This window comes from Bombella apis (genome assembly GCF_018221685.1).
GTDB lineage: Bacteria > Pseudomonadota > Alphaproteobacteria > Acetobacterales > Acetobacteraceae > Bombella > Bombella apis.
In genome coordinates, this window is sequence record NZ_JAGJTM010000002.1 from 2,501 (window position 1) to 87,748 (window position 85,248).

Here is an 85,248-nt window from a genome sequence, read left to right on the forward strand (position 1 = left end):
TTCGAGAGAACAAGCAGAACAGTCTGGAAAGTCTGACCATAGTGGGTGATAGTCCCTTATGCGTAATGTCTCCTGAAGGCCTTGAGTAGGGCGGGGCACGTGAAACCCTGTCTGAACATGGGAGGACCACCTTCCAAGCCTAAATACTCTCTGGTGACCGATAGTGAACCAGTACCGTGAGGGAAAGGTGAAAAGCACCCCGATAAGGGGAGTGAAAGAGACCTGAAACCAGGTGCCTACAAGCAGTCGGAGCCTCTTATGGGGTGACGGCGTACCTTTTGTATAATGGGTCAGCGAGTTTCTGTCCGTAGCAAGCTTAAGCCGGTAGGTGTAGGCGTAGCGAAAGCGAGTCTGAACAGGGCGACTGAGTTACTGGTAGAAGACCCGAAACCGAGTGATCTAGCCATGGCCAGGCTGAAGGTGCGGTAACACGCACTGGAGGGCCGAACCCACGCCTGTTGAAAAAGTCGGGGATGAGCTGTGGCTAGGGGTGAAAGGCCAATCAAACTCGGAGATAGCTGGTTCTCCGCGAAATCTATTGAGGTAGATCGTCGTGTATTGCCCTCGGGGGTAGAGCACTGGATGGGCTAGGGGGGCCCAAAGCCTTACCACACCTAACCAAACTCCGAATACCGAGGAGTATGAGCACGGCAGACAGACAGTGGGTGCTAAGGTCCATTGTCGAGAGGGAAACAGCCCAGACCACCAGCTAAGGCCCCTAAATCGTGGCTAAGTGGGAAAGGATGTGGGGATTCCAAAACAACCAGGAGGTTGGCTTAGAAGCAGCCATCCTTTAAAGAAAGCGTAATAGCTCACTGGTCTAATAGAAACCCTGCGCCGAAAATGTAACGGGGCTCAAGCCACGTGCCGAAGCTGTGGGTGCATAGTTTACTATGCGCGGTAGCGGAGCGTTCTGTAAGCCTGCGAAGGAGACGGGGTGACCCTCTCTGGAGGTATCAGAAGTGCGAATGCTGACATGAGTAGCGACAAACAGTGCGAGAAACACTGTCGCCGAAAGTCCAAGGGTTCCTGCGCAAGGTTAATCCACGCAGGGTGAGCCGGCCCCTAAGGCGAGGGCGAAAGCCGTAGTCGATGGGAATCAGGTTAATAGTCCTGAGCCTGCCAGAAGTGACGAACGAGATATGTTGTCAGCTCTTATCGGATTGAGCTGGCTTTTGGACCGTTCCAGGAAATAGCTCTGGCATATAGACCGTACCCGAAACCGACACAGGTGGACTGGTAGAGTATACCAAGGCGCTTGAGAGAACGATGCTGAAGGAACTAGGCAAATTGCTCGTGTAACTTCGGAAGAAACGAGACCCGTTGGTGGGCAACCATCGGCGGGTGGCACAGACCAGGGGGTAGCGACTGTTTAGTAAAAACACAGGACTCTGCGAAATCGAAAGATGACGTATAGGGTCTGACGCCTGCCCGGTGCCGGAAGGTTAAGAGGAGATGTGCAAGCGTCGAATCGAAGCCCCGGTAAACGGCGGCCGTAACTATAACGGTCCTAAGGTAGCGAAATTCCTTGTCGGGTAAGTTCCGACCTGCACGAATGGCGTAACGACTTCCCCGCTGTCTCCAGCATCGGCTCAGCGAAATTGAACTCCCCGTGAAGATGCGGGGTACCCGCGGTCAGACGGAAAGACCCTATGAACCTTTACTGCAGCTTTACAGTGGTATCAGGAAAGTTTTGTGTAGGATAGGTGGGAGGCTTTGAAACCAGGGCGCCAGCTCAGGTGGAGCCATCCTTGAAATACCACCCTGAACTTTTCTGATATCTAACCGAGACCAGTCAGCCTGGTCCGGGACCCTGTATGGTGGGCAGTTTGACTGGGGCGGTCGCCTCCCAAAGAATAACGGAGGCGCGCGATGGTGGGCTCAGGCCGGTCGGAAACCGGCTGTCGAGTGCAATGGCATAAGCCCGCCTGACTGCGAGAGTGACAGCTCGAGCAGAGACGAAAGTCGGCCATAGTGATCCGGTGGTCCCGCGTGGATGGGCCATCGCTCAACGGATAAAAGGTACTCTAGGGATAACAGGCTGATCTCCCCCAAGAGTCCACATCGACGGGGAGGTTTGGCACCTCGATGTCGGCTCATCACATCCTGGGGCTGGAGCAGGTCCCAAGGGTTCGGCTGTTCGCCGATTAAAGTGGTACGTGAGCTGGGTTTAGAACGTCGTGAGACAGTTCGGTCCCTATCTGCCGTGGGTGTAAGAGACTTGAGAGGATTTGTCCCTAGTACGAGAGGACCGGGATGAACGAACCTCTGGTGCACCGGTTGTCGCGCCAGCGGCACAGCCGGGTAGCTAAGTTCGGAATGGATAACCGCTGAAAGCATCTAAGCGGGAAACCAGCCTCAAAACTAGGTCTCACAGGGCCGTCCAAGACCAGGACGTCGATAGGTCAGGTGTGAAAGCATGGCAACATGTGTAGCTGACTGATCCTAATCGCCCATATCTCTCACACACCAGAACACATGCACAGTAGTCAGTCACACTCCAGAAAACACCAACCAAAACACCCCCAAACACCCACATGGGTGAGCGGGAAGACCTGGTGGCCATGGCGGAGGATCCATACCCGATCCCATCCCGAACTCGGCCGTTAAAGCCTCCAGCGCCTATGATACTGCTCCTTAAGGAGCGGAAAAGTCGGTCGCCGCCAGGTCCCCTCGCTCACCCACCCCCATAAAAACCACCCACCAACGCGGGGTGGAGCAGCCCGGTAGCTCGTCAGGCTCATAACCTGAAGGTCGTAGGTTCAAATCCTACCCCCGCATCCATACCCACAAAATCAGAAATAACCAGATAGCCATGGTCCTCCCGTGGGTCCACACGTTCCCCAACCATCTGTCACGAATAAAGGGAACAGACTCCACGAGGGGATATGACCATCCTCATGTGAGAATCGATATCTTGTGTGCTGTGAATGCAAAGAACCACAGCATCTTGTGTTTCTGAAACCTGATTCTCTGGCTTATAGAAAACTTTAATAACGTCAATAACTGGCTGTTTTTGTAGCTCTTTACGTATTTTTGCCGGGAGAGAGGGGATTCAGGTCGCATCTTTCTGTTGAAAGTGAGAAGAGTTCTCATCTAACGTTATTCATGAAGCAACTCGCAGAGAGAGGGAGAGGCCTCATGAACATCATTCAGATTGCCGAACGGCGTGACACCATCCATGACGCTTCCATGAAGACACTGGCGCGGGAGGAGCAGACGGCCCTGTGGGCCCTGCGGTATCTGCTGGGGCCGAGCTGCTGGCGGCGCTCCATGTCTCTGTCTGGGCTCCTGGGGCAGGAGGCAGAGCGCCTTCAGGAGCGGTTCAAGGCGCTTTTTCTTCATGCTGTCTGTGCAACCGCAGCCTTGGAATATTCGGCCACGGAGGAACATCTTCTGAACATTCTGTCAGATATGCAGAATGCCCCGGAGGAGCAGACTCTACATTCTGAGCTGGGCGAAGCGCTGATGCATCTTGGGCAGGCTCTGGCTGCTTATGGGTACTGGCTCCCCGTGCGCAAGAGGATGCAGTCTGTGGCCGAGAGGATGCCAATGCCGGCCTTGGCTCAGGATAACTATCCGGAAATGCTGGAAGCAGCGGAATAAGCAGTTTTCGGAACGATGCCGTGGGCTCCGTGCTTATTCTGTCTTGAAACCATGAGTATGGCAGTGTTTTTATACGGGTTTCTCGTTACAGACAGCCGGAGCCGATGTTGGAAGTACAGTCTATCACTTTCCCTGAGGGGATGACCCTTCAGTGTGGGGAGAAGATCGCTCCGCTGGATATTGCCTATCAGACATATGGTGAGCTTTCTCCCACAAGGGATAATGCCATCGTCATATGTCATGCTTTTACCGGCGACCAGTATGTGGCCAGCCCGCATCCCGTTACGGGGAAGCCGGGCTGGTGGTCCCGTATGGTCGGTCCCGGTTTGCCTATCGATACGGACCGTTTCTTTGTCATCTGTGCCAACGTGCTGGGTGGCTGTATGGGGACCACCGGCCCCACAACGGTACGGGCCGGGACAGAGCGGCCATGGGGGAAGGATTTTCCTCCAATCACCATGCACGATATTGTGGCCGCTCAGGTAAAGCTGGTGGACCATTTTGGCATTGACAGGCTTTTTGCTGTCATTGGTGGCTCCATGGGTGGGATGCAGACATTGACATGGGCCACGGATTATCCAGATCGTGTCTTTGCTGCCATGCCGATTGCAACATCGCCGTTTCAGTCAGCCCAGAACATTGCGTTCAACGAGGTCAGTCGTCAGGCCATTTATGGTGATCCGGACTGGCACGAGGGGGATTATCAGGCCCATGGCGTCATCCCGGCCCGTGGTCTGGCCGTGGCCAGAATGGTTGGCCATATCACCTATCTTTCGGAAGAAGCCCTGACCAGGAAGTTCGGGCGGGAAATCCGTCCCGGCACCATGCCGGCCCCCCATGATCCACTGGCTGCCCTCCCTTTTGGGGGCATGTTCCAGGTGGAAAGTTACCTGCGCTACCAAGGGTCCAACTTTACGCGCCGCTTTGATGCTCATTCGTATCTGAGTATTTCGAGGGCCATGGATTTTTTCGATCTGGGCAGCGAGCATGGAGGCAGTCTTTCGGAGGCGTTCCGAGGCGTGAAAACCCGTTTCTGTGTTGTGTCTTTCAGTTCTGACTGGCTGTTTCCGACATCCCGTTCCCGGACACTGGTTCGGGCCATCACCCAGGCAGGAGGGCATGTGTCTTTCGTAGAAATAGACAGTGACCGGGGGCATGATGCGTTTCTTCTGGAAGAGCCGGATTTTGACAGAACGGTTCGTGGGTTTCTAAATGGAATGGCCCGTCAGGCCGGTCTGGCTGAGGGAGACCATCATCATGCGCTTTGATCAGGAGTTGATTGCCGCCATGGTGGCCCCCCATAGCCGGGTGCTGGATATCGGGTGTGGCGACGGAAGCCTGATTGGCCACCTGTCCAGGGAGAAGAATTGCGACGCCCAAGGGCTGGAGCTGGACATGAAAGCGGTCACGCAGTCGGTAGCCCATGGTCTGCCCGTCATGCATGGTGATGCCGATGTGGTGCTGGCTGATTATCCTGATGGAACGTTTGATTACGTCGTTCTGCAAAGGACGCTTCAGGCAGTGGACTGTCCACGGGATGTCCTGAGGCACATGCTGAGGATAGGTCGGCTGGCGCTGGTCTCTTTTCCCAATTTTGGACATTGGCGGCTGCGCTGGCATCTGTTGCGGACGGGACGGATGCCGATGACATCCGTCTGGCCTACCCCTTGGTATGAAACGCCGAATATCCATCCCTGTACGATTTATGATTTCTTTGCATTGTGTGAGGAAGACGGGTACGAGGTCTGTCAGTGGATGGTCGTGAACGGAAACCGTCAGTCCCGTCTGGCAGGGTGTTCGCCCCATCTGGCCAATCTGTTCGGGGAGCAGGGACTGTTTCTTCTTCGCCGCAAGAGTGGACAGAAATAGAATTCACGGAGACGTTATAAGGCAGTTGGCAGGCCATAACGATCTGTTTTCATTGTTTTTTATGGAAACAGAGGTGGCCTGCCTTTTTTGCGAAATAAGGTCATAAAAAGACATCGTCTTTTTCCTCTTGTTATAAGACAAATAGAGTCCTATTTTTGGGCGAGACGAGCGGAACACCTCAGGAAAGAGGGGTTCAGGCGTTTATTTTATGCGGTGTTGCCAGATCAGAGTGCTGGAGTAACGCCGGTTTTGAGGAAGAATCATGAGCAGTTTCAAAGCGCTCGGTCTGGCGGCCCCGATTTTGCAGGCGCTGGACGGAGAGGGCTACACCACGCCAACCCCCATTCAGGCTGGGGCAATTCCCCATCTCATGGAGGGACGGGATCTTCTCGGTCTGGCGCAGACAGGAACGGGCAAAACAGCTGCATTTGCTCTGCCCATCCTCCATTATCTTCTGGAACATCCCCACAAGGCGGCCCCCCGTAGTGCGCGTGTTCTGGTGCTGGCCCCGACGCGGGAGCTTGTGGCGCAGATTGCCGACAATTTTGCCGCCTATGCCCGGCACATGAAATTCTCCCATGCGGTGATCTTCGGTGGCGTGGGGCAGAACCGGCAGGTGGAAGCCATGAAGCGTGGCGTTGATGTCATGGTGGCGGCCCCCGGCCGTCTGCTGGACCTCGTCGGGCAGGGGCATATCGATCTTTCCACGCTGGAGATTGTCGTGCTGGATGAGGCAGACCGCATGCTGGACATGGGGTTTGTTCATGACATCCGTCGCATTGTGGCCCGTCTCCCGGAGAAGCGACAGACATTGCTGTTCTCGGCGACCATGCCGCCATCCATCCGTGAGCTGGCCCATTCCCTGCTGAATGACCCTGAAACTGTTCAGGTCACGCCGGAATCCAGTACGGTGGATCGCATCCGGCAGGCTGTCCTGTTCGTGGATTCCACAGCGAAGAAAGAAGCCTTGATGATGCTGGTCAATAATGACCGTGTCGTGCGGGCCGTTGTTTTTACGCTGATGAAGCATGAAGCCAACAAGGTGGCGGAATATCTCAGCAAGAATGGGATCCCGGCAGCCGCCATTCATGGGAACAAGTCGCAGGGGGCCCGGGAGCGTGCCATGCAGGGCTTCCGCGATGGCAGTGTCCGCGTGCTGGTCGCTACGGACATTGCCGCCCGTGGCATTGATGTGGATGAGGTCTCTCACGTCTTCAATTATGACCTGCCAAATGTGCCGGAAGCCTACGTCCACCGTATCGGTCGGACGGCCCGTGCTGGTCGGGATGGCTGGGCCGTGTCCCTTTGTGATGCCGAACAGCGTGCCTGGTTGCGGGATATTGAGAAGCGTATCGGCAAGAACGTGCCGGTGATTACGGATCACCCATACCATTCCACAGAGGCCCAGAACTCGACCCTGCCACCGCCTGTGCTGGGTGGTGGACGTGGCGGCCGGGGAGGGCGTGGCGGTAGCGGCGGTGGACGTGGTCGTTCCTCACGGCCGCAGACGTCCTCCCGCCCTGCTGCTGGTGGGCGGGCAGCCCCCGGAGCCAGAAGGCGGCGTTCCTCCTGATTCTTCTGTCAGTCATGTTCCAGATGAGAAACAGCCCCGTGTCATGCGGGGCTGTTTCTGTATGGAGTGCAGGATAAAGTGCAGGGCAGATTCGTCAGTCCGGCAGAAGGAGACGTCATGATGGTTGAAAAAACAGGAAAGCCGGTTGATCTGGTCTGGGGCCATGGAGCCCGGAAGATTGAGGTCTTTCTGGAACCAACCTGTCCTTTCTGTGTGCGTGCTTCCAGAAAGCTCATGCCGCTTCTGGAGCATGTGGGGGAGGACAGGCTGACGCTTCAGGTGCATCTTCATTCCCAGCCGTGGCATCTGTTTTCGGGTATTCTGGTCCGGTGCATTCTTGCTGCGGCGACCCTGCCTGATGGCCGGGATACGGCCTGGCAGACAGTGCGGACGATCGGTGATCACAGGGAAGAGTTCGAGTTTTCCCATCATTGTGAAGGGCCGAACATGCAGACCACGCCCGACGATCTGATCAGCCGGCTTGAGGGTCATACCCGTCTCAATCTGGCGGCGCCTTTTCGCCTTCCCGGCGTGACGGATGCCATGAAAGCCCATGCCCGCTACGCACGGCAGCACGGCATTCATGTTTCACCAACTGTCATGCTGGATGGAAAGGTGGATGACCGTTTTCAGAGCGGGCAGTCCGTCGAGGAATGGGTGGCCCTTCTGAAGTGAGATGGGGCTGCCGGAGGCTGTATGGTCATTACGCAGTCTTCATGGGGCAGCAACATGGGCCACATGCGGCGTAGTGTAATGACGGGGAACGGGTGATCTGTTCAGGGAGACATGGAATGAAACGTGTGGGTATTTTGCTGGTCATGGGATGGCTGGGGGTTGTTGGCCCGGTGAGTTCTGCCGGGGCGCAGATGTTTTCCGGCCATGTGCAGCAGATCAGTGATGTGCGGGACCGGAACGGGTCTTACGTGGGGAGCATCGACGGGGACGGTACACTGCGGGACCGTAATGGTTCTTCCATTGGCAGCCTTGAGCAGGATGGCCTCATCCGTGACCGGAACGGTGCGTCTTTCGGCAGTCTGGATGATGATGGAACCGTGCGGGACCGGAACGGCTCGTCTGTCGGCAGTCTGGATGATGATGGAACCGTGCGGGACCGGAACGGGTCTTACGTGGGGAGTATCGACAGGGACGGTACCCTGCGTGACCGTAATGGTTCGTCCGTTGGCAGTATTGATAAGGATCGTCTGGGGGAACAGCTCTCCAGGGAAGACCGGACGACGGGTGCTCTGATCCTGCTGCACCGTCTGCCCCGGTAAGCCGTGTCACACCATCAGCAGGCCAGCCCTGCATGAAGTGCACTTGTTGTCCGGTTGGCAAACTTTCACCGTGAAGACGGGGCGGTGACGCCCCTCTCCAACAGGGGATAACAGACCCTGTCCCGGCAGGGTCTTCATAATGAAAGGCTGGAAACATGCCGACAACAGCATCTCATGAGCACAAGGCACCTCATGCCAGCAGCTCTCTGCATGAGCTGGCCCGCAAGGCCATCCATACACCGAAGCTGCTGACAAAGGATGAGATCATCCGACTGGCAGATCATGTTCTGAAGAGTGGTGAGCACGCCACGGACGCAGAACGTGACATCGCCCGGAAGGCTCACCACAATCCCGAAGGGCTGGAAGCCTCCCACATCACGGCTCTGGGCAGACGGGCCGAACACGATCACCGGGGCTGACTGGTTCCATACGTGAAGACTGTCACGGGCCTGCCATTCCCTGAGGGAGGGCAGGCTTTTTTTGATGCTTTCAAGGGGCAGTCGAGGCCCCCGGCTGAGCCCCCGTAGTGCCTGCCTGACCGGCCTCAAAGAGGAGGTCAGCACGAAAGACACGCCCCAACGGACCGGTTTCCATCAGGCGTTGAAAGATGATCTTGTGAGAAGTCTGCCTTATGGCGGATGGGGTGGGATTCGAACCCACGGTACGCTTCCACGCACGCTGGTTTTCAAGACCAGTTCCTTAAACCGCTCGGACACCCATCCGTTCTGCCTTCCCATGGAGAAGGCAGGCACGGCCCCTGATACTGATTCACCCGTTGGGCGTCAAGCTGTGAAGCTGCGCCCGTTTCAAAAGGATGGGGCCAGACATTACTCTCCATCTTCTCTCAGTGTTGCGAATTTCGCTTTCATGGTCGCATTCCCCCGTGTGAGCCGCTTGATCGTGACGTCCTGCGCCTTGTCGTTGGCCAGACGCAGGTTGTTGTCTGACTTCAGGAGATTGTCCTTGATCTTCTGAAGATGGGAGATGGATTTGTCTATCTCTTCAACGGCTGTGTTGAACTGTTTGTGTGCGAGGTCATAGTTGCGGGCGAAGCCGGTCTTGAACGTCTCCAGCTTCTCCTCAAAGTTGGTCACGTCGATATTCTGCTGGCGTGTCAGTTCCAGCTCCCGCTTGTAGGTCAGCGCATTGGTGGAGGCATTGCGGAGCAGGGAGATGATCTGAAGGAAGAACTGCGGGCGGATGACGTACATCTTCGGGTAGCGGTGGGACACGTCCACGATGCCCGTATTGTACAGTTCGCTCTCGGGTTCCAGCAGGGAGACAAGCACGGCATATTCGCATTTCTTCTCCGTGCGGTCCTTGTCCAGTTCTTTCAGGAAGTCTTCATTCTTCTTTTTGGTGGCGGTGCTGTCAGCCTCGTTCTTCATCTCGAACATGATGGAGATGATTTCCGTTCCGCCTTCATCCGCATCCCGGAAGATGTAGTCCCCCTTGCTGCCGGAGCGGGCGTCATTGTCCTTCTCGAAATAGGCCCGCGGGAAAGCCATCGCCCGTGCCCGGTTGAACTCCACCTCGCAATGCTGCTCCAGTGTTTCACCAACCATCTTGGTGGAGAGGCGGGCCTTCATGTCTTTCAGCCGTTCGATGTGCTCATTACGGTCCTTCAGCTGAAGTTCGTAATGCTCCTTCAGCCGGGAGGTGGCGAGAGTATTTTTCAGCTCCGCCTCTTTCAGCGTGTTTTGCAGGGTGTCCCGCTCCTTCTGGACAGCCTCAACCGCTTTGGTGACGGCCAGTTCCTTTTCCGCCGTACCGGCCGCCAGCCGGGCCTGAAGCTGATGGATCTCCGTCTCCTTGGCCTGCATGGCTTCCTGTAGCTGGGCTTTCCTTTCAGCGTCGGCGAGGCGGGCGGCGGCCTGCCGGTCCGCCTCGTGCCGCTCGACCTGACTTTTCAGGGCCTGTATTTCAGCGTCACGGGCATGGAGGGCCTGATGCATTTCCTGCTCATGGGCAAATTTTGCCCGTTCTGCGGCAAGCTGCTCTTCCCGTGCCGCCGCTTCCAGTTTTTCCTGTACCTGCCGGGCAAACTCCTTGTCCCGTACCTGTTTGACGATGTCGGCATAGCCTGCATTGTCGAGTGAAAATGATTTATGGCAGTGGGGGCAGGTGATGTCGTGTGTGGCCATGATGGAAACTCTTTCAGGATTGTGGAAGGTAGTTGGGAGACAGTTTTCTGATAGTTGGAGAGAAGGGAAGCAGGCCGGCTCATTACGGAGTGGCCTTGCTTGATCCCCGCAAGGGCGGGGAACACATTTTTAATGGAACCAATAAGGTGATCGGCTATCGGTTCATCCCCGCAAGGGCGAGGATTGGATTGTTTGTAATCTAATTTTGCTGGATGACAAGAGATTCTTTATAAATTGATCAGCTATCTTGTTATTTTATGGATAAAAGGAGGCAGGTGGAAACGGCGGGGTAAAAAAGTGAGCTGAGGGCAGTTATCCTGCCTTCTGCCGAGACGGGAAAAGCTTGACGGAACTCCAGAGAGGCCGTAAAGGCGTAGGAAGTTTACGGACACGTCACTCCGCGAGGGTTCGCGCAGTGGCGCGTTTGTCATGGAATTAAGGATAGCCCGTGTTCGAGCAGCTCTCTGGCAGAATGTCGAAAGTTTTCGAAGGTCTTTCCCGCGGGGAGAGGCTTTCGGAGGGTGACGTCACCGAGGCCATGCGCGAGGTCCGTCTGGCCATGCTGGAGGCCGACGTGGCCCTGCCGGTGGTGCGTAGCTTCGTCAGCAAGGTGAAGGAACGTGCTGTCGGCGGTGAGGTGCTGGATGGCGTCTCGCCCGGTCAGGCCGTGGCGAAGATCGTCAATGATGCGCTGATCGAGGCTCTGGGTGGTGCTGGTGCGGTGCCGTTGAACCTGTCGGCTCCGGCTCCAATTCCTTATCTTCTGGTCGGCCTTCAGGGGGCGGGCAAGACCACGACTGCCGGCAAGCTGGCCCTCCGTCTCGCCAGCCGTGAGCGGAAGAAGGTGCTGCTCGCCAGTCTGGACGTGCAGCGTCCGGCGGCCCAGCTCCAGCTCCAGCAGATCGCCGAGCAGGTGGGCGGACGCACGGATGGGCTGGTCACCTCCCTGCCGATCGAACAGGGGCAGGGGCCTGTCGAGATCGCCCGCCGTGCGCTGGATGCAGGGCGCCGTGAAGGCTTCGACATCGTCATTCTCGACACCGCAGGGCGTCTGGCCATTGACGAGGCCCTGATGGATGAGGTCCGTCAGGTCCGTGACGTGGCGAAGCCTGTGGAGACGCTGCTGGTCGTCGATGCCATGACCGGGCAGGACGCCGTCAATACCGCACAGTCCTTCAAGGACCAGATCGGCCTGACCGGTGTCATCATGAGCCGCATGGATGGTGATGCCCGTGGTGGTGCCGCCCTCTCCATGAAGGCCGTGACAGGAGAGCCCATCAAGTTCACCGGGTCCGGTGAGAAGATGGAGGCTCTCGAAGAGTTTCATCCCGAGCGTGTTGCCGGGCGCATTCTGGGGCTGGGCGATGTCGCCGGGCTGGTGGAAAAGGCGTCCGAGCAGCTCGATCAGGAAGAAGGTGAGCGTGTTGCCAAGCGGATGCTCGCCGGCAAGTTTGATCTGAATGACTATGTCTCGCAGATCAATCAGATCAATCGCCTTGGCTCCATTTCCGGCATTCTTGGTATGCTGCCGGGCATGGGCAAGCTGAAGGATAAGCTGGCGGGGAAGGATCTGGACACGTCCATCTTCAACCGTCACAAGGCGATCATTTCCTCCATGACAGCGCAGGAGCGCAGCGCACCGGAGATCATCAAGGCGTCACGCAAGAAGCGTATCGCCCTTGGGTCTGGCACGAGCGTTCCGGAGGTCAACCGGCTGCTCAAGCAGTTCAGTGAGATGTCCACCATGATGAAGCGGCTCAACAAGATGGGCGGCCTGTCTGGTCTGATGCGTGGCATGGGGGGGGCCGGTGGTCTGGGCGATATGTTCAAGGGGATGGGAGGTCCGGGAGGCCGTCCACCTTTTGGCTGAGTGTCCTCTTGGCTGTCTGTCTTTTTGTAATGTTCTGATGATGCAGGAGTTGTTATGAGCCTGAAGATCCGTCTGTCCCGCGCAGGTGCGAAGAAGCGTCCGTATTACCACATCGTGGTTGCCGACAGCCGCAGCCCGCGCGATGGCCGTTTTGTTGAGAAGGTGGGTGCCTACAACCCGATGCTGCCGTCCGACCACGCCGACCGCGTGCGCCTGAATGACGAGCGCATCAAGCACTGGCTGGAGCAGGGTGCCCAGGCAACCGACCGTGTGGCCCGTTTCCTCGGCCATGCCGGTCTGGCACCGAAGCCGGCCTTCCGTGAGCAGCCCAAGAAGTCCGCTCCGAAGAAGAAGGCCCAGGAGCGTGCTGCCAAGGCTGCTGAAGCCGCCAAGGCAGCCGAGGCCTGATCAGGCCTGAGCGGGAGATTTCTTCTTGTCACACCGTCCTTCACATCAGGATGTTCTGGTCGCCACGATAGGGCGTCCGCATGGCGTGCGGGGGCTCGTGCGCCTGCACCCGGCAACGGAGCATCCCGAGACGCTCGAGGAACTCGGGCCTCTTCATGATGAGACGGGCAGCGTGTGGCAGATACGCTGGAAGGCACCGGGCATTGCTGCCGTCCTGGGACAGGACGGACAGCCCCTGCCGGACCGGACGGCGGCAGAAAAGCTGGTGAACCGTAAGCTCTATGTTGCCCGTGAGGCTCTGCCGGAGGTGGAAGAGGACGAGTTCTATCATATCGACCTGATCGGTATGGAAGCCGTTCTTGCTTCCGGGGAGACCGTGGGGCGTGTTGTCAGTGTCCATGACTATGGGGCTGGCACCAGTCTGGAGCTGGAAGCGGGGCAGCTGATTCCTTTCACCATGGCCTGCGTGCCGGAGGTGGACATGAAGGCGAAACGCCTCGTGGTCGTCCCGCCGGAAGCCGTGGAAGTGGAAGGGGATCTGGCTGGTGAGGTGGAAGTCCGCTCATGACATGGCAGGCTGACATCCTGACCCTCTTCCCGGAGATGTTCCCCGGTCCGCTGGGCTGCTCCCTTGCAGGGCGTGCCCTGGAGCGGAACCTGTGGGCCTGTAGAACGCATGACCTCCGTCCGTTCGGGCGGGGTGTGCACAAGGCCCTGGATGATGCGCCATTTGGCGGGGGCGCAGGGATGGTCATGCGGCCGGACGTGCTGGATGACGCCCTGACCAGCGTGAGGCAGACAGATGATGGCCGCTCGGTGATCTATCCGACACCACGGGGCCATCGTCTGGGACAGAAGGACATTGCACGGTACGTTCAGGGAGAGGGCGTCGTCATTCTCTGTGGACGGTTTGAGGGGGTTGATGAGCGGGTGCTGGAGAAACATGCGGTCGAACAGGTCTGCATGGGGGATTTTGTCCTCTCCGGGGGAGAAATACCGGCACTGGCACTCCTTGATGGCTGTGTGAGACTTCTGCCGGGTGTGATGGGGTCAGCCCTGAGCGGGGAGGAGGAAAGCTTCTCTGCCGGACTGCTGGAATACCCCCAGTACACGCGGCCTGCCACATGGGAGGGGAGGGATGTCCCGCCCGTCCTGCTTTCTGGCAATCATGGGGAGATCGCCCGCTGGCGAGATGAGAAATCCATCGCTGTGACCCGTACACGTCGCCCGGACCTCTGGGCCATGTACGAACAGCAGCAACAGAGTTGAGTTTTTTTCGGGAGTTTGAAGCATGAACATCATTCAGCAGTACGAGGCGCGCGAAATGGAGCGTCTTTCCGCCATTCGCAGCGTTCCTGAATTCGCCGCCGGTGATACCGTGCGTGTTGGCGTGCGCGTTGTTGAAGGTACACGCGAACGTGTACAGGTCTTCGAGGGTGTGGTGATTGCCCGCTCAAACCGTGGTCTGGGCAGCAGCTTCACGGTGCGCAAGGTCTCCAACGGTGAGGGTGTGGAGCGTGTTTTCCCGCTTTTCTCCCCGACGATTGCTGATATTACGGTTGTTCGCCGTGGTAAGGTCCGTCGTGCGAAGCTATACTACCTCCGTGGCCGCTCCGGTAAGTCCGCCCGTATTGCCGAGCGTCCGCGTGATGTCAAAAAGGAGGGCTGATTTTCAGCTCTCATAAGGAGATGAGAGAGAATGCAGAATCCGGTTACCCCTAGAACTTTGTATGACAAGATCTGGGACGATCATGTGGTGAAAGCCCTTGAGGACGGAACGAGCCTTCTCTACATCGACCGCCACCTCCTCCATGAGGTGACCAGCCCGCAGGCCTTCGAGAGTCTGCGGGCCGCAGGGCGCCCGGTGCGGCGTCCTGATGCCACGATGGCCGTGGCAGACCACAACGTCCCGACCTCCGACCGCTCCCAGCCGGTGGAAGACCCGCAGAGCCGCCTCCAGATCGAAACGCTGGAAGCGAACGTCAAGGAGTTCGGCGTTCCCTATTTCCCATTGCGGTCCCGCCAGCAGGGCATCGTGCATGTTGTCGGACCGGAGCAGGGCGTCTCCCTGCCGGGCATGACGATCGTCTGTGGAGACAGTCATACTTCCACGCATGGGGCCTTTGGCTCGCTGGCGTTCGGCATTGGCACGTCCGAGGTGGAACATGTCCTGGCCACCCAGACCCTGCTCCAGAAGCGCAGCAAGAACATGCGCGTGCGAGTCGAGGGTGAGATTGCTCCCGGCGTGACAGCCAAGGACATCATGCTCAGCATCATCGGCCGTATCGGTACGGCAGGCGGCACCGGTCATGTGATCGAGTTTGCCGGCTCGGCCATTCGCAAGCTGGACATGGCCGGACGCATGACGCTCTGCAACATGTCCATCGAGGCTGGTGCCCGTGCCGGTATGGTGGCCCCGGATGAGACGACGTTTGAGTATGTCAGGGGGCGTCCTTTTGCGCCGCAGGGTGAGGCTTTCGAGCAGGCCGTGGCGTACTGGAAGACCCTCGCCACGGATGAAGGTGCCCACTTTGATGAGGAAGTGGTGCTGGATGCTGCCGAGATCAGCCCGTCCGTCACATGGGGCACCAGCCCCGAGGATGTCCTGCCCATTACCGGCACCGTGCCTCGTCCCGAAGATTTTGCCGATCCGGCCAAGGCCGAGCGCATCCGCCGCACACTGGCCTATATGGGGCTGGAAGCGGGTCAGAAGATTGCCGGTACGCCGGTGGATGTCGTTTTCATCGGGTCCTGCACGAACAGCCGCATTGAGGACCTCCGGGCTGCTGCGGCCGTGCTGAAAGGCCGCAAGGTGGCAGACGGCGTACGGGCCATGGTCGTGCCGGGTTCCGGTCTGGTCCGTCATGCGGCGGAGCAGGAAGGGCTGGACAGGATTTTCCGTGATGCCGGTTTTGAATGGCGTGAGGCGGGCTGCTCCATGTGTCTGGGCATGAATCCCGACAGGTTGAGTGCCGGGCAGCGTTCTGCTTCCACTTCCAACCGTAATTTTGAGGGGCGTCAGGGGCCTGATGGCCGCACCCATCTCTGTTCTCCGACAATGGCTGCTGCGGCTGCCGTGACGGGGACACTGTGCGATGCACGGGACCTGCTGGAGCCGACAATGGCAGAAGGAGCCGCCTGATCATGGAAAAATTCACCCGTCTGACAAGCGTTGCTGCCGCCCTGCCACAGGAGAACGTGGATACGGACCAGATCATCCCGGCCCGTTTCCTCAAGACCATCCGCCGAACAGGCCTGGGCGAGCATCTTTTTGCAGGCCAGCGTTACGATGCTGATGGCCGGGAAAATCCGGACTTCGTGCTCAACAAGCCGGCCTATCGCAAGGCCGGCATCCTGATCACGCTGGATAATCTTGGCTGCGGGTCATCCCGTGAGCACGCCCCTTGGGCCTTGCTGGATTTCGGCATACGCTGCGTGATCGCTCCCAGCTTTGCGGACATTTTTTACAACAACTGTTTCAAGAACGGCATCCTCCCGATCCGTCTTCCCCGTGAGCAGTGTCTTGCCCTGATGGAGGATGCCAGCCACGGCGAGAATGCCCGCCTGACGGTTGATCTGGAAAAGCAGGAAATCCATCGCCCGGATGGTGAGGTCGTGTCTTTCGAGATGGACCCGTTCCGTCGCCAGGTTCTTCTGGAAGGGCTGGATGATGTGGCCCAGACACTGAAGAACCATGAGCAGGCCATCCGTGAGTTCGAGGCCCGTCCATCCCGTGCCTGGGTGCCGTCCACGAAACAGCCGGGTCGCCCGCAGAGTGTCATTGGTAGCAAGGGAGAGCAGGCATGAGCGCAAGACAGAAAATCCTGCTGCTGCCGGGTGATGGCATCGGCCCGGAGATCATGGAGCAGGCCGTCAGGATCATCGACTGGTTGAAGGCCGAACGTGGCCTCGATGTTGACCTGTCGGAAGACCTCGTCGGTGGGGCCTCATTGGCGAAGCATGATGTGCCCATCCGGGATGAGGTGATCGCCAAGGCCAAGGCTGCTGATGCCGTACTGTTCGGCTCTGTCGGTGATCCTGCGTGGAAGGACGTGCCGTTTGACCGTCGGCCGGAGGTGGCCATCCTGCGCCTCCGCAAGGAGCTGAACCTGTACGCCAACCTGCGTCCGGCCAAGCTGTTCGACCCGCTGCTTTCCGCCTCTGCGCTGAAGCCGGACGTTGTGCGTGGGCTGGACCTGATGATCGTGCGGGAGACGGTCGGTGGCGTCTATTTCGGGGAGCCTCGTGGAATCGAGACCCTGCCGGATGGCACGAAGCGTGGCGTGAATACGGAAGTCTATACGACCGCCGAGATCGAACGTGTGGCCCGTGTGGCTTTCGACCTCGCCCGTCTGCGCAGTGGCCGTGTCTGCTCCGTGGAGAAAGGCAACGTCATGGAGAGCGGCCTGCTCTGGCGTGAGGTGGTCACGGACCTGCACAAGCGTGAGTATTCCGATGTGACGCTGACGCACATGCTGGCGGATAACTGCGCCATGCAGCTCGTGCGTGATCCTCGCCAGTTTGACGTGATGGTCACGGGCAACCTCTTTGGCGATCTTCTGTCAGACCTCGCCTCCATGCTGACCGGGTCTCTGGGGATGCTGCCTTCTGCCACGCTGGGCACGCCGGAAGGGTCGGACAGGCAGGCCGCCCTGTATGAGCCGATTCATGGCAGTGCGCCAGATATTGCCGGGAAGGGCATTGCCAATCCGCTGGCGCAGATCCTGTCTCTGGCCATGATGCTGCGTTACTCGCTGGATCGTGGTGCGGATTCCGAGCTGATCGAGCAGGCCGTTTCCAACGTTCTGGCTTCCGGGCTGCGGACGGCGGACATCGCTGCTGCTGGTGAGAGCCGTGTTAGCACGGCGGAGATGGGAGAAGCCGTGCTGAAGGAACTTCAGAAACTCGCCTGATCTCCGGGTGATTGTGCTATGAACTGCCATGCGCCCGCCTGTGTCTCACGGGCGGGCGTTTTTTTGAGATGATAAGAGGAACGACATGTCACTCGCTGCCGAACGGATGGGGCGTATCCTGCCAAGCCAGACCATCGCCATCACGCAGAAGGCCAGAGCCCTGAAAGCGGAAGGGCGGGATGTCATCAGCCTGTCTGCTGGTGAGCCGGATTTTGATACGCCTGATTTCATCAAGAAGGCAGCGATCGAGGCCATCCAGCGTGGCGAGACGAAATATACCGACGTTGCCGGCACGCCGGCTCTCCGCAAGGCCGTGGCAGAACGGCTGAATGCTGATTTCGGTCTGGATTACCGGCCGGAGGAAATCTGCGTGTCCACGGGGGGCAAGCAGGTCATCTATAATGCGATGGTGGCAACGCTGAATGCGGGGGACGAGGTTGTCATCCCCGCTCCGGCCTGGGTGTCCTACCCGGACATCGTGCAGCTGGCGGATGGCAAGCCGGTCATCGTGCCGACCACGCCCGAGACGGGCTTCCGCCTGACAGCCGAACAGCTCCGCAGGGCCATCACGCCCCGGACCCGCTGGCTGGTGCTGAATTCTCCCTGCAATCCGACAGGCAGTGCCTATTCCCGGGATGAGCTGAAGGCCCTGACGGATGTCCTGCTGGAGCATCCGCAGGTCTGGATTCTGACGGACGACATTTATGCGAAGCTGACCTATGAGGGGCGGGAAGCCTGCACGGTCGTGCAGGTGGAACCCCGCCTGCGGGAACGGACCCTGACGATGAATGGCGTCAGCAAGGCCTATGCCATGACGGGCTGGCGCATCGGCTTTTCTGCCGCCCCCGTATCCCTGACAAAGGAGCTGATCAAGCTGCAGGGGCAGAGTACAAGCAATGCCTGCTCCATCGCCCAGGCCGCCGCTCTGGCTGCCGTGTCCGGTCCGCAGGATTTCATTGGCGAGATGGTGGCTGTTTATCAGAAGCGGCGTGATCTCGTGGTGGATGCCCTTTCTGCGGTTCCGGGTCTCTCCTGTGCCCGGCCGGAAGGGGCTTTTTATGTGTTCGTGTCCGTACAGCAGCTTCTGGGCAGGCGCACGGCAGGCGGGCATGTGCTGGAAAGTGACGAAGATTTCGTCAAGGCCATGCTGGAGGAGGTCGGGGTGGCCGCCGTTCATGGCACGGCCTTCCTGCTGCCGGGTTATTTCCGGGTGTCCTACGCCACCAGCACGGAGCTTCTGGAAGAAGCCTGCCGCCGCATTGCCCGTTTCTGTGGAGGGCTGGCCTGATGTTCAGACCGTCCCGGCGTCTCGCCACATTGCCCACGCCAGCGACGATCGCCATGGCGGCCCGTGCCCGTGAACTGAAAGCGCAGGGCAAACCGGTCATTTCTCTGGCTCTGGGGCAGCCTGATTTTCCATCTCCTGCGGCAGCTCTTGATGGAGCCGTGGCGGAAGTGAAGGCTGGCCATACCGGCTATCCGCCCATTCCGGGGCAGAAGCCGCTGCTGGAGGCCGTTGCCGGGAAGTTCCGGCGGGATAACGGGCTGGACGTCTCGCTGGACCAGCTCATGGTCTGTAATGGTGGCAAGCAGGCCATTTTCAATGCGTTCATGGCCTCGCTTGATGATGGGGATGAGGTCATCGTTCCAGCACCATACTGGGTCAGCTATCCGCTCATTGCCCGGATGTTCGGTGGCGTGCCGGTGGAGATTGCCTGCCGGGAGGAAGACGGTTTCCGGCCCCAGGCCGAGGCCATCCGCAAGGCCATCACGCCTCGGACCCGCTGGCTCGTGCTGAATTTCCCCAACAATCCGACCGGTGCCATTCTGGAGCGGGACGATCTGGAGGCCATTGCCGCCGTCCTGCGGGAAGCTCCGCATGTCATGGTAATGAGCGACGAGATTTATGAGCACCTGACCTTTGATGGCAGGCATCATCTCTCCCTGCTCAATGTCGCTCCGGACCTTGCCGACCGTATCCTCATCATCAATGGCATGAGCAAGGCTTATGCCATGACAGGCTGGCGGGTCGGGTTTGCCTGCGGCCCGGTGCCTCTCATCAGGGCGATGATCAAGGTGCAGGGCAATACGACATCAGGCATCTGCACGCTGGCGCAGGGTGGTTCCGTGGCAGCCCTGAAAGAGGATATTGCCGGGGTTCAGGCCATGCGTGAGACCTACGAACGGCGGCGTGGGCTTGTGGTTGATGCCTTGCGGCGAATCGAGGGGCTGAGCTGTGCCCTGCCGCAGGGTGCTTTTTATGCCTATCCGGGGCTGTCTGCCCTGATCGGGCGGAAATCTGCCGGGGGGCGTCTGCTGAGTGATGACGTGGCCTTTGCGGAGGCCCTGCTGGAGGAGGCTCACGTGGCAACCGTGCCGGGTTCAGCCTTCGGCTATGGGCCGCATCTGCGCCTGTCCTTTGCGGCGTCTGACGAGGAACTGGAAGAAGCCTGCCGGCGGTTGGCAGGCTTCGTGCAGGGAATCACGGACTGACAGAGACGGGGGCCATGTCTGCTGCTGGCAAAGAATGGCCCCCCCTCCGTTTTCAGGGACGCTGGTTCCACTCATTCAGCAGGGTGATGACGGATTGCGGAGCCATCTGGCGGGCCGAACCGAGGGCGAGGGTGCCATCAGGGTTCAGCAGGCGGCCCTGGGGTGTGAGGATCAGGACCGTCGGGACGGCCTTGATGGTCACGCCATACTGCTGGGCCAGCTCCATGTTGGTATCAAGATGCCCGACATTGACGGGGACGATCACGAAGTGCTCGTCCAGCCACTGGCTGACGGAGGGAACGGCGAAGATGCCTGCAAGAATGCGGCAGTCCGGGCACCAGTTCCCTCCGAAATCCAGAAGGACACGCCGGTTGGTTCTGGCGGCGGTCAGGAAGGCTTCATGAACCTGTCTGGCGGCCAGGTCAGCTGGCGGGTAAGGCTCATGGGCGGGAGTGATGGTGGTCATTCTGCTGATGTCTGGCAGGGGAGCGGGTGCTGTTGGGGCTGGGCTGGCACCCTGCGCGACACCGGAGGAGAGGAGAAGGCCCATACCGGCAAGAGCCAGGGCGGAGTGGTAAAAACGCATGATCTCTCCTGAGACAGTGGGTTTGTGAAGAATTCGTTCCCTATTGTTAGCGGCAAGGTAACAACAGGACGTTAAACAGGCGGTGGACGCCGAGCTTTTCTTGATAAGCCATGAGGTCATGAATTAGGGTAGAATCTTGGGTTTGATAAGGCGATGGTGTGCTTGTGGTGAGACGGAAACGGCCAATTTTTTATACTGCTTCCCGCAAGGAGGTTTCAGTCCTTTCGACATTGGGGCGGATGGTCGTTCTGCTTGGGCTTACCTGTGGCCTGCTGCTGGTGGTCAGGTTCTACCAGCCTGCAACCCGTCTCATGCAACATGCTGTCAGCACGGCATTGTGGCAGCGGCTTTATGGTCTGTTTCATGTCGAAACGGCCTTGGGGCGTGAGCAGCTGATCCTGATCGGAATCGTCCTTTCCTGTTTCCTGCTTGCCCTGCTGATACAGCTTCTGGCCCTGTGGCTCATGAATCGGGTCCGCCGTCGTTAGGAGCCTTTCAGTGGGGAACGGATGAAGGCGGCCGAAGCGACGCAGAGCCACGAGAGGATAAGTAGCGTCCCCCCTGTCGGAGCCAGCCGTGCCGGGAACAGGATCCCGAAGCCATGCAGCGTGACAGGGATGCTGAACAGGCTGGTCCCCAGTGCCAGACCCGTGCAGCCGAAGGCGAGGCGTTGCGGGTGGAGGTAGCGGCTGGCCGGTGTCAGGGCACAGAGGGCGATGCCGTGCCAGAGGGCAATATCAGCAGCCATGTGCATCATGCTTCTGCCATTGGGGACAGGAAAGACCGTATCTGGCAGATGCGTGGCCGCAGCCTGACAGGCAACGGCCAGACTGGCATAGAGGGCTCCGAGACTGAACAGGCCTCTCAGCAGGAAGGCAGTTCGGGAAGAAATTGCCCTGTCATGATTCTGCATATTGATTATAACCCGGCTGAAAAGGAGATGCGGGCATTGTCTCAGCTGCCCGAGAGGATGAGAAGGGGGAACGTCGTATGAAATTTCGTTTTGTGGTTTGTGCAGGGCTGCTGTCTCTGGGGGGGTGTGGTCTCACGCCGCCTTCAGCTCCGCGGGTTCCGCCTTTGCCAAAGGGGCCTGTCACGCCCGTACCGAAGCTGGCTGCCGATGATGCCGTGCTGTTGCAGCAGATCAACCTGCGTGCTGCCTATATGAAGGCTGCGACCGATCTGGCTGCGTTGCATAGTGGTGATGAGCTCATCAAGGGGTTTGCGGCCCAACAGTCCAAGGATTACGACAAACTGCATGCTGATGCCCAGAAGGTGGCAACAGCCCATACGCTTTTATTGGTCGAGACGCAGTCTGGCATACAGCAGAAGCGTCTGGCCACGCTGGGCCGGTCATACGGGCGGCCTTTTGACAGGGCTCTGCTTTATGCGTTGACCCATGCTTCCACGGCACGGGAGAGGGCTGCGCTGGCACAGGCTAAAAAAAGTGGCAGCACGGCAGACATGAAAAGTCTGGCAGGAACAGCGCTGGACCTTCTAAACCGCAGCCAGGAACAGGGCCTGGGTCTGATTCGCCGGTGACGCACTTTGGCGTCATGGGGGCTGATGCGACCTCCTGTAATATGGCAGAAATTTGTCATATTTTTGACGTTTTATTGATGGTGTGTTAAAGGGCTAGTATTGAGAGTAGAAGACCTATCCTGATATCTTTCTGTACAAATGCCGTACCGGTTCTTGTCTTCCTGAGAGCAGGTGATGCTCCTGATGTACAGGAAAAAGGAAGAGGTTTTTCTGTTGTGACATATCATCAGGATCGACGAACCAGGACATGCAGAACGATTCGCCTTTGACTGAGAATTCTCTTCGCAAGGCTCTGGAAAAAATGGGGGGCGGGCCAGCTGCCGTAGAGGCCGGAGATGGGGCACCGGGCCATGGTTACAGGGGCCATTCTGCGCCCCGTGGCCGATCTGCTCAGCAGGTGGGGCGCCGCCGTCGTTTTTCCGGGGATGATACGGTTGTTGTGGAGCATCAGTCACTGGGGCGCCCTACGCAGAAGAGGGCTGCGAATCGTGTGATGGCTGCCTCAGAGGCCGGGCAGGAGCAGGAAAGGCTGAAGCAGAGCCTGCAAAGGGAAAGGCGTCGGGTTCATGATGTAGAGGCTGAGCTTGCTACGTTGAACAAGCGGATTCAGGCCGTGAATACCCAGATGACACATCTGCGCCTCCAGGTGGAGGAAGGCAGGAAGGCTCTCCAGCAGCGTGATGAGAGCATCCTGCGCCTGCGGGCCGAGCTGCATCAGGCCCGGGAGCATCAGGCACGTCGTGCTGCCAGCCCGACCAGGGCAAAGCCAGCCGCCCCTGCGGAGGTGGATGACGAGGGCCAGAAACCTGTGCAATGGTGGGTGGACTGATCAACCATGCCATGATGACTGCACGTTCTTCTGCCATGGCTGGGTTTCCGGCAGCCGGGATGGGGGCAGCGATGGTCGACAGGATATGGCACGGGGGGGAATGGCAGACGGCACATCCCCTCAAGATCGTTCATGTTGGGGACTTTTTTTTCAGCCTGAAGAAAAAGGCGCCGACCCAGTTCAGTGTGGGGGGGAAACTCTCCAATGGCCTGATACGGAATGGCCATCACGTCATCAATTTTCCTTACAGGGATGTTGCACGCTCCGGTGGCTGGTTTGGCAGCCGCAAGATGGGCCGCCATCATCTTTTCCGGGCGCTGAAGGAATTCGTGGCGTTCAGTGCGCCTGACATTCTTCTGCTGGGGCATGGGTACATGATTCCCCCTTTCGTCATTGAGGAGCTGCGTCAGCAGCAGCCCGGCATGACAGTGGTGCAGTGGAATGTTGATGCCCTGTTCGTGGAGAGCAATGCCAAAGACTTTGCGGCCCGGCATCAGGTGGTGGATGCCAGTTTCATCTCCACGGCGGGGCCGGTTGTCCGGCAGGTGGTAGGGGAGAAGGGGCATGTTGGGTATCTTCCCAACCCGGTGGATCGCAGTGTCGAACGGGGACAGGCTTTTGCGCTGTCATATCCGGAAGCGGATGTTTTCTATTCCTGCGGGAATCCAGCCCGGTTGCGGACCATTTGTGGACGGGACTGGAATATGGAGGAATTTTGCGAGACGCTGGAGGAGCGTCTGCCTCCATCGGTGCGTTTTGCCTATGCGGGGGTCCGTCGGCAGCCTTATGTCAGTGGAGCTGCTTATTCCCTTTTGCTGGAGCAGACAGCGATGGGGCTGAATATCAGCCGCAGGGCAGATTATTATCTCTACAGTTCAGACCGTCTTGCACAGATGATCGGCAACGGCCAGCTTGTCTTCATGGAGCGGCAGACAGGCTTCGACCGTATCTTCTCTGATCAGGAGATGGCCTTCTTCAGCAGTCTTGATGAACTGGTGGAGCTTGTCAGCCAGTACCACAAGGCGCCGACCCTTCGTAAGGATGCCGCCCGGGCGGGATGGCAGCGCTATCATGCTCTTTTCAATGAGTGCGCCGTGGCCGATTATATCATCGGCCAGACGCTGGGCACCCTGCCGGAAGAAGCCCATGCGTGGCGTCATTTGACCAACCTGTGAGGGAGAGGATTCCGGTTTCAGGAACTTTGTGTGATCCTGAAATCGGAGAACAGGGTCGTCCATCCGGCCAGCTCTTCTTCTTTTGAGCAGGTGTCCGGTGTTTTTGTGTTGGCGAAGATCATGCGCTGATCGGCGGTGGCAGCATCACCGAAATTGACGAACATGACCTTGAAGTCCAGCGCAGGATAGCGGGCAGCCAAGGCCTCTACCAGAGCTGTGAAATTGGCAGTGGCTGTATGGGCAGGACGATGCTGTCCGCCATAAAGATGACCATCCCGCCAGCTGCGGATGAACAGCACACGCCGGGACTGCCGGCAGAGCGCGTCAATTTCCTGGATCATGCCATGGAAACGGTGCCGTAAAAGAGGCAGCTGCTCATGGAATTTTTCTACGCTGGCCGGTTCTTCTTCCGGCTTGTCCAAACAGTTGTGGTAGGTGATCAGCGTATCCCGGCAGCGCAGGGCCTTGTGATGGCCATAGAGGCAGTTGGTGGAAAGCAGCCCGGCAAAACTGTTCTGGAAGAGTGAGACCAGAGTGTGGAATGGCACAAGAAACTGGTCGAAAAGACCAGGGCCAGGGCGGCCGAAGTATCTGTTGAGGGCCTGATTGACTGTCTCATCCCCACCCAGAGAGATGATGCTGTCAAACTGCAGGCTTTCTCCGCCCGGTTCGGGAGAGGGGCGTGAAAGGGCTGCGGCGATTTCTTCACGGAACTCGAACATCTGCTCGTCGGTCCGCCAAGGGTGGCGGTAGAGCGGTTCATAGCGGATGGCATCATGGATGGCCTGGTTCCTCATGGCCAGCTCATGATTACCGTGGCTGTGGGAGGGAAGGGTGTTCAACCCGCCTCTCAGATAGAAGAGCTGGCCACGTTCCGGGCTGAGGTGCTGTGCCAGGCCGCCATAGCCTGCCCGGAGAAAACGCTGGGTGTGTTCAACATGCTCTTCCCCGTATTTCTCGAACCGGACATCCAGATACCCAACGTGGGACAGGGCCTTTGCGTGATAGCCAACGCAGAAGGCCTGATGCATGGGGGCAATGAAAGGATCCTCTGGCGTGCCGCTGCCGGAGGAAATGTCATTGTCGATCTCTATGGTGATTTCCGGCATGAAATTGATGTGGCCATAGCGTTCGATGGCCTCAATCCAGGGCAGCTCCCAGCCGAAGACGGTAGGGAAGCAGTCATCCTCCAGGATAAGGATCCAGTCGCACCGTTTTTCTTCCTTGAGGTACCAGAGGACACGGTTGCGGTTCCACGAGATGCCCTTGTTGCGCCCGGTGACACAGGGAACATTCAGCTCCTTCAGCATGTCGGGCGTACCATCGGTGGAGCCATCATCCGCAACGACAAATTCGAATGTCGTGCGGGTATGACGGCGGATGCTGGCGATGACCTCCTTCAGGATGTCCTTGCGGTTATAGGTAATGATGCCGATGCCCAGTTTCCCGGCCATGAAATGCCTCGCCAGTCTGTCATTGAGTGAAAGGGAAGATGAAACCTGCTGTACCGGGGCCCTAGGGAAAGGCCCTCAGCACATCCCCGAGCAGCCGCCGGAAATCTTCTGCGTATGGGCCATCCCATCCTGTCCATGGCTTGGGGAAGCCGGAGAAATGCACGGCAAAGGGATTGGCCAGCCCGTCATCGTAAATTTTCTTCCACTCTGCCGGGAGGGTCTCACTGGCCTCGACACAGCCTGGCCCCCAGCAGACATTCCAGTTCTGGTGGATGAAATGGACCTTGCCATAGAAGATGCGGTTGAGGATGTCCTGGTCGCTCATCCAGAACAGAGTGCTGCACAGGTGGCCACATTCTTCCGCCTGCGCCTGGCTGATCTCGGCAATGTTGAAGACAAGAACGCCATTCTGGAAGTAATTGTTCGAGTCCAGCACACCAAGGGCCCCGCAGTGATAGTCCACCAGCGGGGGGCCCCCAGCAATGGCCTGCGGCAGGCGGAAACCGTTGGTCTGGGCCGGGATGAGGAGCAGGTCCCGCGTTGCACCGATCTGCGCCGTGGCGGGGATGCTGTAATAAAGCAGGCTGGGGCAGGCCCGCAGCAGTATGTCATCGCTCAGATAGACAATGCGGGAAAAGTTGGCGAACAGGGTTGGCACAGCAAGGCTGTAGAATGTCGTGCGGTCTGTCGTGTCGAGATAGGCCGGGTTGTATGTCTGCATCCATTCGGAGACATCCACGAAGTGGATCTGGGAGCGTCTGCCATCAAAAAGACGCCGGCCTGCTGTCATGGTTTCCTCCGGCAGGCCCTCATGCAGCATGTAGAGGGCAAGCCTCACTCCTGGCAGAAGGTTGTTGATCCCGGAGAGGATGGTAGCATACGCATTGGGTGCACTGTGCTCTGTCAGAGGCAAAGCGACAGGAATGAATTCTGCAGGTGGTGGAAGAACGGTTTGCATAAACAGGCCAGATTATTTAACAGACTCCTGTAGATAATAGGAGCATCCTGAAGGGTAGGCAACATGATGCTGGAAGGGCATGGGGTGGTAAAGGTGGCTTTTCATTATCTGGAGACAGCACATCAGGGTTGGCTGGCTGTCCGGCGCAAGGATCATGGAATCTGCCATGTCCGTTCCGACGAGATGACACGCCGGGATGAGGATGGTGAACCTCTTTATGTTCCCCTGCTGGCGATGACGCTCTCCGACCAGCCAGATTACGTCTTTCTTGTCATGGGCCCGGAAGGTGGGGAGCCTCCGCTCCTCTGGATCAGGCATTTCTCTTACAGGGGGGCCGTGCTGCCCTTCCGCCGTGTCGATATCGTGGGGCATGAGGGGCGCATAGGACTGCGGAACCTCCTGCGGTCCAGCCTGTGCTGTACAGCCCAGCCCTGGAACAGTCAGGGAGGTGTCAATGAGTTTCTTGGGGACTGCAGCCATCTGATGGGCTGGGAGCAGTTCCAGCTGCATGAGGTTGCGGCAACAGAGGAACTGCAACGCCTGGGCGAGGACATGGCTGCCCATTTCAGGATGTTCCCTTCAGCGGATGATCTGGAGCAGCTGATAGACACATATGAGGGGAGCCATCTGGTCTGGCTGCTGGATGCCATGATGCCGGTGGCGGCCTGGTCTGCTGTCCGTGAGGTGGGGCAGAGGCTGCTGGAGCGGCCTTCCCTGCGTGAGGCCCTGCTCCGTCAGGCGGGGAGCAGTCCGTGGAGGGATGGTTGGCAGTGTCTTGCCCGTTGGCTTGAGGACAGGGAGAGTTATCCTGCAGCCGAACGGGGCTGCCCGCTGGGGGATGACGTGCTGACATGGGGGCAGGCGGACGCACCGGCTGGCTTCATCCATGCGACCCTGCATGCGGCCCGGGCCAGCGTGAAGCCACGCAAGCGGGTCTGCATGATGTCCACGATCCGTAATGAAGGTATCTATGTTCTGGAATGGATCGCCTATCATCGGAGCATAGGGGTCGAGCATTTCTTCGTTTACAGCAACGACAACAATGATCGCTCGGACCTGCTTCTGAAGGCCCTGCATGATGAGGGGGTCATCACCTTCATCGAGAATCCCGTCCAGCCAGGGATGTCCGCCCAGACGAAGGCTTACGGGCACGGGTTGAACGTGCTGCCGAACATTCTGGATTATGAGTGGTGCTTCATTCTGGATGGAGATGAGTTCATCACGCTGGCACCATCCTACCGGACGGTGGGTGAGTATCTTCAGGGCTTCTCCCGCTGGGAGAGTGATGCCATCGCCCTGAACTGGAAGTTCGTGGCTTCCGAGGTCAACCGGGATGGGCTGGCGGACCTGGTCCGGCCGTTGACACAGCGGAATCGTGACATTGTCTCCCGTGGTGGGATCGGTGAGGGCTGGCGGCTGGTCAAATCTGCCGTGCGGCCCGGTCGGGCCATACAGTCCCGGCCGCATCATCCGGTCTGGCTGCAGGCAGACAGATTCACATACAGGCTGTCAGATGGGTCCATTCACAGTTACCGCAATCCGCCCCCCGGCATCGGAGCGGACCCTGCTTTTGCTGACGGCGGTCATTACGAAGATATTTACATCTCCCATTACTACTACAAGTCGATCATTGAATGGGTCTGGAAATATGCCCGGAACAGCGGGCTGGACGGTGCCATGTCCTTCGGTGTGGAGCGGTACGCCGACTATTGGGCCAATGCCTTCATCTGCCAGATGAATGACCCGCATGAGGGGCAGAATGAAAATGTCCTCAACCGTGCTGATGGACTGCTGGAAGAAATGGTGAAGCTGCGGAGCATCACCGCCATTGCACAGGCCGAGAACATCGTGCGCGAAACCTGGCAGGAGCGGCTCCTAGCCCTGCTGGACATGGTGGAGGAAGCTGACGTGGCCTCCCGCCTGAAGGAGGAGTGGCGTTATGTCCTTGATCCTCTGGTGGAGGAGCGGCTTGGCAGCATTCCGCTGCATCAGGTGTAACAGGGAAGGGCCCTCCAGGACTTGGAGGGCCCTTTGTTCATGGGGCGTGCAGGTGGCTGCCTGTCTGGTGCCAGTTACTGCACATGTTCGTGGAATTGCGCTGCACGCAGGTGGCTGCGGTTATAGTCCAGTTCGCTGTGATTCAGCTGAAGGCCGATCTCCATGGAGTAGGGGCTGATCTGCGGATTGTTGCCTGTCGGCACATCAATGAACCGCAGTGGCGTGCTGCTGTGGCTGACAGAGACGGTTGGAGGCAGCTTCACTGTTTCGGTAAAGACTTTTTTGTCCACGATGGCCCCATCCTGAAGGATGGCCACGAAATAGGGAACCGTCACACTGTCGCTGCTGGTGGCAGGGCCACGTTCCAGCTGGAGGTTCAGGCTGACACGAACACGGGTCATGGGCCGTTTCTGTGCATCCTGCGGGCCAGTACGGCAGTCTCCCTGAACACCCAGAATGTGGGTGGAGGTCAGGCGGTGGGCGGCATCAAGCCCTTTTCCATCATAAGTGATGCGGTCCGCCACCTGGCCGGGAACATCGAACCTGGGGCAGGCCGGAGCGAAGGTATGGGTGGTATCCGCCTCCTCGCACCCGCTGAGAAAACCAGCCAGCATGAGGGAGCCGAGGCCCGCTGCAAGGCGGGGAAAGATGCGGGATGAGGGGGAGAATGCAGGCATCGGACTCAGAAAACTCCACAAGAAAATGGCGCAGGACATTGCAGCAGACGGCAATACGGACGATATAGAGGCCCAGAATGGTGGTGCAGGATAGCCCATGACCTTGCATGGAGCACCACCGGACCGTTCAATATCGTATCGTTCATCGCCTGCCTGGGGAAGATTATGTCAGAACAGACGACGCCTGTAACCTCCAACTCTGCCGTCCCCGGAGCAGATTCGGCCACTGGCAAGCCGCCACTGAAGATTCTGCTGGCTGGACCACGCGGTTTCTGTGCCGGGGTGGATCGTGCCATTCGGGTGGTCGAGGAGGCTCTGCGCCGTTATGGGGCACCCGTCTATGTCCGCCATGAGATCGTGCATAATCGCACTGTCGTGGAAGGGCTGGAAGCCAAAGGTGCCATCTTTGTCGAGGAGCTGGATGAGGTGCCAGAGGATGGTCACGTCGTGTTTTCAGCCCACGGCGTGCCCAAATCCGTTCCGGCAGAGGCGCAGCGCCGCAATCTGCTGTACTTGGATGCGACATGCCCGCTTGTCTCCAAAGTGCATCGTGAGGCTGAGCGTCATTTCGCCGGGGGTGGCCCGGAGCAGCGCCATATCCTGATGATCGGTCATGCCGGGCATCCTGAGGTGGTCGGCACCATGGGGCAGCTGCCGCCAGGGGCTGTTACGCTGATCAATGATGCGAAAGAAGCGGCCGAGGTCCAGCCGAAGGACGTGGACCGTCTGGCCTTCATCACGCAGACGACCCTGTCCGTCGATGACACGGCAGAAATCGTGGACATCCTGCGGTCCCGTTTTCCCAACATCGTGGGGCCCCGCCGGGAGGACATCTGCTACGCCACGACAAACCGTCAGATGGCCGTGAAGGAACTGGCTGCGGAGTGTGATCTGGTCATCGTCATCGGCTCACCGAATTCTTCCAACTCACAGCGTCTGCGGGAGGTGGCCGAGCGGTCTCTGGCCAAGCGGGCCCTGCTGGTGCCAAAGGTTTCCGACATGGACTGGAATGAGCTGGAGGGTGTCAGGACGCTGGGCATGAGTGCCGGTGCGTCCGCTCCGGAGAGCCTTGTGCAGGAAATGATAGAGCAGCTTTCTGCCCGTTATGACGTGACAATCGAGGAGCGTATCGTGAAGGAGGAAAACATCAATTTCCGCCTTCCCCATCCGCTTTCGGATGCGGTCTGATCGCTCATGGCGGTTTATACGGACCTCCAGGAAGGGGATTTGCGGGGCTTCCTGTCACTTTATGACATAGGGGAGCTTCGCTCTTTCACCGGGATTGCGGAAGGAATAGAGAACAGCAATTTTCTGGTGAAAACCACTCAGGGGCGCTTCATCCTGACGCTGTTTGAAAAACGCATGAAACCGGAGGAGCTCCCGTGGTTTCTTGGGCTGATGGCGCACCTGGCGGGAGAGGGGATAGCCTGTCCGCAGCCTGTCGTGGCGAAAGACGGGGTGGCTCTGCGCCAGCTGGCAGGTCGGCCTGCCATTCTGGTCAGTTTTCTGGAGGGGCAGTCTCTGGAGGTGGTAACCCCGCAGGCCTGTGAGCAGGTCGGGCGGAGTCTGGCACGTCTGCATGAAGCCGGGCTGGGTTACAGGGCCGAGAGGGCCAATGCTCTGGCACCGGAAGGTTGGGTTGAGCTGTTCTCCCGGTGTACGGATGGTGGTGATGAGGCGGTGAAAGCCCTGATGGCGGAGGTCCGCACAGCTCTTTCAGCGCTTGTGGCAGCGTGGCCGGAGGCCGGGTCTCTGCCTCGTGGGCAGATTCATGCTGACCTGTTCATGGATAATGTCTTTTTCCAGAATGGTCATCTCTCTGGCATCATTGATTTCTATTTCGCCTGTACGGACTTTCTTGCTTATGACCTGGCCATCTGTCTGAATGCCTGGTGTTTTGAGGACGAACGTCATTACCGGGAGGACAGGGCTGAGGCACTTTTGCGCGGGTATGAACAGGTTCGCCCGCTGAATGCTGCCGAACATCAGGCCCTGCCGATTCTGTGCCAGGGAGCGGCCATGCGGTTTCTGCTTACACGTCTGTATGATTGGGTGCATACGCCAGAGGGGGCTTTGGTAACCAAAAAAGACCCTTGGGCCTATCAGAGACGGCTGCATCATTTCCGGAAGGCAGGCCATGTCTGACAGGGCGGAGAAAGGGGACGCAGCTCCCAGCACGCAGGTGGATATCTGGACGGATGGAGGCTGCAAGCCCAATCCTGGGCCAGGTGGCTGGGGTATCCTGTTCCGTTGTCAGGGTCATGAGCGCACCATGAAAGGCGGGGCGGCGGAAACGACCAACAACCGCATGGAGCTTACGGCGGCTGCCGTTGCTCTGGAAACGCTGACACGCCCCTGTGTGGTCAATCTTTACACGGACAGTGAGTATCTGCGGAATGGCATCACCCGGTGGCATACGGGCTGGGTACGGCGCAACTGGCGCAATGCATCGGGAGACCCTGTGGCCAACATGGATTTGTGGCGGCGTATCCTGGAGGCAGCCAAGCGGCATCAGGTGGACTGGCACTGGGTAAAAGGTCATTCCGGGCATGCAGAAAATGATCTGGTCGATCAGCTGGCGACTGAAGGGCGGGAAGAGCTGGAAGCCGGTTCTGCTGCCGGGGATTGACGGTATTTGGAAGATTCTTGCCGAGAAATCTTTTCTGGGGCTTTACCTGTCGGGGGAGATTGGCTAGACAGGCTCCAGCTGATCCCGAATAGCTCAGTTGGTAGAGCAAGCGACTGTTAATCGCTGGGTCGTAGGTTCGAGTCCTACTTCGGGAGCCAGCCTTTCATTCAGGTCCGGGCCATATGGCTGCGGGCCTTTTCTGTATCCGGAGCGGATACGGGTGAAATTATTTTCTAATTTGCTGAAAAAAGGGGCTTTACCTGCCGGAGGAGATTGGCTAGATAGGCTCCAGCTGATCCCGAATAGCTCAGTTGGTAGAGCAAGCGACTGTTAATCGCTGGGTCGTAGGTTCGAGTCCTACTTCGGGAGCCAGCCTTTCATTCAGGTCCGGGCCATATGGCTGCGGGCCTTTTCTGTATCCGGAGCGGATACGGGTGAAATTATTTTCTAATTTGCTGAAAAAAGGGGCTTTACCTGCCGGAGGAGATTGGCTAGATAGGCTCCAGCTGATCCCGAATAGCTCAGTTGGTAGAGCAAGCGACTGTTAATCGCTGGGTCGTAGGTTCGAGTCCTACTTCGGGAGCCAGCCTTTCATTCAGGTCCGGGCCGTATGGCTGCGGGCCTTTTTCATGCTTCCCATAAAATAAAACAGCATGTTGTGGTTCTGCCAGTTTCTGTCTTATCGTATGATAAGGGTGTGGAATAATGCATGATTGAAGGGCACGAACAGAGCATGACAGGCACCGTACAGACGCAGGGTTCGCAGAGCATCAATTATGCGACGGTGACGTGGGACCAGCTGCATCGGGATGCCCGCCTTCTGGCCACGGAGCTGATGCGCAAATATCGTCCGTTTCGTGGCATTGTGGCCATCACGAGGGGAGGGCTGATTCCAGCGGCCATTCTGGGGCGGGAGCTGGGATGCCGTCTGATCGAGAGCGTGTCTGTCGTCAGTTATGCAGGTGAGGAAGGAACCCAGCAGGAACCAAAGCTGCTGAAAGCCCCGGAAGCCGCAGGTGATGGGGAAGGGTTTCTGATCGTGGATGATCTTGTGGATTCGGGGGTGACGGCCCGTTATGTGCGGGAGATGCTACCTAAAGCTGTTTTTGCCTGTTTGTATGCCAAGCCGGATGGGCGGCCCTGTACCGATCATTTCGTGACAGAAGTGCCGCAGGATACGTGGGTTCTCTTCCCATGGGACATGGCGCCGCAGTTTGTTGCGCCGCTGAACCGCAGTCACAAGGCGTAATTTTTTGAAAAAACACTTTTTTCATACAAGAAAGTCCCTTGCCTGTACGGTGAAGTCCCTTTAAGAAGGCATCACGTCGTCGGGGCGTGGCGCAGCCTGGTAGCGCGCCTGTTTTGGGTACAGGAGGCCCCCGGTTCGAGTCCGGGCGCCCCGACCACGTCATGCAGCAAGGCAGGAGCGCCCTTAGCTCAGCTGGATAGAGCAACAGCCTTCTAAGCTGTGGGTCGCTGGTTCGAATCCAGCAGGGCGCACCATTATGCCGCCTTGTAGTGTCGCTCCGTTGCAGAGTAGTCTCCCTATAAAATATCCGTTGGGCTCATGTAGTTCTGGCCTGTCGCCTGCATGCAGGTGCGGGTGGTGGATGTGCGTTACATAGTAAAATCTGTCCATAATGTGCTTCTGGCTGCCCTGAAGAGGAAGCGGGACGTGATGGTGCGTAAGCATATTGTTATCTGGATAAGAGATGGAGGTGCGAAGGAAGGTTGAAGCAGGGACGTGGTGGTCTATTATCATTATGTTTTTTTTATTTAGTACATTATTCTTTACTGTTTTTTGTTAACAAATTTCTTTCATGAAAGGGGATGTTTACATTTTTTCTGCCCTGTTATAACTTGCTTCATAACCTGATGTAATGAGGTGTTACCATGAGTGAGAATCGTTTGCAGCGTCTTTGGGTCATGGACTGGTTCGGTCATGTGATCGATCAGCCTTCAGAGGGTGGTCCACTGATCCGCGATTATCTTTCTCCGGGGGCTTATCCGGACACGTTTGTATTGTCTTCCTGGCCGCTGAAAACGCCGGCCCGTGTCATGTTCCGCCATACGTCGAGCGTTGCCCAGAACCTGCCGGATGCCCAGTTCGTGGCTGCAGGTGAGAATCTGGTCGCTCTTGAAGACCAGGATTCCGGCACGTTCTTCTCGATCAATCCGCGCAATAACGATACACACTGGAATTCTCCGGCTGTTTATGACTGGGAGCGCTTCATCCTTCTGACCAAGGAGATGCTGGATGGCTTTGCCGTCCTCCAGGATCGTTCTTATGGTGAGGTGCAGATGAGCGGGCATCCGGTTCCTGCTCTGGTATGGCCTTCCGTTGCTGAGAATATCGGCAATTTCGCCTGGCTGGGTGGGTTTGCCTTCTCCATCACGCGCAATCTGGAGAATCTGGCCAAGATTGGTGCGACTGCGCCGGGTAAATCTGTGGATGTGACCCTGGTCAGCCCGCATGGTGATATTGCCAAGCTGTCCATTGTTCGTTCAGAGAAAGAACTGTAAGAAATTTCGTCCCATCCCTCCTGCGAGGGATGGGATTTTTTACGTTAGACAGAACTGTCATTTGCGAGCCAGAGAGTTTCAGGCGAAGAAATTTCAAGTGGATTTGATGCTGTTTTTGGGGAAATGAGTGATGTCCGGGGACGTTTTGCCTTACTCATTTGATAAAGTCTGGTTCATGGACTGTTTCGGGCACGTTTTGTGCTATGCGCCGTATCGTAAGGTGCTGGCGCGGGTTCCGTTACAGGGTTCTTTTCTGAGTGGGTTCGTGGCAGGTCCCTGTCCTTTTCCTAATAATTTCATACCGCAGTGGCGTAATATTTTTAACAGCCTGGTTGAGTTGCCTCCGTTCAGGATATGCCCACAGGATGGGGGGCTGGTAGCCTTACATAATGAAAAGACAGGTCATTACCTCAGCATAAATCCGTCGAACAACAAGACCGCTTTTTCTCCGGTTATCGCCGACTGGGAGCTGTTCTGCCCTCTTCGGTATGATGTTTATGTGGGGCTGCTCGTTGTTACGGACCCCGGCATGGCCGAGATTTTCTGTGAAAATGACGAACGGGAGGTTTCGGGGCTTTATTTTCTGGGGCCGGGTGACAATAAGCCGTTTGTTGCCAGTTTTGATAGAAAACGCATTGGTTTTCTGGAGAACCTTTCTACATTTGCGAGAATAGGTCGCCTGAAAAAGGGAGAGACTGCAAAGTTTCTTTTCAGGGGATTTATATCCGGGAAAGAGTACATCATGCGCATCACGCGCCTTAAAGAGATAGCGTTCTGAGGGGCATCATGTTTGTTTCCCGCTACAATACTTATCTGGCCGTTATCGATCGTGAGATCGTACAGAAATTTTTATGCACCTATTACGAGGATGATGCCCCACCGGCTGCAACAGAAGACGATATTGAGGCTGCGGGGTTTGAGGTTCATCGGCAGGTTGTTACGCGCGTTGGATTTTACAGGAAGGGGCAGGGCTACCTTTCTGCCAGACCGGATCTGTCCAACGGGTACAGCAATGTCATGCAGGATCGTGAGACGTTTCGCCTGATTGATCCTTCAATCCTGCCACCTCCTGTGCCGGAAATGCCAGAAGAAGCCCACATTGCTCACAAAATCCACCAGATCGGCATTTTCCCCAAAGAACCGGGCGTCTATCCGGAAGCATTCATAGAGAACAGAAATAACATTGTCGCCCTGAATCAGAATTATACATTCTATTTCTGGTCGGAAGGTGGCTATTATGACATCGAGGAATTCATACAGAAGCACTATGGTGAGGAAATACTGAAATATTACAGGGCGATAAGTCCTGATTATCTGGCTGCCAGAGCTGACTTTTTCCGCTACCTGTGCCTGTACGCCATCGGTGGCGTGTATCTCGATCTAAAAACCGCCATGTCATATCCTTTGGACTTGGTCGTGAGGCCGGAAGACCGGTTTCTGCTGTCATTCTGGTGCCATGGTGCCCGTCCGCATACGGAAATCGAGCACATCCCGTATGGCGAGTACGAACAGTATTACATCATCTGTGCCGCGGGTCATCCGCTGATGCGCCGTATCATACAGCAGGTCCTGTGCAGTATTGCCCTCTACAAACGTCCCATTCATGGGACAGGGGCTTATGGCATCCTGCGGGTTACAGGGCCTCTGCTTTATTCAATGATCGTGCATGAATACCGTGACCGGTATGAAGATATTGTGAGGCAGATTCACAGTTTCTCCAACGGGATCGAATATACCATCTTTGATGATAACATGGCCCATCATGAACATGTGGGGAAGGATACGCATTACAGCCGGAGGGAGTCGAACATCATCAACTCCGAGATGCTGATCTGATCCCTGTGTGACGATGTGATGTAGAGGAGATGGTGCCCGTGACGATGATTCAACCTGTGCGCCGTATTTCCAGAGGCCTGCGGATGCTGCTGGCCGGGATTGGCCTTTCTCTTTCATTTTGCGGTGGCGTGACGGGCGCCAGAGCCGATGATTACTCCCTGTCATCTCAGGACAGCATTTTCTTGAGTGATCTGGAGCATCGAACCTTCAACTGGTTCTGGGAGACGGCCAATCCCAGGAATGGTCTGGTGCCGGACCGTGCTCCCCTGCCACATGGGGCTGCCAGTATTGCCAGTGTAGGATTTGGTCTGACAGCTTATGGTATCGGGGTGGAGCGGGGTTATATCACACGGCAGCAGGCCGTGGAGCGGACCCTCCTGACCTTGCGGTTTCTGGCGGCGTTGCCACAGGGTGATGAGGCCAGCGGTACGGCAGGAACCCACGGCTTCTTCTATCATTTTCTGGACCCGGAGACGGGGCTGCGGGTGGCAGACTGGTCGGAGCTATCCAGCATAGATACGGCACTGCTGATGGGCGGTGTTCTGTTTGCACAGTCCTATTATGACAGGTCCGACAGGCAGGAAGCTGAAATCCGGACACTGGCCGAGACATTATACGGTCGGGTGGACTGGCAGTGGATGACCGGTGGCAAAAGCCCTTGGCTGAGCATGGGGTGGATGCCGCCGGGTCATTTCCTGTCTTCACAGTGGACAGGATATAATGAAGGGCTGATGCTGTACCTGCTGGCTCTTGGGTCTCCGACACATGCCCTGCCTGCTGAAACATGGGATCGCTGGACGGAAACTCACAAGGGGCAGCAGGGGAGTTTTTATGGGCGTGACCTGCTCAATTTTGCTCCCCTGTTTGGGCATCAGTATAGTGAATGTTGGGTAGATTTCCGCGATATTCTGGATAAGGCAAGTCGGCAGCGTGGTTATAACTACTTCCAGAACAGCCAGAGAGCGGTCTACGCACAGCGGGAGTATGCCCGCCAGAATCCGGGACATTGGAAGGATTATGGTTCAGACATCTGGGGGTTGACGGCTTCGGATGGACCGGGGGATGCCTACAGGGATGTTGATGGTCAGCGGCGTCATTTTCTGGCGTACAGCGCCCGTGGGGCCGGACGGGATTATGTGTTGGATGACGGCACGATTGCGCCTACGGCAGCAGGTGGGTCTGTAGCTTTTGCGCCAGAAATTGCCTTGCCGGCACTTCAGGCCATGAAGGCCCGATACGGTAGTCGGGTTTATAACCAGTACGGTTTTCTTGATGCATTCAATCCCAGTTTTTCTGATGGGAAGGACGGTTTCTGGGTTGATGGCCAGCAGCTCGGGATTGACCAGGGGCCCATCCTGCTGATGACCGAAAACCTTCGTAGCGGGCTGGTCTGGAATGTCATGAAGAAGAACCCGTTCCTGCAAAGGGGGCTTCAGCAGGCAGGATTTGAAAAACGTTAGTCTGCCCTGTCAGACGAGTTTTATGGACTCTTCCAGCAGGGAGGAGGCTGATGGTGGCCTGATCCCTGCTGAGGCCTGCTGTATGATGAAGGTTTCAAATCCAGCCCGTACAGCATGACGGGCTGAGGCCAGAACGCAGACATCCAGCGCTACGCCGCACAGAAAAACCCGTGTGACGCCAAGGCCGTTCAGCAGGTCTGTCAGGCCAGTGCTGCGTCCGCTATCGTCATGAAAAGCAGAGTTTGAGTCCGCATCGGTTGCTGTTCCTTTGCGGATGATATGGGTAATGCGTCGCTGGTCCAACCCCCCTACCAGAGCAGCGCCGTCTGTCCCGGCAATGCAATGGGCAGGCCATGGGCCGTTCTGCTCTTTGAAGGAACAATGGCCCATGGGGTGCCAATCCTGGGAAGCGACGACGGCCCTGAAATTCAGATGGCTGAGGCCATTGATGGCGTGCAGAAGGTCATGCCCGCCGGGAACGGGGAGGGCGCCGCCGGGCATGAAGTCATTCTGCATGTCGATGATCAGCAGTGCATCTTGGGCGCTTATGCCATGAGGCAGCAGGATGTGGCTGTTCATGCTTTGCCAGAGGGTTTCATACGGGTGACCAGAAGCTGGTTGATGCGGAAACGTTCGACATCCACCACCTCAAAACGGAAACCGGCCACCTCGACACGGTCTGCCTTGCGGGCCATACGGCGCAGACGATGGGTGATGAAACCGGCAATGGTGTCAAACTCGGAATTGTCATGGAAGAGGGGGATATCCAGCTCCCGGATAACATCCAGAATGGGAGCGGCTCCGTCGATGAGCCATGAATCAGCATCACGGCGGACGATGGCCTGCTCTTCAAAAGGATTGGCCAGTCCATCCATCAGGGCACCCATGATGTCTTTGTACGTGATCAGTCCGACAACCAGCCCATATTCATTGAAGATGAGTGCAAAACCGGCGCCATGCGTATCAAATTGGGCCAGTGTCTCCCACAGGTTCAGCGTATCGGGCAGGGAGAGGACATCCCGGCGCATGTTGAATATCTGTTTGGGAGGGGCCTTCTGCGGGTCGGTCAGTGTGGTGGGTTCATCAACAACAGCGACCAACACATCTTCCGCACGGATGGAGCCGACAACCCTGTCCAGCGATCCATCGCAGAACGGGTAACGGGAATAGGGGCGGACCCGCACCTTGTCGCGCTGGCTCTCCAGACTTTCATTGACATCCAGATAAACGATTTCGTCCCGAGGTGTCATGGCAGATGTCACGGAACGGTTTTGCAGGGCCATGACATTCTGGATCATCTGATGTTCCTGCTCCAGAAGAACGCCGGAGGCCGTGCCTGCGGCAAGAATGGCCCGGAGATCTTCTGGCGTGACGGCCTCTACCGTGGCCGTGGCCGGGATGCGCAGCAACCTCAGGATCAGGTCGGCAATATGGGAGAAAAGCCATACGGCTGGATAGAGGAGCTTGAGGATGAGGGCAGGGAACCAGCCTACGGCCAGAGCAATCCTGTCCGGTGCGTTCATGGCCGTGCGCTTTGGCAGAAGGTCAGCAAAGAGAACGAACAGCCCGGTGACAAGGATGAAGGAGCTGAAAGAGCCGACCTTGTCTGCCAGAGGTGCCGACAGGCCCAGATGGTGCAGGCCCTCGGCGAAAGGTTCACTCAGCAGGGCATCTCCCACCACACCGCCCAGAATACCGACGGCATTGAGGCAGATCTGTATGGCTGTCATGACCTGCCCGCTATTGCGTCGGAGGCGCAGAAAAGCACGGGCCCTTTTGTCGCCTTCTTCAGCCAGGGCACGCATGCGGGTTTCCCGTGCTGCGGCGAATGAGATTTCAGACAGGGAGATGAGAATGGAGACACCGATGAGTACGACCGTAACGAGGAGGCCGACAATCAGCATGATGAAGGGATGATGACTGGATGATGTGGTGGGCATGCGTTCTCTCTATGGCCACCCCGCCAGGGCCAAGGCGGCAATTATCGGCGGCATGATAATGCAGTTGGGGCAGGTTTCAATTGCTTTGTGTGAGGAGGATGGAAAATAAATTTATCATGCCGGGTTAGTAACGTTCAAAAATCCTGTCTCTTCTGCAGGGGGCAGACCATTTTGAGGAAGCATCTTGGAAATTATTACGAAACCCTTTATAAGATCGAAGGTTTGATTCAATGAGGTTGTGATGAGTACCTTTCCAATAGTTGTTTCATTTGACAAAAAATATTTGATACCGGCTCTTGTCACAATCAAGTCCATACTTGACCATTGCTCAGATACCAGCAGGATCGAGTTTTTTGTTTTATATCGGAATCTCGATACGACACTCATACGGCTCACAGAACAGGTTGTTGCCTCTTTTGGAAGCGTCATATCATTCATTGACTGTTCGTCTTTCATGGAAAGCCTGAATTTTGCCAATAATGAAAATCGGCCACTGGAGACTTATGTTCCTTTATTCATCCCGACGATTTTCAAGGGATATGAGAAGGTTCTGAGCATTGATGTTGACATGCTGGTGCGGGATGATGTGTTGAAAATCATCAACGAGATCCCTCAGAATAAAAAATTGGGAGGGGTTCGCTGTCTGATCCGTAATCATAGAAAATATGAAGATTTTGGAGATTTCAATAAATTCAGCCGTAACATGCTGGGAATAAACAACCCTTATTTTTATGTGAATAGCGGTCTCATTCTCTTCAATATGGACGCCATAACAGATGCAGATGCAGCCTACTGCATAGAGTGCATCAAGAAGAAATGGCTTTTTTATGATGAGTCAATACTCAATCATGTCTTTAAAGATTCTCTTCATCATTTCAGCCAGAGCTGGAACCTTTATGCAGAATATCTTCATACAAATTATCTTGAGTTTGAATATAGTATGCAGGAGCAGGTGAAGAAGGCGCAGGAGGATGCGTCAATTATCCATTATGTCGCTGATACCAAGCCCTGGGATCATCCGGCTCCTGACACGACTGATAAATACAGGCTGGAATATCGTGCCCTGGTGGCGGCGGTGAAGGATGAAATCAGGAATATCTTGCCCAGGACCATCTGTGGCGTCATGTGGAACAGGGTTGACAGAGCCTGACGGATGAATCCGGGGCTTATGTGAAGGGGAAAATTGGGGCGGTCCGGTCCGCAGGTATCTGTCAGTGTCCCGCCCCTCAGGGGGGGGCGGGACACGGTTTTATTCAGGGCTGGCAGCCTAGCGTATCCATGTATTCTTTCATCCGTTCTACTTTCTCTTCTGAAGAGAAGCCCCAGAAATGAACGAGGCCCAGACGCCTGTTATGTGCAGGGCCCTGATAGGCGGTGAATGACGTCAGGGCATTGGAATTGACTCCGTTCGTCTTGATGGCCAGATAGTTATAGGCCTCCTGGTCGGCCCAGCCATTGAATGAGCGCCCGAATTTGAAGACCAGATTGGTAACCAGATGGCGGATCTCATTGATGAAACGGCGGATTGTATCACTTTCCGTATTGGGGAAAAGGATTGTTCCCCCGTTGATGCCTGGTGTGAAGCGCCCCGGAATATCATCCATCGAGAACAGGGAGGATCCCACTGGAATGTGGGATTGTATCGGATGGAATTCTTCAGCCGGCGAACATATCTTGCCGCTTGAAAGACCACGGATCAGCAGGGGTTCCAGAGGATTGTCTATGATGATGTCCGGGTCCAGATACAGGAGCGGCTGATAACCTGCAAAAGTTTCCTTGTCCGTTATTTCGTATTTGGAGCAGACAAAGGAAAGGAAGTCCTGTGGGTACAGGTTGTGAATGATGAGGTTATCCGTATATTCTTTTTTCCCTTTAAAAAGATTGTCTATGTAGGCTTGGTCCTTGTCTGTCATGAGGATGATCGGCCCGGTGAATTTCCCCATTTTCCGCAGTGAGACAACGCACATCTTGCATTGCTGCATGACGGATTCTTTATTGTAAGCCGTGATATAGACGGCAGGATTGTAGAAATAGAGCGTTTCACGCTTCCATCCGTCAAAATAGAGCGTGATGTTGTATTTGTTCCAGTATCTGAAAAGCTGATACCGCATGTCGACATCAAAATGGTTGATCTTCAGTTTGAAGACGTCAACGGCTTCGATGTCTTTCCCATCAATGATTGTCTGTGTTTTGGGAATGACCCACCTGTTGGTGAGGAGGTGCCTCAGTATGTCAATTTCTCTCTGCGAAAGCAGCAGGAAGCCTTCCCAGAAGGAGGGATGTTCCCTGGAAAAAGAAAGTGTATGACAGTCAAAGCACAGGAAAAGCCCGTTCTTGTCCCGCAGGTTCCAGACACGGACGTCAGAATTGAAGGTTATTTCGATATCATCGACATGATAGGGGGCAATCTCTTCGCCCTGTGGGATGAATGTATAATTTGCGCCGACATCATCTTCGTGAAGTTCAAGAGCGAAAGCGTCGGTAGGGAAGTGGTCCTCCAGTTTGGAGCAATAAAGGGCTTTACTTGTGGCATCCTGTCGAACGATCTGGAAATCCCATGTTAGAAAATACCTTTTTTCACCCACTGTGTTAACCTCCGGAAACTCTTGGCGAAATTCCGTATAGAAGGGACCTGTAGGAAAGTCTATCCATTTGATGTTATTTTAAATAAGTATTAGGCATAAATCATAAATAAGAAAATAACTTTTTCTTGAGTAAATAAAATACAAGAAATTGTCATGTAAGGCATTTTTCGCAATTTGATGAAAATGAAATAGATTTATAATAAAATAATTAATAGTTTAATAAAAATTTTAACTTTTTTCACTTCATATTCCACCATTGTGGCAGGCTTTATTTTTATTGTACTTTGCAAGCCTGCCACTTGATGTCTGCTTCAGTCTGTCTCGGCCAGCCCGACCATGCCGCGCCACCCCATTTCATCAAGCGTGCGAATGTTCAGCTCGTGGGCTTTTTTGGCTTTGGAGCCAGCTTTTTCTCCCAGTACGACCAGTGTCGTGCGACGGGAGACGCTGTCTGTCACCTGTGCGCCCAGACGTTCGGCAATGGCCTTGGCTTCGGCTCGGGACATGGTGGTGAGAGACCCCGTGAACACCATGACCTGACCAGCCAGAGGCGCTGGACCCTCGTTATCAGCATCAGGACCGGTCTCCTCGCTGATGGTCAGGGAGGGGGTGAGATCATCCAGCGCAGCCCGGTTATGTTCCTCATCGAAGAAGGCGGCAACTTCTTCAGCAATGGCAGGGCCGATGCCCATGATGGCACTCAGGGCGGTCCGTTCTTCGCTTTCGGGCCTGATGGCTGCCAGCATCGCCGTATGCCAGACGGGAAAGCTCTGGTAGTGGCGGGCCAGAAGCTGGGCATTGCGCTCGCCAATGCGCCGGATGCCGAGCGCGTAGATGAAGCGGGGGAGGCTGATGGTCCGGCGGTCTTCAATGGCCTGAAGCAGGTTGTCGACCGACTGTGCCCCCCAGCCTTCCAGTTTCTGGAGGCGGTCCCGATGCTCATGCAGGCGGAAAATGTCTCCCGGCCGCTGGACCAGCCCGAGGTCATGAAAACTGCGGATGCTGCGCTCTCCCAGCCCGTCAATGTCAAACGCTTTGCGGGAGACGAAATGGATGAGCCTTTCGACCGTCTGGGCCGGGCAGGTCAGGCCCCCGGAGCAGCGGCGGACCGCTTCATCGCCGATGCGTTCGGCATGGGCGTGGCAGACGGGGCAGTGATCGGGAAAATGGAAGGGGGCGGCCCGGTCCTGCCGGTCTGCATCCACGACGCCCAGTACCTGCGGGATGACATCCCCGGCCCGCTGGATGCGCACGAGGTCGCCGGGGCGGACATCCAGACGGCGGATTTCATCTTCATTATGCAGGGTGGCCCGGGATACGATGACACCGCCGACATTGATGGGTTCCAGATGCGCCACGGGGGTGAGGGCACCAGTCCGCCCCACCTGAATTTCAATTTCATTCAGTCGGGTGATGGCCTGTTCCGCCGGGAACTTCCATGCAATGGCCCAACGAGGGGCACGGCCTACAAAACCAAGGCGTGTCTGAAGGTCTATGGCGTCAATCTTGAAGACGATGCCATCAATGTCATAATCAAGGTCAGGCCGTTCCCTGGCCAGGGTCTCCACATAGGCAGGCACGTCACTGGCATGGTTTATGGCCCGGGAGAGTGGATTGACAGTGAATCCCCAAGTTTTCAGCTGGTCCAGCCAGTCCGAATGGGTCTTGACGGTTATGCCGGTATTGTAACCCAGCCCGTAGGCGAACAGCCCCAGAGGGCGGCGGGCTGTGACAGAGGCGTCCAGCTGGCGGAGCGACCCGGCTGCGGCATTGCGTGGATTGGCAAAGGGCTTTTCGCCCCGCTCTTCCTGCTGTCTGTTGAGAGCCAGGAAGTCGGCCCGGCTCATGAAGATTTCGCCCCGGATTTCCAGCAGGTCAGGGAAAGGAGCGGGCAGGGTCTGGGGAATGGAGCTGATGGTCCGCACGTTGGCGGTGACATCCTCACCCGTCGTGCCATCGCCCCGGGTCGTGGCAACCGTCAGCTGGCCTTTTTCGTAGGTCAGGCTGATGGAAAGGCCGTCAATCTTGGGTTCGGCCACAAATTTCAGCCCGTCCGTCTGGGTCTCGTCAAGCCCGAGAAACCGGCCGATCCGGCTGACGAACTGGGTGAACTCCTCCTCGCTGAAGACGTTGTCCAGCGAGAGCATGGGGGCACGGTGCTTCACTTTGCCAAAGGCCGGATTGGGAGCAGCTCCGACCTGTGAGGAGACACCATCCCTGCGCTTCAGTTCCGGATGGCGGGCCTCCAGCATGACCAGCTCCAGCCGGGCATTGTCATACTCGGCATCGGAGACTTCGGGGTTGTCCTGTCCATGATAGGCCTCGTTCCAGCGGGCGATCTTTTCTTCCAGTTCGGCATGACGCTGGGCGGGGGTGGGGGTTCCGGTCATTTTTCTGCAGGTCCAAGAAGGCTGTCTGCCGCAGCACGGGCGGCATCGGTTACGGTGTCGCCAGCGAGCATGCGGGCCAGCTCCTCACGGCGTTCCTCATCTGTCAGCGGAGTGGCACTGGTCTGTGTCTGGTTGTTGACGACCTGCTTGGCAATGCGGAGCTGATGGTCTCCATAGGCCGCCACCTGCGGGCTGTGGGTGATGGCCAGCACCTGGACATCCCGTGCCACACGGTTCAGGCGTTCGCCAATGGCCGAGGCCGTGGCTCCGCCGACACCGGAATCCACTTCGTCGAAGACCAGCGTCGTGAGGGAGGAGCGGCCCGCCAGCACGACCTTGAGGGCCAGCATGAGGCGGGAGAGTTCCCCGCCGGATGCCACCTTGCCGAGCGGTCCCGGTGGCTGGCCGGGATTGGCGGCGATGAGGAAGGCCACTTGTTCCATGCCATGGCGGTTCCACTGCTCGGCAGGCAGAGGGGCCAGCTCGACGATGAAACGTGCCCGCTCCAGCTTGAGGGGGACCAGCTCGGCCATGACCCGTTTCTCGATCTGACGGGCGGCCTTGCTGCGGGCCGCACCCAGCTCCTGCGCAGCGGCTTCATAGGCGGCCCGGCTCTCACGGACCTGATCTTCCAGCCGGGCCAGGGCCTCTGCGCTGGAATCAATGCTGGCCAGCCGCTGGTTCAGCGTCTCGAGGAAGGAGGGCAGTTCACTGACGCTGATCTTGTGCTTGCGGGCTTCGGCCCTCAGGGTGAAAAGCCGTTCTTCCGTCTCTTCCAGCAGGCGGAAATCTACCGTGGTATCGACGGCCAGACGGGAGAGCAGGGTTTCGGCCTCGGCCAGATATTCCTCGGCCTTTTCCAGGGCCGTAAGGGCTTCCTGTGCCTGTTCCTGCTGGGCGGAGGGTGTTTCCTGCTCCTCGCTCTGTGCCCGGTCCAGTGGGGAGGGAAGCAGCCGGGAAAGGGCACGGTTGGCCGAACGGAGGGCATTGGCCGGTGTGGACGTCCGGCGGTCCCGGGGGGTCAGTTCGGCAAGGGCGGCAGCAACTGCCTCGCCCCGGCGTTCATCCTGCTGGAGCCGGACCCGCAGGGCGGCAAGCTCGTCCTCCTCGCCTTCTCGGGGAGCAAGGGCAGTAAGGTCTTCCGTGATCTGCCGCAGCCAGTCTTCTTCCTTGCTGGCCTCTTCAACATCCTTCCGGGCCTTGTTCAGGCTGCGCAGGGCGTTCTGCCAGTCATCCCAGCAGCGGGCGACCTGCTGGCGGAGCTGCTGTGGCACACCAAAAGCATCCAGAAGGGTCTGGTGGGCACTCTGGTTTGCCAGTCCCATCTGCTCATGCTGGCCCTGTATCTCCACGAGCAGCGAGGCCACTTCCCGCAGGACACTGATGCCGATGGGCTGGTCGCAGATATAGGCACGGGAGCGCCCCTCTTTCGTGACGATCCGCCGCAATACCAGAGGTTCGCCTTCTTCGATGGAGGCGATGTCCTTGTTGTGAAGCAGGCCATAGACGGGATGCCCCTTGTGCAGCTCGAAAACGGCCGTCACGCTGCTCTGGGTCGCTCCAGCACGGATGATGCGGCTGCTGGTCCGCTCCCCCAGGGCGAGGCCGAGACTGTCCAGCAGGATGGACTTGCCAGCCCCGGTTTCTCCCGTCAGGGCTGTCAGACCACCATGGAAGGGGAGGTCCAGTTTTTCTATCAGAACGACATCACGGATGGAGAGATGTGTCAGCATGGGTGCAGCCTCCAGAACCGGCAGAAGCAGTCGGATTGGGCTTCTGTTGTGGTTTGCAGAAAATGCGGTGTCCGATAGTCAGAAAGAAACAGGCCCAGTGCAAGAGGCTGCACGGGCCGGACAAGGGCAAACGATGTGAAGTCGGAAGATTCCGGCTCCACATGCTGCTTTTCAGTAATGGTTACGGCATGCAGGTCACAATATCCCAGAGGGAGCTACCGTGTTTTCTTTCCGCCAGCCTGCTGGTTGGCGCCTGGGGCTGCCGTTGATGGTACCGGGGGAATCTCGACGGAGGCCACCGGCGCCGACTGTGTTGTGGACACAGGCTGCACGATGACGGAATCCGGGGAGACAGGTGCCTTGGCCTGCACAGGCGGTGCCGCACCGTCACGGTGTTTTCTTGAGCGCCTCTCATGCTTTTTCTGGGCATGGGACGGCTTGGGCAGCTGCGGCGTGAGCTGATGGTTGTATTTCAGCTTGTTGTAGGCGAGGCGGTACCAGCGGCTGTCAGGCGCATTATAGCCGAGGACAGCTGCTGCCTGACGGGCTTCATCAGGCAATCCCAGGGCCAGATTGACCTCAACCAGACGTTCCAGCGCTTCCGGCACATGGTTGGTGGTCTGGAAGTCCTGGATGACCCGCTGGTAACGGCCATAAGCTGCCTGATAGTCTTTTTCCCGCTGATAGTAACGGCCCACATACATCTCCTTGCCGGCCAGATGGTCACGGCAGAGGTCGATCTTCAGCTGGGCATCCCGGGCGTAAGAGGTCTGGGGGAAGCGGGTGATGACTTCCTGAAGAGCATCCATGGCTTCCAGCGTGCCGAGCTGGTCACGGGACACATCACCGATCTGCTCATAATAGCACAGGCCCCGCAGATAGTAGGCGTAGGCAGCATCCGGACTTGTGGGGTGGAGCTGGAGATAGCGCTCCAGCTGCTGGACGGACAGCGCATACTCACCCTGAAGGTAGTAAGCGTAGCCTTCCATCAGTTCGGCACTGCCCGTATAGCCGGAATAGGGGAAATTCTGCTGGAGAAGCTCGAATTCACTGCTGGCCAGCTTGTAATGCCCGCCATGAAGAGCGTCGATCCCGTAGTTGTAGAGGGTCTCGGCATCCGCCGTGCGTGGCAGCTTTGCCTGTATGTCGGCGTCGGAGCTGGAGCAGCCCGAAAGAAGGGCAAGTCCGAGCAATGCCGGGGCCCCAAGGGCAGGGAGACGGAAACGGGATGGGATCATGTGGAATTTCAGGATGCTGCTGACCATGATTTTCTTATAGCATGGGAGTGTTCAGGGGAAAGGGGGTTCTTGCTCTCTGGTCTGATATTCTCAGCCGGGAGAGGGCATGACAGGCGGGCTGCCATCGGAGAACCGCCAGTTTTCGGTGGACGCAAAAAGAGCATGCAGAAGCTGGTTGTTCAGCGCATGGCCTGTCCTGTGTCCCTCAAAACGGGCTGAAAGCCGGAACCCGGTACAGTACAGGTCGCCTACCGTATCCAGCATCTTGTGGCGGACACATTCATTATCGAACCGTAGTCCGTCGGGGTTCAGGACACGATCATGCTGGATGACCAGCGCATTGTCGAGTGATCCGCCTAATGCCAGTCCCTGCGCCTGGAGGGCGTCAATATCCTGATGGTTTACGAAGGTCCGGCAGGGGGCGATTTCTTGGGCGAATGTCTCTTGGGACAAGACCATCTGGAACGACTGCTGCCCGATGGCAGGGGCGGGGAAGTCGATGTTGACGGAGAGGTCGAGTGTGTCGGGCTGATGGGCGGGGAGAAGGCTGGCATGAGCACCGTGTCGCCCTTCCACATGAACTGGGCGAAGCACTTCAATGCTGCGGCGGGGGGGCGCCTGGCCACTGCGGCCAGCTTCCTCAAGAAGAGACATGAATCTTCTGGAGCATCCATCCAGAATGGGTAGTTCCGGCCCATCCAGCTGGATCAGAAGGTTGTCCACTTCGCAGGCATGAAGAGCAGCCATGAGATGCTCTATGGTAGCGACTGTCAGCCCCGGTGTAAGGGGAGAAGCAGCCACCGTGGCCAGAGGGCTGGAAATGATGCAGTCATGCGTCAGGCGGAAGGCGGGGGTGTCTGCCATATCCAGCCGCTGGAGCCTGATGCCTGTATCCGGCGCTGCCGGGACAAGGCGGACCGTGGCAGGCCTGCCACTGTGGAGGCCCCACCCCTGGCAATGGACGGCCTGCTCCAGTGTGGTCTGTGCCTGCTGTAGGTGGGCTGTATTCTGGAGGGGCGGCTGATGAGGCCGACAGCATGTGGTCTCTGGCATGAGGGCAGGTGCTCGGGCATGGGCGACCTTACCCGGTGAGGCAGGACGCTTTCCCCCATGGGGGAGGTGGATGAAGCCCCCTGCCCGCAGAGGAACCGGGGGCTTTAATCAGACCCGGTTACTTCGGGCCACGGCGCAGATAGGTGGGAATGCTCAGCTCGTCATCCTCGGCAGGTGGGGTGACGCTGTCATGCTGCGGTTTCCGCTCATCAGTCGCAGCGTGTGTATCCCGGCGCTCCTGTTCTGGCGAAGGACGGGTACGGAAGAAGCGGCTGAACAGCCCACCGCCCGTTTGCCCGGTCTCCTCCCGTGGGCGGATCGGCCCCGATACCGTGGGGGCAGAAGCCTGCTGGTTCGGGCCGAGATGAGGGTCGTAATTGGGAAGAGGCGATGCCTCCTTGGCTGGCTGGCCTGCTCCTTCGGGGGCAGGGTCGTGTTCCGGGGCTTCTTCGTTCTGCCCGGTGTCTCCCGCGGAGGCGGCTGGATTCTCCGTTGCCTGGCCCGTGTCCGGTGTGTGAGCCACGGTTTCAGCGGGGGCATGAGGCTGGACTTCGACCGGTTCCTCCTCGGAGGCTTCATGGCGTCTCCGGCCATTCAGCCCCGTGGCGATCACGGAAACCTGCACCTTGCCTTTCATGTTCTCATTGACGACGAAACCGCTGTTGATTTCTTCGTCTTCGCAGTTTGCCGTCTCACGGATGAGATTCATGATCTGGTTATAGGCCAGCAGGCTCATGTCCGGACCGAGCGTGACGTTGACAAGAAGCGCCCGTGCCCCGGCAATGGTGGTTTCCTCCAGCAGCGGGTTGGAAATGGCCCGCTCGGCGGCGGTGATGGCCCAGTCTTCACCATCTTCCTCGGCCGATGCCATGCCAATGCCCATCATGGCCTTGCCCATGCCACTCATGACGGTACGGACATCGGCAAAGTCAAGATTCTGATACCCGGCTTCCACCATCAGGTCCGTCACGCTGCGGACACCACTGTACAGGACGTCATCCGCCATGGCGAAGGCTTCGACCAGCGAGGTTGTCAGCGAGGCGCTGCCGAAGAGGTTCTGGTTGGGGATGACCAGCAGCGTGTCCACGTATTTTTCCAGCTCGGCAATACCGGCTGCGGCAGCCCGGCTACGGCGGGAGCCTTCAAAATCGAAGGGTTTGGAGACGACGCCGATTGTCAGGGCACCGACTTCATGGGCGATCCGTGCCACGACGGGGGCTGCCCCCGTGCCGGTGCCGCCACCCATTCCGGCCGTGACGAATACGAGATCAACCCCTTCCAGATGCTGGCGGATTTCATCTTCTACTTCTTCGGCTGACTGGCGGCCGACTTCCGGCTTGGCTCCGGCCCCCAGACCACGCGTGAGGGTCGGGCCGAGCTGGAGGCGCGTTTCAGCCTTGGAGAGAGCCAGCTGCTGGGCATCGGTGTTGGCGGCGATGAAAGTCACACCACGCAGCTTGCCGTCGATCATGTTGTTGACGGCGTTGACCCCGCCACCACCAACCCCGATGACAGTGATGCGCGGGGGACTGACAGCACTAACACCAGGGGTCGTTGGGGTCAGGTTCAGTGACATAACGGTCTCGCTTCGGCCAGGGTGGACATTATAGATTGGTCTTGGGAAGACAGATTTACGGGCAGGGTAGCATCTGGAGAGAAATATGTAATGCTAAATATCGGGTATTGTGCCTGTTTATGACTTCCGGCGCAGGAAATTGGCAAAGCGCCAGGCAATGCCTCGTGGGGCTGCTTCATGTTCCGCAAGGCAGAAGCGGTCTCTGGCCCCGGCTGCCCAGGCGAGAAGACCGGCGGCGGTGGAGAATCCCGCCCATATGGAGGGATGATCCGATTCCGGCAGTCCCCGTATGGTGGCTGGAGACCGGACCTGCACAGGCCGGTTCAGGATCTCGGCAGCCACGGCATCAATGCCGTTCAGCAGGGCGCCGCCGCCCGTCAGGATGACACGTCCTTCCGCCGGGCGCCCGAGGCCGGCACCGTCCAGCTCGTAGCGGAGCATTTCCAGCGTTTCCTCGACACGGGGGGCGATGGCCCGGACCAGATCGGCCCGGGTGATCTGCCGGACAATGTTGCGATGTGAGACAGGCAGGGCGATGGGAATGGATGTGTCATCAGCCGAGGCATAGGCGACCCCGTAAAGGGTTTTGAGCCGTTCTGCTGTTTCAAGCTGGATGGACAGGGATTGAGCAATGTCCCGGGTGATGTGATCGCCGCCGACCCTGATATGCCGTGTATAGAGCACCCGCCCACGGGCGAAGACGGCAAGGGTCGTCGTGCCCGCTCCCATGTCGACGACGGTCACCCCGAGGTCACGCTCATCATGGTCCAGCACAGCAAGGCCGGAGGCAATGGGGTTGGACAGCAGGTCCACGGCCCGCAGCTCGGCCTTGCGCAGGACAGCATCCAGCGTGTGGAGGGCACTCGTCTGGGCATCCACGATGTGGAACTTGCCCACCAGTCTCTCGCAGCGCTGCCCGCAGGGGTTGAGGACAGTGAGGGTCTCATCGATATTGAAACCCAGCGGCATGGCCTGGACGATCCTGCGGTCATGCTCGGTTGCCTCGTGGCGGGCCTGCCCATAGAGGTGGAGAATGTCGTCCTCGGTCACCTCACGCCCGTTGGAGGCCAGAAAGGTATCCACGTGATAGCTGCGGGGGGTTCCGCAGGCGAGATTGACGGTCACATCCCTGATGCGGCGGCTGATTTTCCGTTCGGCATCGCCCACTGTCGCCCGGATGACACGCTCCAGCTGGATGGTGTCCACGATGGCCCCGGAATTCACTCCTTCGGAGCGTCGCCAGCCCCAGCTCAGGACACGCAGACCACCATTTTTCAGTCCCTGGCCAATCAGGCAGGTGGTTTTGGTGGAGCCAATGTCCAGAACGGCCTTGAGCCCCGGCGTCCAGACAAAGCCCTGCTGTTCTTCTGACGGGAGAATGGGAAGAACGGCCCGCTTCTGCTGGGGAGCGGGCGGATAATGCCGGGACGGTGAAACGGAACGGGACATAGGGATCAGTTTTCAGATGGCGGCGTTGCAGGCGGAGCCTCCTGATCGGCTCCCTGAGGCGTGGCAGGGTGAATGACCATACGGTCGGATAGCCGCATGTCAATGGTTTTCAGGGGGCGGTCCAGGAGCTGGTAATCGTTCTGGTAATCATGCAGACGGGAGAGAGCGGCGCTTTCTGCTCCCTCCGGGAGCATGAGGGTCGTACCGTTCTGCATGAGGATGTTCCAGCGCCGCTGCCCGATGCGGATGAGGGCCAGCGTATGGCTGTTGATATCGGGAAACTGGTCGAGCAGGGTGATGATGGTATTTGCCTCCAGGTTGGCACCTGCGCCGACAACAAGGGGAAGCTTGCGGAAGACCGAACTGTTTTTGGCTGTCAGTTCCTGACGTGAGACAGTGTCTCCTTTCTGGTTGATAAGGACGAAATGGCCTTCCATCTGCCAGATGGCGATGGGATTTTTTTCCTCCACGGTGATGTTGATCGTGTCCGGCAGGTGGCGCTCGACCGTGGAATGCTCGATGAAAGGCAGCTCATCAATGCGCTGGCGTGCCGCCTCCACGGAGAAGCTGAAAAGCGAGTGGTTCAGGCCTGTCCCCAGCGCCTCCATGATGTCGCTCTCATCCGTCAGGCGCCGCCCCGTGATGACGATGTGCTGGATCTTCAGCGGGTCCAGCGCAGACAGGCGGGTGCGCAGGCTGTCTGCCAGTCTGTGTCCCCCCTGGCTGCTCCAGGCCAGCCAGCCAGCTCCAGCCATCAGGAAACAGACGAGCCCCAGAATGCTGAGCCGCCGCAGGATGGCCTTCTGCCGCTGCCAGAAGAGGGACATGCTGGAGGGGCGGTCCCCGTAAGGGTCCACGGGGGCCTGGGGGCGTTTCCTGAAGAAGGACATCATGGGCCGTCAGCGGGCTCAGGCTGGGGCACTGGATGGAGGGAGAGGGGCTCCGCCCGCCCCAGGGCATCCATCACCAGCCAGTGGCAGAGCAGGGGATAGCTTACGCCACGGGCGGCGGCCTGTTCTGGCAGCAGGGATGTGGCCGTCATGCCCGGCTGGGTGTTGACCTCCAGAATGACGAGTTCGCCCTTATCACCATCATAGCGGTAGTCGGTCCGGCTGGCGCCCCGGCATCCCAGTGCCTGATGGGCCCTCCGGGCCAGTGTGAGGGCCTGGTCCGTGATGTCTGCTGGCAGGGGAGCGGGGATGACATGGCGGGAGCCATTGGCCTGATATTTGGCCGCAAAATCGTAGAAACCACCGCTCTCTGGCGTGAGGATTTCCGTAACGGCGAGGGCCTCGTCGCCCAGTACCGCAACGGTCAGCTCACGCCCGGGGATGAAACGCTCGGCCAGAATCTGGGGGCCGAAGGTCCATGATCCGGCAATGGCATGGCGTTTTGCGGCATCATCTTCATGGAGAATATGGACACCGACGGATGAGCCTTCCGCCACGGGCTTCAGAACGTAGGGGGCCGGCAGGGGGGCCCGTTCCTTCAGTTCGTCTGGCGTGATGAGGCAGCCTTCTGCAACGGGGAGACCGGCGGCCTGAAGGGCCATGCGGGTGCTGGCCTTGTTCATGGCGATGGCAGAAGCCAGAATCCCGGAATGGGTATAGGGCAGGCCCAGCCATTCCAGAACGCCCTGAATGGCCCCGTCTTCCCCGCCAGGACCGTGCAGGGCATTGAAGACGGCATCCGGTTTGCAGGCTTTCAGGGCCTCGATGGTGGCGGTGATGTCCGGCCCGGCATCAATGGCATGGACATGGTGCCCGGCCTGCTTCAGGGCCTCCATGACGGCCCTGCCGCTGGACAGGCTGACGCTGCGCTCGCTGGAGGTTCCTCCCATCAGAACGGCGATGGAAAGAGGTGTGGGTGTGGGAAGAATGGTCTTGTCTGTCATGCCCGGATGTTTCCTTGTCAGGAAGGGGAGGCGGGAGAAAGGGAACGGCCCAGCCGTCTGATCTCCCAGTGCAGGGTGATGCCGCTGCTGTCCAGCACACGGGCACGGACCATCTCGCCCAGCTCTTCCAGCTCCGTGCTGGTGGCGTCGCCCGTATTGAGCATGAAATTGCAGTGCTTCTCGCTGATCTGTGCGCCACCGTGCCGCAGCCCCCGGCATCCGGCGGCATCGATCAGCTCCCAGGCCCTGTGTCCTTCGGGGTTGCGGAAGGTGGAGCCGCCTGTCCGGGCCCGCAGGGGCTGGCTGGCTTCACGGCTGGCCCGCATTTCCTGCATTGTCTGCTGGATGGTGGCGGGGTTTTCCGCACCGTGGGCTTTCAGGCGGGCACGCAGCACGATGCTGCCTTCCGGCAGGGAGCTGTGACGGTACCGCATCTCCAGTGCCGGGGCGGGCAGACGCTGGATGGTGCCCTCACGGGTGAGGATTTCCACCCAGTCGAGCAGGGTGGAGAGGTCACCCCCATAGGCTCCGGCATTCATGCAGACGGCTCCACCAATGGAGCCGGGAATGGTGGAGAGGAAGGCGAAACCGGCCATGCCTGCCTGCGCCGCCGTTTCTGCCACGCTGCTGTCCAGTGCGGCGGCTCCGGCGATCAGCCCGTCTCCATCCGTTTCAATGTTGGCAAAGCCACCGGCCAGACGGATGGTCAGCCCGGGCAGCCCTCCATCACGGATGATGACGTTTGAGCAGGCTCCAAGGACCGTCACGGGCAGGTCGGACGGGCACTGGCGCAGGGCCGTGGCGAGGTCTTCGGCATCCTGCGGCACGAAGAGCCAGTCGGCGGCCCCGCCCGTGCGGAACCAGCTGCGGGCGGCCAGCGGGGCCTGTTCCTTCAGCCGTCCCCGTGCCTGCTGGAAAGGTGCAGCCGTGGTCATGGTGCGTCCTTTCTGAGGCTGTCCAGCTGCTCGGGGAGAGCCTGTGCCCAGTGGGTGATGGACCCCGCCCCCAGACAGAGGACATAGTCACCCGGCACGGCCACGTCGGCGATGACGCTGGCCAGATCATCCGGCGAGGCGAGGGACAGGACATGGCGGTGCCCACGGTCCCGCAGCCCTTCGACGAGCTGATCCCGTCCGATGCCCTTGATCGGGTTTTCCCCGGCGGCATAAACGTCCGCCACGATGACGGTGTCCGCATCATTCATGCAGGTGCAGAAATCATTGAACAGCGCACTGAGGCGGGAATAACGGTGCGGCTGGATGACGGCAATGACATGCCCGGCACCGGCCTGCCGGGCCGCTTTCAGCACGGCAGCGATCTCGACGGGATGATGGCCGTAATCATCAATGATCTTCACGTCATTCCATGTGCCGGTCAGGGTGAAGCGACGCTGCACGCCCCGGAAGCCGCCAAGCGCATCGGCGATGACATGATCGGGGATTTCCATTTCCTGCGCCACGGCGATGGCCGCCACGGCATTGAGGACATTGTGGTGCCCGAACATGGGCAGATGGAACGGTCCGGCCAGACGCTGGCTGCTGGTTGTCCGGTCCGTGATGGTGACGTTGAAGGTCACGCCCTGGCTGTCCGTGCCGGTGATTTCCGCCCGGACATCCGCCTGCGGGCTGAAACCATAGGTGACGACGCGGTGATCGGAGAGCTGGGGGATCATCTGCTGCACCCGGGGATGATCCACGCAAAGGACGGCGAAGCCGTAGAAGGGGATGTTGGAGACGAACTGCCGGTATCCGGCCTCCATCGCCTCATCGGAGCCCCAGTGATCCAGATGCTCGGGGTCCATGTTGGTGACAACGGCAATGATGGCAGGGAGACGGAGGAAGGAGCCATCGCTTTCATCCGCTTCCACGACCATCCAGTCGCCGGACCCCATGCGGGTATTCGTGCCGTAGGCCTCGATGATGCCACCATTGATGACGGTCGGGTCCAGCTTGGCCTGTTCCAGCACGCAGGCCACGAGGCTGGTCGTGGTGGTCTTGCCGTGTGTCCCCCCGATGGCCACGGCCCAGCGCAGGCGCATCAGCTCTGCCAGCATCTCCGCCCGCCGGACGACGGGGATGAGCCGGGCACGGGCGGCCATGACCTCCGGATTGTCCCGTTTTACGGCGGTGGAGATGACGACGACCCGTGCTTCCCCCAGATTGGCCTCATCATGGCCGATATGAACGTGGATGCCTGATTTCCGCAGACGCTTCACGTTGGCATTCTCGGCAATGTCGGACCCCTGAACCTTGTAGCCGAGCATGTGCAGCACCTCGGCAATGCCGGACATGCCGATGCCGCCAATGCCAACGAAGTGGATCAGACCAAGGTTGAGAGGTAATGCACGCATCAGGGGAACTCCGGGGGGGGGGGGATGAAGGGAGGGCAGATAATCAGGCTTTGATGGTCGTTTCAACCAGATCAGCCAGTTTTTCGGCAGCACGGCGCTGCTGGAGATTGCGGGCGCCTTCCGCAGCCCGTGCCAGCTCGTCAGGATGGCTGAAGAGGTGGGTCAGGTGCGTGCAGAGTGCTGATGAGGAGAAGTCACGCTGCCGGACCATCCAGCCACCACCGGCCCGTTCCATTGCCTGTGCGTTGACACCCTGCTCATCAGAGGCGGCAATGGGCAGCGGGACAAGGATGGAAGGGCGGCCTGCCATGGCCAGCTCCGCAATGGATGACCCACCGGCCCGCCCGATGACGAGATGGGCTTTCTTCAGTTCAGCTGCCACATCCTCGATGAAAGGCGTGACCGTGGCCTTTATGCCGACTTGCGCATAGATGCCGGACAGGGCAGGGACCATCTCCTCATGGGCCTGCTGGGTCACATGCAGCCGGGTCCGCAGCCCAGGGGGCAGGTTGCACAGGGCCTGCGGCACGATGGAGCTGAAAATCTGTGCCCCCAGTGATCCACCCCAGACAAGCAGATGGATCGGCTCCTCGCTGAACAGGCTTGGGCTGACATAGGGTTCATCAGCCAGAGCTTCGATGGCAGGGCGGACTGGCATCCCTGTCTGCATGACCTTCCGGCCTGCGGGCAGACGGGCCACCCGGGGGTAGGATGTGGCAATGGCATCGCTGAACCGGGCGAGGAGGGCATTGGCCTGTCCGAGGATGGCATTGCCTTCATGGATGATGAGGGCAGGGCGTTTACCCAGACGCAGGCGACTGCCGAGAAGGGGAGGAATGGAAGGATAGCCGCCAAAGCCGACTACGGCGGCGGGCCGGTATCTGGCAACAATCTGGCGCCCGCCAAGGCAGCTCCAGAGAAGCTGGCCGATCCCCCTGAGTTTGTCGATGGGCTTTTTACCAGCCACGCCACTGCTTTTGAGGACATGGCGGGGGCTGTCCGCAAATACGCTCAGTCCGGCCCTGCTGTTGCGGGCATCCGTTACGAGGATGGTCTGGTGACCACGGCGCTGGAGTTCTGCCCCCAGTGCCTCAGCCGGGAAGAAGTGCCCCCCGGTACCGCCGGCGGCAATGAGAATTGGTGCTTGTTTCATCAGATGTGATCCTTCCGGGATGACATGGTCAGACGTGGGGCTGTTTCAGCAGGGGATGGCGGCGGCGTAAAGGGGCCTTCCTCTACACGGTGGCGGGTCAGTGCCAGGGCCATGCCGATGGTCAGGGCAACGGAAAGGGCCGAGCTGCCCCCGTAGGAGATGAAAGGCAGTGTCATGCCCTTTGTGGGGATCAGATGCAGGGAGGAGCCCATGTTGACGAAGGCCTGAAGGCCGAAGCCGGTGATCAGGCCGCTGGCAGAGAGAATGATGTAGGGTTTCTTTTCTTCCAGCAGGCGGTTGAGAGTGGAGAAAACCAGCATGGTGAAAACGGCAATGATGAACAGGCACATCACGAAGCCATATTCCTCTCCGGCAACGGAGAAGACGAAGTCGGCATGGGCATCGGGCAGCAGGTCCTTCACCCGGCCTTCACCCGGTCCCCGGCCCAGCAGTCCCCCATTGCCAAAAGCCCGCATGGAGGTATCGATCTGGTAATGGTCCCCCACATCAGGATGCAGGAAGCGCTGCACGCGGGAATGGACGTGCTCGAACACCATATAGGCTATCCCGAACGCTCCAAGCGCTGCCGAGACCAGCATGCCGAATACGATGATGGGCAGGCCGTCGATGAAGAGCTGGGTGATGAAGACCATGCTGATGACCGAGAGCATCCCGATATCCGGCTGGGCCTGAAGCAGGGCTGCAATGACGAGATAGACCCCGCATGCCACCAGTCGCCCCGGGAACCGCCAGCCATTGGAAAGTCTCAGCGTATGACGGAGGCTCAGCAGCAGGCCGGTCACGACGGCAAAGCAGGGTTTCAGGAATTCAGAAGGCTGGACGGACATGAGGGGCAGGGCGATCCAGCGTCTGGCCCCCTTGATCTCCATGCCGTGAACAAGCGTCATGAATGTGGCGCCCAGTGCCACGATCCCCCCCATGACGGCAATCCGCCCGATCGTGCGGGGGGTCAGCCGGGATGTCACGACGACGACGGCACTGGCAAGGGCCAGAAAGACCACCTGCTTGAGGATGAACATGTTCCGGGAGGCCCCGATGCGGTGAGCCACGGCGGGACTGGCAGCCAGCATGAGGATGTACCCCAGGGCGACCAGTATTCCGACGCAGCTCAGGCTGACATGATCAAGGCTACGCCACCACTGGGCCTTCCGGGAGCTGTCTGACCTGTCGGAGAGTGCCATGATGTTTCAGTCCTCCCCGCAGAGGCTGCGGGCCAGTGTGGCAAAGGCCGTTCCCCGTTCCTCGAAATTGCGGAACTGGTCAAAACTGGCACAGGCCGGGGACAGGAGTATGGGCATGGCCTCGTGTGTCCGGGCATGGTCCCAGGCGGCCCGTGTTGCCTGCTCCAGCGTTCCGCTGATCTCGAAAGGAACATCATGGGCTGTCAGGGTTCTGGCCAGCAATGGGGCATCCTGCCCGATGAGGAAGGCACGGCGCACATGGCCGAACAGTGGTGCCAGACTCTCGATTCCTCCTTCTTTGGCCATGCCTCCGGCAATCCAGAGGCTTTCGGGGAAGGCTTTTAGTGCATGGTAGCTGGCTTCCGCATTTGTGGCCTTGCTGTCGTTGATGAAGCTGATTCCATCAGCCTGCGCCACGAGCTGGAGGCGGTGGTCCAGCCCGGTGAAGCTTCTGATGCCCTCGGCAATCTGTTCCTCGGAGAGGCCAAGATGGTGGGCGATGGCCCGGCAGGTCTCTATGTTCTGGGCATTGTGCTGTCCAGGCAGAAAGGGGGCGTCTGTTTCTGGAACAGGCTGGGTGATCGAGAGTGTCCGTACCGTCACGCCCTGCCGCTCAAGCCGCTGGTGCAGTCCGTCCGCCCAGGAGGCCTTTTCGCCCAGAATGGCAAGATCGCCTGCGGTCATGTTGTCAAAGACATGCGCCTTGGCATCCAGATAGCCCTGCATGGAGCCGTGCCTGTCCAGATGGTCCGGTGTCAGGTTGAGCAGGGCAGCGGCACAGGCGTGATAGTCCTTCAGCCGTTCCAGCATGTAGGACGACATTTCAATGACATAGACGCCGTCATCCCCCAGAGCGGGCAGGGCGAGAGAGGCCGTGCCAAAATTGCCGCCACAGCAGGCCGGGATGCCGGCCTGTGTGAGAATGTGGGTCAGCAGGGCCGTGGTCGTGGATTTGCCATTTGTACCCGTGATGGAGACGAACCGCGCGCGTGATCCTGCCTTGCGAGCCACCTGCCAGAGCAGTTCTGCATCGGAGAGGATCGGCACATGCTGCTCCCGTGCCAGCAGGGCAGCAGGGTGTGGCCGGGGCAGATGGTGCGGGATGCCCGGCGAGAGGATCAGGGCATCCATGCCGGTGAGGTCAGTCAGGGGCGCCAGTGTCAGGCGGGGATGTGAGGACAGGGGAGCTGGGAGCTCCGGCCTGCTGTCATCCCAGGCCTGTACGGTTGCTCCCATGTCCAGCAGGGCCTGCACGACGGCAGCACCGTTGCGGCCCAGCCCGCAGACAGCATGATGCTGCCCGGTCAGGAGCGTTGCAGGCCATTTCTGGGGGGGAGGAAAGGGCAGGACAGTCATCAGCGCAGCTTCAGTGTGGCCAGACCACACAGCCCCAGAATGATGGCAATGATCCAGAAACGGACGACAATTTTCGGCTCCTGCCAGCCTTTCTTCTCAAAATGATGGTGCAGCGGTGCCATGAGGAAGATGCGCTTCCCCGTGCGGCGGAACCAGAAGACCTGGATGATGACGGAGATCGTTTCCACCACGAACAGGCCCCCCACGAGGCAGAGCACCAGCTCATGCTTCACAGCCACGGCCACGGCCCCCAGGGCACCGCCCAGTGCCAGAGACCCGGTATCTCCCATGAAGACCTCTGCCGGTGGAGCATTGAACCAGAGAAAACCCAGTCCGGCTCCGATCAGGGCGGCGCAGAAGATGCTCAGCTCCCCCGTGCCGGGAACATGATGGAGCTGGAGATAGTCGGCAAAGACATGGTTGCCGACCAGATAGGCGATCAGGGCGAAGACGAGGGCGGCGATGATGGAGGGCACCGTGGCCAGCCCGTCCAGCCCGTCCGTCAGGTTCACGGCATTGCCGAAACCCGTGATCGTCACCATGGCGAAGAGCGGGAAAATGTAGCCCAGATGCAGTACGAAGGTCTTGGCGAAAGGAAAGGCCACAGCATTGCGCAGGTCCGGTGGTGTCAGGGCTTCCATGGCAATCCCGGCAAGGCATGAGATCAGGAATTCCCCGCCCAGCCGTATTTTTTTGGAGACCCCTTTGCTGTTGCCCTTGGCCAGTTTGAGATAGTCATCCGCAAAGCCTATGGCGCCAAACCCCAGGGTCGTGAGGAGAACAGCCCAGACAAACCCGTCAAACAGGTCCGCCCAGAGCAGGGTGGAGCAGGTCAGGGAAAACAGGATGAGACCACCGCCCATGGTGGGGGTACCGGCTTTCTCCAGTATATGCCGTTCCGGCCCGAGGGTCCGTATGGGCTGCCCTTGCCGCTGGATGCGTTTGAGCTGGGCAATGAAGGGCTTGCCGAGCAGCAGGGAGATCACCAGTGCCGTCAGGCAGGCGCATCCGGCCCGGAAGGTCATGTAATGCAGCAGGTTGAGAAGGCCGCCATGGGAGGAAGAAGGTGCAGCAAGAAGGTTGAAGAGCATCAGGCGGACTCTGGGGCGTGTGTGGTGGTGGACATGGGCTGCTCCAGCAGCGCAATGAGGGCACGCATGTTACTGCCCAGGCTTCCCTTCACGAGCAGCACATCCCCTTTTTGCAGGGCAGGGTGCAGCAGGGAGGCAAGCTGGACTGAATTTTCAGCATATCCTCCCTGTAGGGAAGGAGGAAGGGCCTCGTAAAGGGATTTCATGTGCGGGCCGCAACAGAATGTCAGAATGTCATGCTTCATTAATGGTTCAGCCAGAGCCCGGTGTTCGGCTTCGGCAAACTGGCCCAGCTCCCTGATGTCGCCCAGGGCGGCCAGATGGCGTCTGGCGGGCATGAGGGCGAGCGTGTCCAGGGCTGCACGGACACTGGGGCCGGAGGCATTGTAGCTCTCATCCAGCAGGGTGATGCCGCCGGGCAACAGGCGCTGCTGGCCCCGTCCGGCTTCCGGCTGGAAATGGCGCAGGGCCTCGGCTCCGGCTTTCGGGTCCAGCCCCAGCGCAGCGATGGCCCCAAGAGCCAATGCGGCATTGCGGGCCAGATGGGGGCCGGGGGCCGCCAGCCTCACGTCGGTGTCGCCCCGTGGTGTGGTCAGATGGAACTGGCTGCCGTCTGCCGTGCAGGTGAGGTCTGTTATCCGGATGGTGGCGCTGGGTGTCACGCCTGCCTGCCAGAGCGAAACACCTGTCGGCAGGGCCTGCTTCAGGCGGGCAAGCCCCTGTGAGGCCTCCGGGCAGAGGGCCGTGCCGGATGACGGAAGGGCGGCAAAAAGGGCCGCCTTTTCGTCCGCAATGGCGTCGATGCTGCCCATATGCCCCAGATGGGCGCTGCCAATGGTGGTTATGAGGCCAATATCCGGGCGTATCTGGGCGGCGAGCGGGGCGATCTCGCCGGGGTGGTTCATGCCCACCTCGCTGATGCAGAAGGCGGCTTCTTCTGGCAGGCGGGCGAGTGTCAGAGGCACGCCCCAGTGGTTGTTGAAGGACGCCACGGAAGCATGGACCTGCCCGTAAGGTGCAAGAGCCGTGGCCAGCATGTTCTTGGTGGTTGTTTTTCCCACGCTGCCTGTAACGGCGATGACCCTGCCGCTGAACTGTGCCCGCCTGTAGCGGCCCAGAGCCTCCAGCCCTTGCATGGTGTCATCGACCTTCAACAGGCGGGGATCATCCGTCAGACCGGCCGTGCTGATGGCGGCCTCATCATGGGCCATCACGCAGCTGGCTCCAGCCTCCAGGGCCTGCCTCAGATAGCGGTGTCCGTCTGAATTATGGCCGATCAGGGCGATGAAGAGGTCACCGTGTTTCAGGGTGCGGGTATCGATGCAGACGCCGTGGACCTTCACGTTACCGGCAAGCTGTCCTCCCGTGGCGGCCTGAAGGTCCTTGCGGGTCCAGAGGATGGTTGTATCGGGCATCAGGCAAGCTCCCTGGCGAGTGCGGCCGTGATGGTACGGTCATCGAACGGATGTATTTCCCCCTTGATGATCTGGCCTGTTTCATGCCCTTTCCCGGCGATGAGCAGGACATCGCCTTTCTTCAGACCTTCCAGAGCGGTACGGATGGCCTGCCGACGGTCGCCAATTTCTTGTGCCTGCGGGGCTGTGGCGAGAATTTCGGCCCGGATGGTGGCCGGGTCCTCGCTGCGGGGGTTGTCATCCGTGATGATGACTTCATCGGCCAGATGGGCGGCGATCTGTCCCATGAGAGGGCGCTTGCCCCTGTCACGGTCCCCGCCCGCACCGAAGACCACGACCAGCCGCCCGCTGGTGTGGGGACGCAGGCTGAGCAGGACGTGCTCCAGCGCATCCGGCGTGTGAGCATAATCCACGTAGGCGCAGGCTCCATTTGGCAGGTGGGCGACCGGCTCACAACGGCCGGGCACGCCCTTCAGGTGCGGCAGGAGGGCAATGATGGATTCAGCTTCTTCATCCCGTTCCCAGCAGAGGGCGGCAGCCAGCAGGGCATTTTCTGCCTGAAAACGTCCCGGGAGTGGAAAGTGGAGTGCTGGCAGGGTACGGCCATGCAGCTGGAGTGTCAGGTCCATGCCCTGCGGGGTGGGTGTGGCCTCAAGAATTCGGATGGTCTCGCCTGTTGTGCCAATCGTGCGGAGGTCCAGTTTCCGGCGGGTGGCAATGTCACGGAGGGCCTCTCTGCTTTCGGCATCCATTTCGCTGTTGATGACGGCCCGGCCCCCTTCGGGCAGCAGCGTTTCAAAGAGATGCAGCTTGGCCTGCCGGTAGGCTTCCAGCGTGTGGTGATAGTCCAGATGGTCTCGGGTCAGGTTGGAAAAAGCGGCGGCCGTGATGGCAACGCCGTCCAGCCGGTGCTGCTGGAGGCCATGGGATGAGGCCTCCAGCGCTACATGGGTGATGCCATGCACCTGCAGGGCTGCCAGAGTGTTGGCAAGGGTGACGGCATCCGGTGTGGTCAGGGGGGGGAGTGATGGCAATGCCACGTCACTGATGAGCCCCAGAGTACCGAGGCTTGCAGCCTTCTGGTGACGCAGCTGGCAGAGCTGACGGAAGAAATCTGCCGTGCTGCTTTTGCCGTTTGTTCCCGTGATGGCGGCAATATGGTCAGGCTGGGCCCCTGCCAGCAGTGCAGCAGACCGGGCCAGGAAACGGGCCGGGTCGGGCAGGGTGATGATGAGGGCCGTGTGGCCGTTTTCCGTCTGCTCTGGCAGATGATGCTGGCCTGGGGAAGCGGCGAGGACGATTGCGGCTGCCCCTTCTGCGATGGCCAGAGGAATGAAGGTCCGTCCGTCCTGTTTCGTGCCCTTCAGCGCCACGAAGAGGCAGCCGGGGCGAGCTTCCCGGCTATCGGCGGTGATGCTGGAAATGTCCGGGTCTCTGGTGAGGTCTCTGGCAAGACCATGATGGCGGAGCAGGGAGGACAGTTTCATGACGGAGACCTTTGAGAAGGGGCGGTGAGGGTTCAGTGGCTGTGATGGGCCCCGTGTTTGGTGGCCAGTCGGTTGACGGTGACAGCCCCGGGGTCATTGCCCGGGCCGAGTGGATGGCGGACACCGGGGGGGACGGGCGGAGAGAGAGACAGGGCGAGCTGGTCGTCAACCTGCTGGGCTTTGGTTGGCTCCAGCGGGAAGAGGCCCAGCATGGGGGCGGTGCGTGTCACGATTCTGGAAAATGTCGGAGCAGCAATCCAGCCAGCAGTCGTCCAGCCATGTGTTTCTGCCGTCCCTTGTGGGGCATCCAGCATGACATAAAGGGCATATTTGGGATCATTCATAGGGAACATGCCTGTAAAGGCCGTGATGTTGACATGTTTCAGATACCCCCCGTGGGCGCCGATCTTTTCTGCCGTCCCGGTCTTTCCACCAACGATGTAGCCGGGGCTTTCCGCTTTTTTCCCGATGCCCTTGGTAACGACGAGGCGCAGGATTCGGCGGAGCAGCTCTGAATTCTTGGTGGAGATCAGATGCGGCCCCTTCTGCTCTTCCGCCATGACGACATCATCATTGAGATGCTCACGGGCCAGCAGGGTGGGTGTGACAAGATACCCCCCGTTGCCGGTACAGGCGGTCCCGCGGACAATGGCCAGCGGCGATTCTGCCACGCCATGGCCAAAGCCGACCGTCATGACCGTGGTTTCGCCCCAATTCTTGAGGGACGGGACCAGCGGGCGTCCTGCCTCGGGCAGCTCAACGGGAACACGGTCCAGAAATCCCATGTTTTTCAGCCATTCATGCTGGCGGTCCCGCCCGACATCCAGGGCGATATGGGCTGAGGCCGGGTTGGAGGAATAGGCCATGACAGAGGGCAGCGCCAGCCACGGGGCGAAGTGGTCCGTCTTGAGGTCGGAAATCTTGAAGCGGCCGACATGGATGGGAATGGTGGAGAACTGGTCCCAGGGGTGGGCCACGCCAAGCTCCAACGCCATGGCGGCTGTCTGAAGTTTGAAGGTGGACCCTGGTTCATACATGCCGGTAACGGCCCGGTTGAATCGGGCATCGTCTGCCGCATGGGCAAAATCGTTGGCGTCATAATCGGGGAGACTGACCATGGCCAGGATTTCCCCGGTATGGACGTCCATCAGGATGGCGGAAGCCCCTATGGCCCGGAAACGCAGCTTGGCGTCATTCAGCTCGTCCCGCACGGCAGCCTGCACGCGGGCATCGATGGAAAGACGGAGCGGTGCATGGTCTCCCAGAAGGCGCTGGTTGAAGAATTTCTCCACCCCGGCAATGCCATGATTGTCAATGTCAACGCTACCAAGGATCTGCGCTGCCACGTTCCCCAGAGGATAATGGCGCTGCTCGCCATTTTCGAAATAGATGCCGGGGATGCCAAGATTGTTGATGGCCAGCTCGTCTGTCGGGGCGATGTTGCGGGCGAGGTAGACGAACTGTTTTTTCTGTTTCAGGCGGCGGATGGTCTCTGCCATGTTGAGGTTGGGCAGGATTGTATGGAGGCTTCGGGCAACATCTTCAGGCTCGATGATTTCCATGGGATTGGCATAGACCTGCACGACAGGCAGCGACAGTGCCAGAGGCTGCCCATTCCGATCCACGATGCTGGCCCGTCTGATGTTGGGCAGGACGAACCCATTGCCTGCCATGGCTTTGGGGTCCGGATGGGGGATGTCCGGTATGGTGCTGCCGACCTGGTTGGGCAGAGGGGCCATGGGGGCCAGAATGGTTGCAAACAGCGCCTTTATGGCCACGCCACCATAAAGGAACAGGAAACCCATGCCGAGATAGACCAGCCTGTTGCGGCTTTTTTCCAGCCAGCTCATGGGGTTTCGTCTGCGTTCGTCCCACCGGGCCCACAGACGTCTCAACAGGGACGGCTTTCCGGGTGGCCCGTCCTTATGGTCTGATCCAGGCTGGTTGGTCTTGCGGGACGGTCTGGAGGCCATGGGGCGCGGGCTCGGCATAGGAAAGGAAGGAACACAGGCGGAAGCCGCCAGAGGGTCAGTCTGTCAGAGGAACAGGGGGCGGAAGGGGGGCAGGCTCGTCTGCCGGGGCCGAAACTGTGTGGATTCCGCCCATGTGGCCGTGCTTGGCAGACTGGTGGACAGGGTGCCAGGCCACATCCTCCGTGGGTTCGCTGCGGGAATGGTCGGGCACGGCATGGGCCTTCCTGCGGGTCTGGCCCGTCGCACTATCCGTCGGGGCATGGAGACGATGCCGGGGCATGGCGTCTCCATCCGACCCGCTCAGGAGTGCCAGGCTTCGCTCAAGCTGGCGGTCTGCTTCACCCGTGTCATCCTTGTGGATGCGAGGATGGGAGGGTCTGCGTTCTGCGTGGTCGGTACTGGCCACGACATCACGTACTGGCCGGGGCGTTGTGGCAGGCGCCGCCGTGGCCTGATGTGCCGGGGCCGTGAGGGATGCCAGCTCTCTCTGGGCCTGTCCCCGCCCCGGGGCCATGGGGATGATGCGATGATCAATGGCGGGAAGACGCTTCCGCAGGTCTGCCAGCTGCACGAACTGCGTGGGGTCGACCTGGTTCATCTCCGGCAGAACCCGCTGCGCCAGGGCGCTGAGCCGGTCCGGCTGGTTCAGCAGGGCCCACTGGGTGCGCAGAATGGCTGTCTGCTGCTGGATGCGGCGGGTATCCTCAATGGTTTTCCTGATATCCTGGTTTAGTACGAGGGTTTCATGCTTCTTCGTGTAGAGGAAGAGGCCGGAACCAGCCGCCATGACGGCACAGAGCAGGGTGACAAAACGGATCATGCGGAAGCTCCATGAGCGGGAAGGCGTCGCAGGGCACGCAGGCGTGCGCTGCGGGAGCGGGGGTTGAGATTCAGTTCCTGATCGGACGGTGTACGGGGCCGTGTATGCAGGAGTTCAAAAGACGGGGCTTCTGTCTGCTGCATGGCAAGAGGGGTATGACGGGATGGACCAGCCATGCGGCCAGCCAGCCGGGCGAGGGCCCGTTTCGTCATGCGGTCCTCCAGCGAATGGAAGGTCACGATGCAGAAGATCCCGCCCGGTGCGAGGAGGCCCGGTGCGGTTTCCAGCGTACGTTCCAGTTCGCCCAGCTCATCATTCACGGCAATGCGGATCGCCTGGAAACTGCGGGTAGCAGGGTCGAAATTGGGACGTTCTTTCGGGACGGCTTTGCGGATGATGTCGGCCAGCTGCCCCGTCGTCTGGATCGGGCCGCTCTGGCGGGACTCGATGATGGCCCGGGCGACACGGCGGGAGCGGCGTTCTTCTCCATAATGGTAGAGGATGTCGGCGAGAGCCTGCTCTTTCTCACCATTGACGATATCCGCCGCACTCAGGCCATCGGTGCTCATGCGCATGTCCAGCGGGCCATCATGACGGAAGGAAAATCCCCGCTCTTCCTGATCCAGCTGGAAGGAGGACACGCCGAGATCCAGCACGATCCCATTGAAGGGACCATGATGACCGGCCAGCTCTTTCATGGCGCTGAAGGTTCCCTGGTGGAGATGCAGCCGCCCCTCCGAGGCTGCCACGAGAGGCTGCCCGCGTTTTATGGCATCGGGGTCACGGTCAATCGCATGGACAGTGCAGGAGGCCGAGCGGAGCAGGGCCCGGCTGTAGCCACCCCCGCCGAAGGTGCCATCCAGATACACGCCTCCATCCTGCGGGGCCAGTGTGTCCAGCACTTCTGGCAGCATGACAGGGAAGTGTCCCTCCCGCTGCATGTCCTCAGCAATCTGATGGGCGTGGGTCACGGTGCGGTCTTCTCCCTGTTTTCGGAGCGTTTACGCTGGCCGAGTTCCCGTGTGCGGCTGCGAGCCTGCCTGCGGCGTTCTTCGGCAAGGCTGGGATTCCATATCTGGAACACACGCCCCAGCCCCATGAAGCTGACATCATCTTCCAGTCCGGCATGGTCTTTCAGGGAGCGGGGGAGGCTGACACGGCCTTCCCTGTCGCAGTCCAGCGGGTAGGCATCGGCATAGAGGCTGGTCGCCAGGTCATCATGGTCGGCCGAGAAGGGGTCATACTCATCAAGAGCGCCGGAAAAAGCGAAAAAGGCAGAGGCGGACCAGCATTCCAGGCAGTCATGAAGGTGGGATGGCCTGATGATCATCAGGGCCTCTCCGGGGCGGGCCTGTTCCCGCAGGGCATTCCGGAATGGTGAGGGAATGGAAATGCGTCCTTTGGCATCAACACGGCTGGCATGGGTACCGAGAAACATGGTCATGGTCTGCAATGTCCCTCCTTCCCTGCCTGCCATGGTGGACACATGTCCGCACCTTCATAGTGGGATTTCATGGGGTATCATGGGATTTTATGGGACGTCAAAGTTTTATTATAAAAAATGGCACAGGGATGCGGTTTTATTGTGTAGATATGGGCAGGGGTGTCTTTTTGTTAATAAAGTAAATAATTGGTATATTCTTCATTGCCATCATGGAAGCGGGGTAGGTGGGCAGAATGGCTGGAAGAGGATGGCAGTGAAGAGGCCTGGCCCTGTACGTCAGCCATGTGTGTCGGAGCGTCATGAAGGCTCTGGTTGCAGTATCCAGATGCCGTTTTCTGGGGGGGCTTGCAGTAATGAAGGGGCCAGATGGTCTGTAAGCCGGGTTCTGTCCTGCCTCATACATGGTGAGGCGGGGCGATCATTCCTCTGGGATGTGTTTTGCAACACACCTCACGCAACCAACCCGAATGACAGGGCAGGACCCCTCAGCCACGGATGTGGCCCGTCATTCCTATTCGGTCTTGCTCCCGGTGGGGTTTACCATGACCGCCGCTGTTGCCAGCCGCGCGGTGCGCTCTTACCGCACCGTTTCACCCTTGTCCGCATTTTCCCACCATGACGGGGAGAAAACCGGCGGACGGTACTGTTTCTGTGGCACTGTCCCTGGGGTCACCCCCGCCGGCCGTTAGCCGGCACCGTCTTCCTGTGGAGCCCGGACTTTCCTCCATGTCCCGCAGGGGACACAGCGATCGCCCGACCATCTGGCTGGGGGCGTTATGCCGCTTGCCGTGTGGCGGGTCAAGCGGCGGTGGCAGGGAGGGCCGTTCAGGGGGTGAGGGGATGATACATGTCAGGTGAACCGGCGTCGGTCATGATGCTCTGGCCAGCACGGTCTACCCGGACATGGAAGAGAAGCTCTGCTGATGGCGTGTCGCCGGGGCAGCCATTCCCATGCCGTCCCAGGACGTCGATCGTGGGGGTGTTCACACTGCCATCACCATTGACGACCATGACAAGGCAGCGCCGGGGCAGAGGGGTCAGCCCCTTGCGGGTGATGATGGTCCGCAGATGTTCGACAAGGGCGGTATTATCGAACCAGCTCAGCTTGCTGAAGGTGAACTGGTCATAGAGGTTGTCCAGCACACCAGTCCTGACGAACAGGAACATGAGCAGGAAGGTCGGGACCAGCACGACAAGCCGTCGGATGATGTGCTGCTTCAGGGAGCGGGGTGGCCTCGGGCGGCGGCGGCCGAGACGGGGAGGGGTGGTTGGTTCGGTCATGATGGGTCTGCCCCGTGGTCATGGTGGAGACTGCGATGCCTGAACAGGCAAAACCGCCCTGCCGGCAGGGGCAGGGCGGTCTGTAAAGCCGTATGCGGATAGGCCGGTCCTGATCCGGGGAGGATCAGTCTGCCATGTCCTCGTGCCAGGCATCGCCCGTCGTGGCGATGAAGCGGCGTGCTTCTTCCGGCCCGTAGGACCCGGCGGCGTAATGGGCCATCGGAACCTTGTTGGCGGCCCATGTTTTCAGTGTCGGTTCGACCCATGCCCATGCGGCTTCCACTTCATCACGACGGATGAAGAGGGCCGGATAGCCACGGACGGCATCCAGCATGAGGCGCTCGTAGGAATCCGGAATGAGGGAGCCGTCGGCCGGAGCGAATTTGCCGGACATGGTGCCGTGCTGAAGCTCAAACCCGGCGGCAGAAGGGTTCTTGATGTTCAGGGCCAGCCCGAAACCTTCATCCGGCTGGAGGCGGATGACCAGGCGGTTGGTGGCGGCAGAGGTGCCAAACAGGGCGGAAGCAGACTTCCGGAACGTCACCACGACTTCGCTCACCTTTTTGGTCGAACGCTTGGCTGTGCGGATGTAGAAAGGAACATCTTTCCAGCGTGGTGTATCGACATAGGCCCGCATGACGGCGTAGGTCTCGGTGTGGCTGTCTTCGCCCAGCTCTTCCAGATAGCCCGGAACGGGTTTGCCGTTCATGTCCCCTTTGACGTACTGGGCACGGACCGTCTCGCTGGCCACCTTGTCCTCCGGGATGGGACGCAGGGCCTTCAGAACGTTCACCTTGGCATCACGGACAGTATCTGCCTCAAGGTCAGCCGGGGCTTCCATGGCGCAGAGGCTGAGGACCTGGAGCAGATGGTTCTGGATCATGTCCCGCAGGGCCCCGGATGTGTCGTAATAGGCAGCACGGCCTTCCACGCCCACGGTTTCGGCGGCGGTGATCTGGATGCTCTGGATGTGCTCGGCAGACCAGACGGCGCTGAAGAGCGGATTGGCAAAGCGCAGGGCGATGATGTCCTGCACGGTTTCCTTGCCCAGATAATGGTCGATGCGGAAAATCTGCCCTTCTTCGAAGAAGCGGCTCACACCGTCATTGATGGCTCTGGCGGAGGCACTGTCTGTACCGATTGGTTTTTCCAGCACGACACGGGAGTGCGGGGTGATGAAACCGAAACGGTGGAGGTTTTCGCTGATGGCCTCGAAGAGCTGCGGGGCTGTGGAATAATAGAAGACACGGATGCGGTCGGCCGGTGACTGGTCCAGAACGGCCTTCAGCTCATCCCAGTTATGGTCGCTCTTCGTGCCGTCCAGCGTGACGTAATGAATTTTCTTGAGGAAACGCTCGATCAGCGCCTCATCCCTGTGCTGGGCGGGGAGGAAGGTTTCCAGAGCCTCACGGGCACGGGTGATGTAGTCCTCGCGGGACAGTGAGGAGCGGGCAGTCCCGATGATGCGGGCTTCTTCTGGAACATGTCCGATGCGGAGCTGGTTGTAGAGAGCTGGAAGCAGTTTGCGCATCGTCAGATCGCCCGTGGCGCCGAAGATGACGTAGTCAAACGGTGCGGTCTGCTGAGAGTGGGCCATGGTGAGGCGTACCTTTTCTGTCTGGAAACTCGGGTGAGGCATCAGTCTGCCTCCGGTCTTGTTTCTGACCTCCTTTTAGAGCCTGTCCGATGTCCCGTTCAAGCCATAACAGGATGGATGGAAGAGCGGCCGGGAGCGGGGGCGTGCTTCAGGTCATGCAGGCAGGGCGGCAGGTGGCAGGATGCTGCGGAAGGACGTGACGGCAGAGGATTGGGCCTTATGTAATGGCATGTTCACATTTGCGTTTTTCCGTCTTTGTGGCTTTTCTGGCAGTGAGTATGGGCTGTCTGTCATTCATATGGGCGGGAAGGGGAAGTGCCTTTCCGCTGGATGGTATTGACCACGGCCATGAGGGAGCGATAAGCCGCCCAGAAGAACCGGCATCCGGGCAGATTTGAGGAGTATGGTGTATGGATATGGGAAATGGTGATGAAGGTGCCGTGACAGGCGGCATTGCGGTTGATCGTCTGCGGTCCATTATTGACCGTGTCGAACGTCTGGAAGAAGAGCGCAAGGCACTTGGGTCTGACATCCGCGATGTGTTCACGGAGGCAAAATCGGCCGGGTTTGATGTCAAGGTCATCAAACAGCTGATCAAGCTGCGCAAGCAGGAGCCTGCCGAGGTGGAGGAGCAGGAGACCCTGCTGGACATCTACCGCCGTGCGCTGGGCATGTAAGCAGATCACGTCTCTGACTTATGGAGAAAAGAGAGCCTTTCCCTTCTGGTTCCTGGGGCCAGAGGGGGAAGGCTTTTTTGCGTGTCTGATGGTCAGTCGGGGAGCGTCAGATGGGTTTTGCAGGCCTGCTGGAGGACGGTGATGAAGTGATGGATGAGCGGTGGCTGCTCCCCCGTCCGTATGCCGATGGCCAGCGTGGCATGAGGGGCGGGGCGGGCGATCCTGTGGAAGGTCACGCCGCCTGTATGGAGCTGGTGGAGCGACTGGGGAACGATGGAGACCCCCAGCCCGGCAGCCACAAGTGGGATGGTCCCGGCAATCTGGGGGGCCTGTTGCCCGAGGGATGGGGTAACACCGGCGTCCCGGTAGGCCGCCAGAATGGCATCAAAGAAGCCTGGCCCCAGCTCACGGGGGAAGATGATGAGTGGTTCCGCCGCCAGGCGGCTGAGATGTATTTCCGGCAGGCTGGTGAAGGGGTGGCCTTTGGGCAGGGCGATCAATGTCGGCTCATCCAGCAGGGGGATGACCTTCACGTTGGCCTGATCTGGCACGGGAGGGCGCAGGATCGTGATGTCCATGCGGTAGGAGAGCAGGGCTTCGCAGAGGGCGGGAGTATTGCTTTCTTCCAGGGACAGGGTCACGCCTGGTGCAATTGTGCTGAACTGCCGGATGGCAAAGGGGATGCTGGGCAGCAGCGGTACGGCTCCGGCCAGCCCGATGCGGAGGTGGCCTTTCTTGCCCTGGGCCAGCCCGTGGGCATCTTCAATGAACTGGCGGCGCAGGTCGAGGATCAGCCGTGCATGGGGCAGGAGGGTCAGCCCGGCTTCTGTCAGGCTTACCCCACGAGGCTGGCGGCGAAAGAGTGACACGCCCAGAGAGCTCTCCAGGCGACGGATCTGCTGGCTGAGTGGTGGCTGTTCCATGCCCAGTTTTTCAGCCGCTTTGGTGATGTTGCCGGTTTCGGCGATGGTGACGAAATAGCGGAAATGTCGGATATCCATGACCCATATATAAAATGTATGGAGACAATGGGAACTATATATTTGTCTGAATTCATCTCCTGCCTTACAGAAAGGACCATTCACAACACAGGGGGCAATATGACTCGACCTTCAGGTGTAAAGCCAAACCGTCTTTTCCAGACATCCACGATGGCAGCTCTGCTGGACGCTGTTTACGATGGTGAAATGACGTTGGGTGAGCTGGTCCAGCATGGTGATTTCGGCCTGGGGACGTTCGATGCCCTGGATGGCGAAATGATTGTGACGGAAGGTGAGGTCCGCCAGTTCCGCTCCGAGGGGATTGCCTCCGGTACGACAGCGGACATGAAAACGCCTTTCGCCTGTGTGACCTATTTCGAGCCGGAAAAGACGGTCACCATCGACCGGCCGATGGGTAAAGAGGAGTTCGAGGAGCTTGTCGACGGGCTGATCGACAATCCCAATCTTTTCGGGGCTGTCCGTTTTACGGGTGAGTTCGAGAAGGTCGATACCCGGACCGTTTTCTGCCAGCACAAGCCCTATCCGGGGATGCTGGAAGTGGTGGCCAAGCAGCCTACCTTCAGCATGGGAGAGATTAGCGGGGTGATGCTGGGTTTCCGTACGCCGCCCTACATGCAGGGGATCAATGTGGCAGGGTATCACCTCCATGTTCTCAGCGATGACCGCAAGCATGGCGGCCATGTGACGAATTATCGTGTGAAATCCGGCAAGCTGGAAGTTGCCCGCATGTCCGATCTGGAGATTTCTCTGCCGAAGACGGAAGAATTTGCCAAGGCAGACCTTCAGCCCGCTGGCCTGCATGAGGCCATCCGCACGGCAGAGGGTGGCTGAGGGGCCGGTCGCTCTCTTCGGTCACATTATGATTACACGGCCCGTCTGGTATTTTCAGGGCGGGCATGATCAGGAAAAAACATCATGACACAGAAAAAATCTCACAAGGCAGCACAGACAGCCGCCGATCTGATCGTCCGCAATCTTGAGGCTCATGGCGTTGATCACATTGTTGGCATCCCGGGTGCCAAGATCGACCGTCTTTTCGAGGCGCTGGAAGACTCTCCCATTCGTACGATCGTTGCCCGGCATGAGCAGAATGCCGTCTTCATGGCCGGAGGTATCGGCCGTATCACGGGGCGGGCTGGTGTGGCCATTGCCACATCAGGCCCGGGTGTGTCCAATCTGGCAACGGGTCTGGCCACGGCAACGTCCGAAGGTGACCCGGTACTGACGATCGGTGGAGCTGTCGGCCGTGCCGACCTGCTGAAGCTGACCCATCAGAGCATGGATACGGTCAGCATGCTGCGCCCGGTGACGAAGTACAGCGCCGAGATCGGTGCTCCAGCGGCCACGTCGGAGGTCATCGGCAATGCGTTCCGTGCGGCTGAGAGCCCCCGTCAGGGTGGCGTGTTCGTCAGCGTACCGATGGATGTCCTGAATTCCGAGATCACGGAAGATTATCCGGTGATGGGCAACCGTAATGCCGTCAAGGCCGGTCCTGCACCGGAAGACGTCATCAAGGAGGCTGCCGCTGCCCTGAAGAAGGCCAAGAAGCCGGTCGTCCTGCTGGGCATGAAGGCCAGCAAGCCGGAGAATGCCGAGGCCATCCGTGCTTTCGTCAAGCAGACGAACCTTCCGGTTGTTGGTACCTATCAGGCTGCTGGTGCTGTTTCCAAGGATCTGGTCTCCCGTTTCGGTGGCCGTGTCGGTCTCTTCCACAACCAGTATGGTGATTACCTGCTGGATGAGGCTGATCTGGTCGTGGCCATCGGTTACAACCCGATCGAATATGATCCGTGCCTGTGGAACAAGAAATCAGCCCGTCCGATCATCAATATCGATGTTGTTCCGGCCCAGCTGGACAATGCTTTCAATCCCGAGATCGAGCTGATCGGCTCCATCGCCTTGAGCGTGCAGCACCTGACCAGGGAGACAGGCGCCCTGACATCCGGCGCTGCGCTGGACAAGATTCTGGAGGTTTATCGTGCCTCCCAGAAATCTGCCTTTGCCAAGGCCAAGAGCACTCAGCAGGGGATGCTCCATCCGCTTGAGATCATCAAGGTGATGGAAGATTTCGTGGCGCAGGACATCACGATCTGTCTGGACATGGGGTCCTTCCACATCTGGCATGCCCGTTTCCTTGAGGTCTTCCGTGCCCGCCAGATGCTGATCAGCAATGGCCAGCAGACGATGGGCGTGGCTCTCCCATGGGCCATGTCTGCCAGCATCGTGAACCCGGCCCAGAAGGTCATTTCCGTCTCCGGTGACGGCAGCTTCATGATGTCCTCCATGGACCTTGAGACCGCCGTTCGCCTGAAGAGCAACCTGATCCACATCATCTGGGTGGACCAGCACTTCAACATGGTCCGTATTCAGGAAGAGAAGAAGTACGGGCGTGATGCTGCCGTGGCCTTTGGCCCGATCGATTTTGCTGCTTTTGCCCGTTCTTTTGGCGCCAAGGGCATCAACGTCAATAGTGTGGACAGCCTGAAGGCTGCCCTGCGTGAAGGAATGGAAACGCAGGGACCGGTGGTCATCGCCGTGCCGGTTGATTATGCCGACAACCCGGCCCTGATGAACCCTCTGCCGGAGCTGAGCAAATAAGATAGCTCGCACTTCTGCTGAAGCAGAAGGGTGGATGAGGAGAGGGGCGTCATGGACGCCCCTTTTTTCTGAGGGGTATCCAATTAATTGATAATAAGTATCATTTTAAAAAATTGTATTTCTTCTATTTAAATGAGATTTTTTGCAGTAGAGATTGTCAGTCACGTTTTGTTTTATTGTTGAGTAGGTGATATTTTTTTATAAGCGCCCATTATGAAGATAGGTTTATTTATTCCCTGTTACATGGATGCCTTCTATCCCCAGACGGGTATTGCCACGCTGGAATTGCTGGAAAAGCTGGGGCAGGAAGTTGAGTATCCCATGGACCAGACCTGTTGTGGTCAGCCCATGGCGAATTCCGGGTGCAACCGTGATGCCAAAGAGACGGAAGCTCTCTTTATCCGCAATTTCTCGAAATATGATGTGATTGTCTCCCCCTCAGGGAGTTGCGTGCATCATATCCGGGACAATTTTGATGCCATTGAGCAGACGGATGAGGTCCGGCATGTGCGCAAGAACACATATGAGCTTGTCGAGTTCATTCATGATGTTCTGAAGGTGCGTGAATTCCCGTGGGCGGAGTTCCCTCACAAGGTCGGGCTGCATAACAGCTGCGCCACATTGCGGTCCCTGCGGACGGCCAGCATGTCCGAGCTGGGCGAGCCGTTTTTCTCCAAACCCAAGACCCTTCTTTCCGCCGTGAAGGGCATTTCCTTTGCTGCACCACGACGCCCGGATGAATGTTGTGGCTTCGGTGGCACCTATTCCGTGACGGAAGAGGCCGTCTCTGCCCGCATGGGGTTGGACAAGGTGACGGATCATCATGATGCCGGTGCGGAGTATATCGTCTCTGCCGACACGTCCTGCATGATGCACCAGCAGGGCTGCGCCGAGCGCAATGGCGTGCCCATCCGCTTCATCCATATTGCTGAAATTCTGAATGGAGCGAGGGCATGAGCAACAGACCGGTCCCTCACGCCAAACTGGCGGCGGAGTTTCTGGAGGATGAGCCGCATCGTCATTTTCATGATGAACGCTTGTGGGACATGCGCCAGAAGCGTGACGAGCAGATGCACATCATGCCGGAATGGCAGGAGCTGCGCGAGCAGGCATCCCGGCTGAAGGAACATACGCTGGCCCATCTGCCCCAGTATCTGGAGCAGTTTGAGGAGAATGCCCGCCGCAATGGCATCCATGTCCACTGGGCCAGGGATGGTGCGGAACATAATCGCATCGTGGAGAAGATTCTCAAGGATCACGGCCACTCATCCATCATCAAGAGCAAGTCGATGATTACCGATGAGTGCGAGATGCGGGAGTATCTGGAGCCAAAGGGCGTCAGCGTGACGGAGACGGACCTTGGCGAACGCATCCAGCAGCTGGACAACCAGCTGCCCAGCCATGTGGTTGTTCCGGCTGTCCAGAAGCTGACAACGGATGTGGCGAAGACCTTCGCCAAATATTACAATACCGACCCGAACATTGATGACCCGCACGCTCTGGCGGAGGCGCAGCGCAATGCGGCCCGTCCGGTCCTGCTGAGTGGCGATACGGGCATGACGGGGGGCAACTTCCTTGTGGCGGAGACGGGTAGCTTTGTCGTCTGCACCAATGAGGGGAATGCGGACCTCAGTGCCAATCTGCCCAACCTGCATATTGCCACGCTGGGGATTGAACGTCTGGTCCCCCGCATGGCGGACCTTGGCGTGTTCATCCGCCTTCTGTCCCGCAGTGCGCTCGGTTCACCGATCACCCAGTACACGACCCATTTCCGCAGGCCGAAGAAGGGCGGGGAGATGCATGTCATCCTCGTGGATAATGGCCGGTCCGAACGGCTGGGGATGGATGATTTCTGGACCTCTCTGAAGTGCATCCGCTGTGGGGCCTGCATGAATACCTGCCCGGTCTATCGCCGGTCTGGTGGGCAGTCTTACGGGTCCGTCTATTCCGGGCCGATCGGGGCGATCATTGACCCGACCTTCAACGCCAGAAAATTCAGCACGCTGCCCTTCGCCTCCACGATGAATGGAAGCTGTACCAATGTCTGTCCGGTCAAGATCGACATCCACGAGCAGCTCTATAAATGGCGGCGTGTTCTGGCAGAACGGCATGAAATTCCGTTCGTCAAACGGGAGATCATGAAGATGGCGGGGCGGCTGCTGGCCCAGCCGACCATGTACCGTCTGGCCATCAGCGGGACGGAGGTTGCCCTGAAGACCATGCCCCGTTTCGTGCTGTACAATTATCTGAATCCGTGGGGCAAACATCGGGAGCTGCCTCATCCGGTGAAGGAGACATTCCACAGCTGGTACAAGAAAAACCGTCTGAACAGGACCAAGGCACAGCATGAGGAGACACAGGCATGAGTGACGAGACGATGAGTGCCCGTGATGTCATCATGCAGCGTCTGAAGGAAAAGAAGTCTCCGCAGGAAGGGGCGTATCCTTTGCCGCCTGTCGTGACATTGGGGGATCAGGATGCCAGCCCGGAACGGTTCGAGGCCAGTCTGGCCCTGATGGGCGGCAGGATGCTGCCTTTGCAGGATGGAGAAGGGATTGAGCAGGCGATCAAGCGGGCTTTCCCGGAACTGCGCAACCTCTGCACTGCCGTGCCAGAGGTGGAAGGGACGCTGCGGATTGAAGACCTGGAAACGCACGAACAGGCCGACAAGGTTGATGTCATGGTCGTGCGGGCTGCTTTTGGTGTGGCGGAAACGGGTGGCGTCTTCCTGAGCGAGGTGGAGCTGAAAGACCATCTGGCCGATGTCCACCTGGCGCAGCATCTGATCGTCCTGCTCTCGAAGGATGAGCTGGTGGGCAACATGCACAATGCCTATCAGCAACGTTCCGAGTTTCGGACGGCAGGGTATGGAGTGTTGATGAGTGGCCCTTCCGCCACGGCGGACATTCAGGGCGTCCTGATCCGTGGGGCGCAGGGTGTGAGGAGCCTGTCTGTCATCTGGGCCTGACGGCTTCCGGGAACAGGATACAGAAAAGGCCGTGCGATACTATGTCGCACGGCCCTTTTTATTGGGGGGACTTAGAGACCTTCGTTGCGGGAGGCCGTTACACGGTCCTGAAGATGGCGCAGCAGTTCCGGCAGGCCGTCCCGGCTGACGCCTGAAAGTAGGTGAACTTCTGCACCAGAAGCAGCTTCTAGAGCAGCCTTTCGCTCCTCGATTTCTTCCGGCAGCAGGGCGTCACATTTGTTCAGGACGAGAACCTCCGGCTTGGCTGCCAGCCCCTCATCATAGGCTTTCAGCTCCTTGCGGATGAGCTTCCAGTTCTGGACGCAGTTTTCATCCGTCCCATCAACCAGATGGATCAGGACGGCACAGCGTTCCACATGGCCGAGGAAGCGGTCACCCAGACCCGTTCCTTCGCTGGCACCTTCAATGAGGCCGGGAATGTCGGCAATGACGAATTCTTCCACGGCATTGAGGCGCACGACGCCAAGCTGTGGATGCAGGGTCGTGAAGGGATAGTCCGCAATCTTGGGGCGGGCACGGGAGGCCACCGAGAGCAGGGTGGACTTGCCCGCATTGGGCAGGCCGACAAGCCCGACATCAGCAATCAGCTTCAGCCGGAGCCAGACCCAGCGTTCCTCCCCGGGGAAGCCCTTGTCGGCCCGGCGTGGGGCACGGTTGGTGCTGCTCTTGTAATGGGCGTTGCCCAGGCCACCATCGCCACCCTGACAGAGCAGGACGGTCTTGTTTTCCTCATCAAGGTCCGCCAGCAGGGTCTCACGGTCTTCATCGAAGATCTGCGTGCCGATGGGAACATCAATGATGACATCATCCGCTCCCGCCCCGGTCCTGTTGGAGCCAGCCCCGTTGCCACCCTTGCGGGCACGGAAGTGCTGTGTATAGCGGAAGTCGATCAGCGTGTTGAGGCTCGGCACGGCACGGAAATAGATGTGGCCACCCCGGCCACCGTCACCGCCATCCGGCCCACCGAATTCGATGTATTTTTCCCGGCGGAAGGCGACAACGCCATCTCCTCCATCACCGGAGCGGACATAGATTTTGGCTTGGTCAAGAAACTTCATGGGAAGGCCGCCACAGCAAGGGGGAGGGGAAAGGGACAGGAAGAAAAAAGGCCGGCACCACTGATGGAGCCGACCCTTCTTCATGCTCTGTGCCCGTCAGGGCAGGCAGAGTGCGTTATTCGGCAGCTTCTGCCAGGGCAACGGAAACGTGTACCTTGCCACCAGCACGACGCTGGAAGCGTACGCGGCCATCAACCAGTGAGAAGAGGGTGTGGTCACGCCCCATGCCAACGTTCTCACCCGGGTGCACCTTGGTGCCACGCTGACGGATGATGATGTTGCCGGCGATGACGCTCTGGCCACCGAACTTCTTCACACCAAGACGGCGGCCCGCACTGTCGCGTCCGTTACGGCTGGAACCACCTGCTTTTTTTTGTGCCATGACTGTGTCTCCTTAGGAACGGGCGAAATTACGCAGCGTTGATTGCGGTAATGCGCAGAACGGTGACCGGCTGACGATGGCCGTTCTTGCGACGGCTGTTCTGACGGCGGCGCTTCTTGAAGATGATGACGGTCGGCAGACGGTCCTGTGCGACGACCTCGGCGGTCACGCTGGCACCCTCGACCAGAGGGGCACCGATCTTCGTGCCAGCCTCACCACCGACCATCAGAACGTCGGAGAAGGTGACTGTGCTGCCAGCCTCGGCATCCAGCTTCTCAACCTTCAGGATGGCGTCCTTGGCGACGCGGTACTGTTTCCCGCCCGTGCGGATGACTGCAAACATGCAAAACTCTCTTTATGTTACCGAAGCCTCTGGCCGTATTCCCTCCTTTCTGCGAAAGGAGGATGGCCTGCTCGCTTTTTGTCATTGGTTCAGACAGTGCCCCGCCAGCAGCGGAAAACCGTAGGAACAGAGGGGTTCTGTACTGCTTTTCTCCTGTACCGTCAATAAAAAAGCAGGATTTGTGGCGGGAAGGCGGGATGGAAGAGGGCTGCCTCTTGCCAATTCTGTAAAATCCCGCCATAACACCGGCCATCAGCTGGTGATGGTGGGCGCTGCCCCTGTTCCATCCCAGTTCCCCGGAGAGGTGCCAGAGTGGTCGATTGGGGCGGTCTCGAAAACCGTTGAGCGTGCAAGCGTTCCGAGGGTTCGAATCCCTCTCTCTCCGCCACCTTGGTATAAAATCGGGAACGCCGATTCCCGCCGATTTCCCTCCCTTAGTGGCTATCAGCGTCCTCAACAGCGTGTTTTTGCTGCCGTTGATGTAGATCGCATCGTCCGCGACCTCGACATGCTGAGCGAAAGCCCGGACGTGATCCCGCCGATAGCCGCCCTTTTCGAGCCGAAGCCCAGTGCGCGCCTCGCTCGCCAGTTCCCGCACGGCTGCCCCTGTGAGGCCCTTATGGGCCGAGTTTTTCAGCATGGCCTCGGTCCTCACCGCGTCGGCCCGTGCCTGATCCCGTATCGCCGTAAGGCCCGCGATGCGTTCGCCGAGGGCGGATTCGGCCGGGTCGAGGGAACCGGCCTCGATAGCCTCGTAGAGCCGCTTGAGGCGCATGTCGGCCTCGGCCGCGCGCTGGTTCAATTCCGCAATGTGCTGGCTGCGCCGCTCGACGCTCTCCTGCCGGCGATCCAGCAGCGAGGCGAGCACATCTTCGATCCGCTCGGGGTCCAGCAGCCTTTCCTCGATGTGGCTGACCACCATGCGGTCGAGCTTGTCCATCGGGATCGCGCGGCCCTTGCAGCCGGTTTCGCCCTGCCGTGCCCGGATCGAGCAGGCATAATAGCGGTAGCGGCCGTTCTTGCCGGTGCGAAGCGTCATGGCCCCGCCGCAATTGCCGCAATAGCAAATGCCGGTCAGCAGGTTCGGGCCGCTGACGACGCGCGGCGGCGTCACCTTCGGATTGTTGACCTGCAACCGCCTCTGCACCGCCTCGAATATCTCAAGGTCGATCAGCGGCGGCACCGCAACGGTGACGACTTCTTCCTCGGGCTTCACCTCGCCTTTCTTGGACCGGCGGTTGAACCGATGTTCGCCGATGTAAGTGCGGCGAGTCAGGACACGGTGAAGCTGGCCGATGCCCCAACGCCCACCGCTGCGAGTGAACATGCGGTTCCTGTTGAGGTAGCTGACGATGTTCTTGACGCCCATGGGGCCGGACGTGCCGTCGCCTTCCGATGCTAGGCGGAAGATGAGCCGCACGGTGTCGGCGTGCAGCGGGTCGATTTCCAGCTTCTTCTTCATCTTCGTGCCGCGCTGCTCGGCATCGACGACGCGGTAGCCGATGGGCGGCAGCGAACCGTTCCAGAAGCCTTGCCGGGCATTTTCCTTCAAGGCGCGCAGGACGTGCTTGGCGTTCTCCTTCGACTGGTATTCGTCGAACAGTGACATGATCCGCCGCATCATCTGGTGGATCGGATCGTCACCAAGTTCCTGCGTCATGGATACGAGCTTGACGCCGTTCTTCGCCAGCTTCCGGTAGTAGTATTCCATTTCAAATTCGTCGCGGAAGAAACGCGAGAAGCTATGCACCACCACCACGTCGAACGCTGGCGGCTTCGACGTGCCGGCTTCGATCATGCGCTGGAACTCGGGGCGGCGGTCGTTGGTCGCCGATGCGCCCGGCTCGACGAAGGTTTCCACAAGCTGATAGCCGCGAGACTTGCAATAGGCTTCGCCCTGCCGCTTCTGGTCGGGGATCGACACGTCATGCTCGGCCTGCCGGGCGGTCGAGACGCGCAGATAGAGCGCGGCGCGCAGGGCGACGTGCGGGGAATGAATGTTCATAGCGCGCCTCCTTTCGCCGCGCCGCGTTCGAGCAAGGGCAAGGCCAGCTCGACACGATCATGCAGCACCTTGGGCACGAGCTTCTGGCCTTCGCCGGGGTCCATGCGGACAAGGCCGTAGCTCGCCATCTTCTTGAGGGTTCGGGACAGGTTGGGCTTTGCTCGCCCGGTAATCCGCGACAGTTCCTCCAGCGAGCCGGGTGACTGCTCGTCGATGACGCGGAGCAGCTCGCGGTTCCCGCTGGACAGGATTTGTGCGAAGGATTCCATGGATGTGAACCACACCTTCGGATCGTCCGCCGCCGGCTTTTCCTCGCCCTTGGCGATCCGCATGGTGCGGGCCTTCATTTCTTCGTAGCCGGCAATCCCGACTTTCAGGGTCGTCATGTTACGCCTCGCTCCTTCAACACCGCGTCCACCGCCTGCCAGAAGTCGGCCAGCAGCGTGGCCGCATCCGCGTAGGCATAGGGCTTCACGGTCTGGAGGCGGTGCCGATGGTCCATCGGCTCGCCACGTCTGCCCCGGCCGACCGGGTGGGCATTGTCGAAACCAACCAGCCGTTCGCCCGAAGGCCCGTGAAGCGTGAGCGAATAATCGAGGCCGTGCGGCTTCTCCGGGGATACCGGAACGCGGGTGACGATGAACTTCACCCAATGGCCGCCCTCGGGATCGACGACAAGCACCTGACCGTCGAGGTCCAGAAGCGTGTCGAGGCTCGGGTCACGATCCTCGCTCATGGCTTACTGTTATCATCTAGAGATAACGATGACAAGCCCTGATTGTCGGAATCGGGGTCGATGGGGCAAAACAGGCGGTCGAGCACATGGCCGAAATACCGCTCGAAAATTTGCAGTTCTTCCTCGGTGATCGGCACCTTCTCGGGCCAGTTGTCGAAGACCGGCAGCGTCTCAACATCGACGATGCGAAGCGGCGAGCTGCGGCGTTCCCGGCCGTCTGGCGTGGGTTCGGCGGCGTAGTCGAAAAGATCGTCGGGAAGTGCTTCGGGGACCGGGTGTCGCGGTCGCCCTTTGCGGGCGCGGTGGCGCTCTGCGCACATGGAATCCTCCTTGGTTCTGGTGGGTTCCGGGGCGCTATAGGCCCCGGAATTAGGCGAACCATGGAGGGCGGTCGGCGGCCTGTAGCGTGCCGCATTTGCGCCTATGCGCTGGCGGCACCCCTGCCGGAATGGGGTTTAGCTGGCGGCTCGCCGTGCCTTGGCGAAACCGCGATCCGTGGCGATGAACCGCTCCAGCATTGGCACGATCAGCCTGACGGGATCGGCGACGGGCTGGCCGGTTTCACGGGCCAGCACCTCGGCGTAGGCGGTCAGATCGCGGTGAAGCGGCGCGGGCAGCTCCACCGTCACCTTCACGGGCTTATCGTCGGGCAGCGGGCCGAGTTTCAGCTTGGTCATGGTCAACCTCCTGCCTGCTCGAATACAAGGTCGCGGGTGACGATGATCCTGACCGGGAAGCCGGGCCGGATGGTGAGCGTCGGCGCGACCTGCAACTGGCGCTGCACGATCTGCTGGCCCGCCTGATTTACGGTGTCCTGCGCGCCGTCGCGGATGGCCCGGATCAGCCGGTCCTCGTCGCTAGTCGCCAGCTCCGCGCCCATGCCAAGCAGCGTGGAGAGGCCAGCCGCTTTCATTAGATCCCACCAATGGTAGTCGATCCCGTCTTCAAGGCCGGCATAGCCGCTGGCGTCTGCGCCCGGCAGGCGCTCCAGAACGATGGAACGGCCGCCCGGTAGGATCAGGCGATTCCACACCAGCAACACGCGGCGCTGGCCGAAGGTCACGCCGTCGTCATATTGGCCGATGATGCGCGTGCCCTGCGGGATCAGGAGCAGCGATCCGGTTGGGCTGTCATAGACGTTCTCGGTGACTTGCGCCGTGATCTGGCCCGGAAGGTCGGAACGGATGCCGGTGATGAGCGCGGCGGGGATCACGGCCCCCGCCTGAAGGATATAGGGCGATGCCGGCGGCGCAACGCGATCCGGGGCGACGGTCTGCCGATCCACCGGCCCGTTGAGAAACGCCGCGTGGCGATCCTGTGTGGCGGGCTGCCCGCCAAGGCCAAGCCCGGCAAAGCCGGGCATGGCCGTTCCTGCCGGCGCTCCCGTGCGTGGGCCGGACTGGAAAAAGACGTTGCTCAAGCGTGCGGCTTCTTCCTCGGCGCGGCGGCGTTCTTCCTCTGGATCGACGGCGGGTGTCGTGATGGCCGGCGTTACAATGGGTTGTCCCCGATTTTGCGCGTCTAGGATCGGGCGGCCTAAATCTCCGGGCAACGCGGGGCCGAGCACCGGCCCGCTGTAGTCGCTTGGCAGACCGGCGAGGCCGTCCGCCGTGGGGCGGTTCTCGGTCGAATAGAGTTCGTCGCCGCCCGGTCCTCCGTCGCGGGACTGGAGCGCGTAGATCAGCGCGCCACCGATGCCGAGAAGCGCAACCGCACCGACGCCTGCCAGCAGCTTGCGGGACAGACGGGTGACGCGGGGCGGCTCGGCGCGCAGGCGCATGGGCGCGATGGTGTCGGTGATGGTGTTGTCGCTCATGACGGGGTGTCTCCGGTCGCGCTGGCGGGCTGCGCGGCGGCGGCCTGCGTCGGGTTGATACGGACGATCCTGACGACCTGCTGGCGGTTGCCGCTGCCAAGGCGCAGCTCGGCCGCGCCGAACAGGCGGTCCACGATCAGGACGTTCTGGTGGATGCGGGAATTGACGATCTGCGGCTCGCCGTTCGATCCAAGCACGAAGATCGGCGGCATCTCGCCCTGCACGATCCCGGCCGGGAAGACGACATAGACGCGGCGTCCATCGTCGAAGACGGAAACCGGCCGCCACGGCGGGCTGTCGCCCTGCACCTGCAAGGCGTAGCGATAGTTCCGCGCCGCCTCGGCAGGGATGATAGGCGCAGCCGGAACAGCCCGGCGCTGGCCGGGCGTCGCGGGATAGGACCATGCAACGGAAGGCATGTAGAGCGATTCCCGCGCGCGCAGCTCGAGCATGTAAGTGCGCCGGTCGGTGGTGACGACAAGGTTCGTCGAAATGTCCGGCCGCGTCGGCTTCACGAGGATATGGACACGGCGATTTGTGCCGCTGCCGCTCTCGGTGTCGCCGATGATCCAGCGGGCGGTGTCGCCCGCCGCGATCGGCCCCGCGCCTGTCAGGCTCTCGCCCGGCTCCAGCGCAATGGTCGTGATCTGCCCGACTGCAGCATAGACCTGATAGAGCGCGCCTTCCGACCACGGATATATCTGGATGGCGTTGTAGTAGCCTTCGCGGCGCGGTTCGACGCGGGCGGCGGCATTGGCGTTCTCGACGCGGCCGGTCGGCGTGCCTGCGGCGGTGCCGC

At 59.2% G+C, this 85,248-nt stretch carries 78 protein-coding genes, 8 tRNA genes, 2 rRNA genes, 1 other RNA gene and 1 pseudogene (1 of these 90 running past the window's edge); 46 read left to right on the plus strand and 44 right to left on the minus strand.

Features of this window, described 5'->3' with window-relative positions; translation table 11 throughout:
- From J8Z04_RS01365 to J8Z04_RS01410, 10 genes are all read left to right on the plus strand, one after another.
- A 23S ribosomal RNA gene (locus tag J8Z04_RS01365) occupies nucleotides 1-2,469 on the plus strand; it begins 268 nt to the left of the window's first position.
- Nucleotides 2,470-2,554: 85 nt separating this feature from the next.
- Nucleotides 2,555-2,669: ribosomal RNA gene (gene rrf, locus J8Z04_RS01370) — 5S ribosomal RNA — on the plus strand.
- A gap of 38 nt (nucleotides 2,670-2,707) precedes the next feature.
- Nucleotides 2,708-2,784, plus strand: a tRNA-Met gene (locus J8Z04_RS01375).
- A 357-nt stretch (nucleotides 2,785-3,141) separates the two neighbouring features.
- Nucleotides 3,142-3,606, plus strand: a complete 465-nt coding sequence (locus tag J8Z04_RS01380) for a hypothetical protein (RefSeq protein WP_043559754.1) — start codon at nucleotides 3,142-3,144, stop codon at nucleotides 3,604-3,606.
- A gap of 104 nt (nucleotides 3,607-3,710) precedes the next feature.
- Nucleotides 3,711-4,874, plus strand: coding sequence for a homoserine O-acetyltransferase MetX (gene metX, locus J8Z04_RS01385; protein ID WP_192848317.1), 1,164 nt, complete (start codon nucleotides 3,711-3,713; stop codon nucleotides 4,872-4,874).
- Nucleotides 4,864-5,475, plus strand: coding sequence for a methionine biosynthesis protein MetW (gene metW, locus J8Z04_RS01390; protein WP_154980844.1), 612 nt, complete (start codon nucleotides 4,864-4,866; stop codon nucleotides 5,473-5,475). Before metX ends, metW begins: the two co-directional genes overlap by 11 nt.
- Before the next feature lie 262 nt (nucleotides 5,476-5,737).
- Nucleotides 5,738-7,048 (plus strand): DEAD/DEAH box helicase, encoded by a 1,311-nt coding sequence (locus J8Z04_RS01395; RefSeq protein ID WP_052349022.1) that lies wholly within the window; start codon nucleotides 5,738-5,740, stop codon nucleotides 7,046-7,048.
- Nucleotides 7,049-7,165: 117 nt separating this feature from the next.
- The gene (locus J8Z04_RS01400; RefSeq protein WP_192848316.1) at nucleotides 7,166-7,723 is read left to right on the plus strand and encodes a DsbA family protein; all 558 of its coding nucleotides are present in this window, start codon (nucleotides 7,166-7,168) and stop codon (nucleotides 7,721-7,723) included.
- A 116-nt stretch (nucleotides 7,724-7,839) separates the two neighbouring features.
- Nucleotides 7,840-8,322, plus strand: coding sequence for a 5-fold beta-flower protein (locus tag J8Z04_RS01405; RefSeq protein WP_192848315.1), 483 nt, complete (start codon nucleotides 7,840-7,842; stop codon nucleotides 8,320-8,322).
- 155 nt (nucleotides 8,323-8,477) lie between these two features.
- Nucleotides 8,478-8,741 carry a hypothetical protein gene (locus tag J8Z04_RS01410; protein ID WP_043559760.1) on the plus strand — a complete coding sequence of 88 codons (264 nt, stop codon included), beginning with the start codon at nucleotides 8,478-8,480 and terminating at the stop codon, nucleotides 8,739-8,741.
- A 213-nt stretch (nucleotides 8,742-8,954) separates the two neighbouring features.
- Here J8Z04_RS01410 and J8Z04_RS01415 read toward each other — a convergent pair.
- A tRNA-Ser gene (locus tag J8Z04_RS01415) sits at nucleotides 8,955-9,044 on the minus strand.
- 105 nt (nucleotides 9,045-9,149) lie between these two features.
- Nucleotides 9,150-10,466, minus strand: a complete 1,317-nt coding sequence (locus J8Z04_RS01420) for a DUF2130 domain-containing protein (RefSeq protein WP_192848314.1) — start codon at nucleotides 10,464-10,466, stop codon at nucleotides 9,150-9,152.
- A 448-nt stretch (nucleotides 10,467-10,914) separates the two neighbouring features.
- Between J8Z04_RS01420 and ffh the strand changes: the two genes are divergently transcribed.
- The 10 genes from ffh to J8Z04_RS01470 all read left to right on the plus strand — a co-directional run bounded on the left by ffh (nucleotide 10,915) and on the right by J8Z04_RS01470 (nucleotide 20,150).
- The gene (gene ffh, locus J8Z04_RS01425; protein ID WP_192848313.1) at nucleotides 10,915-12,336 is read left to right on the plus strand and encodes a signal recognition particle protein; all 1,422 of its coding nucleotides are present in this window, start codon (nucleotides 10,915-10,917) and stop codon (nucleotides 12,334-12,336) included.
- Between the two features lie 54 nt (nucleotides 12,337-12,390).
- A complete protein-coding gene (gene rpsP, locus J8Z04_RS01430) occupies nucleotides 12,391-12,744 on the plus strand; it encodes a 30S ribosomal protein S16 (RefSeq protein ID WP_043559767.1) in 354 nt (117 codons plus the stop codon).
- Nucleotides 12,745-12,769: 25 nt separating this feature from the next.
- Nucleotides 12,770-13,312, plus strand: coding sequence for a ribosome maturation factor RimM (gene rimM, locus J8Z04_RS01435; RefSeq protein WP_043559769.1), 543 nt, complete (start codon nucleotides 12,770-12,772; stop codon nucleotides 13,310-13,312).
- A complete protein-coding gene (trmD, locus tag J8Z04_RS01440; RefSeq protein WP_192848312.1) occupies nucleotides 13,309-14,013 on the plus strand; it encodes a tRNA (guanosine(37)-N1)-methyltransferase TrmD in 705 nt (234 codons plus the stop codon). Before rimM ends, trmD begins: the two co-directional genes overlap by 4 nt.
- Nucleotides 14,014-14,035: 22 nt before the next feature.
- Entirely contained in the window at nucleotides 14,036-14,413 is a 378-nt protein-coding gene (rplS, locus tag J8Z04_RS01445) for a 50S ribosomal protein L19 (protein WP_043559775.1), read from the plus strand.
- Nucleotides 14,414-14,443: 30 nt separating this feature from the next.
- Nucleotides 14,444-15,886 carry a 3-isopropylmalate dehydratase large subunit gene (gene leuC / locus J8Z04_RS01450; RefSeq protein ID WP_043559777.1) on the plus strand — a complete coding sequence of 481 codons (1,443 nt, stop codon included), beginning with the start codon at nucleotides 14,444-14,446 and terminating at the stop codon, nucleotides 15,884-15,886.
- A gap of 2 nt (nucleotides 15,887-15,888) precedes the next feature.
- Nucleotides 15,889-16,551, plus strand: a complete 663-nt coding sequence (leuD, locus tag J8Z04_RS01455) for a 3-isopropylmalate dehydratase small subunit (protein ID WP_043559780.1) — start codon at nucleotides 15,889-15,891, stop codon at nucleotides 16,549-16,551.
- Nucleotides 16,548-17,657 carry a 3-isopropylmalate dehydrogenase gene (gene leuB / locus J8Z04_RS01460; RefSeq protein WP_043559783.1) on the plus strand — a complete coding sequence of 370 codons (1,110 nt, stop codon included), beginning with the start codon at nucleotides 16,548-16,550 and terminating at the stop codon, nucleotides 17,655-17,657. Before leuD ends, leuB begins: the two co-directional genes overlap by 4 nt.
- A gap of 85 nt (nucleotides 17,658-17,742) precedes the next feature.
- A complete protein-coding gene (locus J8Z04_RS01465) occupies nucleotides 17,743-18,945 on the plus strand; it encodes a pyridoxal phosphate-dependent aminotransferase (protein WP_043559786.1) in 1,203 nt (400 codons plus the stop codon).
- Nucleotides 18,945-20,150: a pyridoxal phosphate-dependent aminotransferase gene (locus J8Z04_RS01470; protein WP_181005169.1), complete on the plus strand. Its 1,206-nt coding sequence runs from the start codon at nucleotides 18,945-18,947 to the stop codon at nucleotides 20,148-20,150. The genes J8Z04_RS01465 and J8Z04_RS01470 overlap by 1 nt, the downstream gene beginning before the upstream one ends.
- A gap of 52 nt (nucleotides 20,151-20,202) precedes the next feature.
- Here the strand turns inward: J8Z04_RS01470 and J8Z04_RS01475 are convergent, their stop codons facing one another.
- The gene (locus J8Z04_RS01475; RefSeq protein ID WP_043559792.1) at nucleotides 20,203-20,736 is read right to left on the minus strand and encodes a thioredoxin family protein; all 534 of its coding nucleotides are present in this window, start codon (nucleotides 20,734-20,736) and stop codon (nucleotides 20,203-20,205) included.
- Between the two features lie 239 nt (nucleotides 20,737-20,975).
- Between J8Z04_RS01475 and J8Z04_RS01480 the strand changes: the two genes are divergently transcribed.
- A complete protein-coding gene (locus J8Z04_RS01480; RefSeq protein WP_154980861.1) occupies nucleotides 20,976-21,224 on the plus strand; it encodes a hypothetical protein in 249 nt (82 codons plus the stop codon).
- On the opposite strand, the gene J8Z04_RS01485 is transcribed toward J8Z04_RS01480, so the two are convergent.
- A complete protein-coding gene (locus J8Z04_RS01485; protein ID WP_043559796.1) occupies nucleotides 21,221-21,649 on the minus strand; it encodes a DUF423 domain-containing protein in 429 nt (142 codons plus the stop codon). The genes J8Z04_RS01480 and J8Z04_RS01485 overlap by 4 nt on opposite strands.
- Nucleotides 21,650-21,726: 77 nt before the next feature.
- Here J8Z04_RS01485 and J8Z04_RS01490 point away from each other — a divergent pair, with 77 nt between their 5' ends.
- The 3 genes from J8Z04_RS01490 (at nucleotide 21,727) to J8Z04_RS01500 (ending at nucleotide 24,282) form a co-directional block, all read left to right on the plus strand.
- Nucleotides 21,727-22,278, plus strand: a complete 552-nt coding sequence (locus J8Z04_RS01490; protein WP_043559799.1) for a DUF4142 domain-containing protein — start codon at nucleotides 21,727-21,729, stop codon at nucleotides 22,276-22,278.
- A gap of 247 nt (nucleotides 22,279-22,525) precedes the next feature.
- Nucleotides 22,526-23,107, plus strand: a complete 582-nt coding sequence (locus J8Z04_RS01495) for a hypothetical protein (protein ID WP_192848310.1) — start codon at nucleotides 22,526-22,528, stop codon at nucleotides 23,105-23,107.
- Between the two features lie 11 nt (nucleotides 23,108-23,118).
- Nucleotides 23,119-24,282 (plus strand): glycosyltransferase, encoded by a 1,164-nt coding sequence (locus tag J8Z04_RS01500; RefSeq protein WP_166651600.1) that lies wholly within the window; start codon nucleotides 23,119-23,121, stop codon nucleotides 24,280-24,282.
- 17 nt (nucleotides 24,283-24,299) lie between these two features.
- On the opposite strand, the gene J8Z04_RS01505 is transcribed toward J8Z04_RS01500, so the two are convergent.
- Nucleotides 24,300-25,736, minus strand: a complete 1,437-nt coding sequence (locus J8Z04_RS01505; protein WP_192848309.1) for a glycosyltransferase family 2 protein — start codon at nucleotides 25,734-25,736, stop codon at nucleotides 24,300-24,302.
- A gap of 61 nt (nucleotides 25,737-25,797) precedes the next feature.
- The gene (locus tag J8Z04_RS01510) at nucleotides 25,798-26,694 is read right to left on the minus strand and encodes a glycosyltransferase family 8 protein (protein WP_043559804.1); all 897 of its coding nucleotides are present in this window, start codon (nucleotides 26,692-26,694) and stop codon (nucleotides 25,798-25,800) included.
- A 63-nt stretch (nucleotides 26,695-26,757) separates the two neighbouring features.
- Between J8Z04_RS01510 and J8Z04_RS01515 the strand changes: the two genes are divergently transcribed.
- On the plus strand, nucleotides 26,758-28,692 hold the full coding sequence (locus J8Z04_RS01515) for a glycosyltransferase family 2 protein (RefSeq protein WP_192848308.1): 1,935 nt from the start codon (nucleotides 26,758-26,760) through the stop codon (nucleotides 28,690-28,692).
- 74 nt (nucleotides 28,693-28,766) lie between these two features.
- On the opposite strand, the gene J8Z04_RS01520 is transcribed toward J8Z04_RS01515, so the two are convergent.
- Complete coding sequence (locus J8Z04_RS01520; protein WP_043559806.1) at nucleotides 28,767-29,369, minus strand: hypothetical protein; 603 nt, start codon at nucleotides 29,367-29,369, stop codon at nucleotides 28,767-28,769.
- Nucleotides 29,370-29,534: 165 nt separating this feature from the next.
- Between J8Z04_RS01520 and ispH the strand changes: the two genes are divergently transcribed.
- The 13 genes from ispH (at nucleotide 29,535) to J8Z04_RS01585 (ending at nucleotide 37,817) form a co-directional block, all read left to right on the plus strand.
- Nucleotides 29,535-30,557: a 4-hydroxy-3-methylbut-2-enyl diphosphate reductase gene (gene ispH / locus J8Z04_RS01525; protein WP_043559807.1), complete on the plus strand. Its 1,023-nt coding sequence runs from the start codon at nucleotides 29,535-29,537 to the stop codon at nucleotides 30,555-30,557.
- A 6-nt stretch (nucleotides 30,558-30,563) separates the two neighbouring features.
- Nucleotides 30,564-31,514 carry a homoserine kinase gene (locus J8Z04_RS01530; RefSeq protein WP_043559809.1) on the plus strand — a complete coding sequence of 317 codons (951 nt, stop codon included), beginning with the start codon at nucleotides 30,564-30,566 and terminating at the stop codon, nucleotides 31,512-31,514.
- Nucleotides 31,507-31,998: a ribonuclease HI gene (rnhA, locus tag J8Z04_RS01535; RefSeq protein ID WP_081563262.1), complete on the plus strand. Its 492-nt coding sequence runs from the start codon at nucleotides 31,507-31,509 to the stop codon at nucleotides 31,996-31,998. The genes J8Z04_RS01530 and rnhA overlap by 8 nt, the downstream gene beginning before the upstream one ends.
- 82 nt (nucleotides 31,999-32,080) lie before the next feature.
- Nucleotides 32,081-32,156: transfer RNA gene (locus tag J8Z04_RS01540), tRNA-Asn, on the plus strand.
- A 138-nt stretch (nucleotides 32,157-32,294) separates the two neighbouring features.
- Nucleotides 32,295-32,370 (plus strand) — tRNA-Asn (locus tag J8Z04_RS01545).
- A gap of 138 nt (nucleotides 32,371-32,508) precedes the next feature.
- Nucleotides 32,509-32,584 (plus strand) — tRNA-Asn (locus J8Z04_RS01550).
- A 147-nt stretch (nucleotides 32,585-32,731) separates the two neighbouring features.
- Nucleotides 32,732-33,247 carry a xanthine phosphoribosyltransferase gene (gene gpt, locus J8Z04_RS01555; protein ID WP_043561051.1) on the plus strand — a complete coding sequence of 172 codons (516 nt, stop codon included), beginning with the start codon at nucleotides 32,732-32,734 and terminating at the stop codon, nucleotides 33,245-33,247.
- An 80-nt stretch (nucleotides 33,248-33,327) separates the two neighbouring features.
- Nucleotides 33,328-33,404: transfer RNA gene (locus J8Z04_RS01560), tRNA-Pro, on the plus strand.
- Between the two features lie 20 nt (nucleotides 33,405-33,424).
- A tRNA-Arg gene (locus J8Z04_RS01565) sits at nucleotides 33,425-33,501 on the plus strand.
- A 390-nt stretch (nucleotides 33,502-33,891) separates the two neighbouring features.
- Nucleotides 33,892-34,521: a hypothetical protein gene (locus J8Z04_RS01570; RefSeq protein WP_043559812.1), complete on the plus strand. Its 630-nt coding sequence runs from the start codon at nucleotides 33,892-33,894 to the stop codon at nucleotides 34,519-34,521.
- A 130-nt stretch (nucleotides 34,522-34,651) separates the two neighbouring features.
- On the plus strand, nucleotides 34,652-35,299 hold the full coding sequence (locus J8Z04_RS01575) for a hypothetical protein (RefSeq protein ID WP_192848307.1): 648 nt from the start codon (nucleotides 34,652-34,654) through the stop codon (nucleotides 35,297-35,299).
- An 8-nt stretch (nucleotides 35,300-35,307) separates the two neighbouring features.
- The gene (locus J8Z04_RS01580; RefSeq protein WP_052349026.1) at nucleotides 35,308-36,357 is read left to right on the plus strand and encodes a glycosyltransferase family 32 protein; all 1,050 of its coding nucleotides are present in this window, start codon (nucleotides 35,308-35,310) and stop codon (nucleotides 36,355-36,357) included.
- 44 nt (nucleotides 36,358-36,401) lie between these two features.
- The gene (locus tag J8Z04_RS01585) at nucleotides 36,402-37,817 is read left to right on the plus strand and encodes a glucoamylase family protein (protein WP_232086365.1); all 1,416 of its coding nucleotides are present in this window, start codon (nucleotides 36,402-36,404) and stop codon (nucleotides 37,815-37,817) included.
- A 9-nt stretch (nucleotides 37,818-37,826) separates the two neighbouring features.
- On the opposite strand, the gene J8Z04_RS01590 is transcribed toward J8Z04_RS01585, so the two are convergent.
- A complete protein-coding gene (locus tag J8Z04_RS01590) occupies nucleotides 37,827-38,396 on the minus strand; it encodes an isochorismatase family protein (RefSeq protein ID WP_086431482.1) in 570 nt (189 codons plus the stop codon).
- Nucleotides 38,393-39,757, minus strand: a complete 1,365-nt coding sequence (locus tag J8Z04_RS01595; RefSeq protein WP_043559816.1) for a hemolysin family protein — start codon at nucleotides 39,755-39,757, stop codon at nucleotides 38,393-38,395. Before J8Z04_RS01595 ends, J8Z04_RS01590 begins: the two co-directional genes overlap by 4 nt.
- Nucleotides 39,758-39,998: 241 nt before the next feature.
- Here J8Z04_RS01595 and J8Z04_RS01600 point away from each other — a divergent pair, with 241 nt between their 5' ends.
- Nucleotides 39,999-40,907, plus strand: coding sequence for a glycosyltransferase family 8 protein (locus tag J8Z04_RS01600; protein ID WP_086431481.1), 909 nt, complete (start codon nucleotides 39,999-40,001; stop codon nucleotides 40,905-40,907).
- A gap of 103 nt (nucleotides 40,908-41,010) precedes the next feature.
- Here the strand turns inward: J8Z04_RS01600 and J8Z04_RS01605 are convergent, their stop codons facing one another.
- From J8Z04_RS01605 to zwf, 24 genes are all read right to left on the minus strand, one after another.
- Nucleotides 41,011-42,342: a hypothetical protein gene (locus J8Z04_RS01605; RefSeq protein WP_192848306.1), complete on the minus strand. Its 1,332-nt coding sequence runs from the start codon at nucleotides 42,340-42,342 to the stop codon at nucleotides 41,011-41,013.
- A gap of 311 nt (nucleotides 42,343-42,653) precedes the next feature.
- The gene (gene ligA, locus J8Z04_RS01610) at nucleotides 42,654-44,732 is read right to left on the minus strand and encodes an NAD-dependent DNA ligase LigA (protein ID WP_192848305.1); all 2,079 of its coding nucleotides are present in this window, start codon (nucleotides 44,730-44,732) and stop codon (nucleotides 42,654-42,656) included.
- Entirely contained in the window at nucleotides 44,729-46,465 is a 1,737-nt protein-coding gene (gene recN / locus J8Z04_RS01615) for a DNA repair protein RecN (RefSeq protein ID WP_043559825.1), read from the minus strand. The genes ligA and recN overlap by 4 nt, the downstream gene beginning before the upstream one ends.
- Nucleotides 46,466-46,680: 215 nt before the next feature.
- Complete coding sequence (locus tag J8Z04_RS01620; protein WP_227656569.1) at nucleotides 46,681-47,703, minus strand: outer membrane protein assembly factor BamD; 1,023 nt, start codon at nucleotides 47,701-47,703, stop codon at nucleotides 46,681-46,683.
- A gap of 90 nt (nucleotides 47,704-47,793) precedes the next feature.
- Nucleotides 47,794-48,756 (minus strand): UDP-3-O-acyl-N-acetylglucosamine deacetylase, encoded by a 963-nt coding sequence (gene lpxC / locus J8Z04_RS01625; protein ID WP_192848304.1) that lies wholly within the window; start codon nucleotides 48,754-48,756, stop codon nucleotides 47,794-47,796.
- A 118-nt stretch (nucleotides 48,757-48,874) separates the two neighbouring features.
- The gene (gene ftsZ / locus J8Z04_RS01630) at nucleotides 48,875-50,332 is read right to left on the minus strand and encodes a cell division protein FtsZ (protein WP_192848303.1); all 1,458 of its coding nucleotides are present in this window, start codon (nucleotides 50,330-50,332) and stop codon (nucleotides 48,875-48,877) included.
- A gap of 117 nt (nucleotides 50,333-50,449) precedes the next feature.
- Nucleotides 50,450-51,781, minus strand: a complete 1,332-nt coding sequence (gene ftsA, locus J8Z04_RS01635; protein WP_052349029.1) for a cell division protein FtsA — start codon at nucleotides 51,779-51,781, stop codon at nucleotides 50,450-50,452.
- A 5-nt stretch (nucleotides 51,782-51,786) separates the two neighbouring features.
- Nucleotides 51,787-52,674 (minus strand): cell division protein FtsQ/DivIB, encoded by an 888-nt coding sequence (locus tag J8Z04_RS01640; protein ID WP_192848302.1) that lies wholly within the window; start codon nucleotides 52,672-52,674, stop codon nucleotides 51,787-51,789.
- Nucleotides 52,671-53,675 carry a D-alanine--D-alanine ligase gene (locus J8Z04_RS01645; RefSeq protein ID WP_052349031.1) on the minus strand — a complete coding sequence of 335 codons (1,005 nt, stop codon included), beginning with the start codon at nucleotides 53,673-53,675 and terminating at the stop codon, nucleotides 52,671-52,673. The genes J8Z04_RS01640 and J8Z04_RS01645 overlap by 4 nt, the downstream gene beginning before the upstream one ends.
- A gap of 17 nt (nucleotides 53,676-53,692) precedes the next feature.
- Nucleotides 53,693-54,610: a UDP-N-acetylmuramate dehydrogenase gene (murB, locus tag J8Z04_RS01650; RefSeq protein WP_192848301.1), complete on the minus strand. Its 918-nt coding sequence runs from the start codon at nucleotides 54,608-54,610 to the stop codon at nucleotides 53,693-53,695.
- Nucleotides 54,607-56,025 (minus strand): UDP-N-acetylmuramate--L-alanine ligase, encoded by a 1,419-nt coding sequence (gene murC, locus J8Z04_RS01655; protein ID WP_192848300.1) that lies wholly within the window; start codon nucleotides 56,023-56,025, stop codon nucleotides 54,607-54,609. The genes murB and murC overlap by 4 nt, the downstream gene beginning before the upstream one ends.
- Nucleotides 56,026-56,068: 43 nt before the next feature.
- Nucleotides 56,069-57,178, minus strand: coding sequence for an undecaprenyldiphospho-muramoylpentapeptide beta-N-acetylglucosaminyltransferase (murG, locus tag J8Z04_RS01660; RefSeq protein ID WP_043559836.1), 1,110 nt, complete (start codon nucleotides 57,176-57,178; stop codon nucleotides 56,069-56,071).
- Nucleotides 57,178-58,380, minus strand: coding sequence for an FtsW/RodA/SpoVE family cell cycle protein (locus J8Z04_RS01665; protein WP_043559839.1), 1,203 nt, complete (start codon nucleotides 58,378-58,380; stop codon nucleotides 57,178-57,180). Before J8Z04_RS01665 ends, murG begins: the two co-directional genes overlap by 1 nt.
- A gap of 6 nt (nucleotides 58,381-58,386) precedes the next feature.
- Entirely contained in the window at nucleotides 58,387-59,736 is a 1,350-nt protein-coding gene (gene murD, locus J8Z04_RS01670; protein WP_192848299.1) for a UDP-N-acetylmuramoyl-L-alanine--D-glutamate ligase, read from the minus strand.
- Complete coding sequence (mraY, locus tag J8Z04_RS01675; RefSeq protein ID WP_043559842.1) at nucleotides 59,736-60,827, minus strand: phospho-N-acetylmuramoyl-pentapeptide-transferase; 1,092 nt, start codon at nucleotides 60,825-60,827, stop codon at nucleotides 59,736-59,738. Before mraY ends, murD begins: the two co-directional genes overlap by 1 nt.
- Entirely contained in the window at nucleotides 60,827-62,242 is a 1,416-nt protein-coding gene (locus J8Z04_RS01680) for a UDP-N-acetylmuramoyl-tripeptide--D-alanyl-D-alanine ligase (RefSeq protein ID WP_192848298.1), read from the minus strand. Before J8Z04_RS01680 ends, mraY begins: the two co-directional genes overlap by 1 nt.
- The gene (locus tag J8Z04_RS01685) at nucleotides 62,242-63,729 is read right to left on the minus strand and encodes a UDP-N-acetylmuramoyl-L-alanyl-D-glutamate--2,6-diaminopimelate ligase (protein ID WP_192848297.1); all 1,488 of its coding nucleotides are present in this window, start codon (nucleotides 63,727-63,729) and stop codon (nucleotides 62,242-62,244) included. Before J8Z04_RS01685 ends, J8Z04_RS01680 begins: the two co-directional genes overlap by 1 nt.
- A gap of 32 nt (nucleotides 63,730-63,761) precedes the next feature.
- Nucleotides 63,762-65,702, minus strand: coding sequence for a peptidoglycan D,D-transpeptidase FtsI family protein (locus J8Z04_RS01690; RefSeq protein ID WP_086431535.1), 1,941 nt, complete (start codon nucleotides 65,700-65,702; stop codon nucleotides 63,762-63,764).
- Nucleotides 65,703-65,757: 55 nt separating this feature from the next.
- Nucleotides 65,758-66,522, minus strand: coding sequence for a cell division protein FtsL (gene ftsL / locus J8Z04_RS01695; RefSeq protein ID WP_192848296.1), 765 nt, complete (start codon nucleotides 66,520-66,522; stop codon nucleotides 65,758-65,760).
- Complete coding sequence (gene rsmH / locus J8Z04_RS01700) at nucleotides 66,519-67,463, minus strand: 16S rRNA (cytosine(1402)-N(4))-methyltransferase RsmH (protein WP_192848361.1); 945 nt, start codon at nucleotides 67,461-67,463, stop codon at nucleotides 66,519-66,521. The genes ftsL and rsmH overlap by 4 nt, the downstream gene beginning before the upstream one ends.
- A gap of 26 nt (nucleotides 67,464-67,489) precedes the next feature.
- On the minus strand, nucleotides 67,490-67,966 hold the full coding sequence (gene mraZ / locus J8Z04_RS01705; RefSeq protein WP_043561075.1) for a division/cell wall cluster transcriptional repressor MraZ: 477 nt from the start codon (nucleotides 67,964-67,966) through the stop codon (nucleotides 67,490-67,492).
- A gap of 358 nt (nucleotides 67,967-68,324) precedes the next feature.
- An RNA gene (gene rnpB / locus J8Z04_RS01710) (RNase P RNA component class A) lies at nucleotides 68,325-68,731 on the minus strand.
- Nucleotides 68,732-68,791: 60 nt separating this feature from the next.
- Nucleotides 68,792-69,247 (minus strand): hypothetical protein, encoded by a 456-nt coding sequence (locus tag J8Z04_RS01715; protein WP_043559850.1) that lies wholly within the window; start codon nucleotides 69,245-69,247, stop codon nucleotides 68,792-68,794.
- A 124-nt stretch (nucleotides 69,248-69,371) separates the two neighbouring features.
- A complete protein-coding gene (gene zwf / locus J8Z04_RS01720) occupies nucleotides 69,372-70,844 on the minus strand; it encodes a glucose-6-phosphate dehydrogenase (protein WP_043561077.1) in 1,473 nt (490 codons plus the stop codon).
- 410 nt (nucleotides 70,845-71,254) lie between these two features.
- Here zwf and J8Z04_RS01725 point away from each other — a divergent pair, with 410 nt between their 5' ends.
- Nucleotides 71,255-71,521 (plus strand): DUF2312 domain-containing protein, encoded by a 267-nt coding sequence (locus tag J8Z04_RS01725; RefSeq protein ID WP_043559853.1) that lies wholly within the window; start codon nucleotides 71,255-71,257, stop codon nucleotides 71,519-71,521.
- A gap of 92 nt (nucleotides 71,522-71,613) precedes the next feature.
- Here J8Z04_RS01725 and J8Z04_RS01730 read toward each other — a convergent pair whose 3' ends face one another.
- Nucleotides 71,614-72,522 carry a LysR family transcriptional regulator gene (locus J8Z04_RS01730; RefSeq protein ID WP_043559855.1) on the minus strand — a complete coding sequence of 303 codons (909 nt, stop codon included), beginning with the start codon at nucleotides 72,520-72,522 and terminating at the stop codon, nucleotides 71,614-71,616.
- A gap of 99 nt (nucleotides 72,523-72,621) precedes the next feature.
- On the opposite strand from J8Z04_RS01730, the gene budA reads away from it, so the two are divergent.
- The 5 genes from budA (at nucleotide 72,622) to J8Z04_RS01755 (ending at nucleotide 78,088) form a co-directional block, all read left to right on the plus strand.
- Nucleotides 72,622-73,353 (plus strand): acetolactate decarboxylase, encoded by a 732-nt coding sequence (budA, locus tag J8Z04_RS01735; RefSeq protein WP_043559857.1) that lies wholly within the window; start codon nucleotides 72,622-72,624, stop codon nucleotides 73,351-73,353.
- A gap of 84 nt (nucleotides 73,354-73,437) precedes the next feature.
- On the plus strand, nucleotides 73,438-75,120 hold the full coding sequence (gene alsS / locus J8Z04_RS01740; protein WP_081563245.1) for an acetolactate synthase AlsS: 1,683 nt from the start codon (nucleotides 73,438-73,440) through the stop codon (nucleotides 75,118-75,120).
- Nucleotides 75,121-75,333: 213 nt separating this feature from the next.
- Nucleotides 75,334-76,077 carry a (Fe-S)-binding protein gene (locus tag J8Z04_RS01745; protein WP_043559860.1) on the plus strand — a complete coding sequence of 248 codons (744 nt, stop codon included), beginning with the start codon at nucleotides 75,334-75,336 and terminating at the stop codon, nucleotides 76,075-76,077.
- Nucleotides 76,074-77,486 (plus strand): lactate utilization protein B, encoded by a 1,413-nt coding sequence (locus J8Z04_RS01750; protein WP_103765144.1) that lies wholly within the window; start codon nucleotides 76,074-76,076, stop codon nucleotides 77,484-77,486. Before J8Z04_RS01745 ends, J8Z04_RS01750 begins: the two co-directional genes overlap by 4 nt.
- A gap of 11 nt (nucleotides 77,487-77,497) precedes the next feature.
- Entirely contained in the window at nucleotides 77,498-78,088 is a 591-nt protein-coding gene (locus tag J8Z04_RS01755) for a LutC/YkgG family protein (protein ID WP_043561080.1), read from the plus strand.
- A 71-nt stretch (nucleotides 78,089-78,159) separates the two neighbouring features.
- Here the strand turns inward: J8Z04_RS01755 and obgE are convergent, their stop codons facing one another.
- The 3 genes from obgE to rplU form a co-directional block, all read right to left on the minus strand.
- Nucleotides 78,160-79,167, minus strand: coding sequence for a GTPase ObgE (gene obgE, locus J8Z04_RS01760; protein WP_154981379.1), 1,008 nt, complete (start codon nucleotides 79,165-79,167; stop codon nucleotides 78,160-78,162).
- Between the two features lie 115 nt (nucleotides 79,168-79,282).
- Nucleotides 79,283-79,549 (minus strand): 50S ribosomal protein L27, encoded by a 267-nt coding sequence (gene rpmA / locus J8Z04_RS01765; RefSeq protein ID WP_043559867.1) that lies wholly within the window; start codon nucleotides 79,547-79,549, stop codon nucleotides 79,283-79,285.
- Between the two features lie 28 nt (nucleotides 79,550-79,577).
- A complete protein-coding gene (rplU, locus tag J8Z04_RS01770; RefSeq protein ID WP_043559869.1) occupies nucleotides 79,578-79,892 on the minus strand; it encodes a 50S ribosomal protein L21 in 315 nt (104 codons plus the stop codon).
- A 298-nt stretch (nucleotides 79,893-80,190) separates the two neighbouring features.
- Between rplU and J8Z04_RS01775 the strand changes: the two genes are divergently transcribed.
- A tRNA-Ser gene (locus J8Z04_RS01775) sits at nucleotides 80,191-80,280 on the plus strand.
- A 576-nt stretch (nucleotides 80,281-80,856) separates the two neighbouring features.
- Here the strand turns inward: J8Z04_RS01775 and J8Z04_RS09380 are convergent.
- From J8Z04_RS09380 to trbG, 7 genes and pseudogenes are all read right to left on the minus strand, one after another.
- A pseudogene (locus J8Z04_RS09380) lies at nucleotides 80,857-81,897 on the minus strand (recombinase family protein); the annotation flags it as partial.
- Nucleotides 81,894-82,283 carry an HVO_A0114 family putative DNA-binding protein gene (locus J8Z04_RS01785; protein ID WP_192848295.1) on the minus strand — a complete coding sequence of 130 codons (390 nt, stop codon included), beginning with the start codon at nucleotides 82,281-82,283 and terminating at the stop codon, nucleotides 81,894-81,896. The gene J8Z04_RS01785 and the pseudogene J8Z04_RS09380, both read right to left, overlap by 4 nt.
- Nucleotides 82,280-82,633 carry a toxin-antitoxin system TumE family protein gene (locus J8Z04_RS01790; protein ID WP_192848294.1) on the minus strand — a complete coding sequence of 118 codons (354 nt, stop codon included), beginning with the start codon at nucleotides 82,631-82,633 and terminating at the stop codon, nucleotides 82,280-82,282. Before J8Z04_RS01790 ends, J8Z04_RS01785 begins: the two co-directional genes overlap by 4 nt.
- Nucleotides 82,630-82,953, minus strand: coding sequence for a hypothetical protein (locus tag J8Z04_RS01795; RefSeq protein WP_192848293.1), 324 nt, complete (start codon nucleotides 82,951-82,953; stop codon nucleotides 82,630-82,632). Before J8Z04_RS01795 ends, J8Z04_RS01790 begins: the two co-directional genes overlap by 4 nt.
- A gap of 135 nt (nucleotides 82,954-83,088) precedes the next feature.
- The gene (locus J8Z04_RS01800; RefSeq protein ID WP_192848292.1) at nucleotides 83,089-83,310 is read right to left on the minus strand and encodes a DUF2274 domain-containing protein; all 222 of its coding nucleotides are present in this window, start codon (nucleotides 83,308-83,310) and stop codon (nucleotides 83,089-83,091) included.
- A gap of 2 nt (nucleotides 83,311-83,312) precedes the next feature.
- Nucleotides 83,313-84,449 (minus strand): TrbI/VirB10 family protein, encoded by a 1,137-nt coding sequence (locus J8Z04_RS01805; protein WP_192848291.1) that lies wholly within the window; start codon nucleotides 84,447-84,449, stop codon nucleotides 83,313-83,315.
- A partial coding sequence (gene trbG, locus J8Z04_RS01810; RefSeq protein ID WP_244978043.1) for a P-type conjugative transfer protein TrbG occupies nucleotides 84,446-85,248 on the minus strand: 803 nt, incomplete at its 5' end. The genes trbG and J8Z04_RS01805, both read right to left, overlap by 4 nt.

Bases quoted from the DNA above. Each gene is read 5' to 3' on its own strand.
- J8Z04_RS01380 (WP_043559754.1), top strand. From the start codon at position 3,142: ATGAACATCATTCAGATTGCCGAACGGCGTGACACCATCCATGACGCT.
- metX (WP_192848317.1), top strand. From the start codon at position 3,711: ATGTTGGAAGTACAGTCTATCACTTTCCCTGAGGGGATGACCCTTCAG.
- metW (WP_154980844.1), top strand. From the start codon at position 4,864: ATGCGCTTTGATCAGGAGTTGATTGCCGCCATGGTGGCCCCCCATAGC.
- J8Z04_RS01395 (WP_052349022.1), top strand. From the start codon at position 5,738: ATGAGCAGTTTCAAAGCGCTCGGTCTGGCGGCCCCGATTTTGCAGGCG.
- J8Z04_RS01400 (WP_192848316.1), top strand. From the start codon at position 7,166: ATGATGGTTGAAAAAACAGGAAAGCCGGTTGATCTGGTCTGGGGCCAT.
- J8Z04_RS01405 (WP_192848315.1), top strand. From the start codon at position 7,840: ATGAAACGTGTGGGTATTTTGCTGGTCATGGGATGGCTGGGGGTTGTT.
- J8Z04_RS01410 (WP_043559760.1), top strand. From the start codon at position 8,478: ATGCCGACAACAGCATCTCATGAGCACAAGGCACCTCATGCCAGCAGC.
- J8Z04_RS01420 (WP_192848314.1), bottom strand. From the start codon at position 10,466: ATGGCCACACACGACATCACCTGCCCCCACTGCCATAAATCATTTTCA.
- rpsP (WP_043559767.1), top strand. From the start codon at position 12,391: ATGAGCCTGAAGATCCGTCTGTCCCGCGCAGGTGCGAAGAAGCGTCCG.
- trmD (WP_192848312.1), top strand. From the start codon at position 13,309: ATGACATGGCAGGCTGACATCCTGACCCTCTTCCCGGAGATGTTCCCC.
- rplS (WP_043559775.1), top strand. From the start codon at position 14,036: ATGAACATCATTCAGCAGTACGAGGCGCGCGAAATGGAGCGTCTTTCC.
- leuC (WP_043559777.1), top strand. From the start codon at position 14,444: ATGCAGAATCCGGTTACCCCTAGAACTTTGTATGACAAGATCTGGGAC.
- leuD (WP_043559780.1), top strand. From the start codon at position 15,889: ATGGAAAAATTCACCCGTCTGACAAGCGTTGCTGCCGCCCTGCCACAG.
- leuB (WP_043559783.1), top strand. From the start codon at position 16,548: ATGAGCGCAAGACAGAAAATCCTGCTGCTGCCGGGTGATGGCATCGGC.
- J8Z04_RS01465 (WP_043559786.1), top strand. From the start codon at position 17,743: ATGTCACTCGCTGCCGAACGGATGGGGCGTATCCTGCCAAGCCAGACC.
- J8Z04_RS01470 (WP_181005169.1), top strand. From the start codon at position 18,945: ATGTTCAGACCGTCCCGGCGTCTCGCCACATTGCCCACGCCAGCGACG.
- J8Z04_RS01475 (WP_043559792.1), bottom strand. From the start codon at position 20,736: ATGCGTTTTTACCACTCCGCCCTGGCTCTTGCCGGTATGGGCCTTCTC.
- J8Z04_RS01480 (WP_154980861.1), top strand. From the start codon at position 20,976: ATGGTCGTTCTGCTTGGGCTTACCTGTGGCCTGCTGCTGGTGGTCAGG.
- J8Z04_RS01485 (WP_043559796.1), bottom strand. From the start codon at position 21,649: ATGCAGAATCATGACAGGGCAATTTCTTCCCGAACTGCCTTCCTGCTG.
- J8Z04_RS01490 (WP_043559799.1), top strand. From the start codon at position 21,727: ATGAAATTTCGTTTTGTGGTTTGTGCAGGGCTGCTGTCTCTGGGGGGG.
- J8Z04_RS01495 (WP_192848310.1), top strand. From the start codon at position 22,526: ATGCAGAACGATTCGCCTTTGACTGAGAATTCTCTTCGCAAGGCTCTG.
- J8Z04_RS01500 (WP_166651600.1), top strand. From the start codon at position 23,119: ATGATGACTGCACGTTCTTCTGCCATGGCTGGGTTTCCGGCAGCCGGG.
- J8Z04_RS01505 (WP_192848309.1), bottom strand. From the start codon at position 25,736: ATGGCCGGGAAACTGGGCATCGGCATCATTACCTATAACCGCAAGGAC.
- J8Z04_RS01510 (WP_043559804.1), bottom strand. From the start codon at position 26,694: ATGCAAACCGTTCTTCCACCACCTGCAGAATTCATTCCTGTCGCTTTG.
- J8Z04_RS01515 (WP_192848308.1), top strand. From the start codon at position 26,758: ATGATGCTGGAAGGGCATGGGGTGGTAAAGGTGGCTTTTCATTATCTG.
- J8Z04_RS01520 (WP_043559806.1), bottom strand. From the start codon at position 29,369: ATGCCTGCATTCTCCCCCTCATCCCGCATCTTTCCCCGCCTTGCAGCG.
- ispH (WP_043559807.1), top strand. From the start codon at position 29,535: ATGTCAGAACAGACGACGCCTGTAACCTCCAACTCTGCCGTCCCCGGA.
- J8Z04_RS01530 (WP_043559809.1), top strand. From the start codon at position 30,564: ATGGCGGTTTATACGGACCTCCAGGAAGGGGATTTGCGGGGCTTCCTG.
- rnhA (WP_081563262.1), top strand. From the start codon at position 31,507: ATGTCTGACAGGGCGGAGAAAGGGGACGCAGCTCCCAGCACGCAGGTG.
- gpt (WP_043561051.1), top strand. From the start codon at position 32,732: ATGACAGGCACCGTACAGACGCAGGGTTCGCAGAGCATCAATTATGCG.
- J8Z04_RS01570 (WP_043559812.1), top strand. From the start codon at position 33,892: ATGAGTGAGAATCGTTTGCAGCGTCTTTGGGTCATGGACTGGTTCGGT.
- J8Z04_RS01575 (WP_192848307.1), top strand. From the start codon at position 34,652: ATGTCCGGGGACGTTTTGCCTTACTCATTTGATAAAGTCTGGTTCATG.
- J8Z04_RS01580 (WP_052349026.1), top strand. From the start codon at position 35,308: ATGTTTGTTTCCCGCTACAATACTTATCTGGCCGTTATCGATCGTGAG.
- J8Z04_RS01585 (WP_232086365.1), top strand. From the start codon at position 36,402: ATGATTCAACCTGTGCGCCGTATTTCCAGAGGCCTGCGGATGCTGCTG.
- J8Z04_RS01590 (WP_086431482.1), bottom strand. From the start codon at position 38,396: ATGAACAGCCACATCCTGCTGCCTCATGGCATAAGCGCCCAAGATGCA.
- J8Z04_RS01595 (WP_043559816.1), bottom strand. From the start codon at position 39,757: ATGCCCACCACATCATCCAGTCATCATCCCTTCATCATGCTGATTGTC.
- J8Z04_RS01600 (WP_086431481.1), top strand. From the start codon at position 39,999: ATGAGTACCTTTCCAATAGTTGTTTCATTTGACAAAAAATATTTGATA.
- ligA (WP_192848305.1), bottom strand. From the start codon at position 44,732: ATGACCGGAACCCCCACCCCCGCCCAGCGTCATGCCGAACTGGAAGAA.
- recN (WP_043559825.1), bottom strand. From the start codon at position 46,465: ATGCTGACACATCTCTCCATCCGTGATGTCGTTCTGATAGAAAAACTG.
- J8Z04_RS01620 (WP_227656569.1), bottom strand. From the start codon at position 47,703: ATGATCCCATCCCGTTTCCGTCTCCCTGCCCTTGGGGCCCCGGCATTG.
- lpxC (WP_192848304.1), bottom strand. From the start codon at position 48,756: ATGCCAGAGACCACATGCTGTCGGCCTCATCAGCCGCCCCTCCAGAAT.
- ftsZ (WP_192848303.1), bottom strand. From the start codon at position 50,332: ATGTCACTGAACCTGACCCCAACGACCCCTGGTGTTAGTGCTGTCAGT.
- ftsA (WP_052349029.1), bottom strand. From the start codon at position 51,781: ATGTCCCGTTCCGTTTCACCGTCCCGGCATTATCCGCCCGCTCCCCAG.
- J8Z04_RS01640 (WP_192848302.1), bottom strand. From the start codon at position 52,674: ATGATGTCCTTCTTCAGGAAACGCCCCCAGGCCCCCGTGGACCCTTAC.
- J8Z04_RS01645 (WP_052349031.1), bottom strand. From the start codon at position 53,675: ATGACAGACAAGACCATTCTTCCCACACCCACACCTCTTTCCATCGCC.
- murB (WP_192848301.1), bottom strand. From the start codon at position 54,610: ATGACCACGGCTGCACCTTTCCAGCAGGCACGGGGACGGCTGAAGGAA.
- murC (WP_192848300.1), bottom strand. From the start codon at position 56,025: ATGCGTGCATTACCTCTCAACCTTGGTCTGATCCACTTCGTTGGCATT.
- murG (WP_043559836.1), bottom strand. From the start codon at position 57,178: ATGAAACAAGCACCAATTCTCATTGCCGCCGGCGGTACCGGGGGGCAC.
- J8Z04_RS01665 (WP_043559839.1), bottom strand. From the start codon at position 58,380: ATGGCACTCTCCGACAGGTCAGACAGCTCCCGGAAGGCCCAGTGGTGG.
- murD (WP_192848299.1), bottom strand. From the start codon at position 59,736: ATGACTGTCCTGCCCTTTCCTCCCCCCCAGAAATGGCCTGCAACGCTC.
- mraY (WP_043559842.1), bottom strand. From the start codon at position 60,827: ATGCTCTTCAACCTTCTTGCTGCACCTTCTTCCTCCCATGGCGGCCTT.
- J8Z04_RS01680 (WP_192848298.1), bottom strand. From the start codon at position 62,242: ATGCCCGATACAACCATCCTCTGGACCCGCAAGGACCTTCAGGCCGCC.
- J8Z04_RS01685 (WP_192848297.1), bottom strand. From the start codon at position 63,729: ATGAAACTGTCCTCCCTGCTCCGCCATCATGGTCTTGCCAGAGACCTC.
- J8Z04_RS01690 (WP_086431535.1), bottom strand. From the start codon at position 65,702: ATGGCCTCCAGACCGTCCCGCAAGACCAACCAGCCTGGATCAGACCAT.
- ftsL (WP_192848296.1), bottom strand. From the start codon at position 66,522: ATGATCCGTTTTGTCACCCTGCTCTGTGCCGTCATGGCGGCTGGTTCC.
- rsmH (WP_192848361.1), bottom strand. From the start codon at position 67,463: ATGCAGCGGGAGGGACACTTCCCTGTCATGCTGCCAGAAGTGCTGGAC.
- mraZ (WP_043561075.1), bottom strand. From the start codon at position 67,966: ATGACCATGTTTCTCGGTACCCATGCCAGCCGTGTTGATGCCAAAGGA.
- J8Z04_RS01715 (WP_043559850.1), bottom strand. From the start codon at position 69,247: ATGACCGAACCAACCACCCCTCCCCGTCTCGGCCGCCGCCGCCCGAGG.
- zwf (WP_043561077.1), bottom strand. From the start codon at position 70,844: ATGGCCCACTCTCAGCAGACCGCACCGTTTGACTACGTCATCTTCGGC.
- J8Z04_RS01725 (WP_043559853.1), top strand. From the start codon at position 71,255: ATGGATATGGGAAATGGTGATGAAGGTGCCGTGACAGGCGGCATTGCG.
- J8Z04_RS01730 (WP_043559855.1), bottom strand. From the start codon at position 72,522: ATGGATATCCGACATTTCCGCTATTTCGTCACCATCGCCGAAACCGGC.
- budA (WP_043559857.1), top strand. From the start codon at position 72,622: ATGACTCGACCTTCAGGTGTAAAGCCAAACCGTCTTTTCCAGACATCC.
- alsS (WP_081563245.1), top strand. From the start codon at position 73,438: ATGACACAGAAAAAATCTCACAAGGCAGCACAGACAGCCGCCGATCTG.
- J8Z04_RS01745 (WP_043559860.1), top strand. From the start codon at position 75,334: ATGAAGATAGGTTTATTTATTCCCTGTTACATGGATGCCTTCTATCCC.
- J8Z04_RS01750 (WP_103765144.1), top strand. From the start codon at position 76,074: ATGAGCAACAGACCGGTCCCTCACGCCAAACTGGCGGCGGAGTTTCTG.
- J8Z04_RS01755 (WP_043561080.1), top strand. From the start codon at position 77,498: ATGAGTGCCCGTGATGTCATCATGCAGCGTCTGAAGGAAAAGAAGTCT.
- obgE (WP_154981379.1), bottom strand. From the start codon at position 79,167: ATGAAGTTTCTTGACCAAGCCAAAATCTATGTCCGCTCCGGTGATGGA.
- rpmA (WP_043559867.1), bottom strand. From the start codon at position 79,549: ATGGCACAAAAAAAAGCAGGTGGTTCCAGCCGTAACGGACGCGACAGT.
- rplU (WP_043559869.1), bottom strand. From the start codon at position 79,892: ATGTTTGCAGTCATCCGCACGGGCGGGAAACAGTACCGCGTCGCCAAG.
- J8Z04_RS01785 (WP_192848295.1), bottom strand. From the start codon at position 82,283: ATGACGACCCTGAAAGTCGGGATTGCCGGCTACGAAGAAATGAAGGCC.
- J8Z04_RS01790 (WP_192848294.1), bottom strand. From the start codon at position 82,633: ATGAGCGAGGATCGTGACCCGAGCCTCGACACGCTTCTGGACCTCGAC.
- J8Z04_RS01795 (WP_192848293.1), bottom strand. From the start codon at position 82,953: ATGTGCGCAGAGCGCCACCGCGCCCGCAAAGGGCGACCGCGACACCCG.
- J8Z04_RS01800 (WP_192848292.1), bottom strand. From the start codon at position 83,310: ATGACCAAGCTGAAACTCGGCCCGCTGCCCGACGATAAGCCCGTGAAG.
- J8Z04_RS01805 (WP_192848291.1), bottom strand. From the start codon at position 84,449: ATGAGCGACAACACCATCACCGACACCATCGCGCCCATGCGCCTGCGC.